This window comes from Rahnella rivi, assembly GCF_019049655.1.
Classification (GTDB): domain Bacteria; phylum Pseudomonadota; class Gammaproteobacteria; order Enterobacterales; family Enterobacteriaceae; genus Rahnella; species Rahnella rivi.
Map to the genome: position 1 here is coordinate 1 of NZ_JAFMOX010000062.1, position 115,343 is coordinate 115,343.

The 115,343-nt window shown below is 53.6% G+C and carries 103 protein-coding genes, 1 rRNA gene and 3 pseudogenes (1 of these 107 running past the window's edge); 64 read left to right on the forward strand and 43 right to left on the reverse strand.

Translation table 11 applies throughout. The annotated features are described in order from the left end of the window. Positions 1 to 97, reverse strand: a 16S ribosomal RNA gene (locus J1779_RS15315); the annotation flags it as partial. A 534-nt stretch (positions 98 to 631) separates the two neighbouring features. On the opposite strand from J1779_RS15315, the gene J1779_RS15320 reads away from it, so the two are divergent. Further along, positions 632 to 1,321, forward strand: coding sequence for a FadR/GntR family transcriptional regulator (locus tag J1779_RS15320; protein ID WP_056775982.1), 690 nt, complete (start codon positions 632 to 634; stop codon positions 1,319 to 1,321). On the opposite strand, the gene rbsR is transcribed toward J1779_RS15320, so the two are convergent. From rbsR to kup, 7 genes are all read right to left on the reverse strand, one after another. Continuing rightward, positions 1,304 to 2,314 (reverse strand): ribose operon transcriptional repressor RbsR, encoded by a 1,011-nt coding sequence (gene rbsR / locus J1779_RS15325; RefSeq protein ID WP_136376560.1) that lies wholly within the window; start codon positions 2,312 to 2,314, stop codon positions 1,304 to 1,306. The genes J1779_RS15320 and rbsR overlap by 18 nt on opposite strands. Then, positions 2,315 to 3,244, reverse strand: a complete 930-nt coding sequence (rbsK, locus tag J1779_RS15330) for a ribokinase (protein ID WP_217204179.1) — start codon at positions 3,242 to 3,244, stop codon at positions 2,315 to 2,317. It lies immediately after the preceding gene. A gap of 70 nt (positions 3,245 to 3,314) precedes the next feature. Further along, a complete protein-coding gene (rbsB, locus tag J1779_RS15335; protein ID WP_056775977.1) occupies positions 3,315 to 4,205 on the reverse strand; it encodes a ribose ABC transporter substrate-binding protein RbsB in 891 nt (296 codons plus the stop codon). Between the two features lie 23 nt (positions 4,206 to 4,228). Further along, positions 4,229 to 5,200 carry a ribose ABC transporter permease gene (rbsC, locus tag J1779_RS15340; RefSeq protein WP_056775976.1) on the reverse strand — a complete coding sequence of 324 codons (972 nt, stop codon included), beginning with the start codon at positions 5,198 to 5,200 and terminating at the stop codon, positions 4,229 to 4,231. Between the two features lie 6 nt (positions 5,201 to 5,206). Beyond that, a complete protein-coding gene (gene rbsA, locus J1779_RS15345; protein WP_217204180.1) occupies positions 5,207 to 6,712 on the reverse strand; it encodes a ribose ABC transporter ATP-binding protein RbsA in 1,506 nt (501 codons plus the stop codon). Between the two features lie 7 nt (positions 6,713 to 6,719). After that, positions 6,720 to 7,139: a D-ribose pyranase gene (rbsD, locus tag J1779_RS15350; RefSeq protein ID WP_217204181.1), complete on the reverse strand. Its 420-nt coding sequence runs from the start codon at positions 7,137 to 7,139 to the stop codon at positions 6,720 to 6,722. A 214-nt stretch (positions 7,140 to 7,353) separates the two neighbouring features. After that, complete coding sequence (gene kup, locus J1779_RS15355) at positions 7,354 to 9,222, reverse strand: low affinity potassium transporter Kup (RefSeq protein ID WP_112165435.1); 1,869 nt, start codon at positions 9,220 to 9,222, stop codon at positions 7,354 to 7,356. A gap of 267 nt (positions 9,223 to 9,489) precedes the next feature. Between kup and ravA the strand changes: the two genes are divergently transcribed. From ravA to phoU, 23 genes and pseudogenes are all read left to right on the forward strand, one after another. Next, entirely contained in the window at positions 9,490 to 10,998 is a 1,509-nt protein-coding gene (ravA, locus tag J1779_RS15360) for an ATPase RavA (RefSeq protein WP_217204182.1), read from the forward strand. A gap of 2 nt (positions 10,999 to 11,000) precedes the next feature. Continuing rightward, entirely contained in the window at positions 11,001 to 12,476 is a 1,476-nt protein-coding gene (gene viaA / locus J1779_RS15365; protein ID WP_217204183.1) for an ATPase RavA stimulator ViaA, read from the forward strand. Between the two features lie 14 nt (positions 12,477 to 12,490). Further along, a complete protein-coding gene (gene asnC / locus J1779_RS15370) occupies positions 12,491 to 12,952 on the forward strand; it encodes a transcriptional regulator AsnC (RefSeq protein WP_056775967.1) in 462 nt (153 codons plus the stop codon). Positions 12,953 to 13,040: 88 nt separating this feature from the next. Then, positions 13,041 to 13,484: an FMN-binding protein MioC gene (gene mioC, locus J1779_RS15375; protein ID WP_217204184.1), complete on the forward strand. Its 444-nt coding sequence runs from the start codon at positions 13,041 to 13,043 to the stop codon at positions 13,482 to 13,484. 379 nt (positions 13,485 to 13,863) lie between these two features. Continuing rightward, positions 13,864 to 15,753 carry a tRNA uridine-5-carboxymethylaminomethyl(34) synthesis enzyme MnmG gene (gene mnmG / locus J1779_RS15380; protein ID WP_056775964.1) on the forward strand — a complete coding sequence of 630 codons (1,890 nt, stop codon included), beginning with the start codon at positions 13,864 to 13,866 and terminating at the stop codon, positions 15,751 to 15,753. 132 nt (positions 15,754 to 15,885) lie between these two features. Further along, a complete protein-coding gene (gene rsmG / locus J1779_RS15385) occupies positions 15,886 to 16,506 on the forward strand; it encodes a 16S rRNA (guanine(527)-N(7))-methyltransferase RsmG (RefSeq protein ID WP_056775963.1) in 621 nt (206 codons plus the stop codon). A 648-nt stretch (positions 16,507 to 17,154) separates the two neighbouring features. Then, positions 17,155 to 17,553, forward strand: a complete 399-nt coding sequence (gene atpI, locus J1779_RS15390; RefSeq protein WP_056775962.1) for a F0F1 ATP synthase subunit I — start codon at positions 17,155 to 17,157, stop codon at positions 17,551 to 17,553. A gap of 22 nt (positions 17,554 to 17,575) precedes the next feature. Continuing rightward, positions 17,576 to 18,358, forward strand: a complete 783-nt coding sequence (gene atpB, locus J1779_RS15395; RefSeq protein ID WP_217204185.1) for a F0F1 ATP synthase subunit A — start codon at positions 17,576 to 17,578, stop codon at positions 18,356 to 18,358. Positions 18,359 to 18,408: 50 nt separating this feature from the next. Then, on the forward strand, positions 18,409 to 18,648 hold the full coding sequence (gene atpE / locus J1779_RS15400; RefSeq protein ID WP_004093904.1) for a F0F1 ATP synthase subunit C: 240 nt from the start codon (positions 18,409 to 18,411) through the stop codon (positions 18,646 to 18,648). A 65-nt stretch (positions 18,649 to 18,713) separates the two neighbouring features. Next, positions 18,714 to 19,184, forward strand: a complete 471-nt coding sequence (gene atpF, locus J1779_RS15405) for a F0F1 ATP synthase subunit B (RefSeq protein WP_056775959.1) — start codon at positions 18,714 to 18,716, stop codon at positions 19,182 to 19,184. 14 nt (positions 19,185 to 19,198) lie between these two features. After that, complete coding sequence (gene atpH / locus J1779_RS15410; RefSeq protein ID WP_056775957.1) at positions 19,199 to 19,732, forward strand: F0F1 ATP synthase subunit delta; 534 nt, start codon at positions 19,199 to 19,201, stop codon at positions 19,730 to 19,732. Between the two features lie 12 nt (positions 19,733 to 19,744). Further along, positions 19,745 to 21,286: a F0F1 ATP synthase subunit alpha gene (gene atpA, locus J1779_RS15415; protein ID WP_056775956.1), complete on the forward strand. Its 1,542-nt coding sequence runs from the start codon at positions 19,745 to 19,747 to the stop codon at positions 21,284 to 21,286. A 71-nt stretch (positions 21,287 to 21,357) separates the two neighbouring features. Continuing rightward, entirely contained in the window at positions 21,358 to 22,221 is an 864-nt protein-coding gene (atpG, locus tag J1779_RS15420) for a F0F1 ATP synthase subunit gamma (protein ID WP_056775955.1), read from the forward strand. 32 nt (positions 22,222 to 22,253) lie between these two features. Beyond that, positions 22,254 to 23,636 carry a F0F1 ATP synthase subunit beta gene (gene atpD, locus J1779_RS15425; RefSeq protein ID WP_056775954.1) on the forward strand — a complete coding sequence of 461 codons (1,383 nt, stop codon included), beginning with the start codon at positions 22,254 to 22,256 and terminating at the stop codon, positions 23,634 to 23,636. Between the two features lie 33 nt (positions 23,637 to 23,669). Then, on the forward strand, positions 23,670 to 24,092 hold the full coding sequence (locus tag J1779_RS15430; RefSeq protein ID WP_056775953.1) for a F0F1 ATP synthase subunit epsilon: 423 nt from the start codon (positions 23,670 to 23,672) through the stop codon (positions 24,090 to 24,092). A 271-nt stretch (positions 24,093 to 24,363) separates the two neighbouring features. After that, positions 24,364 to 25,731: a bifunctional UDP-N-acetylglucosamine diphosphorylase/glucosamine-1-phosphate N-acetyltransferase GlmU gene (gene glmU, locus J1779_RS15435; protein WP_217204186.1), complete on the forward strand. Its 1,368-nt coding sequence runs from the start codon at positions 24,364 to 24,366 to the stop codon at positions 25,729 to 25,731. A gap of 132 nt (positions 25,732 to 25,863) precedes the next feature. Continuing rightward, positions 25,864 to 27,693, forward strand: coding sequence for a glutamine--fructose-6-phosphate transaminase (isomerizing) (glmS, locus tag J1779_RS15440; protein ID WP_122097124.1), 1,830 nt, complete (start codon positions 25,864 to 25,866; stop codon positions 27,691 to 27,693). A 100-nt stretch (positions 27,694 to 27,793) separates the two neighbouring features. Continuing rightward, a pseudogene (rluF, locus tag J1779_RS15445) lies at positions 27,794 to 28,519 on the forward strand (23S rRNA pseudouridine(2604) synthase RluF); the annotation flags it as partial. Positions 28,520 to 28,729: 210 nt separating this feature from the next. Next, positions 28,730 to 29,770, forward strand: coding sequence for a phosphate ABC transporter substrate-binding protein PstS (gene pstS / locus J1779_RS15450; RefSeq protein ID WP_122097126.1), 1,041 nt, complete (start codon positions 28,730 to 28,732; stop codon positions 29,768 to 29,770). Between the two features lie 94 nt (positions 29,771 to 29,864). After that, positions 29,865 to 30,821, forward strand: a complete 957-nt coding sequence (pstC, locus tag J1779_RS15455; RefSeq protein WP_056775946.1) for a phosphate ABC transporter permease PstC — start codon at positions 29,865 to 29,867, stop codon at positions 30,819 to 30,821. Between the two features lies 1 nt (position 30,822). Next, the gene (pstA, locus tag J1779_RS15460) at positions 30,823 to 31,710 is read left to right on the forward strand and encodes a phosphate ABC transporter permease PstA (protein ID WP_056775945.1); all 888 of its coding nucleotides are present in this window, start codon (positions 30,823 to 30,825) and stop codon (positions 31,708 to 31,710) included. Positions 31,711 to 31,797: 87 nt separating this feature from the next. Beyond that, positions 31,798 to 32,565, forward strand: a complete 768-nt coding sequence (gene pstB / locus J1779_RS15465; protein ID WP_013577692.1) for a phosphate ABC transporter ATP-binding protein PstB — start codon at positions 31,798 to 31,800, stop codon at positions 32,563 to 32,565. Positions 32,566 to 32,575: 10 nt separating this feature from the next. Continuing rightward, positions 32,576 to 33,304 (forward strand): phosphate signaling complex protein PhoU, encoded by a 729-nt coding sequence (phoU, locus tag J1779_RS15470; RefSeq protein ID WP_056775944.1) that lies wholly within the window; start codon positions 32,576 to 32,578, stop codon positions 33,302 to 33,304. 67 nt (positions 33,305 to 33,371) lie between these two features. On the opposite strand, the gene J1779_RS15475 is transcribed toward phoU, so the two are convergent. Continuing rightward, positions 33,372 to 34,064 carry a TetR/AcrR family transcriptional regulator gene (locus tag J1779_RS15475; RefSeq protein ID WP_122097128.1) on the reverse strand — a complete coding sequence of 231 codons (693 nt, stop codon included), beginning with the start codon at positions 34,062 to 34,064 and terminating at the stop codon, positions 33,372 to 33,374. 121 nt (positions 34,065 to 34,185) lie between these two features. Here J1779_RS15475 and J1779_RS15480 point away from each other — a divergent pair, with 121 nt between their 5' ends. Together J1779_RS15480 and J1779_RS15485 are read left to right on the forward strand one after the other, a co-directional pair. Then, entirely contained in the window at positions 34,186 to 35,019 is an 834-nt protein-coding gene (locus tag J1779_RS15480) for a sugar phosphate isomerase/epimerase family protein (protein WP_217204188.1), read from the forward strand. A gap of 296 nt (positions 35,020 to 35,315) precedes the next feature. Further along, complete coding sequence (locus J1779_RS15485) at positions 35,316 to 36,653, forward strand: NCS2 family permease (protein ID WP_056775940.1); 1,338 nt, start codon at positions 35,316 to 35,318, stop codon at positions 36,651 to 36,653. Between the two features lie 62 nt (positions 36,654 to 36,715). Here the strand turns inward: J1779_RS15485 and J1779_RS15490 are convergent, their stop codons facing one another. Next, positions 36,716 to 37,285: an NADPH-dependent FMN reductase gene (locus J1779_RS15490; RefSeq protein ID WP_136375916.1), complete on the reverse strand. Its 570-nt coding sequence runs from the start codon at positions 37,283 to 37,285 to the stop codon at positions 36,716 to 36,718. Between the two features lie 92 nt (positions 37,286 to 37,377). Further along, entirely contained in the window at positions 37,378 to 38,103 is a 726-nt protein-coding gene (locus J1779_RS15495; protein WP_122097131.1) for a 4'-phosphopantetheinyl transferase family protein, read from the reverse strand. A 323-nt stretch (positions 38,104 to 38,426) separates the two neighbouring features. Between J1779_RS15495 and J1779_RS15500 the strand changes: the two genes are divergently transcribed. Both J1779_RS15500 and J1779_RS15505 read left to right on the forward strand, forming a co-directional pair. Continuing rightward, positions 38,427 to 40,322, forward strand: coding sequence for a methyl-accepting chemotaxis protein (locus tag J1779_RS15500; RefSeq protein ID WP_217204189.1), 1,896 nt, complete (start codon positions 38,427 to 38,429; stop codon positions 40,320 to 40,322). 147 nt (positions 40,323 to 40,469) lie between these two features. Continuing rightward, the gene (locus tag J1779_RS15505) at positions 40,470 to 41,750 is read left to right on the forward strand and encodes a c-type cytochrome (RefSeq protein ID WP_238485177.1); all 1,281 of its coding nucleotides are present in this window, start codon (positions 40,470 to 40,472) and stop codon (positions 41,748 to 41,750) included. Here the strand turns inward: J1779_RS15505 and J1779_RS15510 are convergent. Beyond that, complete coding sequence (locus J1779_RS15510) at positions 41,744 to 42,631, reverse strand: LysR family transcriptional regulator (protein ID WP_217204190.1); 888 nt, start codon at positions 42,629 to 42,631, stop codon at positions 41,744 to 41,746. The genes J1779_RS15505 and J1779_RS15510 overlap by 7 nt on opposite strands. 98 nt (positions 42,632 to 42,729) lie before the next feature. Between J1779_RS15510 and J1779_RS15515 the strand changes: the two genes are divergently transcribed. Beyond that, positions 42,730 to 43,329 (forward strand): short chain dehydrogenase, encoded by a 600-nt coding sequence (locus J1779_RS15515; RefSeq protein WP_217204282.1) that lies wholly within the window; start codon positions 42,730 to 42,732, stop codon positions 43,327 to 43,329. A 73-nt stretch (positions 43,330 to 43,402) separates the two neighbouring features. Here J1779_RS15515 and mnmE read toward each other — a convergent pair whose 3' ends face one another. From mnmE to rpmH, 5 genes are all read right to left on the reverse strand, one after another. Next, positions 43,403 to 44,767, reverse strand: a complete 1,365-nt coding sequence (gene mnmE, locus J1779_RS15520) for a tRNA uridine-5-carboxymethylaminomethyl(34) synthesis GTPase MnmE (RefSeq protein WP_056775924.1) — start codon at positions 44,765 to 44,767, stop codon at positions 43,403 to 43,405. Positions 44,768 to 44,880: 113 nt separating this feature from the next. Further along, a complete protein-coding gene (gene yidC / locus J1779_RS15525; protein ID WP_217204191.1) occupies positions 44,881 to 46,515 on the reverse strand; it encodes a membrane protein insertase YidC in 1,635 nt (544 codons plus the stop codon). Between the two features lie 2 nt (positions 46,516 to 46,517). After that, positions 46,518 to 46,775, reverse strand: a complete 258-nt coding sequence (gene yidD / locus J1779_RS15530) for a membrane protein insertion efficiency factor YidD (protein WP_072158102.1) — start codon at positions 46,773 to 46,775, stop codon at positions 46,518 to 46,520. After that, on the reverse strand, positions 46,739 to 47,098 hold the full coding sequence (gene rnpA / locus J1779_RS15535) for a ribonuclease P protein component (RefSeq protein WP_217204192.1): 360 nt from the start codon (positions 47,096 to 47,098) through the stop codon (positions 46,739 to 46,741). The genes yidD and rnpA overlap by 37 nt, the downstream gene beginning before the upstream one ends. 18 nt (positions 47,099 to 47,116) lie before the next feature. Further along, positions 47,117 to 47,260 (reverse strand): 50S ribosomal protein L34, encoded by a 144-nt coding sequence (rpmH, locus tag J1779_RS15540; RefSeq protein ID WP_072158100.1) that lies wholly within the window; start codon positions 47,258 to 47,260, stop codon positions 47,117 to 47,119. 684 nt (positions 47,261 to 47,944) lie between these two features. Between rpmH and dnaA the strand changes: the two genes are divergently transcribed. The 6 genes from dnaA (at position 47,945) to J1779_RS15570 (ending at position 56,367) form a co-directional block, all read left to right on the forward strand. Then, positions 47,945 to 49,336, forward strand: a complete 1,392-nt coding sequence (gene dnaA / locus J1779_RS15545) for a chromosomal replication initiator protein DnaA (RefSeq protein ID WP_056775918.1) — start codon at positions 47,945 to 47,947, stop codon at positions 49,334 to 49,336. Positions 49,337 to 49,340: 4 nt separating this feature from the next. Continuing rightward, complete coding sequence (gene dnaN / locus J1779_RS15550; protein ID WP_013573353.1) at positions 49,341 to 50,441, forward strand: DNA polymerase III subunit beta; 1,101 nt, start codon at positions 49,341 to 49,343, stop codon at positions 50,439 to 50,441. Positions 50,442 to 50,450: 9 nt separating this feature from the next. Then, positions 50,451 to 51,539: a DNA replication/repair protein RecF gene (recF, locus tag J1779_RS15555; RefSeq protein ID WP_056775916.1), complete on the forward strand. Its 1,089-nt coding sequence runs from the start codon at positions 50,451 to 50,453 to the stop codon at positions 51,537 to 51,539. Positions 51,540 to 51,558: 19 nt separating this feature from the next. Next, complete coding sequence (gene gyrB, locus J1779_RS15560) at positions 51,559 to 53,973, forward strand: DNA topoisomerase (ATP-hydrolyzing) subunit B (protein ID WP_136375950.1); 2,415 nt, start codon at positions 51,559 to 51,561, stop codon at positions 53,971 to 53,973. Between the two features lie 142 nt (positions 53,974 to 54,115). Next, a complete protein-coding gene (gene yidA, locus J1779_RS15565; protein ID WP_056775912.1) occupies positions 54,116 to 54,931 on the forward strand; it encodes a sugar-phosphatase in 816 nt (271 codons plus the stop codon). A 170-nt stretch (positions 54,932 to 55,101) separates the two neighbouring features. Beyond that, positions 55,102 to 56,367, forward strand: a complete 1,266-nt coding sequence (locus tag J1779_RS15570; RefSeq protein ID WP_217204193.1) for a YidR family protein — start codon at positions 55,102 to 55,104, stop codon at positions 56,365 to 56,367. 41 nt (positions 56,368 to 56,408) lie between these two features. Here J1779_RS15570 and J1779_RS15575 read toward each other — a convergent pair whose 3' ends face one another. Next, positions 56,409 to 56,786, reverse strand: a complete 378-nt coding sequence (locus tag J1779_RS15575) for a YceK/YidQ family lipoprotein (protein ID WP_056775908.1) — start codon at positions 56,784 to 56,786, stop codon at positions 56,409 to 56,411. Between the two features lie 394 nt (positions 56,787 to 57,180). On the opposite strand from J1779_RS15575, the gene ibpA reads away from it, so the two are divergent. Then, positions 57,181 to 57,591: a small heat shock chaperone IbpA gene (ibpA, locus tag J1779_RS15580; RefSeq protein WP_122097139.1), complete on the forward strand. Its 411-nt coding sequence runs from the start codon at positions 57,181 to 57,183 to the stop codon at positions 57,589 to 57,591. 140 nt (positions 57,592 to 57,731) lie between these two features. Then, the gene (gene ibpB, locus J1779_RS15585; RefSeq protein ID WP_136375953.1) at positions 57,732 to 58,166 is read left to right on the forward strand and encodes a small heat shock chaperone IbpB; all 435 of its coding nucleotides are present in this window, start codon (positions 57,732 to 57,734) and stop codon (positions 58,164 to 58,166) included. Between the two features lie 70 nt (positions 58,167 to 58,236). On the opposite strand, the gene J1779_RS15590 is transcribed toward ibpB, so the two are convergent. The 11 genes from J1779_RS15590 to J1779_RS15640 form a co-directional block, all read right to left on the reverse strand. Next, positions 58,237 to 59,496 carry a valine--pyruvate transaminase gene (locus J1779_RS15590; RefSeq protein ID WP_056775902.1) on the reverse strand — a complete coding sequence of 420 codons (1,260 nt, stop codon included), beginning with the start codon at positions 59,494 to 59,496 and terminating at the stop codon, positions 58,237 to 58,239. A 139-nt stretch (positions 59,497 to 59,635) separates the two neighbouring features. Then, a complete protein-coding gene (gene ghrB / locus J1779_RS15595; RefSeq protein ID WP_217204194.1) occupies positions 59,636 to 60,613 on the reverse strand; it encodes a glyoxylate/hydroxypyruvate reductase GhrB in 978 nt (325 codons plus the stop codon). Continuing rightward, entirely contained in the window at positions 60,613 to 61,905 is a 1,293-nt protein-coding gene (locus tag J1779_RS15600) for an MFS transporter (RefSeq protein WP_217204195.1), read from the reverse strand. The genes ghrB and J1779_RS15600 overlap by 1 nt, the downstream gene beginning before the upstream one ends. 22 nt (positions 61,906 to 61,927) lie before the next feature. Beyond that, positions 61,928 to 62,683 (reverse strand): sugar phosphate isomerase/epimerase family protein, encoded by a 756-nt coding sequence (locus tag J1779_RS15605; RefSeq protein WP_122097142.1) that lies wholly within the window; start codon positions 62,681 to 62,683, stop codon positions 61,928 to 61,930. Between the two features lie 213 nt (positions 62,684 to 62,896). Continuing rightward, a complete protein-coding gene (locus J1779_RS15610; protein ID WP_136375955.1) occupies positions 62,897 to 63,931 on the reverse strand; it encodes a LacI family DNA-binding transcriptional regulator in 1,035 nt (344 codons plus the stop codon). Between the two features lie 67 nt (positions 63,932 to 63,998). Next, complete coding sequence (locus J1779_RS15615; protein WP_122097144.1) at positions 63,999 to 65,285, reverse strand: MFS transporter; 1,287 nt, start codon at positions 65,283 to 65,285, stop codon at positions 63,999 to 64,001. Positions 65,286 to 65,344: 59 nt separating this feature from the next. After that, positions 65,345 to 67,471 carry an alpha-galactosidase gene (locus J1779_RS15620; RefSeq protein ID WP_217204197.1) on the reverse strand — a complete coding sequence of 709 codons (2,127 nt, stop codon included), beginning with the start codon at positions 67,469 to 67,471 and terminating at the stop codon, positions 65,345 to 65,347. A 137-nt stretch (positions 67,472 to 67,608) separates the two neighbouring features. Continuing rightward, positions 67,609 to 68,619: a LacI family DNA-binding transcriptional regulator gene (locus J1779_RS15625; RefSeq protein WP_056777172.1), complete on the reverse strand. Its 1,011-nt coding sequence runs from the start codon at positions 68,617 to 68,619 to the stop codon at positions 67,609 to 67,611. Between the two features lie 95 nt (positions 68,620 to 68,714). Further along, complete coding sequence (locus tag J1779_RS15630) at positions 68,715 to 69,377, reverse strand: OmpA family lipoprotein (RefSeq protein ID WP_056775889.1); 663 nt, start codon at positions 69,375 to 69,377, stop codon at positions 68,715 to 68,717. Positions 69,378 to 69,600: 223 nt separating this feature from the next. Further along, positions 69,601 to 70,044 (reverse strand): N-acetyltransferase, encoded by a 444-nt coding sequence (locus tag J1779_RS15635; RefSeq protein ID WP_217204198.1) that lies wholly within the window; start codon positions 70,042 to 70,044, stop codon positions 69,601 to 69,603. After that, positions 70,041 to 70,613, reverse strand: a complete 573-nt coding sequence (locus J1779_RS15640; protein WP_056775886.1) for a DNA-3-methyladenine glycosylase I — start codon at positions 70,611 to 70,613, stop codon at positions 70,041 to 70,043. Before J1779_RS15640 ends, J1779_RS15635 begins: the two co-directional genes overlap by 4 nt. Positions 70,614 to 70,801: 188 nt before the next feature. On the opposite strand from J1779_RS15640, the gene J1779_RS15645 reads away from it, so the two are divergent. The 15 genes from J1779_RS15645 (at position 70,802) to J1779_RS15715 (ending at position 89,060) form a co-directional block, all read left to right on the forward strand. Next, entirely contained in the window at positions 70,802 to 72,802 is a 2,001-nt protein-coding gene (locus J1779_RS15645; protein WP_217204199.1) for an autotransporter outer membrane beta-barrel domain-containing protein, read from the forward strand. A 166-nt stretch (positions 72,803 to 72,968) separates the two neighbouring features. Then, complete coding sequence (gene glyQ, locus J1779_RS15650) at positions 72,969 to 73,883, forward strand: glycine--tRNA ligase subunit alpha (RefSeq protein ID WP_056775883.1); 915 nt, start codon at positions 72,969 to 72,971, stop codon at positions 73,881 to 73,883. Between the two features lie 9 nt (positions 73,884 to 73,892). Next, on the forward strand, positions 73,893 to 75,962 hold the full coding sequence (glyS, locus tag J1779_RS15655) for a glycine--tRNA ligase subunit beta (protein ID WP_056775882.1): 2,070 nt from the start codon (positions 73,893 to 73,895) through the stop codon (positions 75,960 to 75,962). 401 nt (positions 75,963 to 76,363) lie between these two features. Further along, complete coding sequence (locus tag J1779_RS15660) at positions 76,364 to 77,086, forward strand: DUF3053 domain-containing protein (RefSeq protein WP_056775880.1); 723 nt, start codon at positions 76,364 to 76,366, stop codon at positions 77,084 to 77,086. Positions 77,087 to 77,412: 326 nt separating this feature from the next. Then, entirely contained in the window at positions 77,413 to 77,859 is a 447-nt protein-coding gene (cmtB, locus tag J1779_RS15665) for a PTS mannitol transporter subunit IIA (RefSeq protein WP_217204200.1), read from the forward strand. A gap of 30 nt (positions 77,860 to 77,889) precedes the next feature. Beyond that, entirely contained in the window at positions 77,890 to 79,293 is a 1,404-nt protein-coding gene (locus J1779_RS15670) for a PTS mannitol transporter subunit IIBC (protein ID WP_217204201.1), read from the forward strand. Then, positions 79,290 to 80,558: a zinc-binding dehydrogenase gene (locus J1779_RS15675; RefSeq protein ID WP_217204202.1), complete on the forward strand. Its 1,269-nt coding sequence runs from the start codon at positions 79,290 to 79,292 to the stop codon at positions 80,556 to 80,558. Before J1779_RS15670 ends, J1779_RS15675 begins: the two co-directional genes overlap by 4 nt. A 42-nt stretch (positions 80,559 to 80,600) precedes the next feature. Then, positions 80,601 to 81,128: an MltR family transcriptional regulator gene (locus J1779_RS15680; RefSeq protein WP_122097153.1), complete on the forward strand. Its 528-nt coding sequence runs from the start codon at positions 80,601 to 80,603 to the stop codon at positions 81,126 to 81,128. Then, a complete protein-coding gene (locus tag J1779_RS15685) occupies positions 81,106 to 81,825 on the forward strand; it encodes a nucleoside/nucleotide kinase family protein (RefSeq protein ID WP_217204203.1) in 720 nt (239 codons plus the stop codon). The genes J1779_RS15680 and J1779_RS15685 overlap by 23 nt, the downstream gene beginning before the upstream one ends. An 86-nt stretch (positions 81,826 to 81,911) precedes the next feature. Beyond that, the gene (locus J1779_RS15690) at positions 81,912 to 82,706 is read left to right on the forward strand and encodes a DsbA family protein (protein WP_056775870.1); all 795 of its coding nucleotides are present in this window, start codon (positions 81,912 to 81,914) and stop codon (positions 82,704 to 82,706) included. A gap of 235 nt (positions 82,707 to 82,941) precedes the next feature. Next, the gene (locus J1779_RS15695; protein ID WP_136376893.1) at positions 82,942 to 83,121 is read left to right on the forward strand and encodes a hypothetical protein; all 180 of its coding nucleotides are present in this window, start codon (positions 82,942 to 82,944) and stop codon (positions 83,119 to 83,121) included. Between the two features lie 30 nt (positions 83,122 to 83,151). Further along, positions 83,152 to 84,696 (forward strand): anti-phage dCTP deaminase, encoded by a 1,545-nt coding sequence (locus tag J1779_RS15700; RefSeq protein ID WP_217204204.1) that lies wholly within the window; start codon positions 83,152 to 83,154, stop codon positions 84,694 to 84,696. 494 nt (positions 84,697 to 85,190) lie between these two features. Then, positions 85,191 to 87,104: a PTS mannitol transporter subunit IICBA gene (locus tag J1779_RS15705; protein WP_217204205.1), complete on the forward strand. Its 1,914-nt coding sequence runs from the start codon at positions 85,191 to 85,193 to the stop codon at positions 87,102 to 87,104. 122 nt (positions 87,105 to 87,226) lie between these two features. Continuing rightward, positions 87,227 to 88,375, forward strand: a complete 1,149-nt coding sequence (locus tag J1779_RS15710) for a mannitol-1-phosphate 5-dehydrogenase (protein WP_056775862.1) — start codon at positions 87,227 to 87,229, stop codon at positions 88,373 to 88,375. A 136-nt stretch (positions 88,376 to 88,511) separates the two neighbouring features. Further along, positions 88,512 to 89,060 carry an MltR family transcriptional regulator gene (locus J1779_RS15715; protein WP_056775860.1) on the forward strand — a complete coding sequence of 183 codons (549 nt, stop codon included), beginning with the start codon at positions 88,512 to 88,514 and terminating at the stop codon, positions 89,058 to 89,060. 5 nt (positions 89,061 to 89,065) lie between these two features. On the opposite strand, the gene J1779_RS15720 is transcribed toward J1779_RS15715, so the two are convergent. Then, positions 89,066 to 89,674 carry a LysE family translocator gene (locus J1779_RS15720; protein ID WP_217204206.1) on the reverse strand — a complete coding sequence of 203 codons (609 nt, stop codon included), beginning with the start codon at positions 89,672 to 89,674 and terminating at the stop codon, positions 89,066 to 89,068. A gap of 144 nt (positions 89,675 to 89,818) precedes the next feature. Here J1779_RS15720 and J1779_RS15725 point away from each other — a divergent pair, with 144 nt between their 5' ends. Continuing rightward, entirely contained in the window at positions 89,819 to 91,312 is a 1,494-nt protein-coding gene (locus tag J1779_RS15725; RefSeq protein WP_217204207.1) for an aminotransferase-like domain-containing protein, read from the forward strand. Here the strand turns inward: J1779_RS15725 and J1779_RS15730 are convergent. Next, positions 91,281 to 91,703, reverse strand: coding sequence for a hypothetical protein (locus J1779_RS15730; RefSeq protein WP_217204208.1), 423 nt, complete (start codon positions 91,701 to 91,703; stop codon positions 91,281 to 91,283). The two genes, J1779_RS15725 and J1779_RS15730, sit on opposite strands and share 32 nt — an antisense overlap. Before the next feature lie 165 nt (positions 91,704 to 91,868). Between J1779_RS15730 and J1779_RS15735 the strand changes: the two genes are divergently transcribed. Continuing rightward, positions 91,869 to 92,228: a YibL family ribosome-associated protein gene (locus tag J1779_RS15735; RefSeq protein ID WP_056775854.1), complete on the forward strand. Its 360-nt coding sequence runs from the start codon at positions 91,869 to 91,871 to the stop codon at positions 92,226 to 92,228. A 44-nt stretch (positions 92,229 to 92,272) separates the two neighbouring features. Here J1779_RS15735 and yiiM read toward each other — a convergent pair whose 3' ends face one another. The 4 genes from yiiM to fdhD form a co-directional block, all read right to left on the reverse strand. Then, positions 92,273 to 92,953, reverse strand: a complete 681-nt coding sequence (gene yiiM / locus J1779_RS15740) for a 6-hydroxyaminopurine reductase (protein WP_056775851.1) — start codon at positions 92,951 to 92,953, stop codon at positions 92,273 to 92,275. Positions 92,954 to 93,068: 115 nt separating this feature from the next. Continuing rightward, positions 93,069 to 95,012 (reverse strand): methyl-accepting chemotaxis protein, encoded by a 1,944-nt coding sequence (locus J1779_RS15745; RefSeq protein WP_217204209.1) that lies wholly within the window; start codon positions 95,010 to 95,012, stop codon positions 93,069 to 93,071. Between the two features lie 277 nt (positions 95,013 to 95,289). Further along, complete coding sequence (sodA, locus tag J1779_RS15750; RefSeq protein ID WP_056775847.1) at positions 95,290 to 95,910, reverse strand: superoxide dismutase [Mn]; 621 nt, start codon at positions 95,908 to 95,910, stop codon at positions 95,290 to 95,292. 208 nt (positions 95,911 to 96,118) lie between these two features. After that, positions 96,119 to 96,961 (reverse strand): formate dehydrogenase accessory sulfurtransferase FdhD, encoded by an 843-nt coding sequence (fdhD, locus tag J1779_RS15755; RefSeq protein WP_183849909.1) that lies wholly within the window; start codon positions 96,959 to 96,961, stop codon positions 96,119 to 96,121. Between the two features lie 145 nt (positions 96,962 to 97,106). Here fdhD and fdnG point away from each other — a divergent pair, with 145 nt between their 5' ends. The 6 genes and pseudogenes from fdnG to exaC all read left to right on the forward strand — a co-directional run bounded on the left by fdnG (position 97,107) and on the right by exaC (position 104,994). Next, positions 97,107 to 100,154, forward strand: coding sequence for a formate dehydrogenase-N subunit alpha (fdnG, locus tag J1779_RS15760; RefSeq protein WP_217204210.1), 3,048 nt, complete (start codon positions 97,107 to 97,109; stop codon positions 100,152 to 100,154). A 12-nt stretch (positions 100,155 to 100,166) separates the two neighbouring features. Beyond that, positions 100,167 to 101,075: a formate dehydrogenase subunit beta gene (gene fdxH / locus J1779_RS15765; RefSeq protein ID WP_056775843.1), complete on the forward strand. Its 909-nt coding sequence runs from the start codon at positions 100,167 to 100,169 to the stop codon at positions 101,073 to 101,075. Continuing rightward, positions 101,072 to 101,725, forward strand: a complete 654-nt coding sequence (gene fdoI / locus J1779_RS15770; RefSeq protein WP_217204211.1) for a formate dehydrogenase cytochrome b556 subunit — start codon at positions 101,072 to 101,074, stop codon at positions 101,723 to 101,725. Before fdxH ends, fdoI begins: the two co-directional genes overlap by 4 nt. Continuing rightward, positions 101,722 to 102,627 (forward strand): annotated as a pseudogene (gene fdhE, locus J1779_RS15775) (formate dehydrogenase accessory protein FdhE). The gene fdoI and the pseudogene fdhE overlap by 4 nt, the downstream one beginning before the upstream one ends. Positions 102,628 to 102,712: 85 nt before the next feature. Continuing rightward, a complete protein-coding gene (locus J1779_RS15780) occupies positions 102,713 to 103,354 on the forward strand; it encodes a glutathione S-transferase (RefSeq protein WP_122097163.1) in 642 nt (213 codons plus the stop codon). Positions 103,355 to 103,455: 101 nt separating this feature from the next. Beyond that, positions 103,456 to 104,994: an acetaldehyde dehydrogenase ExaC gene (exaC, locus tag J1779_RS15785; protein WP_122097164.1), complete on the forward strand. Its 1,539-nt coding sequence runs from the start codon at positions 103,456 to 103,458 to the stop codon at positions 104,992 to 104,994. Positions 104,995 to 105,149: 155 nt separating this feature from the next. Here exaC and J1779_RS15790 read toward each other — a convergent pair whose 3' ends face one another. Then, entirely contained in the window at positions 105,150 to 106,388 is a 1,239-nt protein-coding gene (locus J1779_RS15790; RefSeq protein ID WP_122097165.1) for an MFS transporter, read from the reverse strand. Between the two features lie 238 nt (positions 106,389 to 106,626). Here J1779_RS15790 and J1779_RS15795 point away from each other — a divergent pair, with 238 nt between their 5' ends. Both J1779_RS15795 and J1779_RS15800 read left to right on the forward strand, forming a co-directional pair. Beyond that, a complete protein-coding gene (locus tag J1779_RS15795) occupies positions 106,627 to 107,622 on the forward strand; it encodes an acyltransferase (protein ID WP_217204212.1) in 996 nt (331 codons plus the stop codon). Between the two features lie 90 nt (positions 107,623 to 107,712). Next, positions 107,713 to 108,333, forward strand: a complete 621-nt coding sequence (locus J1779_RS15800; RefSeq protein WP_238485179.1) for a hypothetical protein — start codon at positions 107,713 to 107,715, stop codon at positions 108,331 to 108,333. Between the two features lie 198 nt (positions 108,334 to 108,531). Here J1779_RS15800 and J1779_RS15805 read toward each other — a convergent pair whose 3' ends face one another. The 5 genes and pseudogenes from J1779_RS15805 to J1779_RS15825 form a co-directional block, all read right to left on the reverse strand. Continuing rightward, positions 108,532 to 109,446 (reverse strand): GlxA family transcriptional regulator, encoded by a 915-nt coding sequence (locus J1779_RS15805; RefSeq protein WP_217204213.1) that lies wholly within the window; start codon positions 109,444 to 109,446, stop codon positions 108,532 to 108,534. Between the two features lie 46 nt (positions 109,447 to 109,492). Next, positions 109,493 to 110,035 (reverse strand): annotated as a pseudogene (locus tag J1779_RS15810) (isochorismatase family protein); the annotation flags it as partial. Positions 110,036 to 110,164: 129 nt separating this feature from the next. After that, on the reverse strand, positions 110,165 to 110,761 hold the full coding sequence (locus J1779_RS15815) for a DJ-1/PfpI family protein (RefSeq protein ID WP_217204215.1): 597 nt from the start codon (positions 110,759 to 110,761) through the stop codon (positions 110,165 to 110,167). An 82-nt stretch (positions 110,762 to 110,843) separates the two neighbouring features. Continuing rightward, a complete protein-coding gene (idnD, locus tag J1779_RS15820) occupies positions 110,844 to 111,875 on the reverse strand; it encodes an L-idonate 5-dehydrogenase (RefSeq protein WP_217204216.1) in 1,032 nt (343 codons plus the stop codon). 122 nt (positions 111,876 to 111,997) lie between these two features. Next, entirely contained in the window at positions 111,998 to 113,200 is a 1,203-nt protein-coding gene (locus J1779_RS15825; protein ID WP_217204217.1) for a benzoate/H(+) symporter BenE family transporter, read from the reverse strand. Positions 113,201 to 113,337: 137 nt separating this feature from the next. On the opposite strand from J1779_RS15825, the gene J1779_RS15830 reads away from it, so the two are divergent. After that, entirely contained in the window at positions 113,338 to 113,904 is a 567-nt protein-coding gene (locus J1779_RS15830) for a helix-turn-helix domain-containing protein (protein ID WP_217204218.1), read from the forward strand. Between the two features lie 29 nt (positions 113,905 to 113,933). Further along, positions 113,934 to 114,386 carry a GNAT family N-acetyltransferase gene (locus J1779_RS15835; RefSeq protein ID WP_056775813.1) on the forward strand — a complete coding sequence of 151 codons (453 nt, stop codon included), beginning with the start codon at positions 113,934 to 113,936 and terminating at the stop codon, positions 114,384 to 114,386. On the opposite strand, the gene J1779_RS15840 is transcribed toward J1779_RS15835, so the two are convergent. Next, a complete protein-coding gene (locus J1779_RS15840) occupies positions 114,383 to 114,856 on the reverse strand; it encodes a GNAT family N-acetyltransferase (protein WP_235533436.1) in 474 nt (157 codons plus the stop codon). The genes J1779_RS15835 and J1779_RS15840 overlap by 4 nt on opposite strands. Before the next feature lie 11 nt (positions 114,857 to 114,867). Then, positions 114,868 to 115,343: the 3' portion of a hypothetical protein gene (locus J1779_RS15845; RefSeq protein WP_217204219.1), read on the reverse strand. It continues 64 nt past the right edge of the window; the window shows 476 of its 540 coding nt (coding positions 65-540); its start codon lies off the right edge, out of view; its stop codon occupies positions 114,868 to 114,870.

Genomic DNA, 115,343 nt, shown 5'->3' on the forward strand with positions numbered 1-115,343 from the left:
CACCCAGAGAGCAAGCTCTCCTGTGCTACCGCTCGACTTGCATGTGTTAGGCCTGCCGCCAGCGTTCAATCTGAGCCATGATCAAACTCTTCAATTAAAAGTTCGATTTGCTTAAACAAGTTAAGCGATGCTCAAAAATTAACTTTCGTAATAATTCAACTAAATGAATTACTGCTTGGTCACTCTTTAAGACTTGATATTTTTTTTGCCACCGAAGTGGCTGATATCGTCTTGTGAGTGCCCACACAGATTGTCTGATAAATTGTTAAAGAGCGTACGTTGCGAGACTTAACTCAGCAACGTGGGAGGAAGATAATACTCTTTCTCCCTGAAGAGTCAACCATTTTCTTTTGCAAGATGCGGTGTTTTCACCGGGTTGATTCTTCCTGGCTGGGCGACTTGTTCTCGTTAGAGGAGTCGTTGTTCCCGGTCAGTGGAGGCGCATTATAGGGAGTTCTCCGAAGGCCGCAACCCCTAATTTCAATTATTTTACCAACCGTTCACTAATTCATCAAAAAAGCCCGTAACGGATAAATTTCGACCGATTTCAGCGAAAAACACGCCGGTTTAAAGCCCGGAGCTGGAGTAAACTCTCTTTAATAAAGAGAAAAGGTATTCAGGAATAACCTCCATGTTACTTAATGCACAGCAACAAGCTGCCCAGCGCAATCTTTCCTATTTGCTGGCAGAGAAGATTGCCCAGCGGGTTCTGTCTGGCGATTACCCGGAAGGTTCGATACTGCCCGGTGAGAATGAGTTAGGTGAGATTTTTGGCGTCAGCCGGACAGCAGTTCGGGAAGCCGTGAAGACGCTGGCGGCAAAAGGCATGCTTTTACCCCGTCCCCGTATTGGTACGCGAGTGATGCCGCAATCCAGCTGGAACTTTCTCGACCAGGATTTGCTCACCTGGTGGATGACGCGTGAAAACTTCGATCAGGTGATGGCACATTTTATTGTATTGCGCAGAGCGCTCGAACCGCAGGCCTGTGCATTAGCCGCTCTTTCGGCCAGTGATGATCAAAAGCATCAGCTCTCTCTTTATATGTATGAAATGAGAATGCTGCATAACAGCTTTGATCGGGAGCGCTGGATTACGGTGGATGCTCAGTTTCACCAGCTGATTTATGAGGCGGGGAAAAATCCTTTCCTGACGTCGTTTTCGAATTTATTCAGTTCGGTCTATCAGAGTTACTTCCGGGCGATCACGGGGAATGAAGTGATTAAGCTGGAATATCATCAGCGACTGACCGATGCCATTCTTGCCAGCGATGCCAATGCGGCACTGCTGGCCTGTCAGCGTCTGTTACTTAGTGACCAATGATCCTACGGACTGTCGCACAACCAGTTCCGGCGTAAGTACCAGGACTTGCGGTTCCGCCTCCGGGTCCTGCAGGCGATGCAAGAGGGCATCGACGGCGAGTTCGCCCAGCGAATCTTTCGGCTGATGGATAGTCGTCAGCGGTGGCATCATATACTGCGCCAGCTGGATATCATCGTAGCCGATGACAGCCACATCGTCAGGCACACGTAATCCGCGCTGATAGAGAGCCTGATAGGCGCCGACGGCCATGGCATCATTTCCGGCAAACACTGCATGAGGCGGTTCGGGGAGTGCCAGCAGTTTTTCCATCGCCGGGACGCCACCTTCGAATTCAAAATCTCCACTGACTTCATAGCCCGGTAAAATTGCCAGGCCAGCTTTATTCATCGCCTGACGGTAACCATTAAGCCGTTCCTGCGCCGTCGTTTTATCCAGCGGCCCGGTGATACAAGCGATTTTACGATAGCCCTGACGGATCAAATATTCCGTCGCCATCTCTCCTCCCAGCAGCGCATTGTCCTGAATGACGTCATTCGCGCCGTCAAACGGCGACCAGTCCATCATTACTATGGGTAAAGAAGGATAGCGGCTGATGGCATCTTTCGAAGGCCGGTGATTTTCGGTGCACATTAATAGCAGGCCATCGACCCGCTTTTGCAGAAGAGTTTCCAGGCTGCGATTCATGCGCTCGGCATCGCCGTCGGTATTGCACAAGATCAGGCTGTAACCACGTTCATAGCAACTGCGTTCAACCCCCCGCACCACTTCTGAATAAAACGGGTTACTGCTGGCGGTCAACAACATGCCAATAGTGCGGGTCTGATTCAATTTAAGACTGCGGGCAAGGGCAGAAGGCGCGTAATTGAGCTGTTCTACGGCGGCATTCACTTTGCCGGCAATAGCTTCACTGACAAAACGATTTTTGTTGATGACATGAGAAACGGTAGAGGTTGAAACGCCCGCGAGGCGGGCGACATCTTTCATGGTGGCCAATCAGGCCTCCTGCTGTGCGAGAAAATCGTCTATTTCTTTACGCCACGGAACAGAAGGTTGCGCACCGGGACGCGTCACGGCAATCGCTGCAGCCGCGTGAGCAAAACGTACCGCGCTGTCCATCTGCTTGCCCTCGAGCAAAGCGGTCACTAAGGCGCCATTAAAGGTATCACCAGCCGCAATGGTATCGACGGCTTTCACACGGAAACCTGCGACTAACTTCCCTTCACCGTTCTGACTCAACCAGACGCCTTTACTCCCCAGCGTAATAATGACGGTCGCAATACCTTTGTCATGCAGGGCTTTTGCAGCACGTGCGGCATCTTCATTATTGTCGACGTTAATACCGGTCAGCTTTTCAGCTTCGGTTTCATTCGGAGTGATGATATCCACCCGCGAAAGCAATTCGTCCGGCAATTCACAAGCCGGTGCAGGGTTAAGAATCACCTGAGTGTCGTGTTCTTTGGCTATTTTCGCCGCCGCAATCACCGTGTCTAACGGAGATTCCAGTTGCATTAATAAAGCAGAGGCTTCAATGACCTGCTGTTTGTAACGTTCGAGGTACTCAGGCGTGACGGCATTATTCGCCCCGGCATCAATACCAATAACGTTCTCACCTTCCGCATTCACAAAAATCAGCGCAACGCCGGTGGTGGCATCCTTGATGGCTTCAACCGGGTGCGTATCAATCTGGTCACTGGCCAGTTGTTTGCGAACCCGTTCGCCAATATCGTCGTCTCCCACACAGGCAATAAACGAAATATCTGCGCCACTGCGGCCGGCGGCTACCGCCTGATTCGCACCTTTACCGCCGAAAGCTACGGTGTATTGCTTACCGATCACCGTTTCGCCCGGTTGCGGGAAGTGGTTGATATTCAGAATGTGGTCAGCGTTGATACTGCCGAGTACCACCAGTTTGCCTGTCTTCATGTGGAAATCCCTGAGTTTAAAGAGCGCCTCCCGTCAGGAGGCGCTTGTTACAGCATCAATCATGCGGATTTTACGGCTGAGCAACCAGTTTCAAATCAACCGGGATAACCGCCGGGACTTTTTCGCCTTTCAGCACTTTATCGGCAGTCTGAACACCGATCACGCCAATTTGTTCCGGACGCTGTGCCACGGTCGCGCCCATTTTGCCGCTGTTTACCGCTTTAATACCGTCTTCAGTGCCGTCGAAGCCGACAACCAGAACGTCAGTTTTACCGGCAGTTTGCAGAGCACGCAATGCACCCAGCGCCATTTCGTCATTCTGAGCGAACACGGCCTGCACGTCCTGATGCGCAGTCAGCAAGTTCTGCATAACGTTCAGACCTTTGGTACGGTCGAAGTCAGCAGGCTGGCTGGCGAGGATCTGGAAATGGTGTTTTTCAGCTGCCTGAGCGAACCCTTTACCACGTTCACGGGCAACGGACGTCCCCGCAATCCCTTCCAGTTCGATGACTTTGGCGTTTTCACCCAGTTTTTTCGCGATGTAATCACCGGCCATTTTCCCGCCGAAGGCGTTATCAGAAGCGACATGGCTGGCAACAACCCCTTTGGTTGCCTGGCGGTCAAGGGTGATCACCGGGATTTTGGCCTGGTTTGCCATTGCTACGGCGTTGCCAACGGCATCAGAATCGGTCGGGTTAATCAGCATCAGCTTCGTACCACGAACGGTCAGATCCTGCACGTTCGCGAGTTCTTTCGCCGGGTTATTCTGAGAGTCGAGAACAATCAGGTTGTAGCCGAGTTTGTCGGCTTCTTTCTGTGCGCCGTCTTTCATGGAAACGAAGAACGGGTTGTTCAGCGTTGAAACGACCAAGGCAATGGTGTCTTTCGCCATCACGTTAGCACTGAAAGAAGCGGTGATCGCTGCGGCGGAAACCCAGACAGCCAGTTTTTTCATATTCATGGTCATAAGTCCTGTAGGAGAGTTTATTTGTTGCTTTTGTTATCCACCAGAACCGCCAGCAGAATGACAACTGCTTTCACGATCATCTGGTAGTAGGAAGAAACACCTAATAAGTTCAAACCGTTATTCAGGAAGCCAAGGATCAGTGCACCGATCAGCGTTCCAACAATGCGTCCTTTACCCCCGGACAGGCTGGTTCCCCCCAAAACAACAGCGGCAATCGCATCCAGCTCGTAACCGGTACCCGCGTTAGGCTGCGCAGAAGACAGGCGCGCCACTTCGATGATACTGGCCAGAGCGGCTAACAAACCACACAGGGAGTAGACGATAATTTTAACTTTATCAACGCTGATACCTGACAGGCGCGTCGCGGATTCATTACCGCCCAGCGCGTAGATATAGCGCCCTAACCGGGTGTGATGCAGCATGTACCAGGCTGCAATAAACACCACGGCCATCAGCCAGACCGGTGTCGGAATACCCAGCGGGCGACCGATACCAAACCAGCCAAAGACATCTGCCACATCATTAAAACCGGTGCTGATCGGGCTGCCGTTGGTGTACACCATCGTGATACCGCGCAACAGCAGCATCATGACCAGCGTGGCGATGAATGCCTGCACTTTACCCTTGGCGACAATCATACCGGTGACGCCGCCCACCGCCGCCCCCAGCGCCAGCGCGGCGCCGACGGCTACAAAGGCATTCACTTCCAGCCCGACAATCGAGGCGGCAACCGCACCGGTCAGCGCCAGCAAAGAGCCGACGGATAAATCAATGCCCGATGTCAGGATCACCAGCGTCATGCCCACGGCCATAATGGCGTTAACGGAGGTTTGCTGAAGAATGTTAAACAGGTTATTCACTGTGAAGAAATTCGGGCTCATTGAAGAGACAACGGCAATCAACACCAGCAGCGCAATCAGAGATTTCTGCTCCAACAACCACTCTTTACTGATCCAGCGCTTTTTGGCTGATAATGTCTGAGAACTCATATCTGATTACTCCTGCGTCACGCGGTATTGCTTGCCGACAGCGGCTGCCATCAACACTTCTTGCGTAGCCTGTGCTATCGGGAATTCACCGCTTAAATGACCTTCGTGCATCACCAGAACCCGGTCACTCATGCCAATGACTTCAGGCATTTCTGAGGAAACCAAAATGATGCTCAGCCCTTCGCGCTTGAACTGGTTAATAAGCTGGTAAATTTCTTTTTTTGCACCGACGTCAACGCCGCGCGTCGGTTCGTCGAGGATCAGGACTTTTGGCCGCGTCATTAATCCGCGGGCAATCGCCACTTTTTGCTGATTACCACCGGAGAGCAGGCCAATAGGCTGCATCATCGATGGCGTTTTAATATTGAAGAGACGAATGAAATCTCCGACAGCCTGTTGTTCATCAGCATGTTTGAGACGTCCGCCGCCGTGGCTGAAATAACGCAGCGCTGTCAGCGACATGTTCTCTTTCACTGACATTCCAAGCACTAAACCATCACGTTTGCGGTCTTCGGAAATGTAAACGATGCCGTTCGCCAGCCCGTCCTGCGGTGAGTGAGTCACCACTTCGCGGCCATCCAGTGAAACGTTGCCACTTTTGCGCGGCAACGCGCCATACAGGATTTTCATCAGTTCGGTACGACCCGCCCCCATCAACCCGGAAACGCCGAGGATTTCGCCGCTGTGCAGATCAAAGCTGACGTTATCCACGCCCGGCCCGCTGACATTACGCACCTGCAAACGCAGCGCACCGCGTTCATGACTAATGCGGGGATATTGTTCTTCGAGGCGACGGCCAACCATCATTTCAATCAGCGTGTCTTCCTCCAGCGAACTGACCGGACGCTCAGCGATGAACTGCCCGTCACGGAAAACGGTGACGTCGTCGCAGATTTCAAAGATTTCTTTCATACGGTGAGAGATATACACCACACCGCAGCCAGCCGCTTTCAGCTCACGAATGACGCTGAACAGAGAGGCAGTTTCGGTATCGGTCAGGGCATCCGTCGGTTCATCCATAATGATGACTTTGGATTCAAAGCTCAGCACTTTGGCAATCTCGACCATTTGCTGGTCGCCGATGGATAAATCCCCCACCAGCCGGTTGCTTTTGTAACGCAGATTCAGGCGCGCCAGCAGTTTATCGGCCTCGGCATACATCTTTTTCCAGTTGATGCGGCCAAAACCGTTCACAAACTCGCGGCCAAGGAAGATATTCTCGGCAATGGTCAGTTGAGGGATCAGGTTTAATTCCTGATGGATAATGCCGATCCCGGCTTCCTGCGACGCTTTCGGACCGTTAAACACCGTTTCCTTTCCGAGGAAATGCACTGAACCGGCATCTTTTTGATAGATGCCGGTCAGCACTTTCATCATCGTGGATTTACCCGCGCCGTTTTCACCCACCAGCGCCATGACACGTCCCGGATAAACGCTGAGCGCCGCGCCGGAAAGTGCTTTTACGCCGGGAAAGGCTTTATCAATCCCTGTCAGTTGCAGCAAAGGTTGCATAAAGGCCTCAGAAGGTTACGCCGGCACACAGGATCACATTCGCGTACGGCGAACATTCCCCGCTGCGGATGACAGCCCGACTTTTTTCGGTTTGCGCTTTGAATACCTCATGACTGACGTAATCCAAAGCAATGGTGTTTCCCTGGTGTTGTTCGAGTTGTGTCAATCGGGCGAGTAACGCTTCATGGAGTTGAGGATTTTTCGTGAGGATTTCCTCTGCGAGGATAGCCCGCTCAACCTGCATCTCGTGTGTCACTACCTCTAAGACTTGTAAAAAGGTGGGAACTCCCTGGGTTAGCGCCAGATCGATGCGCTGGCAAGCTGCTGGCACCGGAAGTCCGGCATCGCCAATAACCAGCTGATCGGTATGACCTAACCGGGCAATAACAGTTGAGATTTCGGCATTTAACAGCGGTGACTTCTTCATTTTGACTCCTACAGCGAAACGTTTCGCTCACGGATGAGTTTATGAAAATGTCCGCACAAGGCAACGAAGATGTGATGGAATTGTGATCAGCGTCGAAACGTTTCGCTGAATGATTCAGAAATCAGAGGGCAATTTGAGTTAGTCGTTTCAGAAAGGATTACGCGCAAACAAAACAGGGTACCCGAAGGTACCCTGTCAGAGACTCAAGTGAACGTCAGATTTCCACCTGAGTACCCAGTTCGATAACGCGGTTCGGCGGGATCTCAAACTGATCTGGCGCGCGCAGGGCGTTTCGGCTCAGGGCCATAAACAGCTTACCGCGGAAGTAGAGATACCACGGACGCTTGGTCAGGATCAGCGATTCATGCGACATAAAGAACGACGTTTCCATCATCCGGCACGGCAACCCTTCCAGACCGCAGCGATGGAAAATCTCTTCCACATTCGGCGTTTCTTTAAATCCGTAACTCGCTACCACCCGCCAGAACGTCGGCGACAGTTGCTCGATGGTGACGCGCCGGACGTTATGCACATAAGGCGCATCTTCCGTTCGCAGCGTCAGCAAGACCACCCGCTCATGCAGCACTTTGTTGTGCTTGAGGTTGTGCAGTAAGGCAAAAGGAATGACGTTGATGGCACGGGACATGTAGACCGCGGTGCCCGGAACACGAACCGGCGGCGATTTCTCCAGAGATGCGATCATTGCCTCGAGAGAATTCCCGTGTTCGTTCATACGGCGCATAAGACGGAAGCGCTCGCTTTTCCAGGTGGTCATCACGATAAACATGCACAAACCGAGCGTCAGCGGCAACCAGCCACCGGAGAACAGTTTCGTGGCGTTCGCGGCGAACAGTGGAATATCCATAAACAGCAGACCGATCAGCAAAATCCCCACCAGGAACGGTTTCCAGTGCCAGTTTTTCAGCGCCACCGTGCAGGAGAGAATGCTGGTCAGCACCATGGTGCCGGTCACGGCGATACCGTACGCCGCCGCCAGATTGCTTGAGTGCTCGAAGCTGGCGATAACGATAACCACCGCGAAATACAGCAACCAGTTTATGGCAGGGATGTAAATCTGACCCGCTTCCATTTCCGAGGTGTGGATGATGCGCATTGGCGGTAAGTAGCCCAGTCGCACAGCCTGACGCGTCAGGGAGAACACACCGGAAATCACCGCCTGAGAAGCGATGATGGTCGCTAACGTGGCTAAAACCAGCAACGGAATCAAAGCCCAGTCAGGAGCCAGCAGGAAGAAGGGGTTTTTGATCGCTTCCGGATTTTTAAGCAGCAGCGCGCCCTGACCGAAATAGTTCAGAACCAGAGACGGCAATACCACGGTGAACCAGGCCAGGCGGATCGGGAATTTCCCGAAATGGCCCATATCGGCATACAGCGCTTCCACACCGGTAATCGACAGAACCACCGCGCCGAGTGCCAGGAAGGAGAAGGATTTATGCTCAATAAAGAAGTTAACTGCCCACATCGGGTTCATGGCACGCAGCACTTCCGGGTTCTGCATGATGCTGTTCACGCCAAGAACCGCCAGCGTCAGGAACCACACCAGCATTACCGGGGCAAAGAGTTTACCCACGATACCGGTACCGTGTTTCTGAATAATGAAAAGCAACGTCAGGACAGTAATAGAAAGAGGAACGATGTAAGGATCAAGGGACGGTGCCGCGATCTCCAGACCTTCCATCGCGGAAAGCACTGAGATGGCCGGCGTGATCACCACTTCACCATAGAAGAAGCTGCCCCCGATGAGGCCGAGGATCACCAGAACCGCCGTGGTGCGTGAGGACGTATTCCTGCCCGCCAGAGACATCAGCGTCAAAATACCGCCTTCGCCCGCATTGTCCGCCCGCATCACATAAGTGAGGTATTTGAGCGACACAATCAGGATCAGCATCCAGAAAATCAGAGAAAGAAAACCAAATACGACGCTAGGCTCAACATTGAAACCATAGTGTCCGGAAAAACACTCTCTTAAGGTATAGAGAGGACTGGTACCAATGTCGCCATAGACCACACCAATGGCGGCCAGGGTTACTGCTGGGAGTGACCGTTTATGTTCAGTGCTCATATTTCGTTTCTTTTTTGCTCGAACATCCGTAAGCGATGCGTGCGCTCAGTCCAATGATGCCCACTAAAAGGCGCACAGTATGCACGAATAAATCAGATTGCCTACCCTTAAATGTGCAGCTAAACCGGCGTTCAGATGAACGAGGTCACAATTCTGATAATAGAAAATTTTTAGTAATCAACAAGCTATACAGTGAAAAATAATCATGGCTTATCGCTGCGAGCCAGTACACTATTCAATATCTAAATGGAAACCGGAAGAGACAGTATGGCGCAATCTCCCCTTCTGGCAGAACGGATCGCCCGTCTTGCTAACGCACTGGAACATGGCTTGTACGAACGACAGGACGCCATTCGTTTATGCCTGCTGGCCGCACTGTGCGGTGAAAGCGTTTTTCTGCTGGGCCCGCCGGGCATTGCGAAAAGTTTGATCGCCCGTCGTCTGAAGTATGCCTTCCGCCATGCACGCGCCTTTGAATATCTGATGACGCGATTTTCCACGCCGGAAGAAGTCTTTGGTCCGCTCTCGATTCAGGCCCTGAAAGATGAGGGCCGTTATCTGCGTCTGACCGAAGGATATCTGCCGGAAGCAGAAATCGTCTTCCTTGATGAGATATGGAAAGCGGGTCCCGCCATCCTCAATACCCTGCTGACTGCGATTAACGAACGTCGCTTTCGTAATGGCGAACGCGAAGAGGCGATCCCTTTGCGTTTGCTGGTCAGCGCATCCAATGAATTGCCCGAAGCCGACGGCAGCCTGGAAGCGTTATACGACCGCATGCTTATCCGTTTGTGGCTCGATAAGGTACAGGATAAGCAAAATTTCCGCTCCCTGCTGACCAGCAGGACTAACGAAAGCGCCAATCCGGTGGCTGAATCTCTGAGCATCAGCGATGAAGAGTATCAGCAATGGCAAGGCGAGATAGATAAAGTCAGTCTGCCGGACGAGTGCTTTGAACTGGTGTTCCAGCTTCGTCAGCGCCTTGATGCCCTTGATACAGCGCCGTATGTGTCGGATCGGCGCTGGAAGAAAGCCTTGCGTCTGTTGCAGGCCTGCGCCTTTTTCAGCGGACGAAACGCCATCACGCCTGTCGATTTGATCCTGCTGAAAGACTGCCTGTGGCATGACCTCAATACCTACCATCTTCTGCAAACTCAGATTGAACAGCTGATCACCGAGCAGGCTTATCATCAGCAAACACTCCTGATGAAAATCCAGCAACTGGATCAGCAATGGATGCAATATCAGCAGCAACAAAGCTCGCGCCAGTCGATCAAACTGAGCAAAAAAGCCGGAATTTTCAGCCGTAAACCTCAGCACAGCCTGCCGGACACCCTTTCCGCCAGCAGCCTGACGCTGTTGTTGCAAACGCCTTTGCACCTGCATGAAATCAAGGTCACGCATCTGCTCTTCGACCACAAGGCGCTGGAAGAGTGGCTCAATAAAGGCGGCATCCTGAAAGCCAAACTGAACGGTATTGGTTTTGCGCAAACCCTTGATGCTGAGATTGATGATAAACAGCAACTGCTGGTGCTGGACGTCAGCCGTCAAAGCACGCCGCTGACGTTGCCGGGCAATGAACATATCGCCGTGCCTGACGAAATGAAGAATACGCTGAGCGATCTGACAGCGAAACTGACCCGGCAGCGGCAGGAATTCAGCCAGCAGCAAAACTGTCTGTTTGTACCGGCAGAATGGATGGCAAAAATTGAAGCCAGTCTGTTGCAGGTCACCGAGCAGTTACGCCATCAGCAACAGACGTTCAGCGGACACTAACCATGTTCAGCCTGGAATCTCTGGATCTGCTGCTGGCTATCAGCGAAACGGAAATCATCGAAGAACTTATTGTGGGGCTTCTGGCCGCGCCTGCGCTGTCGGTGTTTTTCGAGAAGTTTCCCCGGCTGAAGCGCGCACTGACCAAAGATCTTCCTGAATGGAAGTTACGGCTGCGTCAGAGGATCCACGAAACGCCCGTACCGCCGGATCTGGCGAAAGAATTCTACCTTTATCAGCACTGTCAGCAGAGGGATGTCACCACCTTCCAGACCGGGTTACCGGCACTTATTGATGAGTTAATCCGCCTCAATTCGCCTTTCACCACTGAAGCCCGCACGTTACAGGAAAATAATGAAGCCTCGCGTACGGCGCAGACCGGTAACAGTTTTCAAACGCTGTTTCTTCAGCGCTGGCGCCTGAACCTGACCTTCCAGACGGTGAACGTTCATCATCAGTTGCTGGAACAGGAACAGGAGAAATTGCAGGAAGAATTACTGCAACGGCTGGAGCTCAGCAGCGAGCTGTCTCCTTTATTAGCGGAGAACGATACCGCGGCAGGCCGTCTGTGGGACATGAGTAAAGGAAAGCGCCTTCGCGGTGACATTCAGTCACTGGCGCGCTTCGGTGCGTTCCTGCAACAGCAGCCTGAACTGATGCGTCTGGCCGAACAACTCGGACGCAGCCAGACGGTCAAAACCAGTCCACATGAAGATGCTAAAATGGAGACGCACCGGCTGATGGTGCGCGAACCCGCCACGGTGCCGGAAGAAGTAAATGGCATCCATCAGAGCGATGATATCTTGCGACTGATGCCCACCGAACTGGGCACGCTGGGGATCCCCGAACTGGAGTTCGAATTTTATCGCCGTTTGCTGGAAAAGCGCCTGATGACTTACCGCCTGCAGGGCGACGTCTGGCGCGAGAAAGTGGTAAAGCGGCCGGTGGTGCATCAGCAACAGGAACCTCAACCGCGTGGCCCGTTTGTGGTGTGCGTGGACACTTCCGGTTCTATGGGCGGCTTCAATGAACAGTGTGCGAAAGCTTTTTGCCTGGCGCTGCTGAGAATTGCTCTTGCGGATAACCGTCGCTGTTACATCATGTTGTTTGCCAGTGAAGTGATCCACTATGAACTGACGTCCAGCGGCGGACTGGATCAGGCACTGCGTTTTCTCGGTCAGCATTTTCGCGGCGGTACCGATCTGGCGGCCTGCCTGAGGGCCACATTGGACAAGCTAGCCTCGCCGCAATGGCACGATGCTGATGCTATTGTAATCTCAGATTTCATCGCCCAGCGGCTGCCTGACGAAGTGCAAAAGAAAGTCAAAATGCTGCAAAAGGAAAAGCAGCATCGTTTCCACGCCTTAGCGATGTCACATTATGGAAAGCCCGGGATCTTGCGTATCTTCGATCATATCTGGCGCTTTGATACCGGCGTTAAAAGCCGCGTGCAGCGCCGCTGGCAAAGAAACTCACCTTAAAGAGAAAGATAACCATGTCAGAAATTTATCAGCTCGATGAGCTGGATCGCGGGATCCTTAATGCATTGATGGACAACGCCAGGACGCCTTACGCCGAACTGGCAAAGGTCTTCACCGTCAGTCCGGGAACCATCCACGTACGCGTTGAGAAGATGAAGCAGGCGGGCATTATTACCGGCGCGCATATCACCGTGAACCCCAAACAGCTCGGCTACGACGTGTGCTGCTTTATCGGCATTATATTGAAGAGTGCCAAGGACTATCCTTCAGCCCTCAAAAAGCTGGAAAGCATCGAAGAAGTGGTCGAAGCGTATTACACCACCGGTCACTACAGTATCTTCATTAAGATCATGTGCCGTTCCATTGATTCGCTGCAACACGTACTTATCAACAAGATCCAGACAATAGATGAGATCCAGTCTACAGAGACACTGATCTCCCTGCAAAACCCCATCACACGTACCATCCAGCCCTGATTAATGTTTTCTATCCCCCTATTATCCACAGGTAGATCCCAGCTCATTCACAGCGTACAATGTCTTCCTTTTCTCGGGTGAGAGTTCTATGGCTGACATAACCCTGATCAGTGGCAGTACGCTTGGCAGTGCCGAATATGTTGCCGAACACGTGGCAGAGAAGCTGGAAGAAGTCGGTTTCTCCACACAGACGTTTCATGGCCCGGAGCTGTATGAAGTGCCTTCAGAAGGGATCTGGCTGGTGGTGTGCTCTACGCACGGAGCCGGTGAGTTACCGGATAACCTGCAACCCTTCATGGAACAGCTGGAAGATCAGCAACCGGATCTGTCGAATATTCGTTTTGGTGCCTTAGGTTTGGGCAGCAGCGAATACGATACCTTCTGCGGTGCGATCAACGCGCTGGATCAGAAACTGACCTCATTAGGGGCAAAACGGATCGGCGATCGTCTTGAGATCGACGTGACTCAGCATGAAATTCCTGAGGATCCCGCAGAGGTTTGGGTGATCAATTGGATTAATTTACTCAAATAAGTGTAAATTTCAGGCGATCAGATGTGGATAACTATGCTTTAAAGCAGTGTAAAACCCGTAGTTATCCCTCTAACAACTGCTGTACGCTTTTCAGGCTGTGCATAACTCTCAATTCTGATCCCAGCTTATACTGTCCAGGAGCACCGATCATTCACAGCATTCGATCCTTCTTAGCATACTGATCTTCATAGACAAAAATGACTTATGCACAGAGGATCGCGATCCTAATAGAAGTATTAATAAGAGATCTTTAAATAAAAAAGATCTTCTTTTAATTAGGGAAGATCCTCCGGGGCTTGTGGAAGCTCTAAACTTGAGTAGAATCCCTCCTCCCAACGCCATACAAAGAAAGTTCGCTTGAACGCTGAGGTGCAGTCGCATGTTTTATCCGGATCAATTTGACGTCATTATCATCGGTGGAGGTCATGCAGGTACTGAAGCTGCCATGGCTTCTGCACGAATGGGACGCCAGACCTTGTTGTTAACCCACAATATCGACACGCTGGGACAGATGTCGTGTAACCCGGCAATTGGCGGGATCGGGAAGGGACATCTGGTTAAAGAAGTGGACGCTCTCGGCGGGTTGATGGCCACAGCGATCGACCATGCGGGCATTCAGTTTAGGATACTAAACGCGAGCAAAGGCCCGGCCGTCAGGGCAACACGTGCCCAGGCTGACCGTGTGTTATATCGTCAGGCGGTACGTACGGCATTAGAGAATCAGCCAAACCTGATGATCTTCCAACAGTCCGTCGAAGATCTCATTGTGGAAAACGATCGCGTGGTTGGCGCCGTGACCAAAATGGGTCTGAAATTCCGCGCGAAAACCGTCGTACTGACCGTCGGAACATTCCTTGATGGCAAGATCCACATCGGTCTGGAAAACTACAGCGGTGGCCGTGCCGGGGATCCTCCTGCGATCTCCCTTTCTCAGCGCCTGCGTGAATTACCGTTACGCGTAAACCGCCTTAAAACCGGGACACCTCCGCGTATCGATGCTCGCTCAATTGATTTCAGCGTACTGGCTCAACAGCACGGTGATAATCCTGCACCGGTATTCTCTTTCATGGGCAACGCGTCGCAACATCCGCGCCAGATCCCGTGCTACATGACCTATACCAACGAAAAAACCCATGACGTGATCCGTAATAATCTGGATCGCAGCCCGATGTATGCCGGGATCATCGAAGGGATCGGCCCGCGTTACTGCCCGTCGATCGAAGATAAAGTCATGCGTTTTGCCGATCGTAATTCTCATCAGATCTTCCTTGAACCGGAAGGCCTGACCAGCAACGAAGTTTATCCGAACGGAATTTCAACCAGCCTGCCTTTCGATGTTCAGATGCAGATCGTGCGTTCCATGCAGGGTATGGAAAATGCGGTGATCGTTCGTCCTGGCTACGCAATTGAATACGATTTCTTTGATCCGCGTGATTTGAAACCGACGCTGGAAAGCAAATTCATCGCAGGCCTCTTCTTTGCCGGACAAATCAACGGCACCACAGGCTACGAAGAAGCAGCAGCCCAGGGCCTGCTGGCAGGTATGAACGCAGCACGCAGCGCCACTGAAGATGAAGGCTGGGCCCCACGCCGCGATCAGGCGTACCTGGGGGTTCTGGTCGACGATCTGTGTACGCTGGGCACTAAAGAACCGTACCGCATGTTTACCTCACGTGCTGAATACCGTCTGATGCTGCGTGAAGACAACGCTGATTTACGTCTGACGGAAAAAGGCCGTGAACTGGGCCTGGTCGACGATGTCCGTTGGGCTCGCTTTAACCAGAAACTCGAAATGATCGAACAAGAACGTCAGCGTCTGCGTGGTATCTGGGTAAATCCTCATCACGCGCAGGTGGAAGAGATCAATGCACACTTGTCAGCTCCGCTCTCAAAAGAAGCCAGCGCTGAAGAACTGCTGCGTCGTCCGGAAATGACTTATTCGCTGATCACAACGCTGTCCCCCTTTGCGCCATCTGTCCCTGATGCAGAAGCCGCCGAGCAGGTTGAGATTCAGATCAAGTACGAAGGTTACATTGCCCGTCAGCAGGAAGAGATCAACAAACAGCTGCGTAATGAGAATACGGTGTTGCCTGCCGATCTCGATTACCGTCAGGTGAACAGTCTGTCTAACGAGGTGATCGCCAAGCTTAACGATCACAAGCCGACATCGATCGGTCAGGCTTCGCGGATCTCCGGTATAACTCCGGCTGCAATCTCCATTTTGCTGATCTGGCTGAAAAAACAAGGCTTGCTGCGTCGCAGCGCCTGAGTCACCTCTCTGATAACCGCCCTGTTGCTCTAACGGGCGGTTAAATCCTGCTTTTCCCGCCTTTCTGGCTGCTTTATCATTCCCCCCACCGGGCTGTTCCCGGAATACCGACTCTGTCAGAGGATTTTCACTGTGCAAAAGAAACTGGACTCGCTGCTTGCTGCGGCAGGAATAGCGTTACCCGATCAGCAAAAACACCAACTGATTGCCTATGTTGAACTGCTGCATAAGTGGAACAAAGCCTACAACCTGACATCCGTGCGTGATCCAATGCAAATGCTGGTGCGACATATTCTGGACAGCATTGTGGTGAACGAGCATTTACAGGGTAGCCGCTTTATTGATGTCGGCACAGGCCCGGGCCTGCCAGGCATTCCTCTGGCCATCGTTCGCCCTGATTCACACTTTACGCTGCTGGACAGCCTGGGTAAGCGCGTACGCTTCCTGCGCCAGGTTCAGCATGAACTGGGGCTGCAGAACATCACACCGGTCCAAAGCCGGGTTGAAGAGTTTGACCCTGAACCCCCATTCGATGGCGTCATAAGCCGTGCCTTCGCCTCGTTGCAGGATATGTTGTCCTGGTGCCACCATTTACCGAAGAAAGGGCAGGGGCGTTTCTATGCGCTGAAGGGCGTGTGCCCGGATGATGAGCTCGCCGCCTTACCCGCCGGTATCACACTGGAAAGTGTGGTGAAACTGCAGGTACCGGAACTTGACGGAGAACGGCATCTGATAATTCTTAATGCAAACTAAAGTTGAGAATTATCAATTAATCCTTAAAAAATGTGTGTGTTATCAGAGTAAAAATGAGCAGGCTAATTAAATAGCGGTGACTTTCTACAAATCACCGGTTTTTTACACACTGATAGCATTTTTGCGACGTTTTATTTTAATCCGTACCGAGATAGTCACTTGTGAAATTTATTCGGCATTGAACGACTGATATTCAACTTGTAATGAAAATGTTGTTATTTGTTGGGTAGATGTATCAATGAAGGGTGTCTATTTTTAAATAAGATGTTTTCTCAATCGCAAATTTCTTAACATGATGATTTATAACATCTTTAAAAAGCCGGTTTAGCTAAAGACAATCCGGACGCCCAGGGTATATAAAAGGGCTCCGGTTAATTATGTGATCCAGTGCACGCTTCTTTGTCGGGTGATGAAATAACCGAAGCAAAGTAAAAAGGGCAAATTCAGCTATAGTTTCGTTATCAAAATAGTGATGAAGAGGAAAATTTAAATAATTGTTCACCTTTTCGCTACTTATCCATTGAATTCGTTCCTGTGCACCGTATAATTTGCTCGGTTTTTGCTGCTTGACTCAAAACAGTAAAGGCAGTGATATACGGCATTCAGCATACCTCCAGCTAGGTACTTGATACGGAGAGAACAAACGTCATGTCTGTATCCGGTATTTTACACAGTACGCAAAGTGTGAAGGTTGCCAGAAAGCTGTTACTACTGCAGTTATTGACCTTTGTTCTGCTCAGTGCAGTATTTGGTTTCAAAAGCCTGGAATGGACCCTTTCCGCTCTTATGGGTGGGTTGGCCGCCTGGGTACCAAATGTACTGTTCATGCTGTTTGCATGGCGCCATCAGGCGCAAACAACGGTCTCTGGACGGGTTGCCTGGTCCTTTGCTATCGGAGAAGCGCTGAAGGTCCTGGTGACGATAATCTTCATGATTATTGCTCTTGGCCTGTTCAAGGCGGCTTTCGCTCCGTTGGGGTTGGCCTATTTATCGGTGTTGATGACTCAGATTTTGGCACCGGCCGTCATTAACAGTTACCGTACTTAACTACTAAAGGGTAAGAGGCATCATGTCTGCATCAGGAGAAATCTCTACTCCACAAGAGTATATCGGTCACCATCTGACTCAGCTTCAGATAGGGACGGGATTCTGGTCGATTAACATCGATTCGATGTTTTTCTCCGTGTTCCTCGGAGTACTCTTTCTGGTTATCTTCCATCGCGTCGCTAAAAATGCCACCAGTGGTGTTCCGGGGAAACTGCAAACGGCCATCGAGCTGGTTGTCGGCTTCGTCGATAGCAACGTGCGTGACATGTATCACGGCAAAAGCAAAGTCATTGCGCCTTTAGCTCTGACTGTCTTCGTCTGGGTGTTCATGATGAACATGATGGATTTGCTGCCAATCGATTTGCTGCCCTTCATCGGCGAGCACATCTTTGGTCTGTCAGCGTTGCGTGTAGTTCCTACGGCTGACGTGAACATCACGTTGTCCATGGCACTTGGCGTATTCATTCTGATTCTTTTCTATAGCATTAAGATGAAAGGCGTTGGCGGTTTCGTTAAAGAACTGACAATGCAGCCATTCAATCATCCGGTTTTCATTCCGATTAACCTGATTCTTGAGGGTGTCAGCCTGCTGTCTAAACCAGTTTCACTGGGTCTGCGACTGTTTGGCAATATGTATGCGGGTGAGTTGATCTTCATCCTTATTGCTGGCCTGCTGCCGTGGTGGTCACAGTGGATTCTTAGTGTGCCTTGGGCCATTTTCCACATCCTGATCATTACGCTGCAAGCTTTTATCTTCATGGTTCTGACGATTGTCTATCTCTCGATGGCATCTGAAAAACACTGATTTTTCTTTCAACACTACTGCGTTTTAACTGAAACAAACTGGAGACTGTCATGGAAAACCTGAGTATGGATCTGCTGTACATGGCTGCCGCTGTGATGATGGGCCTGGCGGCAATCGGTGCTGCAATCGGTATCGGCATCTTGGGTGGTAAATTTTTGGAAGGTGCTGCACGTCAGCCTGACCTGATCCCTCTGTTGCGTACACAGTTCTTTATCGTTATGGGTCTGGTCGATGCAATCCCAATGATTGCTGTTGGTCTGGGTCTGTACGTGATGTTTGCTGTCGCTTAACACTGAGCTTGCTCACGGTTAAACGAACTACATCAAATATTTCACTTTGAAAGAGGCATTGTGCTGTGAATCTTAACGCAACAATCCTCGGCCAGGCTATCGCGTTTGTCCTGTTTGTCCTGTTCTGTATGAAGTACGTGTGGCCGCCAATTATGGCTGCCATCGAAAAACGTCAGAAAGAAATTTCTGAAGGTTTGTCTTCTGCTGAACGTGCCAAAAAAGAGCTGGACTTAGCGCAAGCCGATGCGACCGACCAACTGAAGAAAGCCAAAGCTGAAGCTCAGGTAATCATCGACCAGGCGAACAAGCGTAAAGCACAGATCGTCGACGAAGCGAAGACCGAAGCCGAGCAGGAACGTAACAAGATCGTAGCGCAAGCTAAGGCAGAGATTGACGCCGAACGCCAACGTGCACGTGAAGAGTTGCGTAAACAGGTCGGGATTTTGGCCATTGCTGGCGCCGAGAAGATCATCGAACGTTCCGTGGATGAAGCTGCTAACAGCGACATCGTTGATAAACTGGTCGCTGAACTGTAAGGAGGGAGGGGCTGATGTCTGAATTTGTAACTGTAGCTCGCCCCTACGCCAAAGCAGCTTTTGACTTTGCCGTTGAGCACCAAAGCTTAGATCGCTGGCAGTCTATGTTAGCGTTCACGGCTGAAGTCACACGCAATGAAATGATTGAAGAGCTTCTTTCCGGTGCGACTGCACCAGAAACGCTGTCCAAGACGTTTATTGCTGTATGTGGTGAACAACTCGACGACGCAGGCCAGAACCTGATTAGGGTGATGGCTGAAAATGGACGTTTACGCGTTCTTCCGGAAGTGTTGCAGCAGTTCATCGAACTGCGCGCCTCTCTAGAGGCTAGTGCTGAGGTTGAAGTCACTTCAGCAAGTCCACTTTCGGAAGAACAGCAGGCAAAAATTGCTGCTGCTATGGAAAAACGTTTGTCTCGCAAAGTTAAGCTGAATTGCAAAATTGACAAGTCTGTTCTTGCCGGTGTCATTATCCGTGCAGGTGATATGGTGATTGATGGCAGCGTTCGCAGTCGTCTAGAACGCCTGGCAGACGTCTTGCAGTCTTAAGGGGACTGGAGCATGCAACTGAATTCCACCGAAATCAGCGAACTGATAAAGCAGCGCATTGCTCAGTTCAATGTAGTGAGCGAAGCTCACAATGAAGGTACTATCGTTTCCGTCAGTGACGGGATCATCCGCGTGCACGGCCTGGCCGATGTCATGCAAGGGGAAATGATTGCGTTGCCGGGTAACCGTTACGCTATCGCCCTGAACCTGGAGCGTGACTCTGTAGGTGCCGTTGTTATGGGCCCTTACGCAGACCTCGCCGAAGGGATGAAAGTAAAATGTACAGGTCGTATCCTGGAAGTTCCGGTTGGCCGTGGCCTGTTAGGTCGCGTTGTTAACACCCTGGGTGCACCTATCGACGGTAAAGGTCCGGTAGAGCATGACGGCTTCTCAGCTGTCGAAGCAATCGCACCTGGCGTTATCGAACGTCAATCCGTAGACCAGCCTGTGCAGACAGGTTACAAATCCGTTGATGCCATGATCCCAATCGGTCGTGGTCAGCGTGAACTGGTCATCGGTGACCGTCAAACCGGTAAAACTGCTCTGGCGATCGATGCGATCATCAACCAGCGCGATTCCGGCATCAAATGTATCTATGTGGCTATCGGCCAGAAAGCGTCCACCATTTCTAACGTGGTACGTAAACTGGAAGAGCACGGCGCACTGGAAAACACCATCGTTGTTGTTGCGACTGCATCAGAATCTGCTGCACTGCAATACCTGGCACCGTACTCCGGTTGCGCAATGGGTGAATACTTCCGTGACCGCGGCGAAGACGCACTGATCGTTTATGATGACCTGTCTAAACAGGCTGTTGCTTACCGTCAGATTTCCCTGTTGCTTCGTCGTCCACCAGGTCGTGAAGCTTACCCAGGCGACGTTTTCTATCTCCACTCCCGTCTGCTGGAACGTGCTGCGCGTGTTAACGCCGAGTACGTTGAAGCATTCACTAAGGGTGAAGTGAAAGGCAAAACTGGTTCCCTGACTGCGCTTCCGATCATCGAAACGCAAGCGGGCGACGTTTCCGCGTTCGTTCCGACCAACGTAATCTCGATTACCGATGGTCAGATCTTCCTGGAATCCAACCTGTTTAACGCCGGTATTCGTCCTGCGGTTAACCCGGGTATCTCGGTATCTCGTGTTGGTGGTGCTGCTCAGACCAAGATCATGAAAAAACTGTCCGGTGGTATTCGTACCGCACTGGCACAGTATCGTGAACTGGCTGCGTTCTCCCAGTTCGCTTCCGATCTGGATGAGGCAACCCGTAAACAGCTGAACCACGGTCAGAAAGTGACTGAGTTGCTGAAACAGAAACAATACGCACCGATGTCAATCGTGGCGCAGTCTCTGATCATCTTCGCAGCGGAACGTGGTTATCTGGAAGACGTTGAGTTGTCCAAAGTCGGTAGCTTCGAAGCGGCACTGTTGGCGTTTGCCGACCGTGAGCACGGCGAGCTTCTGCAGCAAATCAACCAAACTGGTGCGTATAACGATGAGATCGAGGGTAAATTCAAAAATATCCTCGATACCTTCAAAGCAACCCAGTCCTGGTAACACTAAGCGGCCTTGCTGCCCTGCTTAAGGCAGATAAGCAGCAGGCCGTTTGGTCATGAGGAGAAGCAGAGATGGCCGGCGGAAAAGAGATACGTAGTAAGATCAGCAGCGTGCAAAACACGCAAAAGATCACTAAAGCGATGGAAATGGTCGCCGCCTCCAAAATGCGTAAAACGCAGGAACGTATGGCGGCCAGCCGTCCTTATGCAGAAACCATTCGTGAAGTGATTGGTCACCTTGCGTTAGGTAATCTGGAATATAAGCACCCTTACCTGGATGAGCGTGAAATTAAGCGCGTCGGGTATCTGGTGGTGTCTACCGACCGTGGTCTTTGTGGTGGTCTGAACATTAACTTGTTCAAAAGGCTGCTTGCAGAGATGAAAGGCTGGTCCGAAAAAGGTGTCGAAGTTGATCTCGCCCTGATCGGTTCCAAAGCAGCCTCTTTCTTCGGCTCCGTGGGTGGCAACGTTGTTGCTCAGGTCACTGGCATGGGGGATAACCCTTCTCTGTCAGAACTGATCGGACCGGTAAAAGTGATGCTGCAGGCTTTCGACGAAGGTCGTTTAGACAAGTTATGCGTTGTCAGCAATAAATTCGTCAATACCATGTCTCAGGAACCACGCATCGTACAGCTGTTGCCTCTGCCACCGGCAGAAGACGGCGCACTGGCGAAAAAATCCTGGGATTACCTGTATGAGCCGGACCCTAAAGCACTGCTGGATACCCTCCTGCGTCGCTATGTGGAATCCCAGGTTTATCAGGGCGTCGTAGAAAACCTGGCCAGCGAACAGGCCGCGCGAATGGTAGCGATGAAAGCCGCAACCGATAACGGCGGCAGCCTGATCAAAGAGCTGCAGTTGGTATACAACAAAGCTCGTCAGGCCAGCATCACTCAGGAACTCACCGAGATCGTCGGGGGAGCCTCCGCGGTTTAAGCTAGGTTTACGAATTACGTAGAGGATTCAAGATGGCTACTGGAAAGATTATCCAGGTAATCGGCGCCGTGGTGGACGTCGAGTTCCCTCAGGATGCAGTACCGAATGTGTACAATGCTCTTGAGGTAGAAAACGGTACCTCCAAACTGGTGCTGGAAGTTCAGCAGCAGTTGGGTGGCGGCGTTGTTCGTTGTATCGCAATGGGTACATCAGATGGCCTGCGTCGCAATCTGAAAGTGAACAACCTGGAACACCCAATTGAAGTTCCGGTTGGTGTAGCGACTCTGGGTCGCATCATGAACGTATTGGGTGAACCAATCGACATGAAAGGTGAAATCGGCGAAGAAGAACGTCGTTCAATTCACCGTCCGGCCCCTTCTTATGAAGAGCTGGCGAACTCCCAGGAATTGCTCGAAACCGGTATCAAAGTTATGGACCTGATGTGCCCGTTCGCTAAGGGCGGTAAAGTCGGTCTGTTCGGTGGTGCGGGTGTAGGTAAAACGGTAAACATGATGGAGCTGATCCGTAACATCGCGATCGAGCACTCCGGTTATTCAGTGTTTGCTGGCGTGGGTGAACGTACTCGTGAGGGTAACGACTTCTACCACGAAATGACCGACTCCAACGTTATCGACAAAGTTTCCCTGGTCTATGGCCAGATGAATGAGCCACCAGGCAACCGTCTGCGTGTGGCACTGACCGGCCTGACCATGGCGGAGAAATTCCGTGATGAAGGTCGTGACGTCCTGCTGTTCATCGATAACATCTACCGTTACACCCTGGCCGGTACTGAAGTGTCCGCACTTCTGGGCCGTATGCCTTCTGCGGTAGGTTATCAGCCAACGCTGGCGGAAGAGATGGGCGTTCTGCAAGAACGTATCACCTCAACTAAAAGTGGTTCTATCACCTCCGTACAGGCCGTTTACGTCCCTGCGGATGACTTGACTGACCCATCTCCAGCCACCACCTTCGCTCACTTAGATGCGACCGTGGTACTGAGCCGTCAGATCGCGTCTCTGGGTATTTACCCGGCGGTTGACCCACTGGATTCCACCAGCCGTCAGCTGGATCCACTGGTTGTTGGTCAGGAACACTATGATGTGGCTCGTGGCGTGCAGTCCATTCTGCAACGTTACCAGGAACTGAAAGACATCATCGCGATCCTGGGTATGGACGAGTTGTCAGAAGATGACAAACTGGTTGTATCCCGTGCGCGTAAGATTCAGCGTTTCCTGTCCCAGCCATTCTTCGTGGCCGAAGTCTTTACCGGTTCTCCGGGCAAGTTCGTATCGCTGAAAGATACCATTCGTGGTTTCAAAGGCATTATGGACGGCGACTACGATCACCTGCCGGAACAAGCGTTCTACATGGTTGGCACCATTGAAGAAGCAGTGGAAAAAGCCAAGAAACTGTAACGCTAGTTTGTTGTGGTATTGAGAGAGGATGACATGGCTGAAAAAGCTTACCATCTGGATGTTGTCAGTGCGGAAAAACGTATGTTTGCCGGCATGGTACAAAAGATCCAGGTGACGGGTAGCGAAGGCGAACTGGGTATTTTCCCGGGGCATGCTCCGCTGCTCACCGCCATCAAGCCTGGCATGGTGCGCATTGTTAAAGAACACGGGGAAGAAGAGTATATCTATCTTTCCGGCGGCATCCTTGAGGTGCAGCCGAATGCAACAACCGTGTTGGCTGATACTGCAATCCGTGGGCAAGACCTCGACGAAGCGCGCGCGCTTGAAGCTAAGCGCAAAGCGGAAGAACATATCAATAGTTCTCACGGCGACGTTGACTACGCTCAGGCGTCAGCAGAACTGGCCAAGGCGATCGCGAAACTTCGCGTTATCGAACTGACCAGGAAAGCGATGTAAAGACATCAGTTTAAAAGGCGACCTTTGGGTCGCTTTTTTTTTGCCTTTAAATAAGCCACTTTCTAGCATTTGTCCGAAAGCGAAACAGGGCTTTTAATGGAATACTTGCCGGATAAGTGGGCGTTTTACCCTCAGATTTTTTGCTGTAGTCTATAGCGTGTACAACCCTTACAGGCTGCGGCCTGCGGGTGGTTTTTGAAGCGAAATATGTAGTAATCCGACCATTGAACGGGTTACTTTTGTCACTCAAATTGGATTTGTCAGGTTACCTATGTCGAACAGCGCACTGAGTGTCGTGATCCTTGCCGCAGGCAAGGGGACACGCATGTACTCCAACCTTCCTAAAGTTCTTCATTCATTGGCGGGCAAGCCAATGGTGCAACACGTTATTGACGCGGCCACTCAGGTAGGGGCGAAAAACGTGCACCTGGTTTATGGCCATGGTGGCGACTTGCTGAAGAAAAATCTGGCAGGCAGTGATCTGAACTGGGTATTGCAGGCGGAGCAGTTGGGCACCGGCCACGCGATGCAACAGGCAGCGCCTTTCTTTGCCGATGATGAAGATGTGCTGATGCTGTACGGCGATGTTCCGTTAATTTCGGTCGATACGCTGGAAAAATTGCTCAAAGCGAAACCGGAAGGTGGCATTGGCTTACTGACCGTTGTGCTCGAAGACCCCACCGGTTATGGCCGGATTGTGCGTGAAAACGCCACGGTGACCGGGATTATCGAACAGAAAGATGCCAGCGAAGAACAGCTTAAAATTCAGGAAATCAATACCGGCATCCTGGTGGCTAACGGTGCCTCTTTGAAACGCTGGCTGAGCAAACTGAACAACAACAATGCGCAGGGTGAATACTACATCACCGATATTATTGCGATGGCGCATGCTGAAGGTCACCAGATCGCTACCGTACATCCTGCGCGCAACAGCGAAGTGGATGGCGTAAATAACCGTTTGCAACTTTCGCGTCTTGAGCGCGTATATCAGAGCGAACAGGCCGAGCGTCTGCTGCTGGAAGGCGTCATGCTGATGGATCCGGCGCGTTTTGATCTGCGTGGCGAGCTGTCTCACGGCATCGACGTGCTGATCGACACAAACGTGATTATCGAAGGCCACGTAAAACTGGGCGACCGCGTCAAAATCGGTACTGGCTGCGTGCTGAAAAATTGCGTGATCGGCGATGACTGCGAAATCAGCCCTTACAGCGTATTCGAAGACGCCGTGCTGGAAAGCGGCTGCACGGTCGGGCCATTTGCCCGTCTGCGTCCCGGCGCTGAGCTGGCTGAAAATGCCCACGTCGGCAATTTCGTTGAAATCAAAAAATCACGTTTAGGCAAAGGTTCTAAAGCTGGCCATCTTTCCTATCTCGGCGATGCTGATATCGGCGATAACGTGAATATCGGCGCGGGCACCATCACGTGTAACTACGATGGCGTGAACAAGAGCAAAACGATTATTGGTAACGATGTTTTCGTCGGTTCTGACACCCAACTGGTGGCGCCGGTGAGTATCGGTAACAACGTGACCATCGCGGCGGGCACTACAGTCACGCGCGATGTTCCCGACAACGGTTTACTGTTAAGCCGGGTGCCTCAGGTGCATAAACCTGACTGGCAAAAACCGGTGAAGAAATAATAAGCATTACATAATAATCCCCAACTTCTACAAGGCTCGGGGAACCGCAGGTACACCGGAAAACGGGGCTCGCGGATAAATCAGGTCAGGCATCAAAAAAGGTCCGAAAGACCTTCAATAGGAATAAAACTGATGTGTGGAATTGTAGGCGCAGTAGCGCAACGCGATATTGCTGAAATTCTGTTAGAAGGTTTACGCCGTCTCGAATACCGCGGTTATGACTCAGCCGGTCTGGCTGTGATTGATGCGGAAGGGAAGATGGGGCGTTTACGTCGTGTCGGCAAAGTACAGATGCTGGCTGATGCACTGGATCAACATCCTTTGCACGGCGGCACCGGTATTGCTCACACCCGCTGGGCAACGCACGGCGAACCTTCAGAAGCGAATGCCCATCCTCATGTATCTGATTATATTGCGGTTGTGCATAACGGCATCATCGAAAACCACGAGCCTTTGCGTGAATTGCTGATCGAGCGCGGTTACCGTTTTGATTCTGAAACGGATACCGAAGTGATCGCGCATCTGGTGCATTGGGAACAACTTCAGGGCGGCACGCTGCTGGAAGTGGTTCAGCGTGTTATCCCACAACTGCGTGGCGCATACGGCACCGTCGTGATGGACAGACGCGATCCGTCCGTTCTGGTCGCTGCGCGCTCCGGCAGCCCGCTGGTGATTGGCCGTGGCGTGGGTGAAAACTTCATCGCTTCAGACCAGCTGGCGCTGTTGCCTGTTACCCGTCGCTTCCTGTTCCTGGAAGAGGGTGATGTGGCAGAAGTTAAACGTCGCTCTGTCAGCGTGTATGACAAAAACGGTCATGCCGTTGAGCGCGAAGAAATTGAATCTAAAGTGCAGTATGACGCCGGTGATAAAGGTGTTTACCGTCACTACATGCAAAAAGAGATTTACGAACAGCCGCTGGCAATTAAAAACACCCTGGAAGGACGTTTCAGCCACGGTGAAGTGAACCTGAGCGAACTGGGTGAAAAAGCTGATGATATTCTGTCACGCGTTCAGCACATTCAGATTATCGCCTGCGGGACGTCGTATAACTCAGGCATGGTCGCGCGTTACTGGTTCGAAGCGCTGGCCGGCATGCCGTGTGATGTGGAAATCGCCTCTGAATTCCGCTATCGCAAATCCGCCGTGCGTCCGGGGAGCCTTATCATCACGCTGTCTCAGTCCGGGGAAACGGCTGATACGCTGGCTGCACTGCGCCTGTCTAAGGAACTGGGTTATCTTGGTTCTCTGGCTGTCTGTAACGTTGCCGGTTCCTCGCTGGTGCGTGAATCCGATCTGGCGCTGATGACCAAAGCGGGCACTGAGATCGGCGTGGCTTCCACCAAAGCGTTCACCACTCAGCTTACCGTTCTGCTGATGTTGGTAGCGCGTATGGGCCGTCTGAAAGGCATGGCGCCTCAGGTCGAGCACGATATTGTTCACGCACTTCAGGCATTGCCTGCGCGTATCGAACAGATGTTATCGCTGGATAAAACCATCGAATCTCTGGCAGAAGGTTTCTCTGACAAGCATCACGCCCTGTTCCTCGGTCGTGGCGATCAATACCCGATCGCGATGGAAGGTGCGCTGAAGCTCAAAGAGATCTCTTACATTCATGCAGAAGCCTATGCTGCTGGCGAGCTGAAACATGGCCCGCTGGCGCTGATTGACGCCGATATGCCGGTGATCGTGATTGCGCCAAATAATGAACTGCTGGAAAAACTGAAGTCGAATATCGAGGAAGTGCGCGCCCGTGGTGGCCTGCTGTATGTTTTCGCAGATCAGAATGCCGGTTTCACCGACAGCGAAGGCATGAAAATCATCCAGTTGCCTCACGTTGAAGAGATTGTTGCACCGATTTTCTACACCGTTCCGTTACAGCTGCTGTCCTATTATGTCGCGCTGATTAAAGGGACTGACGTAGACCAGCCACGTAACCTGGCGAAGTCCGTCACGGTAGAATAACAATCTGTCCCATCAGTTGCTGAGCGCCCCTTGCGGGCGCTTTTTTTATTTCTGAGCAGCAACAGGGTATAGTCCGCCTTTAACTGAAAGGCACTGCTGAATGCTGACCACTCCTTCCGTTCGAATTAACAAATACATAAGCGATAGCGGCATGTGTTCGCGCCGTGACGCCGATCGTTACGTCGGGCAGGGGCTGGTCTTTATCAACGATAAGCAGGCGGGATTTGGCGCGCCAGTATTTCCGGGTGATGTGGTGAATGTGAATGGTCAACAGATCGGGCTGCGCGACGAGGATGACCTGGTGCTGATCGCCCTGAACAAACCGGTGGGGATCATCACCACAATGGATGGCGGTCTGGCGGATAACATCGGTTTGCTCATCCGTCACAGCCAGCGCATTTTTCCCGTCGGGCGTCTGGATAAAGATTCGCACGGGCTGATTCTGCTGACCAATAACGGCGATGTCGTGAATAAGATCCTGCGCGCCGGTAATGACCACGAAAAAGAGTACGTGGTGACCGTTAACAAACCGGTGACCGACGCATTGATTCTCGGTCTGAGCGCCGGCGTCCCGATTTTGGGAACCGTAACGAAAGCCTGCAAAGTGATCAAAGAATCCGATGACGTCTTTCGTATTACCCTGGTGCAGGGGCTTAACCGTCAGATCCGCCGCATGGCGAAATATTTTGGCTATGAAGTCACACGGCTTGAGCGCGTGCGGATCATGAATATCCATCTTGCCGCGCTGCCGCCGGGGGAATCGCGCGAGTTAACCGGCGAGGAGCGGAGTGAGTTGTTCAGGCGTATCGAACATTCGGTTTCCGATCAATAATCGCCCTGAAAGCCAGTTTTACCCCCAAAAGCATCCCCTGTTTCCTCTGGATTGCCCACTTCGGTCCAATTGTGACCACTGTCATAAAACTGTCATATAACGTACATTTTACTGTCACCTAATTGTCCTATTTTCCTCCTGTGCCAAACACTTTAATTAACGTCGACATTAAGTCGGGAAGTTTAAAACCACCAGGAGTGGAACATGAAATTGATGCGTAACACCGTCGCCGGTTTTGTAGCAGCGACTTTTTCCCTCACAGCAATGTCTGCTTTCGCTGCCAGTAATCTGACTGGTGCTGGCGGTACCTTCCCTGCCCCTGTTTACGCCAAGTGGGCGGATGCTTACCAGAAAGAAACCGGCAACCAGGTGAACTATCAGGGCATCGGTTCTTCCGGCGGCGTGAAACAAATTATCGCCAAGACTGTCGATTTCGGTGCCTCTGATGCGCCGATGAAAGAAGAAGATCTGAACAAAAACGGCCTGTTCCAGTTCCCAACCGTAATCGGTGGTGTGGTACTGGCGGTAAACATTCCTGGGATCACATCTGGTCAGCTGACGCTGGACGGCGCAACGCTGGGTGATATCTACCTCGGCAAAATCAAAAAGTGGAACGACGCGGCGATCACTAAGCTGAACCCGGGCGTGAAACTGCCAGACACTAACATCGCGGTCGTTCGCCGTGCTGATGGCTCAGGCACCTCTTTCGTGTTCACCAGCTATCTGGCGAAAGTGAACAACGAGTGGAAAGAGAAAATCGGTTCAGGTTCTACCGTTAACTGGCCTACCGGTCTGGGCGGTAAAGGTAACGACGGCGTCGCGGCCTTCGTACAGCGTCTGCCAGGCTCCATCGGCTACGTAGAATACGCTTACGCTAAACAGAACAACCTGGCATACACCAAACTGGTTGATGCTGACGGTAAAGCGATTTCCCCGACGGAAGAATCCTTCAGCGCAGCAGCCAAAGGCGCTGACTGGAAGAAAACCTTCGCTCAGGATCTGACGAATCAGAAAGGTGATAACGCCTGGCCAATCAGCTCCACCACCTTCATCCTGATTTACAAAGACCAGGCCGATGCAGCGAAAGGCACTGAAGTGCTGAAGTTCTTCGACTGGGCTTACAAAAACGGCAACAAACTGACGACCGATCTGGATTACGCCGCACTGCCTGACTCTGTTGTTGAACAGATCCGCGCAGCCTGGAAAACCAACATTAAAGATTCCAGCGGTAAAGCACTGTACTAGGATCTGACCTTACGTCTGATATAGAGTACAAGTCTTCTGCTTCATTCCCTCTCCGGCCGGGGAGGGAATTAAATCTGAATTAAAAGAGAGTGGTATGGCTGAATACAAGCCGGCTATTAAGGCACCAAGCAAAAACGGTGACATCATCTTCGGCGCGCTGGTCAAACTGGCTGCGCTGATCGTGTTATTAATGCTGGGCGGTATTATCGTCTCGCTGTTTATTGCTTCCCTTCCAAGCATCGAAAAGTTTGGTTTATCCTTCCTGTGGACTAAAACCTGGGATGCCCCGAACGAACAATTCGGCGCACTGGTACCGATTTACGGCACCGTGGTGACCTCGATTATCGCCTTGCTGATTGCCGTACCGGTCAGCTTTGGTATCGCATTATTCCTCACCGAACTTGCCCCTAACTGGATGAAGCGCCCGCTGGGTATTGCTATCGAACTGCTGGCGGCGATCCCCAGTATTGTTTACGGCATGTGGGGGCTGTTCGTCTTTGCACCGCTGTTTGCGCAGTATTTCCAGACGCCTGTCGGTGACGTGCTCTCCGGCATTCCGATCGTCGGCGCCTTGTTCGCCGGCCCCGGCTTCGGTATCGGTATTTTGGCCGCCGGTGTGATCCTTGCCATCATGATCATCCCTTACATCGCGTCTGTGATGCGTGACGTGTTTGAACAAACGCCGGTGATGATGAAAGAGTCTGCATACGGCATTGGCTGTACGACGTGGGAAGTGATCTGGCGCATCGTGCTGCCGTTCACCAAAAACGGCGTGATTGGCGGTGTGATGTTAGGCCTTGGCCGCGCGTTGGGTGAAACCATGGCGGTGACCTTTATCATCGGTAACACCTACCAGCTCGACAGCGTCTCGTTGTATATGCCGGGCAACAGTATTACCTCGGCGCTGGCCAACGAATTCGCTGAAGCGGAAGCCGGTCTGCATACTGCCGCGCTGATGGAACTCGGCCTCATCCTGTTTGTTATCACCTTTATTGTTCTGGCGCTGTCGAAAGTGATGATTCTGCGCCTGGCTAAGAAAGAGGGCCGTTAAGATGACGACACTCGAAATGCAAAGCACACCTGAACTGCTGGAATCGCGCCGTAAACGCCAGGCATGGCGTCGCCAGAAGAACCGTCTGGCGCTGATGGTGTCGATGTTGACCATGGCATTCGGTCTGTTCTGGCTGGTGTGGATCCTGTTTACGACCGTAGTGAAAGGCGTAGACGGCATGTCGCTGGCGCTCTTTACCGAAAACACCCCGCCTCCGAATACCGCGGGCGGCGGTCTGGCGAACGCCATCGCAGGCAGCGGATTACTTATTCTGTGGGCGACCGTGATCGGTACGCCGCTGGGCGTGATGGCGGGAATTTATCTGGCCGAATATGGCCGTAAATCCTGGCTGGCGGAGTTTATTCGTTTCATCAACGACATTCTGCTTTCTGCGCCATCTATCGTCGTCGGCCTGTTTGTGTACACCATCATGGTGGCGAAAATGGGGCACTTCTCCGGCTGGGCGGGCGTTCTGGCGCTGGCGCTGCTGCAAATCCCGATTGTGATCCGTACCACCGAAAACATGCTCAAACTGGTGCCGGACAGCCTGCGCGAAGCGGCTTACGCGCTGGGTACGCCAAAGTGGAAGATGATTTCGGCCATCACGCTGAAAGCGTCGGTTTCCGGCATTATCACCGGTATCTTGCTGGCGATTGCCCGTATCGCCGGGGAAACCGCGCCGCTGCTGTTCACGTCGCTCTCCAACCAGTTCTGGAGCACCGACATGATGCAGCCGATTGCCAACCTGCCGGTGACCATCTTCAAGTTCGCGATGAGCCCGTTCGGTGAATGGCAACAACTTGCGTGGGCGGGCGTGCTGCTGATTACGCTGTGCGTACTGTTGCTGAATATTCTGGCGCGTGTGATTTTCGCGCAGAAGAAACAATAATTCATTATTGAGGGCAGGCGATGTCGGCTGGCCTCACTGTTTTCCCTGCGTCGCGATGCGGCGCACGAATAAGAGAGATGTCTGAGAATGACTGACGCATCCAACAGCAAGATTCAGGTTCGCGATCTGAACTTTTATTACGGCAAATTCCACGCGTTGAAAAATATTTCCCTGGATATTGCCAAGAACGAAGTCACCGCCTTCATCGGCCCGTCAGGCTGTGGGAAATCCACGCTGCTGCGCACGTTCAATAAAATGTATCAGCTGTATCCTGAGCAACACGCGGAAGGCGAAATCCTGCTCGACGGCGAAAACATTCTGGTCGATAAGCAAGATATCGCCCTGCTGCGCGCCAAAGTCGGCATGGTATTCCAGAAACCGACGCCGTTCCCGATGTCGATTTATGACAACATCGCCTTTGGTGTGCGTCTGTTTGAGAAACTTTCCCGTACCGATATGGACGAGCGCGTGCAGTGGGCGCTGACCAAAGCGGCATTGTGGAATGAATCCAAAGACAAGCTGCACCAGAGCGGTTACAGCCTGTCCGGCGGCCAGCAACAGCGTTTGTGTATCGCGCGCGGTATCGCGATCCGCCCTGATGTGTTGCTGCTTGATGAACCTTGTTCGGCGCTGGATCCGATTTCCACGGGCCGTATCGAAGAGCTCATTACCGAATTAAAATCCGATTACACGGTAGTGATTGTGACGCACAACATGCAGCAGGCTGCGCGTTGTTCAGACCGCACTGCGTTTATGTATCTGGGCGAACTGATCGAATACAGCGACACTGACTCGCTGTTCACTTCGCCAGCGCGTAAACAGACCGAAGATTACATTACTGGCCGTTACGGTTGAGGTAAGAAAAATGGATAACCTGAACTTAAATAAACATATTTCCGGCCAGTTCAATGCAGAGCTTGAACACATCCGCACTCAGGTGCTGGCAATGGGCGGGCTGGTTGAGCAACAACTGACGGACGCTATCACCGCGATGCACAATCAGGACGCGGAGCTGGCGCAGCAGGTCATCAAAGGTGATGACAAAGTGAACATGATGGAAGTGGCGATCGACGAAGCCTGCGTGCGCATTATTGCCAAGCGCCAGCCGACCGCCAGCGATCTGCGCTTAGTGATGGCGATCATCAAAACCATTTCCGAGCTGGAACGCATCGGTGACGTGGCGGATAAAATCTGCCGTACCGCGCTGGAAAAATTCTCGCATCTGCATCAGCCATTGCTGGTCAGCCTGGAGTCGCTGGGCCGCCACACCGTGCAGATGTTGCATGACGTGCTCGATGCGTTTGCGCGCATGGATCTCGATGAAGCCGTGCGTATTTACCGCGAAGACAAAAAAGTGGATCAGGAATATGAAGGCATCGTGCGTCAGCTGATGACCTACATGATGGAAGATCCACGCACGATTCCGAGTGTGCTGACTGCGCTGTTCTGCGCCCGCTCTATAGAGCGTATCGGCGACCGTTGTCAGAACATTTGTGAGTTCATCTTCTACTTCGTGAAAGGTCAGGATTTCCGTCACGTCGGCGGTGATGCCCTGGATAAATTACTGACCGACAGCAAAGAGAAAAAAGAGTAACCGGTCAGTGACACAGTCCCAATGAAAAAGGCCTCCGTTGAGGCCTTTTTGCTGTCCGATCAGCGGGTTATTTCATGACGTATCGCAGTGCCACCATGACCGCCAGCTGGCGATAATGCGCGACCTGTAAATCCACTTCATCAGGATTTTCAAATAACGCGCCGAAGGTGTACTGATTAGCCACCTGGTGAACACACAAACTGCTGATCAGCCTGTGGACATCGCGCGCCTGCGCATCATCTTTAAACAGATGGCTCTGCTTTCCCCGTTCCAGAATATCTTCCAGCAAGGTTAACGCGGATTTATTGATCTCCCGAATGCTGGTGGACTGACGGATAAAACGCCCGCGCAGCATGTTCTCGGTGGAGACAATACGGATAAATTCCGGATGCGAGACGTGGAAATCAAAACTGGCTTCCACCAGCTTCACGATGGCTTCCGCCGGCGGAAACGCCGATAAATCCAGCGCCAGCTCATGCTGGCGGATCTCACGGTACACGTGCTCCAGCACCAGCAAATACAGCGCTTCTTTGGTCTTATAGTGATAGACCACCATGCGTTTTGTGGTGTTGGCGTTGGCGGCAATATTTTCCATGCGCGCGCCCATCAGGCCCGATTCGGCGAACTCAGCCAGTGCGCTGTCGAAAATGCGCTGCTTCAGGCCTATTGGATCATTTTTACGTCCCGGCGCCGGGGAACTTTGGCTGCTCAGCGTCTTACCCTCATCGTTAACCACATTTACGCTCCAGAGATTAACCATTGATTCGCCCGGTTACAATCAGCCTGGCGACAATCCGTGCGTACCTGCCCGCAACACTTGACGAACGAGGGTTCAGGGTCCACTACTGTAAGAACCGAAACCTGATAAAAAGGACGCTATTTTGCCTGCAACTTCCCGATTACGTTCCATTGCGACGGTTTCTGTGCCCGGAACTCTGCCTGAAAAACTGAAGGCGATTGCCGCTGCCGGGTTTGATGGTGTGGAAATTTTTGAAGATGATTTACTGAAAAACCCGGTTAAGCCGGTCGCTATCCGCAATCTGGCGGATTCTCTGGGTTTGCGTATCTTCCTGCTGCAACCTTTTCGCGATTTTGAAGGCGTCGCGCCGGAAAAACGGCCTGAAAAACTCGCCAGCGCCCGGCGTCAGTTTGATCTCATGAGCGAACTGGGCTGCGATCATCTGCTGGTGTGCAGCAACACCGACGCCGACAGCTCTGCCGAACGCGAGGTACAGATTGCCGATCTTGCTGTCCTGGCCGACATGGCGCAGCCGTACGCTATCCGCATCGGCTACGAAGCGCTGGCGTGGGGGAAACACGTTAACCGCTATCTGCAGGCCTGGGATCGCGTGCGTGAGGTGAATCACCCGGCGCTGGGCATTGTCCTGGACAGCTTTCACGTGCTGGCCGTCGGCGATAATCTCGACCGTCTGGACGAGGTTCCGCTGGATAAAATCAGCTTCCTGCAACTGGCCGACGCGCCCTTCAAAGACATGAACGTACAGCAATGGAGCCGCAGTTACCGCTGCTATCCCGGACAAGGCGATTTACCGCTGGTGGATTTTGTCAGTACGCTGAATCAAAAAGGCTTCAGCGGGCCGTGGTCACTGGAAATCTTCAACGATAAAATCCTGCCTCTGGCGGATGGTCTGCGCTCGCTCACCGAGCTGGAAAAACGCATGCAGGCTTATCATCAGATCACCTCCGAAGACTGATTCATCGCCAATATGTCATTGCGGACGTGACATATTGGCGGTCATTCTGGCGCGCAGGTCCCCGGGCTGACGACCTGTGCCGGGTTTATGCAGTGTCTGGGCGCTTCGCTGAGTGCCTGAACGGCAGAGGGTAAAACTTATTCAGATGGTTGCGTGTTTATTCTGAATACATTGATGTGAGTTATGGAATCCAGCCCGAACGAGTGATGTAATCCTCCCCATCCAGTGCTGGCGCTTTTCCGCTAAAATCCTTAGGATACCCCCCGATTGTTTTTCCCCCATTTTGGAACTCACACATGAGCACACCACACAGCAATGCGACCGGTGGTAAAGGACTGGCTGAGCGTCTGTTTAAACTGACGCAGCACGGTACGACGGTTCGCACTGAAACTATCGCCGGTTTAACCACCTTCCTGACCATGGTCTACATCGTTTTCGTGAACCCGCAGATTCTGGGTGTCGCGGGCATGGATAAACAGGCCGTCTTTGTGACCACCTGTCTGATTGCCGCCTTCGGCAGCATCCTGATGGGCGTGATTGCTAATCTGCCTGTCGCGCTGGCACCGGCAATGGGGCTGAATGCGTTCTTTGCATTTGTGGTGGTGGGCGCGATGGGCGTTTCCTGGCAGGTCGGGATGGGCGCGATTTTCTGGGGCGCGGTGGGTTTGCTGTTGCTGACCATTTTCCGTATCCGTTACTGGATGATAGCCAATATTCCGGTCAGCCTGCGTGTGGGGATCACCGCCGGTATTGGGTTGTTCATTGGCATGATGGGGCTGAAAAATGCCGGAATTATTGTGCCAAATCCGGACACCATTGTGACCATTGGTAACCTGACCTCACACAACGTCCTGCTGGGTGTGTTGGGCTTCTTTATTATCGCCGTGCTGGCGTCGCGTAATTTCCACGCCTCTGTGCTGGTGTCGATCATTGTTACCACCGGCATTGGCCTGATGATTGGCGATGTGCACTACAACGGATTCTGGTCGATGCCGCCAAGTATCACCACCGTTGTCGGTCAGGTGGATCTGAAAGGTGCGCTGAACATCGGTCTGGCGGGCGTCATTTTCTCTTTCATGCTGGTGAACCTGTTTGACTCCTCCGGTACGCTTATCGGTGTGACCGACAAAGCCGGTCTGGCGGATGCGCAGGGCAAATTCCCGCAGATGAAGCAGGCGCTGTACGTTGACAGCGTGGCCTCTGTGGCTGGCGCGTTCATCGGCACATCTTCGGTAGGGGCTTACATCGAAAGCACCTCTGGCGTGTCTGTGGGCGGGCGTACCGGCCTGACGGCAGTGGTGACCGGTTTACTGTTCCTGCTGGTGATCTTCATTTCCCCGCTGGCGGGCATGGTGCCGGAATACGCGGCCGCCGGTGCACTGATTTATGTCGGCGTGCTGATGACGTCAAGTCTGGCGCGCGTGTCATGGGATGACCTGACCGAAGCGGTTCCGGCGTTCGTGACCGCGGTGATGATGCCGTTCAGCTTCTCGATCACCGAAGGTATCGCGCTGGGCTTCATCTCTTACGTGGTGATGAAACTGGGCACCGGACGCTGGAGAGAAATCAGTCCGTGCGTGGTTGTGGTGGCCTTACTGTTCGTGCTGAAAATCGCGTTTGTCGACGCACACTGATTTTTATCACGATAAAAAAACAGCCCGCATTTGCGGGCTGTTTGCATTTCTGAGACAGGGAATTATTTGCTGACGCGGTGCGTGTAATCCGCAAAGGCAGTGAGCTGGCCTTTAAGGAAATCCAGCGTTCCCTGATCAATCACTTCACCGGTCTGCTCATCGACTTTGCTTTGGATCACGCCGCCCATGAACTCAGGTTTGTTCATCACCATCGCATCCAGGAAAACCAGAATCTGACGCAGATGATACTGGCAACGTGCTCCGCCAACCGGTCCCATTGAACTGGTCTGGATCAGTACCGGTTTACCGGCTAAAGGCTGGTCAGGCAGGCGTGAAATCCAGTCTATAGCGTTTTTCAGACCACCGGGCACCGAGTAGTTATATTCCGGCGTCACAATGATCACCCCGTCGGCCTGACGGATTTGTTCCGCAATGGCCTCGATATCGGCCGGGAACCCGTCTTCCTGCTGAATATCCGCATCGTAAAGCGGCACAGACCCTATCGACGGCAGCGCTTCAATCGTGACACCGGCTGGCGCAACTTTCGGCAGCGAGCGGGCGACCATCGCGTTATAAGACCCTTTGCGAAGACTACCTAACAGTGTGACAAACTTCAGTGGCTGAGCTGACATGGTTAACTCCTGTTATGGATAACGTTTGGGTTCTACCTTAAACGAAAAACGACATGGCGATATATAAGGTTAATGAAAACATAGGTGAAGTTTTATTTAGCAGGCGGCAGGCTGATGAATTTCATGTAATGCGGTGATTCGGATTGCTGATCGACTGACAGGGTTTGCGTGCGGGTAAAGCCATTTTCCGGTTCATAACGCCAGCACTGCAAACGAATTATCGACGGCGACTGCGCGCACGCCCAGGTGATCGGCCCTTCGATGTCGCTCATCACCTGCGCCTCCGGCGTCACGGTAGAGCGCAATCGCCCTGAGGCAGGATTCAGACTCAGCGTCAGCGGATTCTGCTCATTCATCCCGGACATTTTCAACATGCTCTGACGGATGCACCACAACTGCAATGAAGACTCGATGGGATCGGACTGCATGGCAATCCAGGTTTTCTCGACGGCGGACAACTGCTCCTGCTGCTGAGGATTAACCAGCGCACTGCGGGCATGAATGATTTCCAGATCCAGCCCCACTTTGCCTTCGCTGCTGATCAATACGCCGACCGTACTCCCGGCATAGGCCAGGCTGAAATCGGGAAGATCAGAAGATTCGAAACTTGGGCGACCGCTGGGCAAGGTAATGACGTTGGGCAGTTCGGGGATGCCGTAGAGATAGAAAATCATTTCTGCGAGCAGAACGCGTCCGTTCAGAAAGCGACGGCGCTGTTTTTCGGAAAGGTTTCTTGCGGATAATACGATGTCTTTGGGCACCCGGTGAGTATCAGGTTCTGCATCCGTTACTGCCCATCTAGCAAAATGGCACGCCATTGTTCACTCCATGATTAATGGTTCGACCATATTTTCTCAATATCAGATAAGAATAACATTAAGAGAAATCATTAAAAACTGATTAAAACCCGCGGCACACCACACTTATTTTACTTTTCAGAAAGATTTTCATAACGTTTTAGTGAGCGCTATCACGTATTTACCCTCATGGTGAGAAGAGATCTCATCAACACGATGTTCTGGTTTTTCACCCGGATGATCTGACCACCAGATATATCTACTATAGCAACATAAAGAAACATCAGAAAATGCCGTTAGTATTTAAGCAGCGATCTCGCTGCTTTGCCGGTGAGTACCCTAAAATGTTAAAAACAACACAATCTCGCTTTATCGCATTGATCAGCTTGTTTTTTATTGTGCTGATCATCGTTACGCTCATTGTTATCCAGGTCTTTATCGCACCCCAACTGAAACAAACCGAGAGTAAGCTGGTTGCCAGTCAGGTGGCGGATGTGGCGATCGCGATTAACGATCGCCTGAATAAAGTGGAATCACAGGTCCGTACCATCACGCAAACTGTCGCACAAATGGACAGCGACAGTATCGATCGCCTGCTGCCCGCGCTGGTCGATCAGTACGGTGATTCTGCTGTCTTTGGCGGCGGCATCTGGCCGTTGCCGAATCAGCGCGATCCCGCAAAAATCAAATTCAGCACCTTTTTTGCGCGCAATAGTAATAATCTCCTGACGGTTAACACCTTCTGGAACAGCGCTGAATCACCTAACTACTTTGATCAGTCCTGGTATCTGGCGGCGTCAAAAGGCCAAAAAGGACAGTGTGTCTGGGCACCGGCGTATTTCGATGATGCCAGCACGCAGCCGCGCACTAACTGCGCCATGCCGATTTATAAAGGCGACAAGCAATGGGGCGTTGCCACCATTGACGTCACGCTGGGCTTCTTTAACCAGCTGGTGATCGCGATGGAGAAGAAGGTTAACGGTAAGATTTATATCGTTGAGAAGGACGGCACCATCGTTGGCACCAGCCACGCCAGCGATGAAAAACTGCCAAAGCTGGCTTCATTAGGCGAACAGTCAGCGCTGGTGGCACAAATCCGTCAGAGCCTTGACCAGATTGATAACCAGCCAGAACTGATGACTGATTACGACAGCGACGGCACGTCTCACACGATGTTCATGAGCAAAATTCAGGGACCGTGGTACATCGTCACGGACATGCCGACCAGCCAGTTGCTGACGCGCACGCACAGTATTCTTGCCAGCCTTGGCATGGTGCAAATCCCGATGGTATTGCTGTTATTGATTGTACTGATTGTGGTCATCAAGATGTTCATGCGTCAGCTTGCTGCGCTGCATAAAAATATCAGCCAGCTTTCTGCTGGGGGCGCGGATCTTACCCGTCGCTTACCGGAAAGCCGCAGCCCGGAATTCAATGACATCAATCAGAGCTTCAACAGTTTCCTGTCGTTCCTGCAAACGATCCTCCGTCAGGTCGGCGACAGCAGTCTGGCCATTACCTCCGCATCGCGGCAGATCGCCAGCGGAAATCTCGATCTCTCCGCACGTACCGAGGAGCAGGCCAGCTCAATTGTTGAAACTGCTGCGTCAATGGAAGAGCTGACCAGCACGGTGAAACAGAATGCCGCTAACGCGGAAGGGGCCAACCAGCTGGCGCGTGAAGCCTCTGCCGTTGCTGAAAAAGGCTCGGAAGTGGTGAAACAGGTGGTTGAGACGATGGGGTCTATCACCCGTTCTTCACACAAAATCGTCGATATCATCAGCGTGATTGACGGCATCGCCTTCCAGACCAATATTCTGGCGCTGAATGCGGCGGTGGAAGCGGCCCGTGCCGGTGAGCAGGGGCGTGGTTTTGCGGTCGTGGCGTCCGAAGTGCGCAGCCTTGCGCAGCGTTCAGCGACCTCTGCCCGCGAAATTAAAAAACTCATCGAAGACTCGGTGGCGGATATTGCCACCGGCAGCCAGCTGGTGGCGACGGCGGGCTCCACCATGGATGAAGTCATGGGCGGTGTGAATAACGTGGCGACGCTGATGAATGAAATTATGTCGTCAAGTCAGGAGCAAAGCCTCGGCATAGGACAGGTGAACGTCGCGATCACCCAGCTCGACAACGCCACCCAGCAAAACGCTGCGCTGGTGGAACAGGTATCAGCCGCCGCACAGGCGATGCAGGATCAAACCGTTCAGCTGCAAACCGTGGTTGCCGGTTTTAAGTTGTGATCCTCTAACGCGGGATCCGCTGATTTTTGCGCTGACCCCTTCAGCCCGGCATTTTACTGCCGGGCTTTTTTAATTTTTCGCGATATATCCGGCAATCTGGCCGGAACCGTCGCACACTTAACGCACTGGCACGGCGGGAGAAGATGAATGAAAGCGATACAGGGCGGATTTATCATGGTGTTCTGCCTGATGTTTACCGGCGCTCATGCAGCAGCCAGCCCGGACCCTGCGCAAATCAAACGGGGCGAATACCTGTCGCGCGCCGGAGATTGTGCCGCCTGCCATACCGCACCTGGCGGTAAACCTTTTGCCGGCGGCCTGAAAATGCTGACGCCGCTGGGGGCCATTTACACCACCAATATTACCCCGGACGTCGCCACCGGTATTGGCAGCTATTCAGAAGACGACTTCAGTCGCGCATTACGTCAGGGCATTGCCCGGGATGGCCATCATGTGTATCCGGCGATGCCGTATCCTTCTTTCAGTAAAATCACTGACGCAGATATGGCTGATTTATATGCCTTTTTCCACTATCAGGTGGCGGCTGTCAGCCAGAAAAATCGCGACAGTGACATCCCTTTCCCCCTGAGCGTGCGCTTCCCGCTGGCGGTATGGGACAGTCTGTTTACCGTGCAGAAAATCGGGTATTCCGATCCGCAAAAAACCGCAGACTGGAACCGAGGTGCTTATCTGGTGCAGGGGTTAGGACACTGCGGCAGCTGCCATACGCCGCGCGGTCTGGGGTATCAGGAGAAGGCGCTGGATCAGACTTCACAGGATTATCTTTCCGGCGGGACGGTGGATGGCTGGCATGCACCCAATTTACGGGCAGATGCGACAACCGGGCTCGGGCAATGGAACGAAGCGGAAATCAGCCAGTTTCTGAAACTCGGGCACACCGACAGGGCGACGGCGTTCGGTTCAATGGCTGATGTTATCCACAACAGCACGCAATATCTCAGCGATAATGACCGGCAGGCGATTGCCGTTTACCTGAAATCACTGCCGGCTGACGGAAATTATCGCGCGCAGGTTAATGATAATGCGACGACCATCGCGCTGGAGGCAGAAGACAGCACGGTGCCTGGCGCCAGGGTTTATCTGGATAACTGCCTTGATTGTCATCTTTCCAGCGGGCAGGGCGAACGTGGCCGTTATCCGCAGCTGGCGCAAAATCCGGTGGTGGTCAGCGACGATCCCTCCTCGCTTATCAATCTTGTCCTGAACGGTTCACCGGCACCGGCGACGCAGTTCGACACGAAAGCGGCTAAAATGCCGGGCTTTTCTGCCGGGCTGGACGATCGGGAGATTGCCGACGTGGTGACCTTTATCCGCCATGGCTGGGGAAACCAGGCCGGAGCGGTCAGCGCCGCGCAGGTGAAAGCGATGCGCAAACTCACCACGACATCAGGCCAGAGCGGTCAGTAATCTGCCTGTTCCGCAAAGAAGGTGATCAGACTGGTCAGCTTCGGGCGCGGCCTGAAATCGGGCAGATAGACCAGACTGATGGGTCTGGGAACGGGGACAAAATCCTCCATCACCGACACCATCCGTCCGCAAGCCAGATCGTCGGCCAGTAACACCTTCGGTTGCAACAGCAGTCCGGCATCCTGCAAGGCGGCGCAGCGCAGAGCGTTTCCGTCGTTGGAGATATAGCGGCCGGACAGCGGCCATTTCGAGGTGCTGCCGTCGGTGTTGGTCAGCTTCCAGCCGTCGCTGTGATTCCAGACGGCATGGATCAGACATGAGTGATTTTTCAGTTCTTCCGGCGTGGCAGGTGTTCCATATTTTTTTAAGTAGGCCGGCGTGGCACAAATCACCATTTCATAAGGCTTCATTGGCCGCGCGACCAGCCGGTCATCACCCACCGGCCCGATGCGGATCGCCGCGTCATACCCTTCCTCAATCAAATCCACACGGGCGTTGCTCAGTGTCAGCTCGACCTGCACATGCGGAAATGCCTCCAGATAGCGCGCAAGTAAAGGCGATACCACGTTCGCCCCCAGCGATACCGGCGCGCTGATGCGCAGCAGCCCGCTGGGAGCGGTTTGCAGCCCTTCCACGGTACTTTCTGCCCACTTCACCTGCTCCAGGACGCGTTTACTGTTCTCGTAGAAAACAGCGCCCGCTTCAGTCAGGTTCTGCTTACGCGTGGTTCGCTGCACCAGACGCGTACTCAGATGCCGCTCCAGCTGCTGAATATGTTTGCCGACCATCACGGCAGAAATACCCAGCTTCTCCGCCGCCGCGCTGAAATTTCCGGTTTCAGCCACGGTGACGAAGACTTCCATATTCCGTAATTTATCCATATTGCTAACCTGTGGTTAGTTCAGAGTGAATAATCGTTCTATATATCTAACCTGAAGTTTGGTCAATGATGTTCCTGTCACCAACTGAGGAGCACATGATGAAAATTTTAGTGATTGGCGGGACGGGAACATTAGGCAAAGCCGTGGTCAGCGAGCTTGAGACAAATCATGACGTGATCACAGCGGGGAAGACTCACGGGGATTTTCAGGTGGATATCACCGATGAAAGTAGCGTAAAAGCGCTTTTCAGCAATACCGGTAAACTGGATGCGATCATCGCGACCACCGGCAGTCTGCATTTTGGCCCGTTGACCGAAATGGCGGCTGAACAGTTCAACACCGGTCTGCAGGACAAACTGCTGGGGCAGGTGCGCATCGGTCTGATCGGCCAGCACTTCCTGCATGATGGCGGCTCGATCACCCTGACCAGCGGCATTATCGCCGAGGAACCGATCCGTCAGGGCGCCAACGCCACCACGGTGAATGCTGCTGTGGAAGGTTTCGTGCGCGGCGCTGCCATCGAATTGCCGCGCGGGATCCGTATCAACGTCGTCAGCCCGACGGTTGTCGAAGAATCGCTGAAAAGTTACGGCCCGTTCTTCCCCGGCTTCGACGCCGCACCGGCCGCACGAGTGGCAAAAGCCTACCGACGCAGTGTCGAAGGTGCCCAGACAGGCCGCGTTTATAAAGTGTGGTAATCCGCGTCGCACTGAAGACAATAAAAAACCCACATTTTGCAATGTGGGTTTTTGTGTTTCGGCGAAGAAGAAATCACTTACCGATACAGAAACTCGAGAAAATACGGCCCAGCAAATCGTCAGAGGTGAATTCGCCGGTGATTTCACTCAGCGACTGCTGTGCCAGCCGCAGTTCTTCCGCCAGCAATTCCCCCGCCCAGGCGCCTAACAGCTGATCTTTGCCCTGAACCAGGTGTTGTGCGGCGTCTTCCAGTGCGTGCAGATGACGGCGGCGGGCAAGGAATCCCCCTTCCATGTTGTGATTAAAGCCCATGACCTGTTTCAGATGATCGCGCAGCAAATCGACGCCATCCCCGGTACGGGCGGAAAGGCGAATCAGTGAGTGACCATTCACTTCTGTTTGCCCCAGCGCTTCGCCGGTGATATCGGCTTTATTACGCACCACCACGATAGGTAATGTGGCAGGCAGGCGAGCCATAAACTCCGGCCAGATATCCGCAGGTTCAGTGGCGGCTGTTGTCGTGCCATCGACCATAAACAGCACTAAGTCAGCCTGTTCGATCTCATTCCAGGCACGTTCTATACCAATGCGCTCTACTTCGTCGCTGGCTTCACGCAGTCCGGCGGTATCGATGATATGTAATGGCATCCCATCCAGATGAATATGTTCGCGCAGCACATCGCGGGTCGTCCCGGCAATATCGGTCACGATCGCCGCTTCGCGGCCAGCTAAGGCATTCAGCAGGCTGGATTTTCCGGCGTTCGGACGCCCGGCAATCACCACTTTCATCCCTTCACGCAGCAGGCTGCCCTGACGCGCTTCTGCGCGCACTGCGTCCAGATCGCCCATCACCGTATTGAGTTTGGCTTCAATTTTACCGTCGGACAGGAAGTCGATTTCCTCATCCGGGAAGTCGATAGCCGCTTCGACAAAGATCCGCAGGTGAGTGAGTGCTTCCACCAGATGATGAATACGGTTAGAGAATGCGCCCTGAAGCGAGTTCACCGCTGAACGCGCGGCCTGCTCTGAGCTGGCATCAATCAGATCGGCAATCGCTTCGGCCTGTGCCAGGTCGAGCTTATCGTTGAGGAAAGCGCGTTCAGAGAATTCGCCCGGACGCGCAATACGCACGTTTTCCAGCGCGATGATGCGTCTGAGCAGCAAATCGAGAATGACCGGCCCGCCGTGGCCTTGCAGTTCCAGCACGTCTTCGCCGGTAAAGGAATTTGGGCCGGGGAACCACAGCGCGATGCCCTGATCCAGCGTGCTGCCGTCTGCATCCTGAAACGGCAGATAATCGGCATAACGCGGCTTTGGCAATTTACCTAAGACAGCCTGTGCCACATCACGCGCCGCACGGCCGGAAATGCGCAAAATGCCCACACCACCGCGGCCGGGGGGCGTTGCCTGGGCAATAATGGTATCTGAGGTGCTCATAGCAATTTTCTCTGTTGGTCTTTTTACGGATATGCAAAAGGCGGTCAAATGACCGCCTTTGTCTTTTTATCACCAAGTTTAGCTGTCAGGACGAAACCCGCCCTGACATTAACTTATGACTTTTTCTTGTCGCGGCTGTGCAGGCCACGTTTTTCCAGCCCGCGATAAATCAGCTGCTGCTGGAGAATGGTAACCAGGTTACTGACGATGTAGTACACCACCAGACCAGACGGGAACCACAGGAAGAACACGGTGAAGATGACCGGCATGAAGGTCATGATCTTCTGCTGCATCGGGTCAGTGACGGTGGTCGGCGACATCTTCTGAATGAAGAACATCGTGATACCCATCAGAACCGGCAGAATGTAGTACGGGTCTTGCGCTGACAGGTCATGGATCCACAGGATGAACGGCGCATGACGCAATTCAATGGAACCAGACAGCATGTAATACAGTGCCAGGAAGATAGGCATCTGAATAACCAGCGGCAGACAACCGCCCAGCGGGTTCACTTTCTCAGACTTATACAGCGCCATCATTTCCTGACTCATGCGCTGTTTGTCATCACCGATACGTTCACGCATGGCGGCCAGTTTCGGCTGCAGCATACGCATTTTCGCCATCGACGTGTACTGTGCGCGGGTCAGTGGATACATGATACCGCGGACAATAAAGGTGATTACGATGATCGAGAAGCCCCAGTTACCGACAAACCCTTGAATGAATTTCAACAGTTTGAACAGTGGCTGAGAGATGAACCATAACCAACCGTAGTCAACCGTCAGATCCAGGTGAGGCGCGATAGCCGCCATTTTGTCCTGAATTTCCGGGCCAACCCACAAGATGGAAGCAACTTGTTGCTGCGCACCTGGTGCAACGGTAAACGGCGTGCCTTTAAAGCCAATCGTTGAGATACCGTTATTGGTGGTGGTGAAGAAAGTATTGGTGTCTTTCGCAGACGGGATCCATGCAGTCGCAAAGTACTGCTGCAGCATTGCAACCCAACCGCCCTGAGTGGTGACATTCAGCACTTCGCTCTTATCGAACGCGTATTTCTGATATTTGTCATCGCTTGAGGAGTATGCCGCGCCGCGGAACGTGTGCAGAGCAAAGTTATTGCTTCCGGTATCACGGTGCTTAGGCAAATCGGTGGTTTGTTTCAGCTGACCAAACATCGTCAGATCAAGCGGGGTAGATGTGGTGTTGTTGATGTTGTATTCAACGTTAACCGCATAAGAACCGCGTTTGATCACGAAGGTTTTGGTGTAAATCGCCCCGTTTGCCGCCGTGTAAGTCATCGGAATGCGCAGTTCAGACTGACCTTCGGTCATCGTGAAGGTATCGGAGTTGGTCTGGAACAGAGGACGTTCGCCGTTCGCCGGATTATCTGGACCGTTTTTACCTGTCAGACCGCTTTGTGCCTGATAGATGAAATTAGGAGTGGTTTCCAGCAACTGGAATGGCTGGTCAGAACCCAACGTCGTAGGGTAAGCCTTCAGCAGAGCCTGCTCAATGTCGCCACCACGGGTGTTGATTGTTAATGACAGCACATCACTGTTAACTGTAATTAATTTGCCCTGTCCGCTACCAGGAACAGCCTGGTTAGCAGCATCACCGTTTGCAGTGTTCGCAGTCTGTTGCGTGGTCTGGTTGGCCGGTTGCGGAGCGTGGTCCGTTTGCCATGCCTGCCAGATCATGAAAGACACGAACAGCAGAGCGATGAGGAAAAGATTGCGTTGCGAATCCATCGTTAGAGTTCTCTGTTATTGTCGGTTTTCGGCGGTACGGGGTCATCACCACCTGGGTTCAAAGGATGGCATTTTAATACGCGTTTCAAAGTCAACCAACTGCCTTTTAACACGCCAAAACGACCAATTGCTTCAATACCGTATTGAGAGCAGGTTGGTCGAAAGCGGCAATGCGGCCCGAGCAAGGGACTGATGAACAACTGATAACCACGTATCAGTTTAATCAGGATGCGGGTGCCTGTCGGCAATGTCGACGCCATAATTTCTCCAACGCTTCCGTCAGCGCGCGATTGTCTAAATCGGCGACACCCTTCTTGGCTACTACCACAAAATCCATCGCCGGCAACGCATGCTGATTCAGTCGGAAACTCTCGCGGGTAAGGCGTTTGATCCGATTGCGTTCATGAGCGCGTTTGACGTGTTTTTTTGCGATGGTAAGACCGATGCGGGGATGCCCCAGCTCGTTCAGGCGGCCGAGTATCGTAATTTGCGGCGTGCCAGCCCGTTGTGGCTGCTGGAAGACGAAAGTGAAATGACGGGGAGTTAACAAACGTAACTCCCTGGGAAAAGCGAGCTTAACCACTAATTCGATTAGCTTTTATTACTTGGAAGCAGCTGACAGACGAGTACGGCCTTTCGCACGACGGCGGGCCAGAACCAGACGACCATTTTTGGTTGCCATACGAGCACGGAAACCGTGGGTGCGGTTGCGCTTCAATACGGACGGTTGGAAAGTGCGTTTCATAGCGATTTCTACCTAAACTTAAATTATTACTGATCAGTAAACGCGAAGACATGTCGGCGAAAATACGACCGATGCCCTTGTCGCAACATATAAAGAAGCGGGATTGTAATAACTGTACAGTCCTGAGTCAATTTAGATTGCCAGAAAGGGTCCAAATGTTTACCAGAATGGCCTGTGGTCACACCGCAAATCCATCTGGTTATGACCATCAGGAACACAGGCTTGACACATAGGGCTGAGAATTATACGGACTCTGATATAAATCGCAAGGATCCTCGGGCGATCCTTATCCACAGGGCTGAGATCTTGTGCGCAAACTGATGAAAAATGCCTCAGCGGAGTCCTATTTTTTCACCAGAGTGATGATTACATCGTCTAATTATAAAAGGATCGGCTAAGCTTACCCACTTGCCGACCGCTGCCTGTGGATAAAAAGGATCTAAACTGTCAGGAAGGGGAGGATCTCTGTGTCGGATTGCGTTATGATCCGCCATTCCGATCGCGATCCCAGCCGGGATGCCGTCGACAAAAACCGCAAAAAGCGGTTCGCACGTGACTTTACGCCACTGACAGGGTGGTGAAAGAAATTTCCCCCATTCAACGGGCGGAGCGTGTGTCAAAAATCATGATTTAAAAAATATCCTGATCCTTTTCTTTTTTGATCTTGTTCGAGTGGAGTCCGCCGTGTCACTTTCGCTTTGGCAGCAATGTCTTGCCCGTTTGCAGGATGAACTACCTGCCACAGAATTCAGTATGTGGATACGCCCCCTACAGGCGGAACTCAACGACAATACGCTGGCGCTTTACGCTCCGAATCGTTTTGTCCTGGATTGGGTTCGCGACAAATACTTAAATAATATTAACGGCTTGCTTAACGATTTCTGTGGAGCGAATGCCCCGTTGCTGCGTTTTGAAGTGGGCAGTAAGCCGTTGATTCAGCGCGTCAGCCAGCCCGTAGCCACCAGCGTCAGTTCGCAGGCAGCACCGGCTATTCCGCGCCTCGCACCTTCCCGTCCAAGCTGGGACAGCTCGCCGGTACAACCAGAGTTGTCTTACCGTTCTAACGTCAACCCGAAACACACTTTCGACAACTTCGTAGAAGGTAAGTCTAACCAACTGGCCCGCGCGGCGGCGCGTCAGGTGGCAGATAACCCGGGTGGCGCATACAACCCGCTTTTCCTTTATGGCGGCACCGGCTTGGGTAAAACCCACTTATTGCACGCGGTCGGCAACGGCATTATGGCGCGTAAAGCCAATGCAAAAGTGGTCTACATGCACTCCGAGCGTTTTGTGCAGGACATGGTCAAAGCGCTGCAAAACAATGCCATCGAAGAGTTCAAACGCTACTATCGCTCCGTCGATGCGTTGCTCATCGATGACATTCAATTCTTTGCGAATAAAGAACGTTCACAGGAAGAGTTTTTCCACACCTTTAATGCCCTGCTGGAAGGCAATCAGCAGATCATCCTGACTTCAGATCGTTATCCAAAAGAGATCAACGGTGTGGAAGATCGTCTGAAATCCCGTTTTGGCTGGGGTCTGACGGTCGCGATCGAGCCGCCTGAGTTAGAAACCCGCGTGGCGATCCTGATGAAAAAGGCTGACGAGAATGATATCCGTCTGCCGGGTGAAGTGGCCTTCTTTATTGCCAAACGTCTGCGTTCTAATGTGCGTGAGCTTGAAGGCGCACTGAACCGCGTGATCGCGAACGCCAACTTTACCGGCCGTGCGATCACCATCGACTTCGTGCGTGAAGCGCTGCGTGATTTGTTAGCGTTGCAGGAGAAGCTGGTCACTATCGATAATATTCAGAAAACAGTGGCCGAATATTATAAAATCAAGGTCGCTGACCTGCTTTCCAAACGGCGCTCCCGTTCGGTAGCCCGCCCACGCCAGATGGCGATGGCGTTGGCGAAAGAGCTGACCAACCACAGCCTGCCAGAAATCGGCGATGCGTTCGGTGGTCGGGACCATACCACGGTGTTGCACGCCTGCCGTAAAATCGAGCAGTTGCGTGAAGAAAGTCACGACATCAAAGAAGATTTCTCCAACTTAATCAGAACATTATCTTCCTAGCGCTATGAAATTTATTGTTGAACGTGAGCATTTACTGAAACCACTGCAACAGGTCAGTAGCCCGCTGGGTGGACGACCAACGCTGCCTATTCTGGGTAACCTGTTATTACAGGTGACGGATGGCGCGCTGTCGCTGACCGGGACGGATCTGGAAATGGAGATGGTGGCGAAAGTCGCGCTGTCTCAGCCACATGAAGCGGGTGCCACCACGGTACCGGCGCGTAAATTCTTTGATATCTGCCGTGGATTGCCGGAAGGCGCGGAAATTTCCGTCGCTCTCGACGGCGACCGCATGCTGGTAAAATCAGGCCGCAGCCGTTTCTCGCTGTCGACCTTGCCGGCCACAGATTTCCCTAATCTCGACGACTGGCAAAGCGAAGTAGAATTCACACTGCCGCAGGCCACGTTGAAACGTCTGATCGAAGCCACGCAGTTTTCTATGGCGCATCAGGACGTTCGTTACTATTTAAACGGCATGCTGTTCGAAACCGAAGGGGAAGAACTGCGTACTGTTGCGACCGACGGCCACCGTCTGGCCGTGTGTTCAATGCCTATCGGCCAGTCTTTGCCGTCGCATTCGGTGATCGTGCCTCGTAAAGGCGTGATGGAACTGGTGCGTCTGCTCGACGGCGGTGACACCACATTGCAGCTGCAAATTGGCAGCAACAATATCCGTGCTCACGTCGGCGACTTCATCTTTACATCCAAACTGGTCGACGGTCGTTTCCCTGACTATCGCCGCGTATTGCCGAAAAATCCGGACAAAACGCTGCAGGCCGGGTGCGATTTGCTGAAACAGGCGTTTGCCCGTGCAGCGATCCTGTCCAATGAAAAATTCCGCGGCGTGCGTTTGTATGTCAGCCATAACCAGCTGAAAATCACCGCGAATAACCCGGAACAGGAAGAAGCAGAAGAAATTCTGGATGTCGGTTACGAAGGTACCGAAATGGAAATCGGCTTTAACGTCAGTTACGTGCTGGATGTGCTGAATGCGCTCAAGTGCGAAGACGTTAATCTGCTGCTGACGGACTCCGTCTCCAGCGTGCAGATCGAAGACGCTGCCAGCCAGTCGGCCGCGTATGTTGTCATGCCTATGAGGCTCTAGTCTGAATTAATGGCCTTAACGCGCTTACTGATAAAAGATTTCCGCAACATTGAGGCGGCGGATTTAGATCCGTCGCCTGGTTTTAACTTTCTGGTCGGTCCCAACGGCAGCGGTAAAACCAGTGTGCTCGAAGCGGTGTATACCCTGGGGCATGGCCGCGCTTTTCGCAGTTTGCAGGCCGGGCGCGTTATCCGTCACGATCAGCCGGAGTTTGTTCTCCATGCGCGTGTGGATGATGGCGGCGATCGCGAAGTGTCGATCGGTCTGAGTAAAAGCCGTCAGGGCGACAGCAAAGTGCGCATTGATGGCACGGACGGGCACAAAGTGTCTGAACTGGCCCAGATGCTGCCCATGCAACTTATCACCCCCGAAGGTTTCACCCTGCTTAATGGCGGGCCGAAGTACCGGCGGGCATTTATCGACTGGGGTTGTTTCCATCACGACCCCGGTTTTTTTATCGCCTGGAGCAACCTGCGACGGTTACTCAAGCAGCGCAACGCCGCGCTGCGACAGGTGAGTCGTTATGCGCAAATTCGTGCCTGGGATCAGGAATTGATCCCGTTAGCCGAGCGCATTAGCGAATGGCGGGCAGCATACAGCGAAGCGATCGCGGCTGATATCAGCGCGACCTGCGCGCAATTCCTGCCCGAATTCGCCCTCAGTTTTTCTTTCCAGCGTGGATGGGACAAGGAAACCGAGTACGGCGAGTTGCTGGAGCGTAATTTTGAACGCGACAGAGCCTTAACGTATACCGCGTCAGGTCCGCACAAAGCGGATTTCCGCATTCGTGCCGACGGCACGCCGGTGGAAGATTTACTGTCCCGTGGGCAGCTGAAATTACTGATGTGTGCGCTCAGATTAGCGCAGGGTGAGTTTCTCACCCGACAGAGCGGGCGGCGTTGCCTGTATCTTCTTGACGATTTTGCCTCCGAGCTGGACGCCGACCGACGTCGGTTGCTGGCCGATCGCCTGAAAGCCACCCAGGCACAGGTTTTTGTCAGTGCGATAAGCGCTGAGCAAGTGACCGACATGATGGGTGAAAAGGGCAAGATGTTCCGCGTGGAACAAGGTAAAATAGCCGTTCTATCACAGGACTAAAAATGAGCGAGAAACGTTGATGTCGAATTCTTATGACTCCTCAAGTATCAAGGTATTAAAAGGGCTGGACGCGGTGCGTAAGCGCCCGGGCATGTATATCGGCGATACCGATGACGGCACTGGTCTGCACCACATGGTATTCGAGGTTGTGGACAACGCTATCGACGAAGCCCTCGCGGGCCACTGTAAAGAGATTCAGGTCACGATCCATGCGGATAACTCTGTTTCCGTGCAGGATGATGGTCGTGGTATTCCAACCGGCATTCACGAAGAAGAGGGCGTTTCAGCTGCTCAGGTCATCATGACCGTACTTCATGCCGGTGGTAAATTTGACGATAACTCGTACAAAGTGTCCGGCGGTTTGCATGGCGTGGGTGTTTCCGTCGTTAACGCCCTGTCGGAAAAACTGGAGCTGGTTATCCGTCGTGAAGGCAAAGTGCACACCCAGACTTACGTGCACGGTGAGCCGCAGGAACCCTTGAAAGTCGTGGGCGATACCGACGTGACCGGTACCACCGTGCGTTTCTGGCCGAGCTTTAACACCTTTACCAATCAGACTGAATTCGAGTACGACATTCTGGCGAAACGCCTGCGTGAACTGTCGTTCCTGAACTCGGGTGTGGCGATCCGCTTGCTGGACAAGCGCGACGGCAAGAACGATCACTTCCATTATGAAGGCGGTATCAAAGCCTTTGTGGAATACCTGAATAAAAACAAAACCCCGATTCACCCGACGGTGTTCTATTTCTCCACCGTGAAAGACGATATCGGTGTGGAAGTGGCGTTGCAGTGGAATGACGGTTTCCAGGAAAATATTTACTGCTTTACCAACAATATCCCACAGCGCGACGGCGGCACCCATCTGGTGGGCTTCCGTTCTGCGATGACCCGTACGCTGAACGCGTACATGGATAAAGAAGGCTACAGCAAAAAATCCAAAATCAGTGCCACCGGCGACGATGCCCGTGAAGGCCTGATCGCCGTGGTTTCGGTGAAAGTGCCGGATCCTAAGTTCTCTTCTCAGACCAAAGACAAACTGGTTTCTTCCGAAGTGAAGACTGCCGTTGAGTCACTGATGAACGAGAAGCTGGTGGATTATCTGATGGAAAACCCGGCGGATGCGAAAATCGTTGTCGGGAAAATCATTGATGCAGCCCGTGCGCGTGAAGCAGCCCGTAAAGCACGTGAAATGACCCGTCGTAAGGGCGCGCTGGATCTGGCTGGTTTGCCAGGCAAACTGGCTGACTGCCAGGAACGTGACCCGGCTCATTCCGAACTGTATTTAGTGGAAGGGGACTCAGCGGGCGGCTCTGCAAAACAAGGCCGTAACCGTAAGAACCAGGCGATTCTGCCGTTGAAAGGTAAAATCCTCAACGTTGAGAAAGCGCGCTTCGACAAAATGCTCTCTTCTCAGGAAGTGGCGACGCTGATTACCGCGCTCGGTTGTGGCATTGGCCGTGACGAATACAACCCGGACAAACTGCGCTATCACAGCATCATCATCATGACCGATGCCGACGTCGATGGTTCACACATCCGTACCCTGCTGCTGACCTTCTTCTACCGTCAGATGCCTGAAATTGTGGAACGTGGTCACGTGTTTATCGCACAGCCGCCGTTGTACAAAGTGAAAAAAGGTAAGCAGGAACAGTACATTAAAGATGATGAAGCGATGGATCAGTATCAGATCTCCATTGCGATGGACGGGGCAACGTTACACGCCAACGCCCATGCACCAGCCCTGGCGGGTGAACCGCTGGAGAAACTGGTCGCTGAACATCACAGCGTGCAGAAAATGATTGGCCGTATGGAACGTCGTTATCCGCGTGCGCTGCTGAACAACCTGATCTATCAGCCAACCTTAGCCGGTGCTGAGCTCGCTGACGAAGCGAAAGTGAAGGAATGGATCGAAACGCTGGTGTCCCTGCTCAACGAAAAAGAGCAGCACGGCAGCAGCTACAGTGCGATTGTGCGCGAAAATCTCGAACACCAGCTGTTCGAGCCAATCCTGCGTATTCGTACTCACGGTGTGGATACCGATTACGATCTGGATGCAGACTTCATTCAGGGCGGCGAATACCGCAAAATCTGTACGCTGGGTGAAAAACTGCGTGGCCTGATTGAAGAAGACGCTTACATCGAACGTGGCGAACGCCGTCAGCCAGTGACCAGCTTTGAGCAGGCGCTGGAATGGCTGGTGAAAGAGTCACGTCGCGGTCTGTCGATTCAGCGTTATAAAGGTCTGGGCGAAATGAACCCTGAGCAACTGTGGGAAACCACAATGGATCCAACACAACGTCGCATGCTGCGCGTGACCGTGAAAGATGCCATTGCGGCTGATCAGTTGTTCACAACCCTGATGGGCGATGCGGTTGAACCGCGCCGTGCCTTCATCGAAGAGAACGCCCTGAAAGCGGCCAATATCGATATCTGATAGTGGCATAAGCTGATAAAGAGTCCGAACCGGGAAACCGCTTCGGACTTTTTTTTCGTCTGACGCAGCCCGCATTCTGACTGGCTTTACAGCGGGTGATCGCGTTAGCATTGAGAAAGATTAATCAAACTCTGAGGATGCTATGGCTATTGAATTGATTGCAATTGATATGGACGGAACCTTGCTCAATCCGCAGCACGAAGTCACGCCTGCGGTAAAAAAAGCGCTCTCCGATGCGCGTGCAAAAGGCGTGCAAATCGTTCTGGCGACCGGGCGTCCTTTCATTGGCGTGCAGCGTTATTTGCAGGAACTGGATTTGCAGCAGGACGGTTGCTACTGCATCACCAACAATGGCGCGCTGGTGCATAATGCGAAAGATGGCAGCGTGATTGCCGAAATAGCCCTCGAAATTGACGATTATCACTACTTTGAGAAACTCGCTCGTGAGCTGGGTGTGCATTTCCATGCACTGACCAAAACCGATCTGTTCACTGCCAACCGCCACGTCAGCCGCTATACCGTGCATGAGTCGTTCACCACCGGTATACCGTTGCAATTCTGTCCGGCTGAGGAGATGGATCCGTCGCTGACCTTCCCAAAAATCATGATGATTGACGATCCTGAACTGCTGGATCGCGCCATCAGCCAGCTTCCGGCGCAAGCCAAAGAGCGCTATACCATCATGAAAAGTTCGCCGTACTTCCTCGAAATCCTGGATAAGCGCGTCAATAAAGGCGAAGGCGTGAAGACGCTGACGGAAAAACTGGGCATCGCGCGCGAAAACGTAATGACGCTGGGCGATCAGGAAAACGACATTGCTATGCTGGAGTTTGCAGGCATTGGCGTCGCAATGGGGAACGCGCTCGACAGCGTGAAAGCCGTCAGCCAGTTCGTCACTAAAACCAACACCGAAGACGGTGTGGCGTTTGCCGTGAATAAGTTCGTGCTGGGCCACTGATCCTTTCTGATAGTTGCGGCCTGTTTTCTTCCCCGGTGCATTATGGGCGCGTTGTCTTATCTCTTCCTGGTCGGGGAAATGAAAGGTGTCGGCGATTGCTGAAGATTGCCACTGCCGTTTGAGTCCCCTATTCTTAGGCACTCCTTGAACGGCAGGGCACACCTGAACGCATGACCGAAAAACAACTCACTACGGATGCCCGCGGGCATCAGCTCACCAATATCAACGTCTGGACGCCGGACAGCCAGTGGCTGGTGTATGACGTGCGTCCGCATGGCGGTTCTTTTACCGGCTCAACCATTGAGCGGGTGAATGTGGAAACCGGTGAAACTCAGGTGCTTTACCAGGCGAAGGACGGCGCACACGTGGGTGTGGTGACGGTCAGCCCGGATGAGCCCGCCCGTTACGCGTTTATTCATGGCCCGGAAAATCCCGATGCCCTGTGGCAGTATGATTTTCATCATCGTCGCGGGGTCATCGTCTCTGAACCCGCGCGCGAACAGGCCGTCACGCTGGATGCCCTGGACATCACCGCGCCTTACACTCCCGGCGCGTTGCGCGGGGGGACGCACGTTCATGTTTTCAGCCCGGACGGCTCCCGTCTGAGTTTCACCTATAACGACCACGTTTTGCATGAGCACGATCCGGTGCTTGATCTGCGTAATGTCGGCGTCGCCCTTGCCGGTGATCCTGTGACCTCAGCAAAACAGCATCCCCGCGAATACGACGGCAGCCATTTCAGCGTGCTGGTCAGTGACACCACGCCTGCTCCTCAGCCCGGCAGCGATGACATCAACCGTGCTTATGAAGAAGGCTGGATCGGACAGGAAGGCTATGTAAAAGCCGATGGTTCCCGTCAGCGCCGGGCACTGGCCTTTATCGGCGACACGCTTTCAGCCGAGGGCGAAAAGCACCCGGAAATCTTTGTGGTGGATTTGCCGGAAAATGATGCGGAGTACCGCAAGGCCGGTGATAAACCCTTGCAGGGCACGCCGGAAACGCTGCCTGCGCCACCGGCGGGGGTAAAGCAGCGGCGAATCACGTTTACCGAAAACGGCATCGCCACCCAGCCGCGCCACTGGCTGCGTGCGTCGCCGGACGGCACACAGATAGCCTTTCTGATGAAAGATCATAACGCGGTGGTGCAGGTGTGGACGGTTTCGCCCAACGGCGGCGAGCTGGTGCAAATCAGCCATGGCGTTCAGGGCGTTCAGTCTGCGTTCAGCTGGCGCCCGGACGGAAAATCCCTGGCGCTGATCTGCGATAACAGCGTGATGCGTCTGAATGTACAAAGCGGAGAGATGCAGCGGTTAACGCCACGATCGGATATTGCCCCGTGCGCTGACGCGGTCGTGTATTCACCGGATGGCCGTAAAGTGGCGTTTATGCGTCAGTTGGAAGGATATGCGCAGCTTTGCGTGGCAGACAGTGATTAACGTTTGTTAAAAACCGGCCTGTTCTGGCCGGTTTCATGGGGTTACTTTTTATGTGCCGAAGATTTGTGACCGCGATCGGAGGTGGTCATTGGCGGGATGTGATCGATATCGACCCCGTTACTCAGCGCGATATTGCGTTCTTCGCTGGCTTTGACGCGATCGCGCGTCGTCACTTTTCCGCTGCGATAATAATCATAAGGCAGCAGCAGCGTATCCAGCGCGGCACTGAACGGTAAGTCGATCAACAGCAGCGGCGTCATGGCCCAGCTGGTGTCATCGCTTTTTATCATATTCACATCAGCACGGGCGCCCGAATAATATCCGGTGTCACCCCCTGTGTGGCTCATCACGCTGGAGCAACCGCTCGTCGCTAAGAAAACACATCCTGTCATCAGCGGCGTTAATGCAAATTTCATCATGTTAGAACTCATCTTATGCTGTCAGGCTGAGCTTTTAAGTCAAGGTGACTTATAACACTCAACACAAAAAATTAACAAAGCAAGCTGTAGCTCTGTGGCTGCGATCCCATTAAGTGTAATTACTATTTGAAATCCTGCAGGAAACTGCCTGCTGTCCCTGATTTTTCGCCTGTCGTTGTGCTGTATTTTGGCTATTCCGGTTCAACGAAAACGAAATTTTTTTGTTTTTCCCCGCTTGAAAATATTCCTTTCGTCTCCATTTTTAAAGGGAGACGCAGAAAGATACGCCGTAAGGGATCTTTTCTCATGACCGTTTGTTATGAAGGAATGCGTTGCAGCCTGTCCGACCGGAGGGCTAAAAACAAACACTCGCTGAATATCAGGAGAAGTAAGAATGCGTAATTTTGATTTATCCCCGTTGTACCGTTCTGCCATTGGTTTTGACCGTTTATTTAATCTCATCGAATCGGGTCAGAATCAGGGTGGCGGATATCCCCCTTATAATGTCGAGCTGGTTGACGAAAACCATTACCGGATTGCTATCGCGGTAGCCGGTTTCGCAGAATCCGAGCTGGACATCACGGCTCACGACAACATGCTGGTGGTTAAAGGTGCGCATGCGCCGACAGAAACCGACCGCACCTATTTATATCAGGGCATTGCTGAGCGTAATTTCGAACGCAAATTCCAGCTGGCAGAGCATATCCAAATAAAAGCCGCTAATTTGTCCAATGGCCTGTTGTATATCGATCTGGAACGTATTGTTCCTGAATCATCAAAACCGCGCCGTATCGACATTCGTTAATTCAACGGTCGCTATTCCGTTAATCAGGATATTGACCGTCAGAAAATGAAAAAGTTTAGGCTCGCCGTCAGGGAGCTGAACCGTCACATCCAAAATGGAGGACGGGATTGTTAATCTCGCTTCAAAGAAGGAGTTACACCATGCGTAATTATGATATTTCCCCGTTACTGCGTCAGTGGATTGGTTTCGATAAATTAGCCAGTTCAATGCAGGGTTCAGATCAGGCATTTCCGCCGTATAACATCGAGAAGTCAGACGATAACCATTATCGCATCTCGCTGGCACTGGCCGGTTTTAAACAAAGTGACCTGAATATAGAAGTGGAAGGGCCGCGTTTAACCGTCAGCGGTACGCCGGAACAGGCGGACACGAAGGTGGAATACCTGCATCAGGGCCTGGTTATTAAACCTTTTACCCTGAGTTTCACGCTGGCTGAGCATATGCATGTGTCAGCAGCCGAGTTCGTCAACGGTTTGCTGCACATCAGCCTGGTGCGTGATGTACCGGAAGCGCTGCAACCGCAGAAAATCGCGATCGGCAGTGAAAAACCTGCGCTGGAAAACCAGTCGTCATAAGACCTGAACATTGAGCGTAAACAGAAAACCGGGGTGATGAACCCCGGTTTTTTTATGCCTGCAAATCGGCTCAGAGTGCCTGCGTTTCCGCGTGCGCTTTTTCCACTTCTTCCGCCAGAATCTGCACGCCGCGCTCGATTTGCTCGGCGTCCGGCACGTAATTCATGCGCATGCACTGGTGCGTATGCGCCCACGGATGCTCCAGCCCGGGGAAGAAGTAATCGCCTGGCACCATCAGCACGCCGCGCTGTTTCAGGCGCTGATACAGCACTTCGGTGGTGATCGGTAAATCTTTAAACCACAGCCACAGGAAAATCGCCCCTTCCGGTTTATGGATCAGGCAACGTTCTTCCGGCAGATAACGGCGCAGCGTGGCAATGGTTTCCTGCACGCGCTGGAAATAGAAGGGTTTGATCACCTCTTCGGAAAGACGCAGCAAATCGCCGCGCGCAATCATCTCATGAGCGATGGCCGGGCCGACGCTGCCCGGAGACAGGCTGATAATGCCGTTCATATTACTGATTGCTTTGATGATTTTCTCATCGGCGATCACGATACCGCAGCGCGACCCTGGCAGGCCGAGTTTCGACAGGCTCATGCACAGGATGATGTTCGGATTCCACAGCGGCGTGGCGTCGGTAAAGACGATGCCAGGGAACGGCACGCCATAGGCGTTATCGATTAACAGTGGAATATTCTTTTGCTGTGCCAGTGCGTCGAGGCGGATCAGCTCTTCGTCGGTGATGACGTTGCCGGTCGGGTTGGTCGGGCGTGAGACGCAGATAAGGCCAATGTCATCGGAAATGTTCAGATGATCGAAATCGACGTGATATTTGAACTGGCCTTCCGGCAGCAATTCGATGTTCGGCTTGGCCGAGACAAACAGGTTTTCATCCAGCCCGGCATCGGCATATCCCAGATATTCCGGTGCCAGCGGGAACAACACTTTTGACATGCTGCCGTCGGCGCGACGTCCGGCGAACAGATTGAACAAATAGAAGAAGGCGCTCTGGCTGCCGTTGGTCAGCGCAATGTTTTGCGCATCCAGTTGCCAGCCCAGTTCTTTCTGTAACATTTCTGCCAGCGCATGGCGCAGAACGTCTTTGCCCTGCGGGCCATCGTAATTACATAAGGCTTCAGTCAGCTTGCCAGTGGCCAGCATTTCGCTGAGCAACGTCTGGAAATAATCCTGCATCTCAGGAATTTGCGCCGGATTACCGCCGCCGAGCATCACCGCGCCGGGCGTGCGTAAACCGTCATTCATGTCGCCCATCAGGCGGGTGATGCCTGAAAAACGGGTAAATTTGTCACCGAAAGCAGAAAACGTCATAGAAAGCTTTGTATGTTATCGAAATGTGATGTCCACAATAACGCCTGCGGCAAAGCAGTGCAATCGGACCACCGGGTTTTGAAATGTCCTCCTCTCCCGGACGTGCCGGAAGGGGAGGATGACTGCGGGGCGATGAAACTTACTTCTTCAACACTTCCGGGTTAACGCAGAACTCTTTCACCTCGCCGGTCAGGGCGGCGATCAGGTTATCGACGGCGCAGGCGGCCATGTCGTAACGGGTTTCATGCGTGGCAGAGCCGATGTGTGGCAGCGCCACCACGTTTGGCAGGCTCAGCAGCGGTGAATCTTTTGGCAGCGGTTCTGTCTCGAACACGTCCATCCCCGCGCCATAAATCGTCCCGGCTTTCAGGGCTTCAATCAGAGCAGGTTCATCGATAACCGGGCCGCGACCGGCGCTGATCAGGATCGCGCTGGATTTCATTTTCCCCAGCTCTTCTTTGCCAATCAGATGGAAGGTTTGTTCGGTCATCGGCAGCAGAATACAGACGAAATCAGCGGTTTTCAGCAGTTCATCCAGTTCGCATTTGCGCGCGCCAAACCTCTCTTCCGCTTCTTTATGCTGACTGCGGGCGTTATACAGAATCGGCATGTCGAAGCCGAAATGTGCGCGCTGCGCCAGAGCCAGACCGATGCGGCCCATGCCGACGATGCCCATGGTTTTATGGTGTACGTCGGTGCCGAACCAGTCAGGGCCGACGTTATCTGTCCATTCACCGGCTTTCACGCGTTCGGCGACATTCACCACGCGGCGCGCAGTGGAAAGCACCAGCGCCATGACCGTATCCGCCACGGTGTCGGTCAGTGCGGTCGGGGTATGCATCATCGGAATTTCGCGGCGGGTCAGTTCTGCCACGTCGAAATTGTCGTATCCCACGGAAATGGTGGATACCGCACGCAGGCGCGGCGCGTGGTCAAACAGCTCTTTATCAATCTTGCCGCCAGACCCCAGTAACCCTTCGGCATTTTGCAGCGCATCAAACACCGCAGCGCGGTTTTCATCGGTGATGCCATCCACCTCAGTGATAGAAAAGTGCTGTTCGAGACGTTGATGCAGATCGGCGGGCAGTTTTTTGTACAGGACAATAGACGGCTTCATCAATTATTACTCCCTTGGGTTAAGGAAACATCTTCAGGTTTTGTTGCGGCCTGCTGCGGTTTCACCAGCAGGGTCAGGCCTGCGGAGACCAGCAACGACACGGCCATAAAAATAAAAGAGGCGGAAGGGCTGCCGGTATTCCCGTTCAGATAACCAACAAACCACGAACCAAAGAAAGAGCCCAGTGCGCCAAGGCTGTTGATCAGCGCCATCGCGCCACCGGCGACATTTTTAGGCAGCATTTCAGGAATGATGGCGAAGAACGGGCCGTAAGGTGCGTACATTGCGGCCGCGGCGATGACCAGTAAACCGTAAGACAGCCAGAAGTTGTGGCTGCCGGTCGCCCAGGAGCCGAAGAACGCCAGCGCACCGACGAGCAGCAGCGGCCAGACAAACAGTTTGCGATTTTGCATTTTGTCCGAGGCCCATGACACCAGGATCATGGCGAGCGTGGCGGCCAGATAGGGGGCGGAAGATAACCAGCCCGCCTCGACCATGCCCATCTCTTTACCGTCGTGCAGGATCGATGGCAGCCACAGCACAAAGCCGTAGACCCCAATGCTCCAGAAGAAATATTGCAGACACAAAAGAATGACGCTGCGTGAGCGGAAAGCTTCGCGATAACCGCCCACCGCCTGGATCTCTTTTTGCTCTTTTGCCAGCTGCTCGCTCAGGGTTTTTTTCTCCTGCGCGCTCAGCCAGCCGACGTCTTCGGGTTTATCTTTGACGGTAAACCACCAGATAACCGCCCAGATCACAGCCGGAATACCTTCGAAGATAAACATTTCCCGCCAGCCAAACGATTCGATCAGATAGCCGGAAAGTACCGACATCCACAGCACCGTGACCGGATTACCCAGGATCAGAAACGTGTTGGCGCGGGAGCGCTCTGACTTTGTGAACCAGTTGCTGATGTACACCAGCATCGCGGGCATCACCGCGGCTTCGACCACGCCGAGCGCAAAGCGGATGGCGGCCAGCATGGGAATGTTATTCACCACGCCGGTCAGAGAGGCAAACCCGCCCCACAGCAATAAGCACCAGAAAATCAGTTTCTTAACGCTGCGCCTTTCGGCGTAAATGGTGCCGGGGATTTGGAAAAAGAAATAACCCAGGAAAAACAGTGCGCCCAGCAGGGACGACATCCCTTTGGTGATGCCGAGATCATCATTGATACCGGCCGCCGACGCGAAGCTGAAGTTCGAGCGGTCGACATAAGCCAGACTGTAAGTGATGAACACGATCGGCATGATGTACCACCAGCGACGCGGTGCAATCCTGGACTGGTTCATAACGGTTTCTCCTGATGGATCCTCAGTAAGTTTTACGCAACAGCTCGACGTAATACCGTGTCACGGCGACCAAATCTTCCCCTTCGAGCGGGAATTCAATGCCGCGCGGCACATCCTGAGGCAGGGCTTTCAGTAACGGGATCCAGCTGCCATCGCTGTCATCGAGCGCCACGGCGTGCCATTTTCCGCCACGCTTTTCTGCCGCTTTGACGTGGACGTAACCAACGTGACGCGCCAGCCGTTCAGCTGCCGTTGCCGGATCCTGTCCCACCCACAGCCAGTTCGCCATGTCGAACGTCATATCCAGCGGCAGGTGCAGGGATTCAGCCGCAAACATAAAGGCATTAATGCGCGAAAGTATCCCGCATTCGCTCGACTGGTCATTTTCCACCACCAGCTTCACGGGCTTCGCTGCCAGCAGCACTTTCAGCGGCGTCAGGTCCGCGCCCGGCTCAAACTCGCCGAGTGAGAACTTGATGGTGCGGGCACCTAAAGTATGGGCCTCATCGAAATACTGTTCCGCGTCAGGGTTCAGCTTGCCGCCGGTGTTAAACAGCGCGAAGGGCACGGAATACACCGCGAACAGCCCGTTCTGTTTAATCTTTTCAGCAAGTTGCGCCAGGGCGTTCAGCTCTTCGCCGGTGAAGAGTTCACGGCGGATTTCCACGCCGTCGGCCTTCGCGGCAGCGATGACCGGCAGCAGTTCTGACTGCCCGCCAAGGGCGCGGACGACGCTGTTACCGTAAGCGGCAGTAACGATGACGATCTCTCTTTGCATGACTCTTTGTCCTGTTAAAACGCACCGGAATGCGGTGCCAGCGAGCGTTTAGAAGACATTATCTTAGTGGAACAAATGGCGCTGCGTGTTCTTGTTAATAATTTGTTTCGCTTTATATAACCTAATTGGAACCGGTTCCAATCAAAAGACCCGAAGGTCAGAAACATGATCCCGCTCACGAAGAACGGGAGAGAAAAGGGGAGAAGAAAGCGATCAGCGGCGTGCGGTGGAGGCGCGTGCAATCAGCTCGCCGGAGAATTCGAGGTCTTTGACCGGTGCGGTGCTGCCCTGAATGCGCGTCACCAGCTGGCCGAGTGCTGCGACGCCCATTTCATAGGTCGGCTGCCTGAACGTGGTGATCCCAACGCCGGCAAGATCTGCCCACACCAGTTCGTCAAAACCTGACAGACCGATGTCCGGCCCCCAGGTGATATCCAGCCTGCGCAGGGCGCGTGCCACCTGTAACGTCAGCGCTCCGTTCACACACATCACCGCTTTATGTTTGTCTGGATGGCGTGCGACAAAATCGCGCAGCAACGTCTCCAGCCCGGCCGTGTTGCTCAGCTCGATTTCGCCCTGTTCGGCGATACATTCTGGCGATTGCTGCATGCGCTGTAAAAAGGCGCGCAGGCGATCCAGGCGGGTATTGACGTTGGCGGGTTCGGTGACGAAAAGCACGGCTTCAAAGCCTTGTTGCAGAAGATGATCGGTCATCATCTGCGTGGCTTCGACGTTGTTCAGTGCAATCACGTCACAGGCAAAATCGGCGACTTTGCGGTCAATCAGCACCATCGGTAAATTGGCCTGTTGCAGCGTAGAGATCGCCGCTTCACGCATACCGACGGCGTTGACCACCATGCCATCCACGCGGTAGCTGCTGAGTAACTGCAGGTAATGCTTTTCCTGATCGAGCTCGTTATTGGTGTTGCAGACCAGCAACGTCAGCCCTTCCTGACGGCAGGCGGCTTCGACGCCGCGCATCACATCGACAGAATATGGATTCGTGATATCGGCGAGGATCAGCCCGATCAGGCGTGTATGGCCGCTTTTCAGGCTGCGGGCCATCTGGCTGGGCTGATAATCCAGCAGGGAGATCGCCCGTCCGATGCGCTCTTTGAGATCATCGGACAGCAGGTGTTTTTCACCGTTGAGATAACGTGAAACGCTGGTTTTACCGGTTTTTGCTGCACTGGCAACGTCACGTATCGTAGCGCGAACCGCCGCGCCCGGTTCCTGTTTTTTGCTCACAACCTTTCTCCCCTCATGCATATTCCACGGAGACTAGCACAGAGTGTCGAAAGGCTGTAACCGCAAGTCAGCGCAAACCTTCGGCCGTGCGCACGGCGGAAACCGCCTGAGGCTTCGGTCTGCTGCTGAGCGTAAAGGCGGAAATGATCGTCACCGCAAAGGCGATACCGCCGAGGATCAGATAGGTATCGCTGAACCCGATGCGGTCATACAGGCTGCCTGCGAAAGCAGAAAGGAAAATCGCCGCCAGCTGTTTGGCAAAGTTAAACCCAATCAGATAAATGGTCGCCGAGAACCGGACATCAAAAATCTGGGTGATGTATTTGAACACGCCGACCAGCAGGAACGGCACTTCCAGCGCATGCAGCATTTTCAGCACAATCACTTCGGCAGCCGTGGTGGCAAACGAAGAGCCGACGATGCGAATCGACATGATCGTCCCCGCCAGCAGCAGCGTATTTTTCGCGCCGATGCGGTTGATGATCCAGGGTGAGCAGAACATGATCAGCGCGTTGCACAATTCCCCGGCGGTGGTCACGTAGCCGAACATTTCCGTGCCCTGCTGCGGCGAGGAGAAGAAGGTTTTGAAGAAGGTAGCGAACTGCTGATCAAACACGTCGTAAACGCAGGCGACACCGACCACGTACAAAATCAACATCCACAGTTTGCGTTCTTTCAGCAGCAATGCCGCCGTTTTCAGCGAAAATTGCGGCTGATTGGCCCCGAGTTTGTCCATCACCTGCGCATTTTTGTTTTCCTGCGGGCGGGAAATCAGCAGCAATACCATCAGAATAACTGCCGCGCCGGAGCCCATCCAGAACACGATATCCGGGTTGATGTTAAATAATACGCCAGCTGTGGAAGCGCAAATCCCCCAGCCGAAACAGCCGAACATACGCGCTTTGCCATATTCGAAAGCACTGCTGCGGCTGACCCTTTCGATATAGGCCTCGGTAGCCCCTGAACCGCCCGCGAAGACGAAGCCGATGTACGCACCACCCAGGATTGCGCCCAGCACAATATTGATTTTCAGCAGAGGCGCAAACACGTAAATGAAGAACGGAGCAAACAGAAACAGCAGGACGGCGATGATCCACAACAGATGTTTTTTCAGGCCAAGTTTGTCAGAAATGATGCCAAAGAACGGCTGAAACAGAATGGCAAACAGCGACATGCTGGAAAACACGATGCCGGTTTCCGTTTTACTCAGGCCGATAACGTCTGACAGCCAGATCGGTAAAAACGGATAACAGGTCGCCATAATGAAGAAGTAGAGGAAGAAATAGCTGCCAAATATCCAGAAGTTAGTATTTTTTTTATAGAAGCAACGATCGGAAGTTTGTGTAGGGTTCATAGTGATTTCCTTGCCGAAACCATGAAAACCGGCACTGTCGTACCGGCGTTTTTTTGTTGTTATCTGATTTCTTCGAAGCCCAGAAGCAGAGCGCTTTCCGGATCCAGCACTGGCAGCGTCAGCCCGGCATTCGCCAGCCATTCACCGCTCAATGCCACAGAGGCATGCAGCCACGCCGGTTGCACCCGCATGGTGTGACCGCTGCCGCCACCCGCCAGCAGCGCCGGTTCGTCCAGCACCGTCACGCGATAGCGGGCATCGGTTTTCAGCCCCGGCACGCGTAACACACCGGGTAATGACCAGGTCGGCATCGCCAGCTGGCTGACCAGAAACACGGCGCGATCTTTGTTTTCGCTGACCACGCCGTTAATCAGCACCGTTTCATCCTGCGTATCCACGCGGTAAACGTCGCCGCTGTGCAGTAACGGGCGAAGCTGCTGATGAAGACGGGTGTATTTCGCAAAACCGGCGCGTTCGGCTTCGCCTTCTTTCACCGGATCCAGCTCAATGCCCATGTGGCCAAACAGCGCCGTCAGGCCGCGGAATTCAATGCTGTGCTGGCGCGACGTGGCATGGCACAGTTTGTTGCCGATGTGCGAGCCCATCACTTCCGGCGGGAAGAAATAGCTCATGCCGCGCTGAATTTTCTGCCGTTCCAGCGCATCGTTGTTGTCGGATGTCCAGAAACGGTGGCTGCGTTTGAGCACTTCAAAATCAATGCGGCCACCGCCGGACGCGCAGGATTCAAATTCAATCTGCGGGAAACGTTCGCCCAGCACGTCGAGCAGGCGGTAGAACTGCCGGGTTTGCGTGGTCAGCGCTGCGCGGCCTTCGTGGCCCGGCTGAACGATTTCTCGGTTCATATCCCACTTCACGTAATCCACAGCGTGTTCACCGAGCAGCCAGCTCATGCGTTCCACCAGATAATCAAAGACCTGCGGATTGTTCAGATCGAGCACGAACTGATGGCGTCCGCTCGGTTGCTGATACCCCGGCAAGGCCAGCAGCCAGTCGGGATGAGCGCGGTATAAATCGGAATCCGGGTTAATCATCTCCGGCTCGACCCAGATACCAAATTCCATACCGAGATGTTTGACGTGGTCGATCACCGGTTTCAGGCCGTTCGGGTATTTCTTCTCATCGAGATACCAGTCACCGAGCGCGGCGCGATCGTGGTCACGCCCTTTGAACCAGCCGTCGTCGATAATGAAGCGTTCAACACCCAACGCGGCGGATTGTGTCGCCATCTGCATGATGTAGTCGGGATCGTGATCGAAATAAATCCCTTCCCAGGTATTGAGGTGCACCGGCCGCGGTTTGTCGCCGGGGAAACGCAAAATATCTTCACGAACGAAGCGGTGAAACTGCTGACTCATGCGGTTCAGCCCGGCAGCAGAATAGCTGGCGTACAGCCACGGTGTTTCCAGCGTTTCACCCTGTTCAAGACGCTGTTCGCCCGGCAGATACAGCGCTTCGGCCTGAACCAGTCGGCGACCGTCGATTTTGATGTCGGCACGCAGGCGGTGGTTACCGCTCCAGCCGAGATGCATTCCCCAGACCTCGCCCTGTTCCTCGCTAAACCCCGGATGACCGATCATCATCGCCGGGAAATATTCGGAAGAGGTTTTCCCGCGGCGGTTCTCCTGAATGATGCCGCCGTGATCGAGCAGCGTGCGGTGCGGCTGGAACTCTTTGATCCAGCGGCCATGAAACGCCATCACTTCGGCGGCGCGCTCCGGCAGCGGCAGCGTGACGGCCAGTCGCGTCACCTGATAGGTGCCGGGTTTCAGGCTGGTCAGCGCATTGCGCATCTGCAACACGCCGCTGTCACCGAGGCGCAGTTCGCTGCGAAATTGCAAACCTGCGATGGCGTCTTCGGTGGTAATGATCAGCTGATTTCCCTGCTGTTTCACGTCCGTGGTATCGAATACCGGCGACCAGTCCAGCCCGTCGCGGTGGCCTTCCACGCCCGGCGTACCAAACGAGCCCCGGCCTGAATCGGCGCTGAAATTCACCGGTGCTTCCACATCAATACGGCCATTGGGTACGGCGCGGGCGAGGGAAATGACGTCGTCTGCCGAAAACTGGCTCAGGCGGTTTCCCCAGTAGAGGATTTCAGCGAACGGCGCACAACGGACGATCAGGCTGCTGTGTTCGCTGGTTAAATGGACGATCGGGTTTTCCATAGTGTCACTACTCCACAGGGTAATTTGCAGCGATAAAACGCTATCTGGTGGAGTAACTATTGATCCGAAACGTTTCGGATGGGAAATGTGATGGTGCAAATTTGTGATATAGGGTGGAAAAATAACCGAAAGGGGAATTATTGACGCGGTGGATGTGCGGTGACGCCCGCCTGCAATTCTGGTTGCCAGAGCACCTGCAAACCGCTCACCGGTTCGTTACGGATCAGTGCCATTGTCATGCCGGCGATTTGCAGGCCGACTGCTTCCCGGGTGCCCTGACGGATGGCGGTGACCGCCACGTCTGGCAGGCTGTCAGAGGGTAAACCGTCATAAATAATCAGTGATACGCCGCCGTTGAGCAGCAATCCGGCTTCGTACAACGCCAGCGCCGCGCCTTCACCGTGCATATTGCAGTCACAGACAATCGCCGTCGGGGGCAGCGGCAGGGCCAGCAACGCCTGCGTTGCCTGATACCCGGCCCGGCGGCTTGGGCTGACTTTATTCACGTACCCGTCGTAAAGAGGCAGTTTGTGGGCCAGAAGCCCGTCGAGATAGCCCTGATGACGCTGGCCGATAAACGACTGCTGATTATTTTCACCGAGAAACGCGATGCGCTGATGCCCAAGCGTAGCGAGGTGATCGACCGCCATTTGCATGCCTGCGCGGTTATCGAAATCGAACCAGGCGTAATCCTGGGTCAGGCAACGGCTGCGCCCGAGCGCCAGAAACGGAAAGTTGCGTTGCTGCAAATCCAGCAGGCGCGGATCATCATCCAGCGTATGGGCGACCAGCATGGCGTCCACGCGTTTACTTTCAATCAGGCGTCGCCACGAAAACGTGCCCAGTTCATCCGGCACCAGCAGCAGATCAATTTCATATTTCGCGAGTTCGCGGGTGATACAGCCCACCATTTCGACAAAGGCTGAATTGCTTAACGGATGTGAAGTGAAGGGGAAAATGAGGCCAACGGCATCAATCTTGCCCATTTTTAACCGGCGGGCGAGGGTGTTGGGCCGGTAGCCGCGTAAATCCGCCGCTGCCTGTACACGCGCTTTAGTGTCCGCTGAAACATCGTCGTAACCGTTCAGCGCACGGCTGACGGTGGTCACAGACAGACCGAGATCTTTCGCGATAGCTTTCAGAGACATACTGGCATCCGTTACGCAGGTGAGAACGCCAGAATAACACAGGATACATAAAAACGGGGCCATCTGGCCCCGGCGTTATACGGCAGGTGAAGCCGTTACTGCAACGGGCTGAGGGTGATCTCAACGCGACGGTTCTGCGCTTTACCGGCTTCGGTGCTGTTGCTGGCAATCGGATTATCCGGGCCTGCACCGGTGGTACGAACGCGGCTGCCATCAACGCCCTGGGTGATCAACGCACTGCCGACGCCGTCAGCACGTTGCTGTGACAGCTTCATGTTGAGCGCGCGCGTGCCGGTGCTGTCGGTGTAACCCACGACGTTCACGGCAGTTTTCGGATACTCTTTCAGTACCATCGCCACGCCGGTCAGCGTATTCGCGCCCGCCGGTTTCAGCGTGCTGCTGTTGGTATCGAAGGTCACGTTGTTTGGCATGTTCAGCACGATATTATCGCCCTGACGCGTCACGCTGACGCCGGTGCCTTTCATTTTGTCGCGCAGTTTAGATTCCTGCACATCCATGTAATAACCCGCACCGCCGCCCAACGCAGCACCTGCTGCGGCACCGATAAGGGCGCCTTTGCCGCGATCGTGTTTAGAAGATGAAAGCATCCCCACGCCTGCGCCCAGAGCCGCACCCAGCCCTGCGCCAATGCCGGATTTTCCTGCTTCTGATTCGCCGGTGTACGGATTGGTGGTACAGGCTGACAGGCCCATCGTGACGCAAAGTACGCCAGCAACCACAAGTAATCTTTTGCTCATCTTTTTTCCCTTTAAGGATGTTTTTTATTTAGAAACTGACCGCTGCATTATGACTGCCGGGTTTCTGGTAAGTTGCACAGAAAAAGGTGTCAAAACATAAACAAATGCAACGGGCGGACATCCGCCCTGCGGCGTTCTGGCGCCATTTATGCGCAATTTCGTGACGTTAAGCAGTAGGAGAATTCCGGTTATCCGTTTTTGTCTTTTAGCGGATTTTGGGAAATTATTCGAAAAGGGGCTGATGCCAGCGCAGAACCCAGGTCGGAAGACCGGTTCCGGGATGAACCGTGTCGTTGACCACTAAGAAATCTTCTTTGCGATAGAACGCCACGGCGCGGTGATTTTGCTGATAAACCTCGAGAAGCAAAAGCGGATAATGTTTTTTGACCACGTCCATTAATTGCTGCGCGATGCCCTTACCGTACACGCGTTCATCCACAAACAGCGCGCCGATAAACTGCTGATTTAAGACGCCGATAAAGCCATTGATCCCACCGTCTTCGGCGGTCGAAACCCAGGTGTGAGCCTGTGGCAGAAACGTCTCGCGCACCATCGGCAAACTTTCGTACCAGTAAGACACCTCAATAAACGGGTGTGCCGCCACCGTACTGCGCAGCCACAGATGCATAATCGCTTCGGTGTCGGCAGGTACTGAGCGGCGGATCATGCGGGTTGATTTTTCGGATGACAGAAACAATAAGCCTGATGATCGTTCACCAGTCCGGCGGCCTGCATAAACGCGTAGCAGATGGTCGAACCGGTAAATTTGAACCCTTTCTTTTTCAGCGCTTTAGACATGGCATCTGACACGGCGGTGGTTGCCGGTACGCCTTCAGGCCCGAGCGGATTATTGATGACCGGTTGATGATCAACAAAGCGCCAGATGAAGTCTGAAAAATCTTCGCCGCTGGCCTGCATGGCTAAATAAATCTGTGCGTTAAGGATGATCGCTTTGATTTTTCCGCGATGGCGCACAATGCCGGCGTCGAGCACCAGGCGCTCAACATCCTCATCGGTCATTTTGGCAATGCGCACCGGATCGAAATGGTGGAAGTTCTGGCGGTAGTTTTCGCGCTTTCTCAGGATGGTGATCCACGAGAGCCCTGCCTGCTGGCCTTCGAGGCACAACATTTCAAACAGCTCACGGCCATCTTTGACCGGCACGCCCCATTCTTTATCGTGATATTCGAGATAAATCGGTTCTTTTGAAACCCAGCTACAACGGGTGGTCGCCATTCTTTTGTCCTTAGAAGAAGCCTGAATACGTCGGCCAGTGTGTGGCTTCTCGGATAACTCTGCAACGTCGCAATTTCTCATGCTCCGGCTTGACGCTGGTCGGATCTGAACAATATTTAAAGCCATTCATGACTCAATCCTTACATTTCAGGGATGAGAACCGCTCATTTTTTAAGGAAGCGACGACAATGACAGGCAGAAAAACCGCCGCATTACGGCTGACACAAAGCGCATTCGCCGTCGCGCTGTGCCTGGGTTTACAGGCTCCGGTGCAGGCTTACGATCAACTTTATGTCTTCGGCGACAGCCTGAGTGACACCGGCAATAATGGACGCTGGACCTTCGACAGCAGTTCGCATCCGCTTTATGACGAAATCCTCGCCAACAATATCGGCACGACGCTGACACCTTCTGCTAAAGGCGGCCTGAACTATGCCCAAGGCGGCGGCGTCGCGGTGCCGGGGCTGGATTCCGATGACACCACGCAGGATCAGGTCAAAAGCTATCTGGCCTCGACCGGCGGCAAAGCCGATCCGAAAGGGCTGTATATTCACTGGATTGGCGGCAACGATCTGGCCGCCGCGGCGCTCAGCCTGAACCCGATCACGGCAGTGGAGATTGCCACCAACAGCGCCACGCAGGCGGCTTCTCAGGTCAATGATTTACTCAAAGCCGGAGCCGGAACGGTCGTGGTGCCGACGGTGCCCAATATCGGCCTGACGCCGGTGCTGATGGAAGGCGTGATTCAGGTCGGCTTGCTGCCGGTGCAGCAACAGGCGCTGGCGGCGGCGTATCAGTACCTGAATGCGCAAAACACACCGAATACGGATGCCCGCACCGAGGCCATTCACAACGCACTGGCGGCAGCGGCGGCGGAAGGCTCGGCGATCCCGCTGGTGCAGGACGTCATCGCCAAAGGGCTGGCAGCGGCCTATGACGCGCTCAAAGACGTGGCGGGCGGCCTGACCGAGACGTACAACACCACCGAAGATATCGCGCTGGCCAGAACCGGCGGCAATATTGCACGCGTGGATATCAACGGGCTGTTCAATGAAGTGGTCGCCGATCCGGCGCTGTACGGTTTCGCAAATACCGCCGGGACCGCCTGTCCGGTGGGCACTTCAGCCTCAGAATGTACCTCCAGTCTGCCGGGTTTTGACGCCAGCAAAGCGTTTCTGTTCTCTGACCATTTCCACCCGACACCGCAGGCACATGCGCTGATCGCCGAGTACATGCAGTCCGTGATCAACGGCCCGCTGGAGGTCACCGCGCTGAATCAGGGTTCGCTGGCGCTGGCGCGCAATACGCAGGGATTGCTCGACAGCCGCTATCAGCAGTTACGCACGCAGGAGAATGACGCCGGGACTTTCGGTATGTTTGGCGGTTACGCCGGGCAAAGCGCCGACAGCAAAATCAATCCGTCGCTGGGCGAGGACGATCTCACGTCTAACTCGCTCAATATCGGGATGGATTATCAGATGACCGATCGCTGGATGATGGGGCTGATGATTTCCGGTTCAGACGATAAACAGGATCCGACGGACCATTATAGCTACCGCACGCGCGGCTGGATGGCGACAGCCTTTACCGGCGTGAAAATCGCCGAAAATGGCTGGATCAACGGCGATGTGCATTACGGGTCGCTGAATTACGACGATATCAACCGCAGCATCAAACTCGGACCCACCACCCGTACCGAGCGCGGTGAAACGGACGGCAAGCAGATTGGCGGACGCGTCACCGCTGGCTGGGATTTCCCGATTTTACCGGTGCTGAAAACCGGCCCGGTGGCGCAATACAGCTGGGATTACAGCAGCATTGAGGGATACAGCGAGAAGGGCAACAACAGCACTTCTATGCGCTTTGGTGACCAGACGTCTCACTCGCAAATCGGCGCGCTGGGCTGGCGCCTGAACGCAGATCTGGGGATCGTGAATCCGTATGCGCAGGTGACTTATGACCGTCAGTTTGGCGATGACACTTACACCGCCACCGGCGCGATCAAATCCACCCGCACCAGGTTCAGCCGCACCACCGGCGAGCAGGACAACGACTGGGTCGATATGACGGTCGGGGCGAACGTCCAGATAACCCACAGCGTCTCGGCTTTTGCGGCGATTTCCCAAACCACCGGCCTGGATTCCGGCGAACAAACGTCCTACAACGCCGGGATCAGTGCCCGGTTTTAACCACGAAAGGGGCGCAGAGCCCCTTTTACTTTCCAAAAATGCGCGCCAAAACCTAAACACTCCCTCTCGGTAACGCTCACTCGCCTGATTCTGGCTGATTATCTTCCGTTCAGCGGGTATACTGTCGGACTCTCTTTAAACCCACTTTCTCGCGTGCGAATCCAACATGCAAAAGTTTGATACCAAGACATTTCAGGGCCTGATCCTGACACTGCAAGATTATTGGGCGCAGCAGGGCTGCACCATTGTTCAACCGCTGGATATGGAAGTCGGCGCGGGTACTTCGCATCCGATGACCAGCCTGCGCGCACTCGGCCCTGAGCCTTTTGCGGCAGCCTATGTTCAGCCCTCACGCCGTCCGACGGATGGCCGCTACGGCGAAAACCCAAACCGCCTGCAGCACTATTATCAGTTCCAGGTGATGATCAAACCTTCACCGGAAAACATTCAGGAGCTGTACCTCGGCTCGCTGAAAGAGCTGGGCCTCGACCCGCTGATCCACGATATTCGCTTCGTTGAAGACAACTGGGAAAACCCGACGCTCGGCGCCTGGGGTCTTGGCTGGGAAGTGTGGCTGAACGGCATGGAAGTGACGCAGTTCACTTACTTCCAGCAGGTTGGCGGCCTGGAATGTAAACCGGTGACAGGTGAAATCACTTACGGTCTGGAACGTCTGGCGATGTACATCCAGGGCGTAGACAGCGTTTACGATCTGGTCTGGAGCAACGGTCCGCTGGGCAAAACCACCTACGGCGACGTGTTCCATCAGAACGAAGTGGAGCAATCCACCTATAACTTCGAATACGCCGACGTTGATTTCCTGTTCTCCTGCTTCGAACAGCACGAGAAAGAAGCGCAAACCCTGCTGGCGCTTGAAAAGCCACTGGCGCTGCCTGCTTACGAGCGCATCCTGAAAGCGGCCCATTGCTTCAACCTGCTCGACGCGCGTAAAGCGATTTCTGTGACTGAACGTCAGCGCTACATTCTGCGCATCCGTACCCTGACTAAAGCGGTAGCTGAGGCGTATTACGCTTCCCGCGAAGTGCTGGGCTTCCCGATGTGCAAAAAGAACGAGAAGTGAGATAAGTCCATGACTGAAAAAACATTTCTGGTGGAAATCGGCACGGAAGAACTGCCACCGAAGGCTCTGCGCAGCCTTGCTGAATCTTTTGCAGCCAACCTGACTGCGGAGCTGGATGCGGCGAATCTGCCACACGGCGACGTAAAATGGTTTGCCGCGCCGCGCCGTCTGGCGCTGAAAGTCTCCGGTCTGCATGAATCTCAGGCTGACCGCGAAGTTGAAAAACGCGGCCCGGCTGTGGCGCAGGCGTTTGATGCCGAAGGCAAACCGAGCAAAGCCGCTGAAGGCTGGGCTCGCGGTTGCGGTATCACCGTTGATCAGGCCGATCGTCTGGTCACCGACAAAGGTGAATGGCTGGTGTACCGTGCGCACGTCAAAGGCGAAAGCGCGCAACAGCTGCTGCCTGCGATGATCGCAACGTCACTGTCCAAACTGCCTATTCCTAAACTGATGCGCTGGGGCGATTCCGACGTGCAGTTTGTGCGTCCGGTTCACACCGTGACTCTGCTGTTAGGCGATGAACTGATCCCGGCGAAAATCCTCGGTATCGATTCTGCCCGCACGATCCGCGGCCACCGCTTCATGGGCGAGCCTGAATTCACCCTCGACAACGCCGATCAGTATCCGCAAATTCTGCTGGAACGCGGCAAAGTCATTGCTGATTACGAACAGCGTAAAGCGCTGATCAAACAGGATGCGGAAAAAGCGGCGAAAGAGATTGGCGGCATCGCCGATCTGAGTGAAAGCCTGCTGGAAGAAGTGGCGTCTCTGGTGGAATGGCCGGTGGTGCTGACCGCGAAATTCGAAGAGAAATTCCTGGCGGTACCGGCTGAAGCGCTGGTTTACACCATGAAAGGCGACCAGAAGTATTTCCCGGTGTACGACGCTGCGGGCAAACTTCTGCCGAACTTTATCTTTGTGGCCAACATCGAATCGAAAGATCCGCAGCAAATCATTTCCGGTAACGAGAAAGTGGTGCGTCCGCGTCTGGCCGATGCCGAATTCTTCTTCAATACCGACCGCAAAAAACGTCTCGAAGATAACCTGCCGCGTCTGGAAACCGTATTGTTCCAGAAACAGCTGGGTACGCTGCGTGACAAAACTGACCGTATTCAGGCGCTGTCTGGCTGGATCGCCGATAAAATCGGTGCCAACGTTGAGAACGCCAAACGCGCGGGCCTGCTGTCAAAATGCGACCTGATGACCAACATGGTCTTCGAATTCACCGACACGCAGGGCGTGATGGGCATGCACTATGCGCGTCACGACGGCGAGCAGGAAGAAGTCGCGGTTGCGCTGAACGAACAGTATCAGCCACGCTTTGCGGGCGACGAGTTGCCGGCTTCGCTGGTGGCCTGTGCCCTGGCTATCGCAGACAAGATGGACACCCTGGCCGGTATTTTCGGCATCGGGCAGCATCCGAAAGGCGACAAAGACCCGTTTGCACTGCGTCGTGCAGCGCTCGGTGTTCTGCGTATCATCGTTGAGAAAAACCTGTCACTCGATCTGCAAACCCTGACCGAAGAAGCGGTGCGCCTGTACGGCGACAAGCTGACTAACGCCAAGGTTGTCGATGAAGTGGTTGATTTCATGCTCGGTCGTTTCCGTGCGTGGTATCAGGAAGAAGGTCACGCGGTCGATACCATTCAGGCCGTGCTGGCACGTCGTCCGACCAAACCGGCAGATTTCGATGCCCGTGTGAAAGCGGTGAGTTACTTCCGTACGCTGGACGAAGCGGCAACGCTGGCTGCGGCCAACAAACGTGTATCCAACATTCTGGCGAAATCCACCGACGTTCTGCTGGATCACGTTCACGCCTCCGTGCTGAAAGAACCTGCTGAGCTGAAACTGGCGACGCATCTGGTGGTGCTGCGCGACAAGCTGGAACCGCTGTTTGCCGCTGGTCAGTACAAAGAAGCGCTGGTGGAACTGGCTGCGCTGCGCGAAACCGTGGATACGTTCTTTGACACCGTCATGGTGATGGATGAGAACGAAGCAGTGCGTATCAACCGTCTGACATTGCTGTCTAAACTGCGGGAGTTGTTCCTGCAGGTAGCGGATATTTCGCTGCTTCAGTAAGACGGTGACTTTGTAAGTTATTAAGGTTGCGGGCGTCGGCCCACGCCGACCAGAGGGAGAATAAACGTTCTCCCTCTGGACTCCCCGCTCTTTTCACTGCGCGCTACGCGATACCCTCATTTCAGGTGTCGGGCCTCACGTCCTGAACCCTTCATCCGGTGCCATTTTTAAGCACGCCAATCCACACCTTTTCAAAATAAAACCATTCTGCTTGTGAATTAAAAAGCCCCCGGCGTTGCTCCTGACCTTGAACTTCAACGTTAAGTTGAATTTAACGTTTTTACAGGCTTTTTTAAAAAGCGTTCTCCCCCCAATTGTTCTATCCTATAACCCGCATGGAATGCACAGCATCGGCAGGGAACTGGCCGGAAGAAGAACATTGAAATCAGGAGTCAGGACTCATGGCTGTAGGGATCAGAAGCGGTGCATTTTCTCGCTGGCTGGCGCCGTTTATCGCACTGCTGGTCGTTTTCCAGCTCACGGCATGTGGCGATAAAGAACCGGAACAACGCAAAGCCTTTATCGATTATTTGCAAAATACCGTGATGCGCAGCGGGCAAAACCTGCCATCGCTGAGCGAAGATCAGAAACAACGTTTTGGTAATTACGCGAATGACTACGGCATTATTTTGTCATTCTCCCGTCAGATGAAAGGCGCTGTCGATGGCAGCTTCGTGCCAGTGGTCAACGCAATCGGTCAGGTGCGCACACCGCAGGATTACATGACGCAACGCGGTGCGCTGCAACAGGCGGCCGGTACGCTGAGCCTGCTCAATGCACAGCTGCGTGACTCGAAAGTGAAAGCCGATACCGCGATGGCTGCACTGAAACAGCCGGACGATCTGAAAGCGGTTTACAGCCAGGTGTACAGCACCGTAGTGACGCAACCCGCTAACGTGCTGACCCCGCTGGTACCTGCGCTGCAAAGCTTCACGCAGGATATCGTCTCTGTTGGTGATTACCTGCAACAGCAGGGCGCCCAGGTGGCATTCGCCAACGGCGGCGTGCAGTTCCCGACGCAGCAGCAGGCGACGCAGTACAACACCATGATGTCGAATCTGGTGGGCAAACAGCAGACATTGCTTGAGGCGCAGAAAGTCGCGCAAGGCGATTTCAGCCGCTAAGCCGGTTAAAAACGATTTATGTTAAGCCACGCGATGTCTGCGTGGCTTTTTTATTGTCTGAAGCGAATGCAATCAGGTGAATCAGATCCCCATCACAAATGAAGGCAATAATATAAAAATGAATTCTGTGGATTTATTCACAATTAGCCTGTTGCGTTAAATCCTTATTTATGAAAATGACGTTATTCGTGTGATCTTGGTTGGGTTTTATTATCGCCATGACAGTTTTTATAATGTCGATCACAAATTCTTGCCGGTTTGATTAAATCCATTTCAAAGAATATGCTCATGAAAGTAAATAATCATCGATAAAATAAGGATGAGTTATGTCGTCATTAATGGATTTTTTTGAACGTGAAAGTATTGCGATATATTCTTGCGCTGAAAACTGGTCTGAGGCGATAGATTTATCGATGAGACATCTTCTGCAAAGAAAATATATTACACCGGACTATATTCAGGCGATTAAAGAGACTACCCGTGAAATCGGCCCTTATTATTTGCTTGCCCCTGGTATTGCCATGCCCCATGCAAGGCCGGAGTGCGGTGCGTTAGGTACGGCGCTGAGCCTGACGTTGCTGCGCGAAGGCGTCAGCTTTGATGCTGAAAGCCCGCCGGTTCGCTTGCTTATCGGATTAGCCGCGAAAGATTCTGATTCACATATTGAGGCAATTCAGGCGTTAAGTGAAATGCTTTGCGAAGATGAAGTTATTGATGAATTACTCAATGCAAATAATTCAGAGGAATTAATTAATATCATTCAGCGTTATTAGTTTTATCCTAACATCACACAGGATTTTAATATGGCTAATAAATCTATGCGCGCCAGAGTGCAGGCTTTTGGCGGCTTTCTGACGGCAATGGTTATTCCCAATATAGGCGCATTTATTGCCTGGGGTTTTATTACCGCGTTATTTATACCCACCGGATGGACCCCTGACCCGCACTTTGGTCAGCTTGTCGGCCCGATGATCACCTATTTATTGCCGCTGATGATTGGCTCAACCGGCGGCCATTTAATTGGCGGAAAGCGCGGTGCGGTAATGGGCGGGATCGGCACCATGGGCGTCATTGTCGGGGCCGATATTCCGATGTTCATCGGCGCAATGGTGATGGGGCCGCTGGGGGGACATGTCATCAAAGTCGTCGATAAGGCGCTTGAGAAACGCATTCCGGCGGGCTTTGAAATGGTCATCAATAATTTCTCCCTCGGCATTCTCGGCATGTTGTTGTGCCTGCTGGCCTATGAAGTGATCGGCCCGGCGGTAATGGCCGCCAATAACGTGGTGAAAGAGGGCATTGAGGCGCTGGTGGCGACCGGTTATCTGCCGCTGCTGTCAGTGATTAATGAACCGGCCAAAGTGCTGTTTCTGAATAATGCGATAGATCAGGGCGTTTACTATCCGCTGGGCATGCAGGACACCGCCGTCGCCGGAAAATCGATTTATTTCATGGTGGCCTCCAATCCCGGCCCCGGTCTGGGCATTTTGCTGGCGTTTTCCCTGTTCGGCAAAGGGCTGAGTAAAAAGTCAGCACCCGGCGCGATGATCATTCATTTTCTCGGTGGCATCCACGAACTGTATTTCCCGTATGTGCTGATGAAACCGCTGATGATTATCGCCATGATTGCGGGCGGCATGACCGGCATTTATGTCTTCGAGCTGTTTGGCGCGGGGCTGGTGGCGGGGCCAAGCCCTGGCTCTATCTTTGCCTATCTGGCGCTGACGCCGCGCGGGGGCTTTCTGGGAACCTGCGCCGGCGTGCTGGCCGGTACGGTCGTCTCTTTTGTCGTCGCCTCGGCCATCCTGAAACTGGATAAATCGCCTGCGGAAGACACGTTTGCGGATTCTCAGGCCGCCAGTAAAAAGCGTAAAGCTGAAGGTAAAAATGCGGTGCAGCCGGTCAACGGCAATATCCGTCTGATTGCGTTTGTCTGTGATGCGGGAATGGGATCGAGTGCGATGGGCGCGACAACGTTTCGCAAAAAGCTGCAAAAAGCCGGTTATGAAATCGAAGTGAAGCACTACTCCATCGAAAACATTCCGGCCGACGCCGACATTATTGTCACCCATGCCAGCCTCGAAGGCCGTGCGCAGCGGGTGACCGATCAGCCATTGATTCTGATAAAAAACTATCTCGGCGACCCGGCGCTTGATGCGTTGTTTGCCGATATCACTTCCCCGGTTCAGCAAGGAGCAACAGCATGAAAACCAACGTCGCCGCCATTTACGGAAAAAAAGATGTGAGACTGCGTGAGTTTGAACTGCCGGACATCACCGATGACGAATTGCTGGTGAGCGTCGTCTCGGACAGCGTTTGCCTCTCGACGTACAAAGCGGCATTGCTGGGCGGCGAACATAAACGTGTGCCGGAGGATATCGCCGAACATCCGGCCATCACGGGGCACGAATGTGCGGGTGTGATTGTGCAGGTGGGCAAAAATCTCAGAAACCGGTTTGAAGTGGGAAAACGCTTCGTGCTGCAACCGGCGATGGGGCTGCCAAGCGGCTATTCCGCCGGTTACAGCTACGAAACTTTTGGCGGTAACGCGACGTACATGATCATCCCGAAACTGGCTATCGATATGGGCTGTGTTCTGCCGTACGAAAGCCGCTATTTCGCCGCTGCGTCGCTCGCCGAGCCGATGTGCTGCATTATCGGCGCGTATCACGCCAGTTATCACACCACGCAATATGTGTATGAGCATCAGATGGGCATCAAAGCGGGGGGGAATCTGGCGCTGCTGGCGTGCGCGGGGCCGATGGGCATTGGTGCGATTGATTATGCGATCAACGGCGACGTGCGCCCGGCGCGGGTTGTGGTGGTGGATATCGACGAGCAACGGCTGGCGCGCGCAGAACAGCTTTTACCGGTGGCGATGGCGGCAGAAAAAGGCATCGAGCTGGTGTATATCAACAGCAAAACGTTGCCAGATCCGGCGGCGGCTTTGCGCGAAATGACCGGCGGCGCAGGCTTTGATGATGTATTTGTGTACGCGGCGGTGGCGGAAGTGATTGAACTGGGGGATGCGCTGCTGGGCGAAGATGGTTGCCTGAACTTCTTTGCCGGGCCAACCGACAAAAACTTCAGCGTTCCCTTCAATTTCTACAACGTTCACTACGGTTCGACGCACATTGTCGGCACGTCCGGCGGCTCGACCGGCGACATGGAAGAGGCGCTGGCGCTGACGGCGGCAGGGCGTATTCAGCCATCCTATATGATCACGCATATCGGCGGTCTGGATGCCGTTCCCGACACGGTGCTCAATCTGCCGCATATTCCTGGCGGTAAAAAGCTTATTTATAACGGCATTTCCCTGCCGCTGACCGCCATTGACGATTTTGCAGAATTAGGCAAAACCGATCCGCTGTTTGCCCGGCTGGCGCAGGAGGTTGCACCGACGCACGGTGTCTGGAATGAACAGGCGGAACGCGTACTGCTCAGCCACTTTGGTGTTTCCACCGGGCTGTAATATCATCGATTCTCCTCATTAAAAACGATGGTTAAGGGAAGGATGACTGGATTAACTGAAGATCAGGTGCTGGAGACGCTTTCCGCCCGGACGAACCTCAATGATTTTCTGAATGCCGCGAACGCTATTTTACTCAGCGGCATTAAACAGTTCCTTCCTCATCTCTTCATCAATAATGACGAGGATATTCGCGAATTTGCCGTCAGGCCGTTGCTCGCCAAATCAGGCCCGCTCGACAGCATAGATGTTTCCCTGCGGCTGATTTATGCCCTGGGGAAAATCAAAAAATCCGTCTATGCCGATATTTTGCTGTTTTCTCAACTGGATGAGCATCTCAACGCGCAGGCGGGGATCGTCGAATTTCATGACGACACCGCGTATGAATTCGTTAAGAACTTACGTTGCGTAACGGATAATCCGCTGATGTTTCAGTCGATTGAGAAAATGAAATATGCCGGTTTTGAGATCTTCAATACTGCGCGCTATGGCGGTCTGGTGAAAACGGCGTTGTCGCTGGCCGTGACGGATTTACTCAAGGAACTGACCTATGAACGTGACGCTGACCATTAACGGGCTGATCACGCAGGCGTTTTTCCCACAGCACGATATCGGGCAGTTACATCTTCCCCTTTTACAGCGTTTTTCCGCGCAGCAACGTCAGTTACATCGCCCGCTAATTGTGTTTCTGGTGGCACCGCCCGGTACCGGTAAATCGACGCTTTCGGCGTTCTGGCAAACGCTTTCCACGGAGACGGCAGGATTAGTGCCGGTCCAGACCTTGCCGATGGACGGTTTCCATCGCCGCAATGCCTGGCTGGACGCGCATCAATTACGTCAGAAAAAAGGCGCCGCGGAGACATTTGATGTGGATAAATTGCGCGATGCCCTGATCGGCTTACGCACGCCGGGCAGTCGCTGGCCGGAGTACAGCCGGACGCTTCATGAACCGGTCGAAGACGCGATTCATGTCACCGCGCCGGTGCTGATTGTGGAAGGAAACTGGCTGTTGCTCAAAGATGAAGGCTGGCGGGAACTGGCCTCATATTGCGATCTGAGTATTTTTATTCATGCCAACCCGGACGACCTTCGCGGGCGGCTGATCGACCGTAAAATTCGGGGCGGCCTTACGCCGCACCAGGCCGGTGATTTTTATGCTGCCACTGACGGGCCGAATGTGACGCGGGTGCTGCAAGACAGCAGGCAGGCGGACATCATGCTGGAGATGACGTCAGACGGCAGCTATCACGTGCAGGTTTATAAAAAATGACAATTTTTAGCCTGCAAAGCCGGTGGAATTCCTCTACTTTTGAAGGCAACTGTCCCTTTTTCCCGTATTCACTTTAAGGATGTTTAATGAAACGTCAGACGATGACTTTGCTGGCTTCCCTGATACTGGCTCCGACGCTGGCAACGGCTGCCGACAGCGCGACCGCCGATTTCACCCCTGCACAGCAGGCCGCCATTGGTAAAATTGCAGCGGATTACCTGCTGCAACACCCGGAAATTCTGGTGCAGGTCAGCCAGAAGCTTCAGGCGCAGCAGGCCGATCAGCAGCAGGAACAAACCCTGAGCGCGGTACTGGCAAACGCCAAAACCCTGACCAGCGATCCGGCGACGCCAAGCTATGGGCCGAAAGACGCGAAAGTCGCGTTTGTCGAATTCTTCGATTATCAGTGCCTGTACTGTAGCCGTATGGCACCGGTGGTTGAACAGACCGTGAAAGCGAACCCGAATGTGCGTTTCGTCTTCAAAGAGTGGCCAATCTTCGGTGACCGCTGGAAACCTTCCATAACCGCCGCTGAAACCGGTATGGCCGTGTGGAAAGAGAAGGGCGCGCAGGCGTATTTCGATTATCACAACAGCATTTACCGCACCGGTCATGACGAAGGCAAACTGACCGATGCGGATATCGCAGGCGCAGTGAAAGCGGCAAAAGCCACACTGCCGACCGAGGCACAACGTAAAGCCACGCACGAAGCCATCGCCGCTAACGACGAACTGGCCCGTACGCTGGGCTTCAGCGGCACGCCAGGTTTTGTCGTGATGCCAGTCAGCGGTGCCACCGCAGAAAACACCACCGTGCTGCCAGGCGCTGTGTCTGCCGACGATTTACAGGCAGCCATTGTGAAGGCGCAGGGCGGTAAGTAATTTTCGCGTTAATCCGGCAGCCGTGCTGTCGGATTTTCTTCATGTCTACAGTTTGGAAAGCACTTCTCAGTATTGAATGTAATGGCTGAAATTGAGTAAATTTTTACGCACTGTATGTGTTTCGCCGTGGTAACCTTCTTTTCTTCATGGATATTCATTCCTGTGAAGCAATCTCTGATTCTTTGATCTGATCTCAGAGTTTCCTCTAACATCTTACTCATTACATGGATAGCTCATGATTGTTCAATTCGCTGATTATGCTGCACTGAGAACTGATGAACAGCATACCGAATGCTCTGAACTGGAGAATTCGGGATCAGAGCACGTGATTGACCTTTCAGCCCGGCGTCAGTCTGCCGCATATAAAAAAGCTATGGCTCAGGTTTTGGAAGAAGCAGCCAAACTAGACTGGTGACGTTCAGGCTGTCCAGTCATTGGAGTTTTTATGGCTGAACCGGCAAAAAAAATCATTTCATTACCCGCTTCAAATCAATCATTAGGGAATAACAACAGCATTGACGATATCCGTGAGCGTCGCTCGCAGGAACTCATCATTGGACTTTGTGGGGCGAGTGGCTCCGGGGTTAAAACTCTAAAAGAAAAACTCATCATTAAACTTAAAGCCTGCAATTATCATGTTTTCCATATAAGAATTAGCGACTTAATGGCAGAAACGATGCCTGCTGCCGAAGCCTCAGATTTGAAAAGACTTGAAGGCTATGAACATTTTATTCAGTTACAAAATCTGGGTAATGCTCTGCGCAATAAACACGGAAATGTCATTAATTCAGAACTGGTTATCCGGCAAATCAAAGTTATCAGGACGGCAAATTTAAATTCGGGGATCTTTAAAGGAGGAGCGGGTAAATCAACGAGTAAAATAGCTTACATTGTTGATCAATTAAAACACCCCGATGAAGTTGATCTCTTTCGCGAAGTCTATCGTAATAATTTCTACCTCATTGGATTAGTCAGAACGATTAATGAGAGAGTTATTAATTTGAAAAAGGACTTTCTTGATGACCATCAGATAGCTGAAATTATCCGGCGCGACAGACGTTCTGAATATAAGTATGGTCAACATGTCGAAGAGACACTGCAACGTGCTGATTACTTTATAAAGAACATCAACAATGAGCAGATCAAAAAATCGATAGCGCGATTTATCGACCTTATACATGGAGCGAATAATGTGAGCCCAAGTCAGGATGAAACAGGCATGTTCACCGCCAGTTCAGCAGCATTGCGTTCTGCATGTTTATCAAGGCAAGTTGGTGCTGCCATTATGGATGATAATTGCAATATCCTGTCGACGGGTTGTAACGATGTACCTGCCGCAGGCGGCGGGCTTTATTCCTGTGAGAGTAAGAGCGATAAACGCTGTTACAACAATGATGGTTGCCATAGTGATATGCATAAAGACCTGGTCAGGCGTGAGATTGAAGCTGTGATTGCCCTAAGTGATCCATTAAGGGCAGCTGAACTTGCAAAACAGATCATGAAAACTAAAAAAATAAAATCACTCATTGAATACTCGCGCGCTATTCATGCTGAAATGGATGCAATTACTACAATGGCCCGCTTGGCTAATTCAAGTACAGTTGGAAAAACACTTTATTGCACGACCTATCCTTGTCACAACTGCGCACGCCATATTGTTGCTGCAGGCTTAAAAAGGGTGGTTTATATCGAACCTTATGCAAAGAGTCTTGCTGAGGACCTACATGGTGATTCGATAGCTCATGCAGACAGTACGGATAAATTGAAGAAGGTTATTTTCGAAAACTTCGAAGGTACGGCACCTGGACGTTATACGAAATTTTTCGGCTATAGTCGTCCGAGAAAAGATGAAAGAGGTAAGCCAGTCCCTTATGACATCCTGCCCTCCCATCATGTTGATCCACAATATCTGGATAGCTATGGCGATTCTGAATTAAAAGTAGCATTGAACGTCACCCATAAGCTTGGTGATGAATCTCTCCGGGTATAAAAAGGATGCGGGTAATAAAGTTACCCGCACAACTCCCTCCCTGTAATTTTCTTTCAACACCCCTCCCGTAAACTCATTTCTGCGCGGTTCGGACACGTCTGAATGCTTTTTAAGCGAAATACACAAGTTCGTCGAAAAATACTTTGTGACGAATATCACGTTTTAATGATAAAGACTCGTTAACAAATGGTGACTCAAGTCACATTTTTAGCGGTGACAAGCTTAAATTATCGCCACTGTAGCCGGGTTACAGGGTGTTTTTGTGATGGCGATCACCAAAAGGCAGGGGGTGATGAGGGTATACGTGTGATCTGCATCACGGGATGTCGGGTGGGTACGCGGGGCCTATAATCACGTGGTAGAGTCCGCCTCGCAGACAGCAATTCGACGGACGGATTTTTAAAGCAGTGGCACAAAAACCGAATTAACCGTCACCGATAATTAACTGATATCACGCGCTCTATTGTCAGCGCGTATCAATAGGGGTGCGTTTTATGTTTTCACCAGACGTTAAGATCAAAGTTCAAAACTTTGGTCGCTTCCTGAGTAACATGGTAATGCCCAACATCGGCGCGTTTATCGCCTGGGGTATCATTACGGCTCTGTTCATTCCAACCGGCTGGATCCCAAATGAGACGCTAGCGAAACTGGTTGGCCCGATGATCACTTATCTCCTGCCACTGCTCATCGGTTACACCGGTGGTCGTCTGGTCGGCGGTGATCGCGGTGGTGTGGTCGGTGCAATCACCGTGATGGGTGTGATCGTCGGTGCGGATATGCCGATGTTCCTCGGTGCGATGATTGGTGGCCCGCTGGGCGGCTGGTGTATCAAACGCTTTGACCGTTGGGTTGACGGTAAAATCAAAAGCGGCTTTGAGATGCTGGTTAACAACTTCTCAGCCGGTATTATCGGTATGCTGCTGGCAATCCTCGCCTTCCTGGCGATCGGTCCGCTGGTAGAAGCGCTCTCTAAAGTGTTGGCTGCCGGCGTGCACATCATGGTTATTCATAACCTGTTGCCACTGGCCTCTATCTTTGTTGAACCGGCGAAAATTCTGTTCCTCAACAACGCCATCAACCACGGTATCTTCTCTCCGCTGGGTATCCAGCAGGCGACTGAAACCGGTAAATCTATCTTCTTCCTGATCGAAGCGAACCCAGGTCCGGGTATGGGCGTCCTGATGGCGTACATGTTCTTCGGTCGTGGCAGCGCGAAGCAATCTGCTGGCGGCGCGGCAATCATCCACTTCCTGGGTGGTATCCACGAAATTTATTTCCCATACGTTCTGATGAATCCACGTCTGCTGCTGGCGGTTATCCTGGGCGGTATGACTGGCGTGTTCACCCTGACGCTGCTGAACGGCGGTCTTGTTTCTCCGGCATCTCCGGGTTCTATTCTGGCGGTTCTGGCGATGACGCCAAAAGGCGCGTACTTCGCTAACATCGCGGCGATCGTGGCAGCCTTTGCGGTATCCTTCGTGGTTTCTGCGCTGCTGCTGAAAACCACCAAAGCGAAAGACGGTGACGATCTGGACGAAGCAACCCGTCGCATGCAGGACATGAAAGCCGAATCTAAAGGCGGCAAACCTTCAGCGACTGGCGTAGCGGGCGACCTGTCTACCGTACGTAAAATCATCGTAGCCTGTGACGCCGGTATGGGTTCCAGCGCAATGGGTGCCGGTGTGCTGCGCAAAAAAGTGCAGGATGCGGGGCTGACCAATATCAGCGTCACCAACAGCGCCATCAACAATTTACCTGATGACGTGGATCTGGTGATTACCCACCGTGACCTGACTGAACGCGCTATGCGTCAGGTGCCGCACGCTCAGCACATTTCGCTGACCAACTTCCTCGACAGCGGCCTGTACACTGATCTGACTTCCCGTCTGGTGGAAGTGAACAAAGCCAGCCAGTACAAAGAGAAAGTGACCACCACGCTCGGCGACAGCATCGTGGCTGACCATGACAACGAAAACCTGTTCCGCATGAGCGAAAGCAACATCTTCCTCGGCCTGCATGCGACCACAAAAGAAGAAGCGATTCGCTTTGCCGGTGAGCAACTGGTGAAAGGCGGGTATGTTCAGGCAGAATATGTTGAAGCGATGCTGGCCCGTGAGCAGCTGACCTCCACGTATCTGGGCGAATCTATCGCGGTACCACACGGCACCATCGATGCGAAAGATCGCGTACTGAAAACCGGCATCGTGTTCTGCCAGTATCCGGCGGGTATCCGCTGGGGTGATGATGAAGATGATGCCGCGCGTCTGGTTATCGGTATTGCCGCACGCAATAATGAGCACATCAACGTGATCACCAAACTGACCACTGCGCTCGACGAAGATGGCGTCATCGACCGTCTGGCAAACACCACCAGCGTTGACGAAGTGCTGAGCATTCTGCGCGGTTAAGCCTTAAGTAAAAGCAGTCACAGAGCGTCACTCAGCGGGTCTTACGAGACCCGCTTGTTGATTCGGAGCCGGGCGGCTCCCCAGCTTTACCTACTTATAGCCCCCGATTTGAAGGAAATATTATGAAAGCACTACATTTTGGCGCAGGTAACATTGGCCGCGGTTTTATCGGTAAATTGCTGGCAGATGCCGGTATCGAACTGACCTTTGCCGATGTCAGCCCCGTGCTGCTGGACGCGCTGAACAGCCGTAAAGGTTATGACGTACACGTGGTCGGCGAACAGGCCACCGTTGAGCCGGTCAGCAACGTCAGCGCAGTCAACAGCGCCGGCCAGGAGGCGATTAATCTGATCGCTGAAGTTGATCTGATGACCACCGCCGTCGGCCCGACCGTGCTGGAAAAAATCGCGCCAAACGTCGCCAAAGGTCTGGTGCTGCGTCACCAGCAGGGCAACGAAAAGCCGCTGAACATCATCGCCTGTGAAAACATGGTGCGCGGTACCAGCCAGTTCAAACAGCACGTCTTCAATGCGTTGCCGGAAGAAGAAAAAGCCTGGGTGGAAGCGCATATCGGCTTTGTCGATTCCGCTGTAGACCGCATCGTTCCGCCAGCCGCAGCCGGCACCACCGATCCGCTGGAAGTGACGGTGGAAACCTTCAGCGAATGGATTGTCGATAAAACCCAGTTCAAAGGTGCATTGCCGGACATCGGCGGTATGGAACTGACCGACAACCTGATGGCGTTCGTCGAACGTAAATTGTTCACGCTCAACACCGGGCATGCCATCACCGCATACCTCGGTCAGCAGGCAGGCCATGCGACGATTCGTGATGCCATTCTGGATGAGAAAGTGCGTCTGATTGTGCGCGGTGCAATGGAAGAAAGCGGTGAAGTGCTGATCCGCCGTTACGGTTTTGACCCGGAAAAACACTTCGCTTACATCGAAAAAATTCTGACTCGTTTTGAAAACCCGTACCTGCACGATGACGTGGAGCGCGTTGGCCGTCAGCCACTGCGTAAACTGAGCGCGGGCGATCGTCTGATCAAACCGTTGCTGGGCACGCAGGAATATCGCCTGCCGCATAATAATCTGGTTATCGGGATTGCCGCTGCGATGCGTTACCGCAGCGAGCAGGATCCGCAGGCGAAAGAGCTGACCGAATTGCTGGAGAAAGTGGGGCCGAAAGCTGCCCTTGCTCAGATTTCCGGGCTGCCGGAAGAGGGCGAAGTGGTCGCCGAAGCAGTAAAAATCTACGAATCCATGCACTAATACTGCGTTCGTTTTGATTTCGCCAATACCAGGCAAAGAAAGCCCTGTCGGGCAGGCAGTGACTGCCCGACATGTGCGTTTCAGGGATGACGCCAAGGGCGTTAAAAGTATCCGTTCTTTATCGCAAGAAAGCCCAATGGAAAAAGCTCAGGCATTTGAAAACCGTGTTCTTGAGAAGCTCAATGCGGGTAAAACCGTACGCAGCTTTTTGATGACCTCCGTAGAATTGCTGGCCGAAGCGCTGGATATTCTGGTGGTGCAGGTTTTCCGTAAGGACGATTACGCGGTGAAATACGCCGTTGAACCCCTGCTGACCGGCACCGGCCCGCTGGGCGATCTCTCCGTGCGTCTTAAACTGATTTACGCGCTGGGGGTGATCAGCCGTCATGAGTATGAAGATGCGGAATTACTGATGGCGCTGCGTGAAGAACTGAATTACGACGGCGAAGAGTACCGTTTTACCGATGATGAAATACTCGGTCCGTTTGGGGAATTGCACTGTGTGACGGAACTGCCGCCCGCCCCCACGTTCCTGAAACCGGGCGAAGCCGACGAATCGCTGATCGCCATGCAACGCCAGCGTTACCAGCAAATCGTCCGCTCAACCATGGTGCTTTCTGTCACCGGGCTTATCGCCCATATCAGTAATCAGCAGCCCTCAAGACTTTCGCCCGTTCAGAAGTAATTTCCTCAGATCATGGCATGGCGCACTTCGCCCACCAGCAACCACAGCGCGGTTAATGCCATCATGCCGCCCATGATCGTATTGAACATTTTCAGCTTCCATTCCACACGTAACGCCTGACGTAACCTGTCACCCATCACCACCCACACCAGAATGCACGGCAGATTGATCAGCGCGAAGCCGACACAAATCAGCAGCGTATGATGCAGCATATTGCCGTCCGGCGGCGTGAACAGAATTGCCACGTTGGTTGCCATCAGCCAGGCCTTCGGGTTCACCGCCTGAAATAACGCGCCGTTGAGCAGGTTCATCGGCTGTTGTTTTTCGCCTTCTTTTGGCGAACCTGAACGGTAAATTTTCCACGACAGCCAGAAAAGATAGGCGCAACCCACGGCCGCCATCGGCAGGCGTACCGCGTTCATCCAGCTGAGTAAGATCGCCAGCATGGAGGTCATCAGCGCGCACTGCACCACGCAGCCCAGCGTGATACCGACCATCATGGGCACGCTGCGACGCAGCCCGAAATTCACCCCGGAGGCCGCCAGCAACAGATTGTTCGGGCCGGGCGTAATAGACATCACGGTGACGTAACTGACAAAAGCGGTATCGATCATTTTATGTTCCTGCATCCCCTGTTTTCCAGATAACCAGAGTAAACAGTGAACAGCAAAGGTAACAGAGCCAGAAATACGCTATTGTCAGGGTTACAGATTGCATAAATACACACTGTGCCCATCACTTTTCACGGAACTGACACCATGACTGACACCGCGGATTTCAGCGACACCCGTTACAACCAGCTGGCGGAACAACTGGCGGACGCCATCCGCCGTGGCACGCTCGCACCGGGCAGCCGTTTGCCTTCCGTGCGGCGCAGCGCGCAAACCTGGTCGGTCAGCATTAATACGGTGGTTGCGGCATACCGGCGGCTGGAAGATCGCGGGTTTATCGAGGCGAGGCCGCAGTCCGGATTCTATGTTCGCGCCGCGTTGCCGGGGCTGAACCCTGCGCCGCACGTACAGCCGCAGACGCCTGCGGCAGAACCGGCAGATGAAGTGCTGGATTTGATCGACAAAGTGTTCGCCGCGCAAATTGACCCGACGTACACCAATCTTTCGCTGGCCTGTCCGCAGTCCAATGACTTTTATCCTGGCGGAAAACTGGGGCGCATTATGTCGTCTTTGCTGCGCCGTCAGCCCAATCTGATCGGCCAATATGCCCTGCCGCCGGGGCATCCGCCGCTGCGACAGCAAATTGCCCGCCGTGCGCTGACGCTGGGCATGATATTAGAACCGACCGACATCACCATTACCCACGGCTGTATGGAAGCGTTACAGCTGGCGCTGCGCGTCACCACCAAGCCGGGCGACAGCGTGGGGCTGGAAACGCCGACCTATTTTTATCTGCTGCCATTGCTTGCCAGCCTCGGGCTGAAAGCGGTGGAAATCCCGACTGATCCGCAAACGGGCCTTTCGCTGGATGTCCTCGACATGCTGCTCACCGAAAAGCGCCTGAACGCGGTGATCGCCATGCCGACGGCGCAAAATCCGCTGGGCTTTACCATGCCGCTCGCCGCGAAAAAACGGCTGGCGCGGATGATGAACGATCATCAGGTACCGCTGATAGAAGACGGGTTATACGCGGAAATTCAGTTTGGCGCGACGCTCTCTCCGGCGGTGAAATCCTTTGATCGCGATGGCTGGATCCTGTTCTGCACCAGTTTTACGAAAACGCTGGCGCCGGATTTTCGTATCGGCTGGATGGAAGGCGGGCGTTTCGCCGCGAAGCTGCATAAGCTGAAAGCGGTGTCGTCGATGGCTGAATCTGCGCTGCTCTCGCAAACGCTGACGGCATTTCTCGAATCCGGCGGTTACGACCATCACCTGCGCGCCTTACGCCGGCGCTATGCCTCACAGGTCGAGCAGGCACGCGCGCTGATTGCTCAGCATTTCCCACAGGGAACGCGTGCGACACAACCGTCGGGCGGTTTTGTTATTTGGGTGGATTTCCCGCCTGGCGTGAATTGCGTAACTTTATTCCGGCAACTGCTGGAAGATAAAATCTGCATGACGCCGGGGCAACTCTATTCGCCGAGCGGGCGTTATATCAACGGCCTGCGGTTATCCTGCTGCTATGTCTTCGACACACGTTATATTTCGGCGATGATCCGCATTGGTCAGCGCGCCTGTGAGATGTGCGGTTTGCCGCCGGGGCTGGAAGTCACAGGAACGGATTCATACCCTGATAAATAATATTAATTTTTGAAAAACTGATGTTTCCGGGATGGATCAGTTCTTCAACGCTGCTTCCGGCAGAAACAGGATGTCCGGTTAAATGGGGATCGCTGTTGAAGGTAAAGAGGAAGCAGAACTTAGCGCTTTCGCGGTATTTAGCTTCGCCGAGAAACAGTTGCTGAAACGCTTTCTCGGCATTGAAGGCATGTATGCTACGCACAAGGTAGATACCCGGTTTGGCCGCGACGCCGCGCCGGTCATAATTTGGCCGGGCCATAAAACAACGGCTGCTGATAATCTGGGGGAAGGTTTGCGCAGACGTGTAATGAATATAAAGCGGTTTTCCATTGAACATGCCGTTGTTTAAATGCATTTCCAGACGGTGATCGCGGCTGAATGTTGGGTTCATGATGTCTCTTTCCATGAGTGAGAATAATGGCGCACACCTTAATCTGATATGCCGATGCAAACATCCTGAAAGTATTAAGAGGAAAATGTATGCCCCACAAATCGAGCATCTCGCGCATCGGGCTGTTACACTTACCCCAATTGTTCACTACACGAATTGGTCACCATGAAAGAAATTGAAAAAGCCGAGATCAAGCGTCTCAGCGACATGCTTGATGCACTGAATCACAAAGACCCGGCCGTTATTCAGCAGGGGAATTCTGAGCTGATTGCCAAACATGAAGAAGAGAAAGAAAAGCTGGCCGCCGAGATTGCGCGTCTGAAAGATGTGCGTGTGAAAAAACTCAGCACCGAAGCGCAGAAACTGGAAAAGCTGTTCAGCCGTGAAATCACCAAGAAAGAACAGGCTGATATGGGCACGCTGAAGAAAACCGTACGCGGTATCGTGGTGGTTCACCCGATGACTGCACTGGGCCGCGAAATGGGCCTGAAAGTCGTGACCGGATTCGCCAAAAAAGAATTTTAATGTCACGCCAACCCTCCCCCTTTCACAGGGGAGGGTGCTATAAATCACTTCCCTTGCGCACCAAACAATCTGCGTCCAAAATCCTCAATCTTGCGATTAATCAGCCGCATTTGCATCGTTTTGCTCCAGCTGGCCGAAATCCCCGCAGCAGACATCAGACGACGATACTGTTCTTCATCGAACGGCATAGAAAATGCGATGGAAATCGCTTCAGCGACCGACACCTCGCTGTTGCGGGTCATCAGTTCCAGAGGCCTGTCGCCACTGACATTTCCGGTTGCCACGACGCGATACAACCAGCCGCAGCGGCCGCTGTCTTGCAGTAACGGCGACAGATTTTTGCAGTCGAAAAAATGGTTCAGCTTGTAGCAGGGCGAGCGGGGTTGCGTAACCTGAATCAGCGCGTCGCCCCAGCGAAAAATATCGCCGATAAAGACATTTTCTTCCGTCATGCCCAGCGTGGAAAGGTTCTCGCCGAACGCGGGCGGATGAAAGCGCTCTTCATCCTCGGGAAATTGCTGACGCAGCCAGGCGTAATGCTCGCGGGGAAAGTGGCACAGCGCACGGTCAGTGCCCCCGTGGTAAGACGTTTCAGCCTGCTGATCGCCTTCCAGACCCAGCGACGTTAATGCCATGCCGCCGTTGACCTGACGTTTGGCAATCGCGCTGGGGGAATAGCCGGGATACTGCTCAATAGCACCAATATAAACGTCGGGATAATGCATAAGGTCTCCGCCACTCATCAGTCGTTGAGCTCAGCATAACCTGCATTAGAGGGTGTGAGTAGGAAGAATCATCCGGCGCGCTGTCGGGGAGACGCACGCCGGATGAAAGGGAATATCAGAACGTTTCCCAGTTTTCCTGGCTGGATTTATTCTGCACTGGCGGTAACGTCGGGCGGCGCAGGGCATTGGCGGCAGGTGCGTGCTGCATGTTGCGGTTATCAGCGAGACGGAATACGGATACCGCCTGCGTCAGCGTGGCAGCCTGATCTTCGAGCGAATCGGCGGCGGCAGAGGATTGCTCAACCAGCGCGGCGTTCTGCTGAGTCGTGCTGTCCATCTCGACAATCGCCTGTGATATCTGCGCGATACCCCGGCTTTGCTCGTCAGACGCCGAGGCAATCTCACCCATAATATCGCGCACGTGAGAAACCGATTTCACGATGTCCTGCATGGTGCGGCCGGTGTTTTCCACCAGCTTCGCGCCGGTATTCACACGCTCAACCGACTCAGCAATCAGCCCTTCAATTTCCTTCGCGGCCTGCGCACTGCGTTGTGCCAGCGTACGAACTTCAGAAGCCACGACCGAGAATCCGCGCCCCTGCTCTCCGGCGCGCGCCGCTTCTACTGCGGCGTTCAGCGCAAGAATGTTGGTCTGGAAGGCAATACCGTTGATGACCGACGTAATTTCGGCAATGCGCTTAGAACTGCCGGAAATCTGCTGCATGGTATCGACCACGTCGCTGACCTGTTTGCCGCCGAGCGTGGCGGTACCGGACGCTTCACTGGCGAGTTTGCTGGCGTGATGGGCGTTATCGGCATTCTGTTTCACCGTTGCGCTCAGCTGTTCCATACTGGCTGCCGTTTCTTCCACGGCGGCTGCCTGTTGTTCCGTACGGGAAGACAAATCGGTATTCCCCGCCGCGATTTCTGCGGCAGCGTGGGAAACCTGCGTCACACCCGAGCGGATCTCATAAATCATGGTGCTGAGATTCTGGCTCATCGCCGACACCGCATTCATCAGCATACCCAGTTCGTCGCGGCGCGCCGTCGGATGGGCTGCCGTCAAATCGCCCTTGGCAATCAGCTCGGCGGTCTTCAGCGTATCGCGCAGCGGCTGGGTGATCTGGCGGGTAATGCGCCATGCGATCAGAATACCGGCCAGCAGGACGATGAGCGTGATCACCATCATCATCATTTGCGCGCGGCTGATATCGAGGTGCGTGTTCGCCAGTTCATTTTTGAAGATTTTTGCCACCAGCGTATTCATCTCACTGGCTTTGACTGACAGCAACTGCGAGTTCTTCTGCTCATCTTCATACGCGGGCATATAAGCGACGACGTGGCTTTTATAATTCGCCAGCGCACTCATCAGCGGAGCCAGAGTGGCCTGCTGGTTGGGCAGTAACAGGGCATTCAGTTTTTTCGCATTTGCCTGGGTTTCATCAATGGCTTTGAGCAGCGTGGCTTCGGATTCTTTATCCATGTTGAGCAGCAGGCCGCGCACGTAATAACGCACGCTGATAAGCTTCTGAACCACTTCTGCCAGAGACAGACGGATGGACGGATCGGCATCTTCCACGCGCAACTGATCCTGTAAACGTGTTACCACGGCTTCGGTTTCAGAAAGATTCCAGCTGGCACGCACGGCGTCTTTTCTGTCAACGGCCTGTTTAAAGGCGTTTTGTGCCTGCTGATATTCGCGGATTTTTACCGGTACCTGATCGAGATTTGCCTGGCTGGTGGCGTCCCATTCAAGCTTGCCTTTTGACTGAGCGATCAGCTGCGAAAGTGCGTCGATTTTCTCCTGATTTTGCTGGAGATACGTCGGTTCATATTTCAGCTGATACAGCGTGCGGCTCAGGCGGGCGTCATTCAGCAATGCATTCATCTGATTACTGAAATCCACTTTTTCAGCGCGCTGGCTGATGTCATTTAATTTGACCATGCCCGCCACGGTGATCACGGCGGCAATCACTAACACTAACCCAAACCCCAGACCCAGTTTCGTACCGACTCTGAGATTATTCATCCACTGCGAAAGACCCGTGCCGTTACCCATAATCGTTCTCCGTAAAACATCCCTGCCAAAGTTGGCGGCTTTGTTACGCCTTTGTGAAGAATCTATCGGTAGATTTGGCGGTAAACTTAATAGGATCTGCGATGTATTTTTGATTAATGCGGGCGGTGTCTGAAAAGCGGGGAAACCAGGCGGATAATTCGCTGTAAAACAGTGATCAGAGTAACGTTTTTAGCAGAATAAGCAGGGCATAAAAAAGGCGGGTCACAGACCCGCCATTGGCGAAAACATCGTGCCCGTTAAGGGCGGCAGGGCGAAATTACTTCGCTTCAGCCAGACGTTTTGCAGCTTCGTCCCAGTTCACCACATCCCAGAAAGCTTTGATGTAGTCAGGGCGTTTGTTCTGATATTTCAGGTAGTAAGCGTGTTCCCAAACGTCCAGACCCAGCAGCGGGTAACCGGATGCGCCGGAAACGGCTTCGCCCATCAGCGGGCTGTCCTGGTTAGCAGTAGAAACAACGGCCAGTTTGCCGTCTTTCAGAACCAGCCACGCCCAGCCTGAGCCGAAACGAGTGGTTGCTGCTTTTTCAAACGTTTCTTTGAAAGCGTCAACGCTGCCGAAATCGCGTTCGATAGCAGATTTCAGTTCGCCCTGCAGGGTGGTGCCGGTTTTCAGGCCTTTCCAGAACAGGCTGTGGTTAGCGTGGCCACCTGCGTTGTTACGCAGTGCAACTTTCTTATCCGCAGGGACTTTGTCCAGGTTTGCGATCAGCTCTTCAACAGAAAGTTTTGCCAGTTCTGGCAGGCTTTCCAGTGCAGCGTTCGCGTTGTTCACGTAAGCCTGGTGGTGTTTAGAGTGATGGATTTCCATCGTCTCTTTGTCGAAATGCGGCTCGAGTGCGTCGTATGCGTAAGGCAGTGATGGCAGTGAATAACTCATGTTCATCGTCTCCATAGTGTAGGGCGGCACCGTCATTGTGAGCACCGCGTAATCAGTCGGATCATTATAGTTAATTAAATGATATTGAAAATGATTATCTATGCTCCACCCTTTGTACGGGTACTCGTAAGCGCCTGTTATACGGGGCTTAGAACCAGATAACCGCAAACAATCCTAAATTGTCTAAAGGCACGGTGTGCTTAAAGCGTTAACGCAGTCTTTGCGGATGCGTATACACCGTCGCCCGGCCCGGTTTGCTGAAACCGACCAGCGTCAGGTGACATTTTTCGGCGACTTCGACCGCGAGCGTGGTGGCGGCGGAGACGGCGAACAGAATTTCGATGCCGCACATCGCGGCTTTCTGCACCATTTCATAGCTGGCGCGGCTGGAAACCAGCGCCGCGCCGGATGTCCAGTCATTCTGTTTTGCGCGCATACCCAGCATTTTATCCAGCGCCACGTGACGGCCCACGTCTTCACAGCCACCCAGTAATTCGCCCTGCGAGGTTATCCACGCGGCAGCGTGGGTACAGCCGGTCAGCTGGCCGATTTCCTGCACGGATTTCAGCTGATTCAGCGCGTTATCCAGATTCGCCAGCGCAAAGGTCTGGGTAAACGGCAGCGGCGCGAGCGGGCGGAACAGGTCGCCCAGTTGTTCGATGCCGCAAACGCCGCAGCCGGTCCGCCCCGCCATGGCGCGGCGGCGCTCTTTCAGCCCGGCGAAACGGCGGCTCGATAACTCGATATTCACTTCTGTCCCGTTACAGGTTGGTGTCACTTCCATCCCGAAAATGTCACCGGGGGATTCAATGATCCCTTCTGACAGCGAAAAGCCCAGCGCAAAGGCTTCCAGGTCTTTTGGCGAGGCCATCATCACCACGTGCGAGATGCCGTTATAGACCAGCGCAACGGGCACTTCCTGAGCAATCCAGTCATCTTTGGGCTCATCAAGATGTGCGCGCTGCATCACCGTTTTTTGGCTCGCTCCGATGATCTGAGTCACTTTTTTATCATCTTTTTTGCCCAGTTCGTTTACTTGATGGACATCCATTAGCAATAACCTTATAAACATTCCGGCTACATAAGCCGTACAAACTGTCAGGACTTTAGGCCTTAATTTTACCGCTTACGCCACTGCGGCGGAAAGCGGCAATTTGAAAAGCAATGTGTTAACAAATGATGGGAAGGAGTCTTTCATGCAAGTCAGCAGAAGACAATTATTCAAAATATGTGCGGGCGGTATGGCCGGCACAACAGCGGCATTATTGGGGTTTGCCCCGACAATCGCGCTGGCGGAAACCCGCCAATATAAACTGCTTCGCTCGCGTGAAACCCGCAACAACTGCACGTACTGTTCAGTCGGTTGCGGGATGCTGATTTACAGCCAGGGCGACGGCGCGAAAAACGTCACTGAAAATATCTTCCACGTAGAGGGTGACGCCGATCATCCGGTCAGTCGTGGCTCCTTGTGCCCGAAAGGCGCAGGCGTGCTGGATTACATCCACAGCGAAGGCCGTCTGAGGTATCCCGAATATCGCGCGCCCGGTTCTGATAAATGGCAGCGCATCTCATGGGATGAGGCGATTTCCCGTATCGCCCGCCTGATGAAAGATGACCGCGACGCCAACTTCGTCGAGAAAAATGACAATAACGTCACGGTTAACCGCTGGCTGACCACCGGCATGCTCTGTTCGTCTGCGGCCAGTAACGAAACCGGCCTGCTGGATCAGAAATTCACCCGCGCGCTGGGCATGGTGGCGATCGACTGCCAGGCGCGTCTGTGCCACGGCCCGACCGTTGCGGCGTTAGCGCCAAGCTTTGGTCGCGGTGCGATGACCAACAACTGGGTCGATATCAAAAACGCCAACGTCATTCTGATTATGGGCGGAAACGCCGCAGAAGCGCACCCGGTCGGGTTCAAATGGGTGATTGAGGCGAAAACCAAAAATAACGCCAAAGTCATCGTCGTCGATCCGCGTTTCAACCGCAGCGCCGCCGTGGCTGATATCTATGCGCCGATCCGCGCCGGGTCGGACACCGCGTTCCTGCTGGGTATGATCAACTACCTGATCACGCACAATAAAATTCAGACTGAATACGTCCGTGAATACACCAACGCCAGCCTGCTGGTGCGTGAAGACTATGAATTTAACGACGGGCTGTTCAGTGGATTTGATGCGGCGAAAAAATCCTACAACAAAGAAAGCTGGCATTATCAGCTCGATGAGAAAGGCTTCGCGAAACAAGATAAAACCCTGCAGGACCCGCGCTGTGTCTGGAATCTGCTGAAAGAGCACGTTTCCCGTTACACGCCGGAACTGGTGGAGCGCCTGTGCGGCACCTCGAAAGAAGATTTCCTGCTGATCAGTTCCATTCTGGCGGAAACCTGCGCGCGCGATAAAACCTCGACCATTCTGTATGCACTGGGCTGGACGCACCACACCGGCGGCGCGCAAATCATCCGTTGTGCGGCGATGATCCAGTTGCTGCTCGGCAACATTGGTATGCCGGGCGGCGGCGTCAATGCGCTGCGCGGTCACTCCAATATTCAGGGCTACACCGACCTCGGTTTGCTGTCGCTGAACCTGCCGGGCTACATGCCTCTGCCGTCAGAAAAACAGACCAATTTCACCGATTATCTGCAACAGATCACGCCAGCGCCGCTGGTGGACGGACAGGTCAATTTCTGGAAAAACACGCCGAATTTCTTCGTCAGTATGATGAAGAGCTTCTGGGGCGATCACGCCACGGCAGAGAACGACTGGGGTTTTGACTGGCTGCCGAAATGGGACAAAAGCTACGACGTGATGCAGCAAGCCGAGCTGATGACGCAAGGCAAACTGAACGGTTATATCGTGCAGGGCTTCAACCCGCTGGCCGCGTTCCCGGACAAAAACAAATCCTCGCGTGCGCTCTCAAAACTGAAATACATGGTGGTGATCGACCCGCTGGTGACGGAATCCTCCAACTTCTGGCAAAACCACGGCGCAATGAACGACGTGCAGACCGCCGATATTCAGACCGAAGTGTTCCGCCTGCCATCTTCCTGTTTCGCCGAAGAAAATGGCTCGATCGTCAACTCCGGCCGCTGGCTGCAATGGCACTTCCAGGCGTCTGAGCCGCCGGGTGAAGCGCTGCACGACGGCAAAATCATCGCGCGTCTGTTCATGAAACTGCGCGAGCTGTACCGGCAGGAAGGCGGTGCCAATCCGCTGCCGGTGATGAATATGGCGTGGGATTATCAGGATCCGCTCGACCCGCTGCCGGAAGAAATTGCCCGCGAAGCCAACGGCAAAGCGCTGGCCGATATCCATGACGATCAGGGCAATATGCTGGCGAAAAAAGGCCAGCAGATTTCGACCTTTGCGCATCTGAAAAACGACGGCAGCACCGCCAGTTTCTGCTGGATTTACGCCGGCAGCTGGACCGAAGCCGGTAACCAGATGGCGCGCCGCGATAACGCCGATCCTTCCGGCCTGGGCTGTACGTCCGGCTGGGCGTGGTGCTGGCCGCTCAACCGCCGCATTCTGTATAACCGCGCCTCCGCCGACCCGCAGGGTCAGCCGTGGGATCCAAAACGCGAAATCATCCGCTGGGATGGCGCGAAGTGGATTGGTTTTGACGTGCCGGATTACAGCGCCGCTGCGCCGGGTTCCGGCGTCGGACCGTTCATCATGCAACAGGAAGGCGTCGGGCGTTTATTCGCCACCGACAAAATGGCTGACGGCCCGTTCCCTGAGCATTACGAACCGATCGAATCGCCGATTGGCACGAACCCGCTGCATCCTTCGGTGATTTCGAATCCGGTGGCGCGTATTTTTGCCAGCGATCTGCCGAATATGGGCACCGCCAAAGATTTCCCGTATGTGGCGACCACCTATTCGATCACCGAATTGTTCCGCCACTGGACCAAACACGCGTTGCTGAATGCCATCGCGCAGCCTGAGCAGTTTATCGAGATCGGCGAAGGTCTGGCCGCCTCGAAAGGCATTGCGCAGGGCGACGAGGTGAAAGTCTCCTCGAAGCGCGGATTCATTGTGGCGAAAGCCGTGGTGACCAAACGCATCCGGCCTCTGACCATCGACGGCAAGCACGTCGATACCATTGGCATTCCTTGCCACTGGGGTTTTGAAGGCGCGACGCGTAAGGGCTATTTAGCCAACACGCTGACGCCGTCAGTCGGTGACGCTAACTCGCAAACGCCGGAGTTCAAGGCGTTCCTGGTTAACGTGGAAAAGGTCTAACGGAGGCGAATTATGGCAATGCAATCTCAGGACATACTTCGTAAGTCCGCAACCAACGGGTTCACGCCAGCGCCGCGTGCCCGCGATCATCAGCAGGAAGTGGCGAAACTCATCGACGTCACCACCTGCATTGGCTGTAAAGGCTGTCAGGTCGCCTGTTCCGAATGGAACGACCTGCGCGATGACGTCGGGATTAATACCGGCGTGTACGACAACCCGATGGATCTCAGCGCGAAATCCTGGACGGTGATGCGTTTCTCGGAAGTGGAACAAAACGGCAAGCTGGAATGGCTGATCCGCAAAGACGGCTGTATGCACTGCGCCGATCCGGGCTGTCTGAAAGCCTGCCCGGCGGAAGGCGCGATTTTGCAGTACGCCAACGGCATCGTCGATTTTCAGTCTGAACATTGCATCGGCTGCGGTTACTGCATCGCCGGTTGCCCGTTCAACATTCCGCGCATCAACAAACAGGACAACCGTGCCTACAAATGCACGCTGTGCGTTGACCGTGTGAGTGTCGGCCAGGAACCGGCCTGTGTGAAAACCTGCCCGACCGGCGCGATCCATTTCGGCACCAAAACCGCGATGCAGGATTTAGCCGCAGAACGCGTCAGCGAGCTGAAAGGCCGCGGATTTGAGCATGCCGGTTTGTACGATCCGCAGGGCGTTGGCGGCACGCACGTGATGTACGTGTTGCATCACGCCGACAATCCGCAGCTGTATCACGGCCTGCCGAAAGATCCGGCGATAAGCGCAGCAGTCACTTTGTGGAAAGGTGTCTGGAAACCGCTGGCGGCGGTGGGCTTCGCGGTGACCTTTGCGGCAGCGGCCTTCCACTTCCTCGGCGTGGGACCGAATTACGTCAAAGAAGAAGAGCACGCCGAAGAGGATAAACATGACGATGAGGAGAAACGGCCATGAAAAAAGAGAAGTTAATCCAGCGCTATAACCTGGTGGAACGCCTCAATCACTGGATCGTGGCGTTCTGTTTTGTGACGCTGGCGCTCAGCGGTATCGGCTTCTTTTTCCCGTCGTTTAACTGGCTGATGAACGTCTACGGCACCCCGCAACTGGCGCGCATTCTCCATCCGTTTTTCGGCGTGGTGATGTTCGTCTCTTTTCTCGGCATGTTCTTCCGTTACTGGAAGCACAATTTGCCGGAAAAAGACGACCTCGTGTGGGCGAAAAATATCGATAAAGTGCTGACCAATCATGAAGTCGGCGACACCGGTCGCTATAACTTCGGCCAGAAATGCGTGTTCTGGGCGGCGATCGGTTGCCTGGTACTGCTGATGGCCAGCGGCGTGATCATCTGGCGTCCGTGGTTTGCGGATTATTTCCCGATACCGCTGATCCGTCTGGCGCTGCTGGTGCATTCCGTGGCCGGTATCGGGCTGATTCTGGTGATCATCATGCACGTTTACGCGGCGACCTGGGCGAAAGGGTCGATTTCGGCGATGACCGGCGGCAAAGTGCCGGTGTCATGGGCGAAGTATCACCATCCGCGCTGGTATCGTCAGGTGCGCGATGAAGAGCAGAAAAAAGAAAAAGACGAGAGGAAAGCCGGATGAGCATCCAGATAGTTGCACAGGACTTGCTGGCTGACGGTAAAAAAACGGCGGGGGACATCCCGCCGGTACTGTTCGCTAACCTGAAAACGCTCTACCAGAACCGCGCCGGTCGTCTGAAAAAACTGGCCGAAGACAGCCCGCTCGACGGGTACCTGAACTTTGCGGCGTCAATTTGCGACGCGCAGCAGCAGGTGCTTGAGACGTTCCCGCTCGACATCGATCTGAGTGACGAATTGCAAAAAGCCGCCGGTAAACCGCCGCTCGATTGCAGCCTGTTTCCGCGTACGCCGCACTGGCTGATGCTGCTGGACGCGCTGATTGCTGTCCTGAAGCCGGACGCTTCTGAGCCGGTGCGCGCGGTGCTGGAACGCCTTGAGCAGTCCCCGAACCTTCAGCGTGAAATGATGGCGACAGAACTGCTTTGCCAGGATTTCAAACACGTTCCGGCCGATCACGCCCCCTTTATCTGGGCCGCGTTATCACTGTACTGGGCGCAGATGGCGGCACAATTGCGTGGCGTCGGGCGTGCGGATTACGGCGAGAACCGTCAGTTCTGCCCGGTTTGCGGCAGCATTCCTGTGTCTGCGGTGATCACGGCCAACGGCCTGCGCTATCTGCACTGCAATTTGTGCGAAAGCGAATGGCATGTGGTGCGGGCAAAATGCAGCAACTGTGACGAGATGCAACATCTCAACCTGTGGTCCATCGACGACGAACAGGCAACGGTAAAAGCCGAAGCCTGCGATGACTGCGGCGCGTATCTGAAACTGATTTATTAGGATAAAGATCCGCAGGCAGACGCCGTGGCAGATGACCTCGCCACGCTGCTGCTCGATGACCGCATGGAAGACAAAGGCTTTTCCGGCAGCGGCATTAACCCTTTCCTGTTTCCCGCACAATAACCTGTAAAACTGGCCGCCGTGACTGGTAAACCCCGGCACGGCTGCTAGCTTTAAAAGAGGTTCCGGCGAAATCGAGGAGGGTCTGATGAAGTTGATCGGCAGTTACACCAGCCCGTATGTACGTAAAATCTCGGTGATGTTGCTGGAAAAAGGCATCCCGTTTGATTTCATTAATGACACGCCGCACGAACCGGGCTGCAAAATCACGCAGTTTAATCCCCTTGGAAAAGTCCCCGCACTCGTCACCGACGAGGGTGAAATTTTTTATGATTCCCCGATCATTGCGCAGTTCATCGAGCTGATGAACGTTGCGCCGACGCTGTTGCCGTGGCAGCCGCTGGAAGCTCTGCGGGTGAAGCAAATTGAAGCGCTGGCCGATGGCGTGACCGACGCCGCCGTGGCGTTAGTGCTGGAAGGCCGTCGCGATGCTGATAAACGTAACGAAGCCTGGGTGTTGCGTCAGCGGGAAAAGCTGCTGCGCGGGCTGGATGCGCTGGAAAAACTCGCCGAAAAACGCACACTGCTTAACTCGGAAAGCCTGAACGTCGCCGATATCGCAGTAGCCTGTTCTCTGGGCTACATCAATTTCCGCCGTATCGCGCCCGGCTGGTGCGTTGAGCGCCCTGAGCTGATAAAACTGGTCGAGCGCCTGTTTCAGCGCGAGAGTTTTGCGCGCACGACGCCACCCGGAAGCGGTAACGCCAGCTTTATCGCAAAAAAGGTGTGAGGCCGCTCGAAGAGTTCTCTTTACATCCCGCGGGTTAACCAACCACTGCCTAAACTTTATGCAGCGCTCTGCTATTACCTGCTGCATAAAGGAGTTCCATCATGGCTTATGATAAAAATCCTCATGCCGTCAAACCGGAAGAATACGGTTTCCCGCTCAAACTCAAAAAACAATACGACAACTTCATTGGCGGTGAATGGGTCGCGCCGGTAAAAAATGAGTATTACGACAACCTGACGCCGGTGACCGGCGAAGTGCTGTGCAAAGTCGCCAGTTCCAGCACTGACGACGTCGATCTGGCGCTGGACGCCGCCCATAAAGCCAAAGACGACTGGGGCAAAATGCCGGTACAGCAACGGGCAAACCTGCTGCTCAAAGTCGCCGATCGTATGGAACAAAACCTCGAACTGCTGGCAAACGCCGAAACCTGGGATAACGGTAAACCGATCCGCGAAACCAGCGGCGCAGACGTGCCGTTAGCCATCGACCACTTCCGCTATTTCGCCTCCTGCGTGCGTGCGCAGGAAGGCGGTATCAGCGAAATCGACAGCGACACCGTCGCCTATCATTTCCACGAACCGCTGGGTGTGGTGGCGCAAATTATCCCGTGGAACTTCCCGCTGCTGATGGCCTGCTGGAAAATGGCTCCGGCGCTGGCGGCAGGGAACTGCATCGTGCTCAAACCGGCCAAACTGACGCCGCTTTCCGTCTTGCTGCTGATGGAAATGGTGCAGGACATTCTGCCTGCGGGCGTCATCAACGTGGTTAACGGCGCGGGCGGCGAAATCGGTGAATATCTGGCGACGTCCAAACGCATCGCCAAAGTGGCGTTTACAGGTTCGACCGAAGTCGGCCAGCAAATTGCCGGATACGCGGCGCAAAACCTGATCCCGGCAACGCTGGAACTGGGCGGTAAATCCCCGAATATCTTCTTTGCGGATGTGATGGACAAAGAAGACGAATTCTTCGACAAAGCGCTGGAAGGCTTCGCGCTGTTTGCCTTCAATCAGGGCGAAGTCTGTACCTGCCCGAGCCGCGCGCTGGTGCAGGAATCCATTTACGAACGCTTTATGGAACGCGCCATTAAACGCGTCGAAGCCATTAAAACCGGTAATCCGTTAGACATGGAAACGCAGATGGGCGCGCAGGTGTCTGCCGGGCAGATGAAAACCATTCTGGATTACATCGAAATTGGTAAGAAAGAGGGCGCGGAAGTGCTGACCGGCGGTGCGAAGAAAAAACTCGAAGGCTCGCTGAACGAGGGTTATTACCTGCAACCGACCATTTTGCTGGGTAAAAACAACATGCGTGTTTTCCAGGAAGAAATTTTCGGACCGGTGCTGGCGGTGACGACGTTTAAAGATATGGATGAGGCGCTGCAAATCGCCAACGATACGGCGTATGGATTAGGGGCGGGCGTCTGGAGCCGCGATGGCAACGTGGCGTACCACATGGGGCGCAACATTCAGGCGGGCCGCGTCTGGACCAACTGCTATCACGCCTATCCGGCGCATGCGGCGTTCGGCGGTTACAAACAGTCCGGTCTCGGGCGGGAAACCCACAAAATGATGCTGGATCACTACCAGCAAACCAAATGCCTGCTGGTGAGTTATTCGAGTAAACCGATGGGGCTTTTCTAAGTTTTAACGGGGCTATTTTGACCTGGTATTTTGAACCCGGACTGTACTCAGAACCCTCACGTACTCTGCGTACGCTCCGGTTCTTCCGTGCAGTCCGTGTCCACACTCCCTGCGCCAATAACGCCCCGGCATCGGCGTTGTTGGCATTTTTAGCATCACACTACGCTGTTCGTCGGCAGCACGATTTGGCGGCTGCGCAGGAAAACCACCACCAGCGCCAGCCAGGCGAGGCCGCTTATCAGGTTGAACAGGTTAAACATCCCCGCACCGCCTTCGACGTAAGCCACTTTCGCCAGCTCAATCCCGACCGTGAAAATCATCATGCTGATGACGCCCATCGCGGCAGAAACGGTGCCTTTGCTCATGTCGCTGGAGAACAGCGTCAGACGGTACAAACCGGCATTCGCCACGCCAATCCCGAACGCGTACAGGCTCAGACCGGCGGTCATCCACAGGTACGCATGCGCGGAAAACAGTGTCGCCGCGGCCGCAATCAGCAGGCCAATCACCATCGGGCCTGCGCCCAGTTTGATCAAATAATCCACCGTGCGCTTACCGCTCAGGCGCGCCAGTGTGACGTTACCGACGATCAGCGCGCCGAAAATCGGCACCTGCAGCAGACCGTAATCGTAAGTCGAAAGACCTTCACCGCTGATCAAAATCACCGGCGACTGCGCAATCCACGTCAGCAGCGGCAGGCTGGCAAAACCAATCGCCAGCGCGCCACACACGAACTGACGGTTCTTCAGCACGTGTTTATAATCGCGCAGCAGACTTGGCATGGAGAAAGGTTCGCCGAGGCGGGACGCTGTTTCAGGCATCGATTTCCACAACCCCCACAGCGCGATGGCTGCGAGTGCGGCGAAAATCACAAACATCGACTGCCAGGGGGCGACGTGGATCAGCGCCGCACCGGCCAGCGGCCCGAGCAACGGCGCAATCAGCGCGACGTTCGCCATCATGGCGGTGATTTTAATACACACCGATTCCTCGAAGGATTCCTGTATCGCGGCGTAACCCACGGCCCCGATGAAGCACAGGCTAATGCCTTGCAGGAAGCGCATCACCATAAACTGCTCAATGTTTTGTACAAACAAAATAGCCAGACAGGTGATGATGAAGAAGATGACGCCAGTGAGCATCACCGGACGACGCCCGCGGCGGTCGGACAGCGGCCCGAGCAGCCATTGCAGGAACATGCCGCCCGCCAGATAAGCCGTCATTGAGGTCGGCACCCACTCTTCTCCGGCATTGAAATTCGCCACCACGGCCAGCATGCCGGGTTGGATCATATCGTTGCCGATATAAGTGGCGAACTCAAAAAGCACCAGACAAAGAGGGAACAAAAGCGCCTGCCGACCCAGAAGGGACGCAGTATTTGGAGAATTATGCATTTTTAGTTATTTCACAGACGTAAGGCTAATCGGTTGAAAATTAGCAGAAAATAAGAGACTGTCCGGGCGGGTTTCGCAAGCGAGGCAGTAATACCAGCTATTTTGCCGATTATTTGAGCGTAACGCAATCACCGGATTCACGTTCAGCACAATCTGAGAATGATACTTTTGCCTTGTTAGCCCTCTCAAAGCTGGCTAGGCTGCAAACAACACATCAACAGGAAGGAATTTGCAGGTAATGAGCGAAAAAATAAGCTGGATAGATAATCTGCGCGCGCTCGCCTGCATGATGGTGGTGATGGTTCACGCCAGCACGTCACTGGTGGTCAATTTCGCTGCGGTGCATACCGCGGAATGGACGGTGGCTAACCTGCTCAATTCGGCTTCGCGTGTCTGTGTGCCGCTGTTCTTTATGATTTCCGGCGCATTGTTTTTCGGCGAAAAGAGCGCGCAAAAACGGCATTTTCTGCGCGTCACGTTATGCCTGCTGTTCTACAGCGCTGTCTCGCTGATTTATATTCTCACGATGACAAAAATCGGATTTTGGCCGTCTCTGCGACTGATCCTCGAAAAACCGGTGTTTTATCATCTTTGGTTCTTCTACGCGATCATCGTGATTTACCTGCTTTCCCCGCTGATTAACGTTAAAGCCGTCTCCGGAAAATATCTGCTGATCGCCGGGCTTCTGCTCGGCGTTCTGGCGAACCCGCAACTTCCGGCCATCACGTGGCAGAAAATCCACCTCCTGCCGCTGGATTTGTACATCAGCGGCGATACTTTCTATTACGTGCTGTATGCCCTGATGGGGCGCGCCCTCAGCCAGATGAATACCGAAAAAACGCCGGTCACGCTGGCGGCCAGCGGCATGTTCATTCTCAGCACGCTGGCGGTTGCCACGGGCACTTACCGGCAAATGCAGATTAACCAGAATTTCGCCGACACGTTTTACGTCTACAGCGGCCCGCTGGTATTTATCTCCGCCATTTCGCTGTTTATCATTTTCAAAAATGCGCTGACCCACCGCATCCTGCCGGGATTTGCGCTGATCTCCCGCCATTCACTGGCCATTTACGGCTTTCATGCCCTGATCATCATCGGCCTGCGCAGCCTGCATCTCGATTTCCCGCACTCTCCGCTGCTGAATATCGCGTACCTGTTTATCTGCGGCCTGGGCGGCGGTTTATTACTGGCGATGGGGCTGGGGAAAATAGACAGACGGAACTGGGTGAGTTGAATGAGAAAGAATATTTATTATTGATGCGAATGATCGTGCGTTATATTATTAATTACTGCGTGCATTTTTATTATGATAAGAATGCATCTCATGACGATTAATCTATTTCATTATCTTTGCCCTATTTTTACGGATACTCTTTATTTTCATTTATTCGGGCAAAACATAATGACATCCTGGCTGCCTTTTGAAATAAACGGTGAGGTTTATACGCTGGAGCATCTGCGTGCTTCAACGATTATCGCGGTAAGGCCTGCCAGTCATGATTATCCTGTCCGTCAGTTGCGGGTCTATATTGTTTATACTGATCATTGCGTTACGGCGCATCAGGCTGAGTCAGAACTCTGGATATATCCGCACAGCCCTGGTAAGCACCGGCGATATTTCTGCCGGGAACGGTATTCTTATTCCTACCGCTTACCCGAACTTATTAATAAACTGATCGGCGATAACGCAATATTGGGCAGGGCGCCGCATCAGCATCATGAAAATTTTTATTACCTCGAAGAACATTATATGGGTGTGGATTATTGTTTGTTTTTTGATATAACAAAAAATAATCATCCTGAGAATGATATACGGTTAAAAGTGATCACAGGTTATCCGAGAGAGAAATGGGCCGGGCCGGTTGGGGTAAACGGACGATTCAGTTTCTGGCATATTTTTGATGCCAGAATGAAAGGATTGAAACTGCCGACAAGGCGCAGATAGCAAAAAAGCGACTCAGGGTCGCTTTTTTGTTTTTAACAGCTTCAGGCGGAGGTCTTTAGATTTTCATCCTGTCGCGGCACGGCCAGCGGCCTTTACAGGCAGACACTGACGTACTGTTTAGCCCGGCTATTCAGTCCCACAAACCGTCAGTGGGTAAAATTTTACTCACTTATTGCTCAGCTTGCAATCAGCCTTATGTCACCCCCACCGTTCCTGCGCCCGCCTCAATTGCCTTGCAGATGAAAACCCGGCAGCGAGGGCGGCTTTTTCGATACCCGCGCCTTGTTGCAGGCGTTGTTGGGCGACGGCGATGCGCAGTTGTTCGTGGTAGTCGCGCACGCTGATGCCCAGATGCTGGCGGAACAGACGGGTGAGGTGGCGGCTACTGATGTGTGCTCTGGCGGCGACGTCTTCCACCTGCCAGGGAGATTCTGGTTCGGCGGCCATCAGGTTTTGCGCGCGGTGCACGGCAGGGTGCAGGTGATTGCGGTAACGCAGCCACGGGGAAAGCTGCGGATCATCGCCGGCGCGGCGGAAATAGACCACCATTTCGCGGGCGACATCCAGCGCGGCCTGCGGCCCGGAATGCGTGGCGATAAGATGCAGCGCCAGATCGATACCGGCGCTGATGCCCGCACTGGTGAGCACGAAACGGTCCTCAACAAATATCCGGTTATCTTTCACCTGGGCAGCAGGCACCTGCTGGCGTAAGCGCTCGATCACGTCGTGGTGCGTGGTGCACTGATAGCCGTCGAGCAGCCCGGCTTTTCCGGCCAGCAGGCTGCCGGAGCAGATGCACACCAGCGTTAAACTTCCCGCTTCAATCGCGCTTTTCTGCTGATGCAGCCAGTTGCAGGCTGTTTGCGCGACCGGTGAGGCAAAGTTTTCGGCGGATTCCGCCACCCCCGGCATGATCAAAATACTGCCCTTGGGCAGACTTTCCGGCAGCGGCTGTAAATGGCTGACCGTCAGACCGGTCGACATCACGACTTCCGGCTGTGGCCCGATGTAATGCAGCGTAAATTGCCCGGCCAGCCGTAGCGCTTCCGCCGGGCCGGCGAGATCTAACGCCATCACGCCGGGGAGCGTCACAAAGTAGACATGTCGCTGCATAGTGTTGATCCGTGTGCAGGGGAAAACGCTATCTTCACACAGCGCGGTCGAGTTCCGCCAGCGCACCGGCTACGTCGGTGATAGTGGCAAAGCGGTCATCGAGCACCAGTTCGGTACGCAGTTTGATCTCCTGAGCGCTCAGGGTGACGCCGCTGGCGTGGGTCATCGGGAAGGTCAGCGTTGCTTCTGTCACAAACGTCACCGAATAACCGAGATCGGACGCCACGCGTGCCGTGGTTTCACAGCACTGTTCGGTACGCATTCCGGCGATGATCAGATGCGTGATGTCGTTTTCACGCAGCCAGCCGTCGAGGCCGGATTCGGTCAGGGAATTGTGGACGTGTTTATGCACCACATGTTGCGGCTGATGACTGAGAAAAGACATCGGCGTTACCAGCCCGGAATCCAGCGAAAACACGCCATCCGGATTGACGTGAAAGACGTCGATGACCGGCACGTTGCGGGCCTGACAGCCGTCGATCAGGCGGGTTAAGGCGGCACTGAAAGCCGGTAAATCATCCTGCTGCCAGAAATCTTTTTGTTCGAAGGAACGCTGAACGTCGATGTTTAACAGGGCGCTGTGTGCCATTTTCGGACTCCATCAGATGAGTGTGAAGCCAGTTTGCGCCTGAAACACTTAAGGGAGAATGCCAAAAACGGACATGATGCTGACAGGGGCGGACGATCTGCATCATCCGCCCGACGTTGAGTATTTTAATCAGAGTTTCTGGTCGGCACGCCAGTGGTGATAATCGATATGATCGGCCTGGAAATTAGTGGTTTCAGCGTCGCCGGTCAGGCGGTAGGCCAGCTGGAAGGCAAAATCGAATGCCAGCCCTAATCCTTTGCCGCTCAGTAAGTTGCCGTCTTCCACGAAGGACTGATTGACGTACACGCCGTCTTTCACATCTTGGTATAAATCGCCGGAACAGACGTAGCGACGCCCTTTCAGCAGTCCGTTTCCGCCCAGCACGCGTGCGGCCGCGGAGCACAGCGGGCAGATCAGTTTACCGGCCTCGTCGTGACGGCGGACAAATTCCACCACCTCTTTGCTGGCCGCTAGCGCCACCGATCCTTCAGGGCCGCCGGGCATCACCACGGCATCGAATAAACGGTCGCCCTGCGCGGAAAGCAGTGCGTTAGCCTGCATCTGAATGCCGTGATAGGTGCGCAGCGTCAGGCTTTTCTGGCATGCCAGCGTGGTGACCTGAATGTCCAGTCGCTCGAGAATATCGAGCACAATCACCGCTTCGCCTTCTTCAAAACCGTCGGCCAGCAGCAGGGCGACCTGCTTTTTCGCGTTGTCCTTCACCATAATGCAAATATCCTCTGAGGTTAAAAATCAGAGGACATCATAAAATGAAACGATGTTTTGATAATGTGAGTGAGGTGGCAGACTAGAAAACCAGCTGCACTTTCGAGGCTTTGGATTTATCCAGCGCGAATTCCAGCGCGTCCACCAGACTTTCCTGCGGGAATTCCGCCGACAATAAAGGCATCGGATCGACGGTTTTATTCGCCAGCCATTCCACTGCCGTGTTGAATTCTTCCGTGAAACGGAAGCTGCCGACCCAGTTAATTTCTTTAGCAATCAGCATCATCAGCGGAAATTCATTCACCACCGGCCCCATGCCGACCTGTACCAGCGTGCCGCGTGCACGGGTCACTTCCAGACAACGGCGGATGGAAGACGGATGACCGGAGGCGTCAAAGGAGACATCGAAGAAGCCTTTCTCTGCCTGATATTCGCTGAAATCGCCCTGCGCGGCGTCCAGCGCTTTGCTTGCGCCAACCGCCAGTGCCAGCGTGCGGCAGCGTTCGCTCGGGTCGGTCACCACGATCTGCGCCGCGCCTTTGGCTTTCGCCGCCAGCACGATCAGGCAACCAATCGGGCCGACGCCGGAAACAAACACGGTTTTGCCATGAATATCGCCCGCCTGATTCACGGCATGAATGGCGACGGCCAGCGGTTCGGCGAACACCATCAGACTGTCGCTGACCTGATTGTCGTAAGGAATACACTGATCGCTGTCGACAATTTTATACTGCGTGAACGCGCCGTTGATGTGCGGAAAATACATCGCGCTGCCGAAAAACTTCATGGTCGTACACTGATTTTCGTCGCCGGACAGGCAATATTTACAGGCTCTGCACGGTTTACTCGGATTGAGCGCCACTTTCTGGCCGGGCTGCAAATTCGGGTTATCCGATTTCTCCACCACGCCGACCACTTCGTGCCCGAGAACCATCGCCTCGCGCACTTTGAAATCACCCACGGCGCCGTGTTCGTAGTAATGCAGATCCGAGCCGCAGATGCCGCCGCGGGTCACTTTGACCAGCGTGCCCTGGCCGGTGTAATCGAGGGTCTGGTTGATCACCGCGACGTCTTTTTTCCCGGTGACGACGCAGGATTGTGTGGCAATAGTCATGGAATTCTCGCTCTTTAAAGGGCCTGATTGGCTCCAGTAAAGAGGGTTTACCGATCTGAAAACGTGACCGCCATCACTTTGCGCCGTGTTACGAAAACCTGTTACCCATAACTTGAACGGACTCAACCTTTCCCGGCGGATTTATCACGCTTGCGCGCCGGAATGCTCAGGATCAGATGCGTAATCACACCGCCCGCCAGCCCCCAGAATGCCGAACCGATGCCCAGCAGCGTGACGCCGGATGCGGTGATCAGAAAGGTGATGATTGCCGCGTCGCGCTGACTTTCGTTTTCCAGTGCGCGGTACAGACTGCCTGCAATGGTGCCGAGCAACGCCAGTCCGGCGATGGTGTGGATCAGCACTTCCGGCAGCGCGGTAAACATCATGCCGATGGATCCACCAAACACGCCAGCAATCAGATAAAAAACGCCTGCCGCAACGGCGGCCATATAGCGTTTTTTCGGATCGGGATGGATATCCTCGCCCATGCAAATTGCGGCGGTAATGGCGGCGATACAGACGGTAAAACCGCCGAACGGGGCCAAAACCAGCGCTGTCAGCGCCGTCCATGAAATCAGCGGTGATACCGGCAGGTTGTAACCGTGGGCTTTCAGCGTGGCAATGCCTGGCGCGTTCTGCGACGCCATGGTGACGATAAAGAAAGGAATGCCGATGCCGATAATCGAAGACAACGTGAAATGGGGCATGACAAACGCCGGTGCGGCGAACGTCAGCGACTGGCCGTGCAGGGCGATGTCGCCCTGCCATCCGGCGACAATCAGCCCGGCGGCCAGCGCGAGCACCACCGCATAGCGCGGCAGGGCGCGTTTAGCCAGCAAATACACCAGACACATGCTGCCCGCGAGGGCAAAATTGCTTTGCAGCGAGGTAAAGGCGTTCAGCCCGAAGCGCAGCAGAATGCCGCCGAGCATCGCCGCCGACAGCGCCTGCGGAATGTAATGCATCATTTTGGCGAACAGGCCGGTCACGCCGCACAGCAGGATCAGGCCGGTGGCAAACACAAACACGCCAATGGCCTCGTTAATCGAGGTGCCGGGCAGGCTGGTGACCAGTAACGCCGCGCCGGGCGTTGACCAGGCTGTCACCACCGGCGTGCGGTAATAGAGCGATAAACCGATGCTGGTGACGCCCATACCCAGCCCGAGCATGCTCAGCCAGCCGCCAATCTGCGCCACGGTGGCGCCCGCGGCTTCCGCCGCCTGAAAGATAATCGCCGCCGAGCTGGTGTACCCCACCAATACTGCGACAAATCCGGCGATGACCGCCGAAAACGTTAAATCCTGCCAACTGAAACGCGAGGCCATCTATGAAAATCCTTCTGGTTACCGGACGCTGACGTTATGCTGTTGTGCGTTATAGCGCACACCTGTTGCGCTCAAGATATCACTGTGCGTTATAACGCACAATCGCGATGAACGATCATCGTCGCAGAGGAGACACCATGCAGGAACTTACCCGCCATATTGGCAGCCAGCTGAAAGCCGTGCGCAGTGAGCGCGGCTGGAGCCTCAGCCAGACGGCAGAACAGACCGGTGTCAGCAAGGCGATGCTCGGGCAGATTGAGCGCGGTGAATCCAGCCCGACCGTCGCGACGCTGTGGAAAATCGCCAGCGGCCTGAACGTCTCGTTTTCGGAATTTCTCGAAACGCCGCCCGCGCAGTCGGCGGCGTTGCATCGCCACGGCTTACTGACCACGTTCAACAGTGACACCTCGGGAATGCGTGTGGTGCCGCTGTTTCCGTTCGATACCACGCTGCGCATGGACATGTTTGTTATCGATCTCGAGCCGGAAGGGTGCAGTGAATCCACACCGCACGAAGCCGGCGTGATTGAGCATGTGATTGTGATTGAAGGCGAACTGACGCTGACCGTCGATGGCGTCACCCGAGTGCTGCGCGCCGGTGAAGCCCTGCGTTTTGCTGCCGATTGTCCGCATGCATACCGCAACAACAGCGGGCATTCCGTGCGTTTCCACGACCTGATACATTACCCGCAGTCACGTCCGTAACGTTTTCTATTTGTGAGGAGAATGCTCTGATGAGCCAGCCGCAAGATGTTGTGATCCGCCCGTTAATGCCCGCTGACCGCGAAAGCTGGGAGGTTCTCTGGCGCAGTTATCTGGATTTTTACCAGTCAAAACTCGATCCGGCTCAGTTTGATTACACATTCGAGCGGCTGTCGCAGCCTGATTACGCCAGCATGTTCGGTTTTGTGGCGCAATGTCAGGGCAAACTGGTCGGGCTGGTGAACTGCATTAATCACGATCACGGCTGGCATATGCGCCAGGTGGTGTATTTGCAGGATTTGTACGTCGATGACAGTGCGCGCAAGCTGGGGATCGGGCAGAAACTGATTGAAGCGGTCTACGCTTACGCTGATGAAAACGACAAAGCCAACGTCTACTGGATGACGCAAACCACCAACCACACCGCCCGCAAACTTTACGACCGGGTGGGGCAGACCACTAACTTTATGAAATACATTCGTTAAAGCGGCTTGCGCAGCGTCATTTTCGTGGTGACATAACCAAGGCTGGCGTACAGCGCCTGCGCAGCGGGATTGCTGGCGAACACATTGAGTTCGATCGCCGCACTGCCCATTTCACGCAGGCGCTGTTCCATCAGCCGGAATGCCGCAGCGGCATGGCCCTGACGGCGAAACTGCGGATAAATCATCAGCTCATAAACGAAGGCGCTGTGTACTCTGTAGCGCTCCACGTTGGCGAACCACAGATAGCCGACCCTGTCATTTTGCGCGTCGGTTTTGATCTCATAAAGATAATGATCCGGCGTCTCAATCCCTTGCGGCAACGACGCCTGAATGGAATGACGGGCGCGTTCCAGCGCGGTATCGGCGGCCCAAAGACCGGCAGTCACATTCTCCCCGGCGTAATCTTTTGCCAGCAGTTCGGCAAATTCGTCATAGAACGCCGCGTTCATTGGCACTAATACGGTCATCATTTCCCTCTGAATTATTTTGTGGTATCCGGCTTTTTATAAGGCGTCACGTAGCATTCACTGATGGTCGTCGAATGGGCTTCGGCCTGCGTGATGATGTAGCCTTTTTCGGTCAATGCCACAGAACTGTACGGCGTCTGATTGTCTTTATCGGCCACCACGTTTTCAAATGACTGAATAATCTTAGCTTTGTCATCTGCCCGCGCCGGATCATCCAGCCCTTCGACCTGAATCATCGCCTGCTTAAACTGATTGCTGAATGAGGTTTTGCCGATCCGGCTTTCAATGATCGCCTTGATGTTAACCGTGACGTTATTACCCAGCAAAAACAGCGTATTACTCTGGTAAATCAGCATGTTTTTGCGCTTCGACACCACAAAGCCGTTCTCGATAACCTTCATTTTTTTGTTATCAGCGTAGATCACTTCGTCTAGGCAAATGGTCTTGTCCCCCACCTTAAACTGGCTGAAGCGGGTTTTGATTTCTTTCG

What these genes read in the sequence shown, in the direction of transcription:
- J1779_RS15320 (WP_056775982.1), top strand. Translation starts at nt 632, where the DNA reads ATGTTACTTAATGCACAGCAACAAGCTGCCCAGCGCAATCTTTCCTAT.
- rbsK (WP_217204179.1), bottom strand. Translation starts at nt 3,244, where the DNA reads ATGAAGACAGGCAAACTGGTGGTACTCGGCAGTATCAACGCTGACCAC.
- rbsB (WP_056775977.1), bottom strand. Translation starts at nt 4,205, where the DNA reads ATGAATATGAAAAAACTGGCTGTCTGGGTTTCCGCCGCAGCGATCACC.
- rbsC (WP_056775976.1), bottom strand. Translation starts at nt 5,200, where the DNA reads ATGAGTTCTCAGACATTATCAGCCAAAAAGCGCTGGATCAGTAAAGAG.
- rbsA (WP_217204180.1), bottom strand. Translation starts at nt 6,712, where the DNA reads ATGCAACCTTTGCTGCAACTGACAGGGATTGATAAAGCCTTTCCCGGC.
- rbsD (WP_217204181.1), bottom strand. Translation starts at nt 7,139, where the DNA reads ATGAAGAAGTCACCGCTGTTAAATGCCGAAATCTCAACTGTTATTGCC.
- kup (WP_112165435.1), bottom strand. Translation starts at nt 9,222, where the DNA reads ATGAGCACTGAACATAAACGGTCACTCCCAGCAGTAACCCTGGCCGCC.
- ravA (WP_217204182.1), top strand. Translation starts at nt 9,490, where the DNA reads ATGGCGCAATCTCCCCTTCTGGCAGAACGGATCGCCCGTCTTGCTAAC.
- viaA (WP_217204183.1), top strand. Translation starts at nt 11,001, where the DNA reads ATGTTCAGCCTGGAATCTCTGGATCTGCTGCTGGCTATCAGCGAAACG.
- asnC (WP_056775967.1), top strand. Translation starts at nt 12,491, where the DNA reads ATGTCAGAAATTTATCAGCTCGATGAGCTGGATCGCGGGATCCTTAAT.
- mioC (WP_217204184.1), top strand. Translation starts at nt 13,041, where the DNA reads ATGGCTGACATAACCCTGATCAGTGGCAGTACGCTTGGCAGTGCCGAA.
- mnmG (WP_056775964.1), top strand. Translation starts at nt 13,864, where the DNA reads ATGTTTTATCCGGATCAATTTGACGTCATTATCATCGGTGGAGGTCAT.
- atpI (WP_056775962.1), top strand. Translation starts at nt 17,155, where the DNA reads ATGTCTGTATCCGGTATTTTACACAGTACGCAAAGTGTGAAGGTTGCC.
- atpB (WP_217204185.1), top strand. Translation starts at nt 17,576, where the DNA reads ATGTCTGCATCAGGAGAAATCTCTACTCCACAAGAGTATATCGGTCAC.
- atpE (WP_004093904.1), top strand. Translation starts at nt 18,409, where the DNA reads ATGGAAAACCTGAGTATGGATCTGCTGTACATGGCTGCCGCTGTGATG.
- atpH (WP_056775957.1), top strand. Translation starts at nt 19,199, where the DNA reads ATGTCTGAATTTGTAACTGTAGCTCGCCCCTACGCCAAAGCAGCTTTT.
- atpA (WP_056775956.1), top strand. Translation starts at nt 19,745, where the DNA reads ATGCAACTGAATTCCACCGAAATCAGCGAACTGATAAAGCAGCGCATT.
- atpG (WP_056775955.1), top strand. Translation starts at nt 21,358, where the DNA reads ATGGCCGGCGGAAAAGAGATACGTAGTAAGATCAGCAGCGTGCAAAAC.
- atpD (WP_056775954.1), top strand. Translation starts at nt 22,254, where the DNA reads ATGGCTACTGGAAAGATTATCCAGGTAATCGGCGCCGTGGTGGACGTC.
- J1779_RS15430 (WP_056775953.1), top strand. Translation starts at nt 23,670, where the DNA reads ATGGCTGAAAAAGCTTACCATCTGGATGTTGTCAGTGCGGAAAAACGT.
- glmU (WP_217204186.1), top strand. Translation starts at nt 24,364, where the DNA reads ATGTCGAACAGCGCACTGAGTGTCGTGATCCTTGCCGCAGGCAAGGGG.
- glmS (WP_122097124.1), top strand. Translation starts at nt 25,864, where the DNA reads ATGTGTGGAATTGTAGGCGCAGTAGCGCAACGCGATATTGCTGAAATT.
- pstS (WP_122097126.1), top strand. Translation starts at nt 28,730, where the DNA reads ATGAAATTGATGCGTAACACCGTCGCCGGTTTTGTAGCAGCGACTTTT.
- pstC (WP_056775946.1), top strand. Translation starts at nt 29,865, where the DNA reads ATGGCTGAATACAAGCCGGCTATTAAGGCACCAAGCAAAAACGGTGAC.
- pstA (WP_056775945.1), top strand. Translation starts at nt 30,823, where the DNA reads ATGACGACACTCGAAATGCAAAGCACACCTGAACTGCTGGAATCGCGC.
- pstB (WP_013577692.1), top strand. Translation starts at nt 31,798, where the DNA reads ATGACTGACGCATCCAACAGCAAGATTCAGGTTCGCGATCTGAACTTT.
- phoU (WP_056775944.1), top strand. Translation starts at nt 32,576, where the DNA reads ATGGATAACCTGAACTTAAATAAACATATTTCCGGCCAGTTCAATGCA.
- J1779_RS15475 (WP_122097128.1), bottom strand. Translation starts at nt 34,064, where the DNA reads ATGGTTAATCTCTGGAGCGTAAATGTGGTTAACGATGAGGGTAAGACG.
- J1779_RS15485 (WP_056775940.1), top strand. Translation starts at nt 35,316, where the DNA reads ATGAGCACACCACACAGCAATGCGACCGGTGGTAAAGGACTGGCTGAG.
- J1779_RS15490 (WP_136375916.1), bottom strand. Translation starts at nt 37,285, where the DNA reads ATGTCAGCTCAGCCACTGAAGTTTGTCACACTGTTAGGTAGTCTTCGC.
- J1779_RS15495 (WP_122097131.1), bottom strand. Translation starts at nt 38,103, where the DNA reads ATGGCGTGCCATTTTGCTAGATGGGCAGTAACGGATGCAGAACCTGAT.
- J1779_RS15500 (WP_217204189.1), top strand. Translation starts at nt 38,427, where the DNA reads ATGTTAAAAACAACACAATCTCGCTTTATCGCATTGATCAGCTTGTTT.
- J1779_RS15505 (WP_238485177.1), top strand. Translation starts at nt 40,470, where the DNA reads ATGAAAGCGATACAGGGCGGATTTATCATGGTGTTCTGCCTGATGTTT.
- J1779_RS15510 (WP_217204190.1), bottom strand. Translation starts at nt 42,631, where the DNA reads ATGGATAAATTACGGAATATGGAAGTCTTCGTCACCGTGGCTGAAACC.
- J1779_RS15515 (WP_217204282.1), top strand. Translation starts at nt 42,730, where the DNA reads ATGAAAATTTTAGTGATTGGCGGGACGGGAACATTAGGCAAAGCCGTG.
- mnmE (WP_056775924.1), bottom strand. Translation starts at nt 44,767, where the DNA reads ATGAGCACCTCAGATACCATTATTGCCCAGGCAACGCCCCCCGGCCGC.
- yidC (WP_217204191.1), bottom strand. Translation starts at nt 46,515, where the DNA reads ATGGATTCGCAACGCAATCTTTTCCTCATCGCTCTGCTGTTCGTGTCT.
- yidD (WP_072158102.1), bottom strand. Translation starts at nt 46,775, where the DNA reads ATGGCGTCGACATTGCCGACAGGCACCCGCATCCTGATTAAACTGATA.
- rpmH (WP_072158100.1), bottom strand. Translation starts at nt 47,260, where the DNA reads ATGAAACGCACTTTCCAACCGTCCGTATTGAAGCGCAACCGCACCCAC.
- dnaN (WP_013573353.1), top strand. Translation starts at nt 49,341, where the DNA reads ATGAAATTTATTGTTGAACGTGAGCATTTACTGAAACCACTGCAACAG.
- recF (WP_056775916.1), top strand. Translation starts at nt 50,451, where the DNA reads ATGGCCTTAACGCGCTTACTGATAAAAGATTTCCGCAACATTGAGGCG.
- gyrB (WP_136375950.1), top strand. Translation starts at nt 51,559, where the DNA reads ATGTCGAATTCTTATGACTCCTCAAGTATCAAGGTATTAAAAGGGCTG.
- yidA (WP_056775912.1), top strand. Translation starts at nt 54,116, where the DNA reads ATGGCTATTGAATTGATTGCAATTGATATGGACGGAACCTTGCTCAAT.
- J1779_RS15570 (WP_217204193.1), top strand. Translation starts at nt 55,102, where the DNA reads ATGACCGAAAAACAACTCACTACGGATGCCCGCGGGCATCAGCTCACC.
- J1779_RS15575 (WP_056775908.1), bottom strand. Translation starts at nt 56,786, where the DNA reads ATGATGAAATTTGCATTAACGCCGCTGATGACAGGATGTGTTTTCTTA.
- ibpA (WP_122097139.1), top strand. Translation starts at nt 57,181, where the DNA reads ATGCGTAATTTTGATTTATCCCCGTTGTACCGTTCTGCCATTGGTTTT.
- ibpB (WP_136375953.1), top strand. Translation starts at nt 57,732, where the DNA reads ATGCGTAATTATGATATTTCCCCGTTACTGCGTCAGTGGATTGGTTTC.
- J1779_RS15590 (WP_056775902.1), bottom strand. Translation starts at nt 59,496, where the DNA reads ATGACGTTTTCTGCTTTCGGTGACAAATTTACCCGTTTTTCAGGCATC.
- ghrB (WP_217204194.1), bottom strand. Translation starts at nt 60,613, where the DNA reads ATGAAGCCGTCTATTGTCCTGTACAAAAAACTGCCCGCCGATCTGCAT.
- J1779_RS15600 (WP_217204195.1), bottom strand. Translation starts at nt 61,905, where the DNA reads ATGAACCAGTCCAGGATTGCACCGCGTCGCTGGTGGTACATCATGCCG.
- J1779_RS15605 (WP_122097142.1), bottom strand. Translation starts at nt 62,683, where the DNA reads ATGCAAAGAGAGATCGTCATCGTTACTGCCGCTTACGGTAACAGCGTC.
- J1779_RS15615 (WP_122097144.1), bottom strand. Translation starts at nt 65,285, where the DNA reads ATGAACCCTACACAAACTTCCGATCGTTGCTTCTATAAAAAAAATACT.
- J1779_RS15620 (WP_217204197.1), bottom strand. Translation starts at nt 67,471, where the DNA reads ATGGAAAACCCGATCGTCCATTTAACCAGCGAACACAGCAGCCTGATC.
- J1779_RS15625 (WP_056777172.1), bottom strand. Translation starts at nt 68,619, where the DNA reads ATGTCTCTGAAAGCTATCGCGAAAGATCTCGGTCTGTCTGTGACCACC.
- J1779_RS15630 (WP_056775889.1), bottom strand. Translation starts at nt 69,377, where the DNA reads ATGAGCAAAAGATTACTTGTGGTTGCTGGCGTACTTTGCGTCACGATG.
- J1779_RS15635 (WP_217204198.1), bottom strand. Translation starts at nt 70,044, where the DNA reads ATGATCCGCCGCTCAGTACCTGCCGACACCGAAGCGATTATGCATCTG.
- J1779_RS15640 (WP_056775886.1), bottom strand. Translation starts at nt 70,613, where the DNA reads ATGGCGACCACCCGTTGTAGCTGGGTTTCAAAAGAACCGATTTATCTC.
- J1779_RS15645 (WP_217204199.1), top strand. Translation starts at nt 70,802, where the DNA reads ATGACAGGCAGAAAAACCGCCGCATTACGGCTGACACAAAGCGCATTC.
- glyQ (WP_056775883.1), top strand. Translation starts at nt 72,969, where the DNA reads ATGCAAAAGTTTGATACCAAGACATTTCAGGGCCTGATCCTGACACTG.
- glyS (WP_056775882.1), top strand. Translation starts at nt 73,893, where the DNA reads ATGACTGAAAAAACATTTCTGGTGGAAATCGGCACGGAAGAACTGCCA.
- J1779_RS15660 (WP_056775880.1), top strand. Translation starts at nt 76,364, where the DNA reads ATGGCTGTAGGGATCAGAAGCGGTGCATTTTCTCGCTGGCTGGCGCCG.
- cmtB (WP_217204200.1), top strand. Translation starts at nt 77,413, where the DNA reads ATGTCGTCATTAATGGATTTTTTTGAACGTGAAAGTATTGCGATATAT.
- J1779_RS15670 (WP_217204201.1), top strand. Translation starts at nt 77,890, where the DNA reads ATGGCTAATAAATCTATGCGCGCCAGAGTGCAGGCTTTTGGCGGCTTT.
- J1779_RS15675 (WP_217204202.1), top strand. Translation starts at nt 79,290, where the DNA reads ATGAAAACCAACGTCGCCGCCATTTACGGAAAAAAAGATGTGAGACTG.
- J1779_RS15680 (WP_122097153.1), top strand. Translation starts at nt 80,601, where the DNA reads ATGACTGGATTAACTGAAGATCAGGTGCTGGAGACGCTTTCCGCCCGG.
- J1779_RS15685 (WP_217204203.1), top strand. Translation starts at nt 81,106, where the DNA reads ATGAACGTGACGCTGACCATTAACGGGCTGATCACGCAGGCGTTTTTC.
- J1779_RS15690 (WP_056775870.1), top strand. Translation starts at nt 81,912, where the DNA reads ATGAAACGTCAGACGATGACTTTGCTGGCTTCCCTGATACTGGCTCCG.
- J1779_RS15695 (WP_136376893.1), top strand. Translation starts at nt 82,942, where the DNA reads ATGATTGTTCAATTCGCTGATTATGCTGCACTGAGAACTGATGAACAG.
- J1779_RS15700 (WP_217204204.1), top strand. Translation starts at nt 83,152, where the DNA reads ATGGCTGAACCGGCAAAAAAAATCATTTCATTACCCGCTTCAAATCAA.
- J1779_RS15705 (WP_217204205.1), top strand. Translation starts at nt 85,191, where the DNA reads ATGTTTTCACCAGACGTTAAGATCAAAGTTCAAAACTTTGGTCGCTTC.
- J1779_RS15710 (WP_056775862.1), top strand. Translation starts at nt 87,227, where the DNA reads ATGAAAGCACTACATTTTGGCGCAGGTAACATTGGCCGCGGTTTTATC.
- J1779_RS15715 (WP_056775860.1), top strand. Translation starts at nt 88,512, where the DNA reads ATGGAAAAAGCTCAGGCATTTGAAAACCGTGTTCTTGAGAAGCTCAAT.
- J1779_RS15720 (WP_217204206.1), bottom strand. Translation starts at nt 89,674, where the DNA reads ATGATCGATACCGCTTTTGTCAGTTACGTCACCGTGATGTCTATTACG.
- J1779_RS15725 (WP_217204207.1), top strand. Translation starts at nt 89,819, where the DNA reads ATGACTGACACCGCGGATTTCAGCGACACCCGTTACAACCAGCTGGCG.
- J1779_RS15730 (WP_217204208.1), bottom strand. Translation starts at nt 91,703, where the DNA reads ATGAACCCAACATTCAGCCGCGATCACCGTCTGGAAATGCATTTAAAC.
- J1779_RS15735 (WP_056775854.1), top strand. Translation starts at nt 91,869, where the DNA reads ATGAAAGAAATTGAAAAAGCCGAGATCAAGCGTCTCAGCGACATGCTT.
- yiiM (WP_056775851.1), bottom strand. Translation starts at nt 92,953, where the DNA reads ATGCATTATCCCGACGTTTATATTGGTGCTATTGAGCAGTATCCCGGC.
- J1779_RS15745 (WP_217204209.1), bottom strand. Translation starts at nt 95,012, where the DNA reads ATGGGTAACGGCACGGGTCTTTCGCAGTGGATGAATAATCTCAGAGTC.
- sodA (WP_056775847.1), bottom strand. Translation starts at nt 95,910, where the DNA reads ATGAGTTATTCACTGCCATCACTGCCTTACGCATACGACGCACTCGAG.
- fdhD (WP_183849909.1), bottom strand. Translation starts at nt 96,961, where the DNA reads ATGGATGTCCATCAAGTAAACGAACTGGGCAAAAAAGATGATAAAAAA.
- fdnG (WP_217204210.1), top strand. Translation starts at nt 97,107, where the DNA reads ATGCAAGTCAGCAGAAGACAATTATTCAAAATATGTGCGGGCGGTATG.
- fdxH (WP_056775843.1), top strand. Translation starts at nt 100,167, where the DNA reads ATGGCAATGCAATCTCAGGACATACTTCGTAAGTCCGCAACCAACGGG.
- fdoI (WP_217204211.1), top strand. Translation starts at nt 101,072, where the DNA reads ATGAAAAAAGAGAAGTTAATCCAGCGCTATAACCTGGTGGAACGCCTC.
- J1779_RS15780 (WP_122097163.1), top strand. Translation starts at nt 102,713, where the DNA reads ATGAAGTTGATCGGCAGTTACACCAGCCCGTATGTACGTAAAATCTCG.
- exaC (WP_122097164.1), top strand. Translation starts at nt 103,456, where the DNA reads ATGGCTTATGATAAAAATCCTCATGCCGTCAAACCGGAAGAATACGGT.
- J1779_RS15790 (WP_122097165.1), bottom strand. Translation starts at nt 106,388, where the DNA reads ATGCATAATTCTCCAAATACTGCGTCCCTTCTGGGTCGGCAGGCGCTT.
- J1779_RS15795 (WP_217204212.1), top strand. Translation starts at nt 106,627, where the DNA reads ATGAGCGAAAAAATAAGCTGGATAGATAATCTGCGCGCGCTCGCCTGC.
- J1779_RS15800 (WP_238485179.1), top strand. Translation starts at nt 107,713, where the DNA reads ATGACGATTAATCTATTTCATTATCTTTGCCCTATTTTTACGGATACT.
- J1779_RS15805 (WP_217204213.1), bottom strand. Translation starts at nt 109,446, where the DNA reads ATGCAGCGACATGTCTACTTTGTGACGCTCCCCGGCGTGATGGCGTTA.
- J1779_RS15815 (WP_217204215.1), bottom strand. Translation starts at nt 110,761, where the DNA reads ATGGTGAAGGACAACGCGAAAAAGCAGGTCGCCCTGCTGCTGGCCGAC.
- idnD (WP_217204216.1), bottom strand. Translation starts at nt 111,875, where the DNA reads ATGACTATTGCCACACAATCCTGCGTCGTCACCGGGAAAAAAGACGTC.
- J1779_RS15825 (WP_217204217.1), bottom strand. Translation starts at nt 113,200, where the DNA reads ATGGCCTCGCGTTTCAGTTGGCAGGATTTAACGTTTTCGGCGGTCATC.
- J1779_RS15830 (WP_217204218.1), top strand. Translation starts at nt 113,338, where the DNA reads ATGCAGGAACTTACCCGCCATATTGGCAGCCAGCTGAAAGCCGTGCGC.
- J1779_RS15835 (WP_056775813.1), top strand. Translation starts at nt 113,934, where the DNA reads ATGAGCCAGCCGCAAGATGTTGTGATCCGCCCGTTAATGCCCGCTGAC.
- J1779_RS15840 (WP_235533436.1), bottom strand. Translation starts at nt 114,856, where the DNA reads ATGATGACCGTATTAGTGCCAATGAACGCGGCGTTCTATGACGAATTT.